The organism is Rhabdobacter roseus (assembly GCF_014202275.1).
GTDB lineage: Bacteria > Bacteroidota > Bacteroidia > Cytophagales > Spirosomataceae > Rhabdobacter > Rhabdobacter roseus.
Genome location: NZ_JACHGF010000002.1, coordinates 746,032 through 861,374 on the forward strand (window position 1 = coordinate 746,032; position 115,343 = coordinate 861,374).

General features: G+C 53.9%; 96 protein-coding genes, 1 other RNA gene and 1 pseudogene (1 of these 98 running past the window's edge). 48 read left to right on the forward strand and 50 right to left on the reverse strand.

Annotated elements, in window-relative coordinates; all coding sequences use genetic code 11:
* The first annotated feature begins 32 nt into the window (after window positions 1-32).
* Window positions 33-698: a uracil-DNA glycosylase gene (ung, locus tag HNQ92_RS08260; protein WP_184173030.1), complete on the forward strand. Its 666-nt coding sequence runs from the start codon at window positions 33-35 to the stop codon at window positions 696-698.
* Between the two features lie 65 nt (window positions 699-763).
* Here the strand turns inward: ung and HNQ92_RS08265 are convergent, their stop codons facing one another.
* Entirely contained in the window at window positions 764-1,168 is a 405-nt protein-coding gene (locus HNQ92_RS08265) for a Dabb family protein (protein ID WP_184173032.1), read from the reverse strand.
* Window positions 1,169-1,507: 339 nt separating this feature from the next.
* Between HNQ92_RS08265 and HNQ92_RS08270 the strand changes: the two genes are divergently transcribed.
* Window positions 1,508-2,545 (forward strand): zinc dependent phospholipase C family protein, encoded by a 1,038-nt coding sequence (locus HNQ92_RS08270; RefSeq protein WP_221307405.1) that lies wholly within the window; start codon window positions 1,508-1,510, stop codon window positions 2,543-2,545.
* Here the strand turns inward: HNQ92_RS08270 and HNQ92_RS08275 are convergent.
* Window positions 2,536-3,447, reverse strand: a complete 912-nt coding sequence (locus HNQ92_RS08275) for a sugar phosphate isomerase/epimerase family protein (RefSeq protein WP_184173036.1) — start codon at window positions 3,445-3,447, stop codon at window positions 2,536-2,538. The two genes, HNQ92_RS08270 and HNQ92_RS08275, sit on opposite strands and share 10 nt — an antisense overlap.
* A gap of 93 nt (window positions 3,448-3,540) precedes the next feature.
* Between HNQ92_RS08275 and HNQ92_RS08280 the strand changes: the two genes are divergently transcribed.
* The 10 genes from HNQ92_RS08280 to HNQ92_RS08325 all read left to right on the forward strand — a co-directional run bounded on the left by HNQ92_RS08280 (window position 3,541) and on the right by HNQ92_RS08325 (window position 11,251).
* The gene (locus HNQ92_RS08280; protein WP_184173038.1) at window positions 3,541-4,743 is read left to right on the forward strand and encodes a class I SAM-dependent rRNA methyltransferase; all 1,203 of its coding nucleotides are present in this window, start codon (window positions 3,541-3,543) and stop codon (window positions 4,741-4,743) included.
* 14 nt (window positions 4,744-4,757) lie between these two features.
* The gene (locus HNQ92_RS08285) at window positions 4,758-4,940 is read left to right on the forward strand and encodes a hypothetical protein (RefSeq protein WP_184173040.1); all 183 of its coding nucleotides are present in this window, start codon (window positions 4,758-4,760) and stop codon (window positions 4,938-4,940) included.
* 442 nt (window positions 4,941-5,382) lie between these two features.
* The gene (locus HNQ92_RS08290) at window positions 5,383-5,559 is read left to right on the forward strand and encodes a hypothetical protein (RefSeq protein ID WP_184173042.1); all 177 of its coding nucleotides are present in this window, start codon (window positions 5,383-5,385) and stop codon (window positions 5,557-5,559) included.
* Window positions 5,560-5,906: 347 nt separating this feature from the next.
* The gene (locus HNQ92_RS08295) at window positions 5,907-6,488 is read left to right on the forward strand and encodes an RNA polymerase sigma-70 factor (RefSeq protein ID WP_184173044.1); all 582 of its coding nucleotides are present in this window, start codon (window positions 5,907-5,909) and stop codon (window positions 6,486-6,488) included.
* A gap of 11 nt (window positions 6,489-6,499) precedes the next feature.
* Window positions 6,500-7,489, forward strand: coding sequence for a FecR domain-containing protein (locus HNQ92_RS08300; RefSeq protein WP_184173046.1), 990 nt, complete (start codon window positions 6,500-6,502; stop codon window positions 7,487-7,489).
* A gap of 18 nt (window positions 7,490-7,507) precedes the next feature.
* Window positions 7,508-9,334, forward strand: a complete 1,827-nt coding sequence (locus HNQ92_RS08305) for a carboxypeptidase-like regulatory domain-containing protein (protein ID WP_246439801.1) — start codon at window positions 7,508-7,510, stop codon at window positions 9,332-9,334.
* A gap of 164 nt (window positions 9,335-9,498) precedes the next feature.
* A complete protein-coding gene (locus HNQ92_RS08310) occupies window positions 9,499-9,906 on the forward strand; it encodes a globin domain-containing protein (protein WP_184173048.1) in 408 nt (135 codons plus the stop codon).
* Between the two features lie 300 nt (window positions 9,907-10,206).
* Window positions 10,207-10,437: a hypothetical protein gene (locus HNQ92_RS08315; RefSeq protein WP_184173050.1), complete on the forward strand. Its 231-nt coding sequence runs from the start codon at window positions 10,207-10,209 to the stop codon at window positions 10,435-10,437.
* 235 nt (window positions 10,438-10,672) lie between these two features.
* Window positions 10,673-10,879 carry a hypothetical protein gene (locus HNQ92_RS08320; RefSeq protein ID WP_184173052.1) on the forward strand — a complete coding sequence of 69 codons (207 nt, stop codon included), beginning with the start codon at window positions 10,673-10,675 and terminating at the stop codon, window positions 10,877-10,879.
* Window positions 10,880-10,954: 75 nt separating this feature from the next.
* The gene (locus tag HNQ92_RS08325; RefSeq protein ID WP_184173053.1) at window positions 10,955-11,251 is read left to right on the forward strand and encodes a hypothetical protein; all 297 of its coding nucleotides are present in this window, start codon (window positions 10,955-10,957) and stop codon (window positions 11,249-11,251) included.
* A 159-nt stretch (window positions 11,252-11,410) separates the two neighbouring features.
* Here HNQ92_RS08325 and HNQ92_RS08330 read toward each other — a convergent pair whose 3' ends face one another.
* From HNQ92_RS08330 to lpxK, 5 genes are all read right to left on the reverse strand, one after another.
* Window positions 11,411-14,323: a PD-(D/E)XK nuclease family protein gene (locus HNQ92_RS08330; RefSeq protein WP_184173055.1), complete on the reverse strand. Its 2,913-nt coding sequence runs from the start codon at window positions 14,321-14,323 to the stop codon at window positions 11,411-11,413.
* A gap of 28 nt (window positions 14,324-14,351) precedes the next feature.
* Entirely contained in the window at window positions 14,352-15,215 is an 864-nt protein-coding gene (locus HNQ92_RS08335) for an NmrA family NAD(P)-binding protein (protein ID WP_184173057.1), read from the reverse strand.
* A gap of 101 nt (window positions 15,216-15,316) precedes the next feature.
* Window positions 15,317-15,910 carry a MiaE family protein gene (locus HNQ92_RS08340; protein WP_184173059.1) on the reverse strand — a complete coding sequence of 198 codons (594 nt, stop codon included), beginning with the start codon at window positions 15,908-15,910 and terminating at the stop codon, window positions 15,317-15,319.
* 181 nt (window positions 15,911-16,091) lie between these two features.
* The gene (locus tag HNQ92_RS08345; RefSeq protein ID WP_246439803.1) at window positions 16,092-18,053 is read right to left on the reverse strand and encodes a putative porin; all 1,962 of its coding nucleotides are present in this window, start codon (window positions 18,051-18,053) and stop codon (window positions 16,092-16,094) included.
* 7 nt (window positions 18,054-18,060) lie between these two features.
* Window positions 18,061-19,155: a tetraacyldisaccharide 4'-kinase gene (gene lpxK, locus HNQ92_RS08350; RefSeq protein ID WP_184173061.1), complete on the reverse strand. Its 1,095-nt coding sequence runs from the start codon at window positions 19,153-19,155 to the stop codon at window positions 18,061-18,063.
* 39 nt (window positions 19,156-19,194) lie between these two features.
* Here lpxK and menC point away from each other — a divergent pair, with 39 nt between their 5' ends.
* Window positions 19,195-20,298 carry an o-succinylbenzoate synthase gene (gene menC, locus HNQ92_RS08355; protein ID WP_184173063.1) on the forward strand — a complete coding sequence of 368 codons (1,104 nt, stop codon included), beginning with the start codon at window positions 19,195-19,197 and terminating at the stop codon, window positions 20,296-20,298.
* 27 nt (window positions 20,299-20,325) lie between these two features.
* Here the strand turns inward: menC and hemF are convergent, their stop codons facing one another.
* Window positions 20,326-21,240, reverse strand: coding sequence for an oxygen-dependent coproporphyrinogen oxidase (gene hemF, locus HNQ92_RS08360; protein WP_184173065.1), 915 nt, complete (start codon window positions 21,238-21,240; stop codon window positions 20,326-20,328).
* Window positions 21,241-21,417: 177 nt separating this feature from the next.
* Here hemF and HNQ92_RS08365 point away from each other — a divergent pair, with 177 nt between their 5' ends.
* From HNQ92_RS08365 to ssrA, 7 genes are all read left to right on the forward strand, one after another.
* Entirely contained in the window at window positions 21,418-22,824 is a 1,407-nt protein-coding gene (locus tag HNQ92_RS08365) for a mercuric reductase (protein ID WP_184173067.1), read from the forward strand.
* Between the two features lie 23 nt (window positions 22,825-22,847).
* Window positions 22,848-24,635 carry a glycoside hydrolase family 15 protein gene (locus HNQ92_RS08370; protein WP_184173069.1) on the forward strand — a complete coding sequence of 596 codons (1,788 nt, stop codon included), beginning with the start codon at window positions 22,848-22,850 and terminating at the stop codon, window positions 24,633-24,635.
* Between the two features lie 278 nt (window positions 24,636-24,913).
* Window positions 24,914-27,112, forward strand: a complete 2,199-nt coding sequence (locus HNQ92_RS08375) for a peptidase domain-containing ABC transporter (protein WP_184173071.1) — start codon at window positions 24,914-24,916, stop codon at window positions 27,110-27,112.
* Window positions 27,113-27,124: 12 nt separating this feature from the next.
* A complete protein-coding gene (locus HNQ92_RS08380) occupies window positions 27,125-28,489 on the forward strand; it encodes an HlyD family secretion protein (protein ID WP_184173073.1) in 1,365 nt (454 codons plus the stop codon).
* A 14-nt stretch (window positions 28,490-28,503) separates the two neighbouring features.
* Window positions 28,504-29,922: a TolC family protein gene (locus HNQ92_RS08385; RefSeq protein ID WP_184173075.1), complete on the forward strand. Its 1,419-nt coding sequence runs from the start codon at window positions 28,504-28,506 to the stop codon at window positions 29,920-29,922.
* Window positions 29,923-30,051: 129 nt separating this feature from the next.
* Window positions 30,052-32,361 (forward strand): TonB-dependent receptor, encoded by a 2,310-nt coding sequence (locus tag HNQ92_RS08390; RefSeq protein ID WP_184173077.1) that lies wholly within the window; start codon window positions 30,052-30,054, stop codon window positions 32,359-32,361.
* 119 nt (window positions 32,362-32,480) lie between these two features.
* Window positions 32,481-32,855: a transfer-messenger RNA gene (gene ssrA, locus HNQ92_RS08395) on the forward strand.
* Between the two features lie 1,041 nt (window positions 32,856-33,896).
* On the opposite strand, the gene HNQ92_RS08400 is transcribed toward ssrA, so the two are convergent.
* The 20 genes and pseudogenes from HNQ92_RS08400 to HNQ92_RS08490 form a co-directional block, all read right to left on the reverse strand.
* Window positions 33,897-34,595 carry a hypothetical protein gene (locus HNQ92_RS08400; RefSeq protein ID WP_184173079.1) on the reverse strand — a complete coding sequence of 233 codons (699 nt, stop codon included), beginning with the start codon at window positions 34,593-34,595 and terminating at the stop codon, window positions 33,897-33,899.
* 113 nt (window positions 34,596-34,708) lie between these two features.
* Window positions 34,709-35,959, reverse strand: coding sequence for a site-specific integrase (locus tag HNQ92_RS08405; RefSeq protein ID WP_184173082.1), 1,251 nt, complete (start codon window positions 35,957-35,959; stop codon window positions 34,709-34,711).
* 54 nt (window positions 35,960-36,013) lie between these two features.
* Window positions 36,014-37,339: a tyrosine-type recombinase/integrase gene (locus HNQ92_RS08410; protein ID WP_184173084.1), complete on the reverse strand. Its 1,326-nt coding sequence runs from the start codon at window positions 37,337-37,339 to the stop codon at window positions 36,014-36,016.
* An 880-nt stretch (window positions 37,340-38,219) separates the two neighbouring features.
* Window positions 38,220-38,768 (reverse strand): hypothetical protein, encoded by a 549-nt coding sequence (locus HNQ92_RS08415; RefSeq protein ID WP_184173086.1) that lies wholly within the window; start codon window positions 38,766-38,768, stop codon window positions 38,220-38,222.
* A 145-nt stretch (window positions 38,769-38,913) separates the two neighbouring features.
* Window positions 38,914-40,011, reverse strand: coding sequence for a YbjQ family protein (locus HNQ92_RS08420; RefSeq protein WP_184173088.1), 1,098 nt, complete (start codon window positions 40,009-40,011; stop codon window positions 38,914-38,916).
* 118 nt (window positions 40,012-40,129) lie between these two features.
* Window positions 40,130-40,396 (reverse strand): hypothetical protein, encoded by a 267-nt coding sequence (locus HNQ92_RS08425; protein WP_184173090.1) that lies wholly within the window; start codon window positions 40,394-40,396, stop codon window positions 40,130-40,132.
* Between the two features lie 221 nt (window positions 40,397-40,617).
* Window positions 40,618-40,950, reverse strand: a complete 333-nt coding sequence (locus tag HNQ92_RS08430) for a hypothetical protein (RefSeq protein ID WP_221307406.1) — start codon at window positions 40,948-40,950, stop codon at window positions 40,618-40,620.
* A gap of 240 nt (window positions 40,951-41,190) precedes the next feature.
* A complete protein-coding gene (locus HNQ92_RS08435; protein WP_184173094.1) occupies window positions 41,191-41,799 on the reverse strand; it encodes a terminase small subunit in 609 nt (202 codons plus the stop codon).
* A gap of 47 nt (window positions 41,800-41,846) precedes the next feature.
* Window positions 41,847-42,491 (reverse strand): hypothetical protein, encoded by a 645-nt coding sequence (locus tag HNQ92_RS08440; RefSeq protein ID WP_184173096.1) that lies wholly within the window; start codon window positions 42,489-42,491, stop codon window positions 41,847-41,849.
* Between the two features lie 89 nt (window positions 42,492-42,580).
* The gene (locus tag HNQ92_RS08445) at window positions 42,581-47,098 is read right to left on the reverse strand and encodes a tape measure protein (RefSeq protein ID WP_184173098.1); all 4,518 of its coding nucleotides are present in this window, start codon (window positions 47,096-47,098) and stop codon (window positions 42,581-42,583) included.
* Between the two features lie 245 nt (window positions 47,099-47,343).
* Window positions 47,344-47,670: a hypothetical protein gene (locus HNQ92_RS08450; protein ID WP_184173100.1), complete on the reverse strand. Its 327-nt coding sequence runs from the start codon at window positions 47,668-47,670 to the stop codon at window positions 47,344-47,346.
* Window positions 47,667-47,834, reverse strand: a complete 168-nt coding sequence (locus HNQ92_RS28630; protein WP_184173102.1) for a hypothetical protein — start codon at window positions 47,832-47,834, stop codon at window positions 47,667-47,669. Before HNQ92_RS28630 ends, HNQ92_RS08450 begins: the two co-directional genes overlap by 4 nt.
* A gap of 66 nt (window positions 47,835-47,900) precedes the next feature.
* Window positions 47,901-47,975: pseudogene (locus HNQ92_RS29155) on the reverse strand (DUF5681 domain-containing protein); the annotation flags it as partial.
* 17 nt (window positions 47,976-47,992) lie between these two features.
* Entirely contained in the window at window positions 47,993-48,277 is a 285-nt protein-coding gene (locus HNQ92_RS08460; protein ID WP_184173104.1) for a hypothetical protein, read from the reverse strand.
* 32 nt (window positions 48,278-48,309) lie between these two features.
* Window positions 48,310-49,797 carry a replicative DNA helicase gene (locus HNQ92_RS08465; protein WP_184173106.1) on the reverse strand — a complete coding sequence of 496 codons (1,488 nt, stop codon included), beginning with the start codon at window positions 49,795-49,797 and terminating at the stop codon, window positions 48,310-48,312.
* Complete coding sequence (locus tag HNQ92_RS08470) at window positions 49,781-49,987, reverse strand: hypothetical protein (protein WP_184173108.1); 207 nt, start codon at window positions 49,985-49,987, stop codon at window positions 49,781-49,783. Before HNQ92_RS08470 ends, HNQ92_RS08465 begins: the two co-directional genes overlap by 17 nt.
* Window positions 49,984-50,706: a DUF4373 domain-containing protein gene (locus tag HNQ92_RS08475; RefSeq protein WP_184173110.1), complete on the reverse strand. Its 723-nt coding sequence runs from the start codon at window positions 50,704-50,706 to the stop codon at window positions 49,984-49,986. The genes HNQ92_RS08470 and HNQ92_RS08475 overlap by 4 nt, the downstream gene beginning before the upstream one ends.
* A gap of 441 nt (window positions 50,707-51,147) precedes the next feature.
* Complete coding sequence (locus HNQ92_RS08480) at window positions 51,148-51,438, reverse strand: DUF3853 family protein (protein ID WP_184173112.1); 291 nt, start codon at window positions 51,436-51,438, stop codon at window positions 51,148-51,150.
* Window positions 51,439-51,725: 287 nt separating this feature from the next.
* Window positions 51,726-53,021 carry a phage integrase SAM-like domain-containing protein gene (locus HNQ92_RS08485; protein ID WP_221307408.1) on the reverse strand — a complete coding sequence of 432 codons (1,296 nt, stop codon included), beginning with the start codon at window positions 53,019-53,021 and terminating at the stop codon, window positions 51,726-51,728.
* Window positions 53,022-53,259: 238 nt separating this feature from the next.
* Window positions 53,260-54,909, reverse strand: coding sequence for a right-handed parallel beta-helix repeat-containing protein (locus tag HNQ92_RS08490; RefSeq protein WP_184173114.1), 1,650 nt, complete (start codon window positions 54,907-54,909; stop codon window positions 53,260-53,262).
* A 211-nt stretch (window positions 54,910-55,120) separates the two neighbouring features.
* Between HNQ92_RS08490 and HNQ92_RS08495 the strand changes: the two genes are divergently transcribed.
* Both HNQ92_RS08495 and HNQ92_RS08500 read left to right on the forward strand, forming a co-directional pair.
* Entirely contained in the window at window positions 55,121-55,585 is a 465-nt protein-coding gene (locus tag HNQ92_RS08495) for a hypothetical protein (protein ID WP_184173116.1), read from the forward strand.
* A gap of 284 nt (window positions 55,586-55,869) precedes the next feature.
* Window positions 55,870-56,844, forward strand: a complete 975-nt coding sequence (locus HNQ92_RS08500; RefSeq protein ID WP_184173118.1) for an erythromycin esterase family protein — start codon at window positions 55,870-55,872, stop codon at window positions 56,842-56,844.
* 129 nt (window positions 56,845-56,973) lie between these two features.
* Here the strand turns inward: HNQ92_RS08500 and HNQ92_RS08505 are convergent, their stop codons facing one another.
* A complete protein-coding gene (locus HNQ92_RS08505; RefSeq protein ID WP_184173120.1) occupies window positions 56,974-57,954 on the reverse strand; it encodes a hypothetical protein in 981 nt (326 codons plus the stop codon).
* 83 nt (window positions 57,955-58,037) lie between these two features.
* On the reverse strand, window positions 58,038-59,315 hold the full coding sequence (locus tag HNQ92_RS08510) for a hypothetical protein (RefSeq protein ID WP_184173122.1): 1,278 nt from the start codon (window positions 59,313-59,315) through the stop codon (window positions 58,038-58,040).
* A 589-nt stretch (window positions 59,316-59,904) separates the two neighbouring features.
* Between HNQ92_RS08510 and HNQ92_RS08520 the strand changes: the two genes are divergently transcribed.
* Entirely contained in the window at window positions 59,905-61,002 is a 1,098-nt protein-coding gene (locus HNQ92_RS08520) for a serine hydrolase domain-containing protein (protein ID WP_184173127.1), read from the forward strand.
* A gap of 304 nt (window positions 61,003-61,306) precedes the next feature.
* Here the strand turns inward: HNQ92_RS08520 and HNQ92_RS08525 are convergent, their stop codons facing one another.
* From HNQ92_RS08525 to HNQ92_RS08535, 3 genes are all read right to left on the reverse strand, one after another.
* Window positions 61,307-62,089: an SPFH domain-containing protein gene (locus HNQ92_RS08525; RefSeq protein ID WP_184173129.1), complete on the reverse strand. Its 783-nt coding sequence runs from the start codon at window positions 62,087-62,089 to the stop codon at window positions 61,307-61,309.
* Entirely contained in the window at window positions 62,086-62,310 is a 225-nt protein-coding gene (locus HNQ92_RS08530; protein ID WP_184173131.1) for a hypothetical protein, read from the reverse strand. The genes HNQ92_RS08525 and HNQ92_RS08530 overlap by 4 nt, the downstream gene beginning before the upstream one ends.
* A 347-nt stretch (window positions 62,311-62,657) precedes the next feature.
* The gene (locus HNQ92_RS08535; protein ID WP_184173134.1) at window positions 62,658-63,239 is read right to left on the reverse strand and encodes an HPP family protein; all 582 of its coding nucleotides are present in this window, start codon (window positions 63,237-63,239) and stop codon (window positions 62,658-62,660) included.
* A 208-nt stretch (window positions 63,240-63,447) separates the two neighbouring features.
* Here HNQ92_RS08535 and HNQ92_RS08540 point away from each other — a divergent pair, with 208 nt between their 5' ends.
* The 6 genes from HNQ92_RS08540 (at window position 63,448) to HNQ92_RS08565 (ending at window position 73,148) form a co-directional block, all read left to right on the forward strand.
* Window positions 63,448-64,038, forward strand: a complete 591-nt coding sequence (locus tag HNQ92_RS08540; protein ID WP_184173135.1) for an RNA polymerase sigma factor — start codon at window positions 63,448-63,450, stop codon at window positions 64,036-64,038.
* Between the two features lie 96 nt (window positions 64,039-64,134).
* Window positions 64,135-65,142 (forward strand): FecR family protein, encoded by a 1,008-nt coding sequence (locus tag HNQ92_RS08545; RefSeq protein ID WP_184173137.1) that lies wholly within the window; start codon window positions 64,135-64,137, stop codon window positions 65,140-65,142.
* Window positions 65,143-65,175: 33 nt separating this feature from the next.
* Window positions 65,176-68,580 carry a SusC/RagA family TonB-linked outer membrane protein gene (locus tag HNQ92_RS08550; RefSeq protein ID WP_184173139.1) on the forward strand — a complete coding sequence of 1,135 codons (3,405 nt, stop codon included), beginning with the start codon at window positions 65,176-65,178 and terminating at the stop codon, window positions 68,578-68,580.
* 14 nt (window positions 68,581-68,594) lie between these two features.
* Complete coding sequence (locus tag HNQ92_RS08555; protein WP_184173141.1) at window positions 68,595-70,109, forward strand: RagB/SusD family nutrient uptake outer membrane protein; 1,515 nt, start codon at window positions 68,595-68,597, stop codon at window positions 70,107-70,109.
* 88 nt (window positions 70,110-70,197) lie between these two features.
* Entirely contained in the window at window positions 70,198-71,685 is a 1,488-nt protein-coding gene (locus tag HNQ92_RS08560; protein WP_184173143.1) for an arylsulfatase, read from the forward strand.
* Between the two features lie 2 nt (window positions 71,686-71,687).
* The gene (locus HNQ92_RS08565; protein ID WP_184173145.1) at window positions 71,688-73,148 is read left to right on the forward strand and encodes a sulfatase family protein; all 1,461 of its coding nucleotides are present in this window, start codon (window positions 71,688-71,690) and stop codon (window positions 73,146-73,148) included.
* A 184-nt stretch (window positions 73,149-73,332) separates the two neighbouring features.
* Here HNQ92_RS08565 and HNQ92_RS08570 read toward each other — a convergent pair whose 3' ends face one another.
* Entirely contained in the window at window positions 73,333-73,764 is a 432-nt protein-coding gene (locus HNQ92_RS08570; protein ID WP_184173147.1) for an EamA family transporter, read from the reverse strand.
* A 256-nt stretch (window positions 73,765-74,020) separates the two neighbouring features.
* Here HNQ92_RS08570 and alaS point away from each other — a divergent pair, with 256 nt between their 5' ends.
* From alaS to HNQ92_RS08625, 11 genes are all read left to right on the forward strand, one after another.
* Window positions 74,021-76,681: an alanine--tRNA ligase gene (alaS, locus tag HNQ92_RS08575; protein ID WP_184173149.1), complete on the forward strand. Its 2,661-nt coding sequence runs from the start codon at window positions 74,021-74,023 to the stop codon at window positions 76,679-76,681.
* Window positions 76,682-76,938: 257 nt separating this feature from the next.
* Entirely contained in the window at window positions 76,939-77,124 is a 186-nt protein-coding gene (locus HNQ92_RS08580; protein WP_184173151.1) for a hypothetical protein, read from the forward strand.
* A 60-nt stretch (window positions 77,125-77,184) separates the two neighbouring features.
* Complete coding sequence (locus tag HNQ92_RS08585; RefSeq protein ID WP_184173153.1) at window positions 77,185-77,823, forward strand: porin family protein; 639 nt, start codon at window positions 77,185-77,187, stop codon at window positions 77,821-77,823.
* Window positions 77,824-78,026: 203 nt separating this feature from the next.
* Complete coding sequence (locus HNQ92_RS08590; RefSeq protein WP_184173155.1) at window positions 78,027-78,953, forward strand: LysR substrate-binding domain-containing protein; 927 nt, start codon at window positions 78,027-78,029, stop codon at window positions 78,951-78,953.
* 394 nt (window positions 78,954-79,347) lie between these two features.
* Window positions 79,348-80,022: a response regulator transcription factor gene (locus HNQ92_RS08595; RefSeq protein ID WP_184173156.1), complete on the forward strand. Its 675-nt coding sequence runs from the start codon at window positions 79,348-79,350 to the stop codon at window positions 80,020-80,022.
* A 312-nt stretch (window positions 80,023-80,334) separates the two neighbouring features.
* Window positions 80,335-80,826 (forward strand): hypothetical protein, encoded by a 492-nt coding sequence (locus HNQ92_RS08600; RefSeq protein ID WP_184173158.1) that lies wholly within the window; start codon window positions 80,335-80,337, stop codon window positions 80,824-80,826.
* An 18-nt stretch (window positions 80,827-80,844) separates the two neighbouring features.
* The gene (locus HNQ92_RS08605; RefSeq protein ID WP_184173160.1) at window positions 80,845-81,753 is read left to right on the forward strand and encodes a bestrophin family protein; all 909 of its coding nucleotides are present in this window, start codon (window positions 80,845-80,847) and stop codon (window positions 81,751-81,753) included.
* Window positions 81,754-81,916: 163 nt separating this feature from the next.
* Window positions 81,917-82,798, forward strand: a complete 882-nt coding sequence (locus HNQ92_RS08610) for a DnaJ C-terminal domain-containing protein (RefSeq protein WP_184173162.1) — start codon at window positions 81,917-81,919, stop codon at window positions 82,796-82,798.
* A 12-nt stretch (window positions 82,799-82,810) separates the two neighbouring features.
* Complete coding sequence (locus HNQ92_RS08615; protein ID WP_184173164.1) at window positions 82,811-83,110, forward strand: chaperone modulator CbpM; 300 nt, start codon at window positions 82,811-82,813, stop codon at window positions 83,108-83,110.
* 95 nt (window positions 83,111-83,205) lie between these two features.
* Window positions 83,206-84,039: a DUF1206 domain-containing protein gene (locus tag HNQ92_RS08620; RefSeq protein ID WP_184173166.1), complete on the forward strand. Its 834-nt coding sequence runs from the start codon at window positions 83,206-83,208 to the stop codon at window positions 84,037-84,039.
* Between the two features lie 66 nt (window positions 84,040-84,105).
* Window positions 84,106-85,344, forward strand: a complete 1,239-nt coding sequence (locus tag HNQ92_RS08625; protein ID WP_184173168.1) for a DEAD/DEAH box helicase — start codon at window positions 84,106-84,108, stop codon at window positions 85,342-85,344.
* Between the two features lie 404 nt (window positions 85,345-85,748).
* On the opposite strand, the gene HNQ92_RS08630 is transcribed toward HNQ92_RS08625, so the two are convergent.
* Window positions 85,749-86,051, reverse strand: a complete 303-nt coding sequence (locus HNQ92_RS08630; RefSeq protein ID WP_184173170.1) for a DUF1330 domain-containing protein — start codon at window positions 86,049-86,051, stop codon at window positions 85,749-85,751.
* 346 nt (window positions 86,052-86,397) lie between these two features.
* On the opposite strand from HNQ92_RS08630, the gene HNQ92_RS08635 reads away from it, so the two are divergent.
* Complete coding sequence (locus HNQ92_RS08635; RefSeq protein ID WP_184173172.1) at window positions 86,398-87,222, forward strand: HpcH/HpaI aldolase family protein; 825 nt, start codon at window positions 86,398-86,400, stop codon at window positions 87,220-87,222.
* An 18-nt stretch (window positions 87,223-87,240) separates the two neighbouring features.
* Window positions 87,241-87,849 carry a 3-keto-disaccharide hydrolase gene (locus HNQ92_RS08640; protein WP_184173174.1) on the forward strand — a complete coding sequence of 203 codons (609 nt, stop codon included), beginning with the start codon at window positions 87,241-87,243 and terminating at the stop codon, window positions 87,847-87,849.
* 84 nt (window positions 87,850-87,933) lie between these two features.
* Here HNQ92_RS08640 and HNQ92_RS08645 read toward each other — a convergent pair whose 3' ends face one another.
* A complete protein-coding gene (locus HNQ92_RS08645; RefSeq protein ID WP_184173176.1) occupies window positions 87,934-89,889 on the reverse strand; it encodes a glycoside hydrolase family 127 protein in 1,956 nt (651 codons plus the stop codon).
* Between the two features lie 201 nt (window positions 89,890-90,090).
* Between HNQ92_RS08645 and HNQ92_RS08650 the strand changes: the two genes are divergently transcribed.
* Window positions 90,091-90,567: a hypothetical protein gene (locus HNQ92_RS08650; protein ID WP_184173178.1), complete on the forward strand. Its 477-nt coding sequence runs from the start codon at window positions 90,091-90,093 to the stop codon at window positions 90,565-90,567.
* Window positions 90,568-91,005: 438 nt separating this feature from the next.
* Here the strand turns inward: HNQ92_RS08650 and HNQ92_RS08655 are convergent, their stop codons facing one another.
* The 8 genes from HNQ92_RS08655 to hisS form a co-directional block, all read right to left on the reverse strand.
* Window positions 91,006-92,292 (reverse strand): DUF3472 domain-containing protein, encoded by a 1,287-nt coding sequence (locus tag HNQ92_RS08655; RefSeq protein ID WP_184173180.1) that lies wholly within the window; start codon window positions 92,290-92,292, stop codon window positions 91,006-91,008.
* A 98-nt stretch (window positions 92,293-92,390) separates the two neighbouring features.
* Window positions 92,391-94,508, reverse strand: coding sequence for a Tex family protein (locus HNQ92_RS08660; RefSeq protein WP_184173182.1), 2,118 nt, complete (start codon window positions 94,506-94,508; stop codon window positions 92,391-92,393).
* A 136-nt stretch (window positions 94,509-94,644) separates the two neighbouring features.
* The gene (locus tag HNQ92_RS29050) at window positions 94,645-98,019 is read right to left on the reverse strand and encodes a UvrD-helicase domain-containing protein (protein WP_184173184.1); all 3,375 of its coding nucleotides are present in this window, start codon (window positions 98,017-98,019) and stop codon (window positions 94,645-94,647) included.
* Between the two features lie 161 nt (window positions 98,020-98,180).
* The gene (locus HNQ92_RS08670) at window positions 98,181-98,705 is read right to left on the reverse strand and encodes a hypothetical protein (RefSeq protein WP_184173186.1); all 525 of its coding nucleotides are present in this window, start codon (window positions 98,703-98,705) and stop codon (window positions 98,181-98,183) included.
* 62 nt (window positions 98,706-98,767) lie between these two features.
* Complete coding sequence (hisC, locus tag HNQ92_RS08675; RefSeq protein ID WP_184173188.1) at window positions 98,768-99,841, reverse strand: histidinol-phosphate transaminase; 1,074 nt, start codon at window positions 99,839-99,841, stop codon at window positions 98,768-98,770.
* Between the two features lie 120 nt (window positions 99,842-99,961).
* Entirely contained in the window at window positions 99,962-101,236 is a 1,275-nt protein-coding gene (gene hisD / locus HNQ92_RS08680; RefSeq protein ID WP_184173776.1) for a histidinol dehydrogenase, read from the reverse strand.
* A gap of 2 nt (window positions 101,237-101,238) precedes the next feature.
* Window positions 101,239-102,099, reverse strand: coding sequence for an ATP phosphoribosyltransferase (hisG, locus tag HNQ92_RS08685; RefSeq protein WP_184173190.1), 861 nt, complete (start codon window positions 102,097-102,099; stop codon window positions 101,239-101,241).
* Window positions 102,100-102,170: 71 nt separating this feature from the next.
* Window positions 102,171-103,532 (reverse strand): histidine--tRNA ligase, encoded by a 1,362-nt coding sequence (gene hisS, locus HNQ92_RS08690; RefSeq protein WP_184173192.1) that lies wholly within the window; start codon window positions 103,530-103,532, stop codon window positions 102,171-102,173.
* 222 nt (window positions 103,533-103,754) lie between these two features.
* Here hisS and HNQ92_RS08695 point away from each other — a divergent pair, with 222 nt between their 5' ends.
* Window positions 103,755-103,907, forward strand: coding sequence for a hypothetical protein (locus tag HNQ92_RS08695; protein WP_184173194.1), 153 nt, complete (start codon window positions 103,755-103,757; stop codon window positions 103,905-103,907).
* A gap of 97 nt (window positions 103,908-104,004) precedes the next feature.
* Here the strand turns inward: HNQ92_RS08695 and HNQ92_RS08700 are convergent, their stop codons facing one another.
* Complete coding sequence (locus HNQ92_RS08700; RefSeq protein WP_246439806.1) at window positions 104,005-104,301, reverse strand: hypothetical protein; 297 nt, start codon at window positions 104,299-104,301, stop codon at window positions 104,005-104,007.
* 179 nt (window positions 104,302-104,480) lie between these two features.
* On the opposite strand from HNQ92_RS08700, the gene HNQ92_RS08705 reads away from it, so the two are divergent.
* From HNQ92_RS08705 to HNQ92_RS08720, 4 genes are all read left to right on the forward strand, one after another.
* Window positions 104,481-105,254, forward strand: a complete 774-nt coding sequence (locus HNQ92_RS08705; RefSeq protein WP_184173198.1) for a class I SAM-dependent methyltransferase — start codon at window positions 104,481-104,483, stop codon at window positions 105,252-105,254.
* A gap of 99 nt (window positions 105,255-105,353) precedes the next feature.
* The gene (locus HNQ92_RS08710; RefSeq protein ID WP_184173200.1) at window positions 105,354-105,857 is read left to right on the forward strand and encodes a P-loop nucleotide/nucleoside kinase family protein; all 504 of its coding nucleotides are present in this window, start codon (window positions 105,354-105,356) and stop codon (window positions 105,855-105,857) included.
* A 280-nt stretch (window positions 105,858-106,137) separates the two neighbouring features.
* The gene (locus tag HNQ92_RS08715; RefSeq protein ID WP_184173202.1) at window positions 106,138-106,680 is read left to right on the forward strand and encodes a hypothetical protein; all 543 of its coding nucleotides are present in this window, start codon (window positions 106,138-106,140) and stop codon (window positions 106,678-106,680) included.
* Window positions 106,681-106,736: 56 nt separating this feature from the next.
* Window positions 106,737-107,786 (forward strand): phosphotransferase, encoded by a 1,050-nt coding sequence (locus HNQ92_RS08720; RefSeq protein ID WP_184173204.1) that lies wholly within the window; start codon window positions 106,737-106,739, stop codon window positions 107,784-107,786.
* A gap of 11 nt (window positions 107,787-107,797) precedes the next feature.
* On the opposite strand, the gene HNQ92_RS08725 is transcribed toward HNQ92_RS08720, so the two are convergent.
* The 5 genes from HNQ92_RS08725 to pyrG all read right to left on the reverse strand — a co-directional run.
* Window positions 107,798-108,784: a glycosyltransferase family 2 protein gene (locus tag HNQ92_RS08725; RefSeq protein WP_184173206.1), complete on the reverse strand. Its 987-nt coding sequence runs from the start codon at window positions 108,782-108,784 to the stop codon at window positions 107,798-107,800.
* Window positions 108,785-108,862: 78 nt separating this feature from the next.
* Window positions 108,863-110,155 carry a glutamate-1-semialdehyde 2,1-aminomutase gene (gene hemL / locus HNQ92_RS08730; protein WP_184173208.1) on the reverse strand — a complete coding sequence of 431 codons (1,293 nt, stop codon included), beginning with the start codon at window positions 110,153-110,155 and terminating at the stop codon, window positions 108,863-108,865.
* A 57-nt stretch (window positions 110,156-110,212) separates the two neighbouring features.
* Complete coding sequence (locus HNQ92_RS08735; protein ID WP_184173210.1) at window positions 110,213-111,913, reverse strand: ABC transporter substrate-binding protein; 1,701 nt, start codon at window positions 111,911-111,913, stop codon at window positions 110,213-110,215.
* Between the two features lie 272 nt (window positions 111,914-112,185).
* Window positions 112,186-114,027: a membrane protein insertase YidC gene (gene yidC, locus HNQ92_RS08740; RefSeq protein WP_184173213.1), complete on the reverse strand. Its 1,842-nt coding sequence runs from the start codon at window positions 114,025-114,027 to the stop codon at window positions 112,186-112,188.
* A 204-nt stretch (window positions 114,028-114,231) separates the two neighbouring features.
* Window positions 114,232-115,343: the 3' portion of a CTP synthase gene (gene pyrG, locus HNQ92_RS08745; protein ID WP_184173215.1), read on the reverse strand. 535 nt of this gene lie beyond the right edge of the window; only the last 1,112 of its 1,647 coding nucleotides appear in the window; the start codon falls outside the window, past its right edge — the gene reads right to left on this strand; its stop codon occupies window positions 114,232-114,234.

Genomic DNA, 115,343 nt, shown 5'->3' on the forward strand with positions numbered 1-115,343 from the left:
TATTTTTACGGTCTCATCCTTACTGGTACTTCATGGACATCAAAATAGAAGAATCCTGGAAAACGCATCTGGCTCCGGAGTTTGAAAAACCGTACTTTAAAGAGCTGGTCGAATTTGTGAAGCAGGAGTACGCCGCCCACAAAATCTACCCGCCGGGCAAGTACATCTTCAACGCGTTCGAACAATGTCCCTTCGACCGCTGCAAGGTAGTTATTCTGGGGCAGGATCCCTACCACGGAGCTGGCCAGGCTCATGGCCTCAGTTTTTCGGTCAACGAGGGTATTCCTAAGCCTCCTTCCCTGCTCAATATTTTCAAAGAGATCCGCGATGACCTGGGTAAGCCCATACCCACATCGGGCAATCTGGAACGCTGGGCCGTGCAGGGGGTACTTTTGCTAAACGCTACCCTGACCGTACGAGCCGGTGAAGCGGGCTCGCACCAGAAAAAAGGCTGGGAGCTGTTTACCGACGCGGTGATCAAAGCTATCTCTGAGCAGAAAGAGGGGGTGGTATTCATGCTGTGGGGAAAATACGCGCAGGAAAAAGGGGCGATCATCGACTCAAGCCGGCACTTGGTTTTGAAAGCCACGCATCCATCGCCCATGGCCGCCAAGTGGGGGGGCTGGTTTGGAACAAAACATTTCAGCCAGGCCAACAAGTACCTCGAGCAAAAGGGGCAAACGGCCATTGAGTGGTAAAATAAAAGAGAGAATCGCCGGGACGATTCTCTCTTTTATTTTAATCTACTTGTACCTGGTTGAGGCTATTTCTGAATGTCCGAGTTAATTTCCAGTACATGCTCCCAGGCCCCTTGATTGGCTTCAATGAAGGCCAGCCGCTTGGGGTGGGTCGTGTATTTCTCGGCCGCATCGCCCGTCCGGAAAGTCAGGTAATGTACCACGTCATACGAACTGGTACCGCCCGTGCTCTCGGATACCTTTCCACCCGAATAAGCGACTACATCCGAAATGGAAGTACGCAAGGCCGCAAATTCACGCATGTGTTTTTCGATCGCGTCATTGGAAGTACCGGGCTTAAACTTCACACATACAATGCGTTGCGATTCGGCTACTTTGTGGGGCACGTACGCGCCGTAGATGATGAGCATGAAAAGCCCCAGCACAAAAACCGGAACCAGATACCCTACTGTTTTATTTTTACGTTTCATGGTTAATGCCAAAATGAGATCGTTGCTTTCTTAACGATACAAAAGTACAAAGAATTTCTTATTTTGAATTATTTCTATAAAAAATATGACTAATTTTGAATTCTAATCAAATTCTAAAATTTTAACGGAGCAGTTTGATTTTTTTGCCCAATAAAATTCTGAAGCGCTCAGAATGAGGCATTTTGCAGCTTGACTTAAGAAGTAGTATTGAAAAAGGACGGAGCGAACGAAAAAAGAGCAGATTCTAGAAAAGCCCGTTTGGTATCGGGCCAAAAAGGGGGTACTTTTTGCAAAAAAGAAACTAGTAACCCCAAAACTACAAATTGTAGCAGCCAAAGAATGTTTGGAAGGGGTACTTTAAAAACGGTCGAACAAAGCCAGAAAAAAAAGCTCACACTAGGTACTTTGGTTCTTTTTTTCTTGGTAGCAAGTACCCTATGGAGCTTTCGGGGACCCCGCTGGGGCTTCTGGGCACACCGCCAGATCAACCGCCTGGCCGTGTACCGCCTCCCGCCCGAGATGCTGGTTTTTTACAAAAAACACATTGACTACCTCAGCGAGAACGCCGTGAACCCCGACCGCCGCCGCTACGCGGTAGTGGGCGAAGCCGAGCGGCACTACATCGATCTGGACGTCTACGGGGACAGTGCTCTTACTAAACTACCCCGCCACTGGTCGGCGGCGAAGGAAGCCCTGGGCGAAGACAGCCTCCGGCGGCACGGCATTGTTCCCTGGTACATCCAAACGGCCGCCTACCAGCTCACCGAAGCCCTACGCGCCCGCGACGCCCGGCGCATTCTCCGCCTCTCGGCCGACCTGGGCCACTACGTAGCCGACGCGCACGTACCCTTACACACCACCCGCAACTACAACGGACAGCTCACCGGGCAAGAAGGCATCCACGCCCTGTGGGAGTCGCGGCTGCCGGAGCTGCTGGCCCAGCAGTACGATCTGTGGATTGGTCCGGCCCAGTACCTGGACAACCCCACCGAGGCCGTGTGGCAAGCCGTAGCCCAAGCCCACGCCGCCTGCGACTCGGTGTTGCGCTTTGAAAAACAGCTGAGCCAGACGTTTGACAAAGACCGGATTTACAGCTTCGAAAACCGGAACGGCGTGCTGGTACGTACCTACTCCACGGCCTTTTCGGTGAGGTACCACGAGCTGCTCAACGGCCAGGTAGAGCGCCAGATGAGGGCGTCGATCGCGCTGGTGGGTGACCTGTGGTATACCTGCTGGGTCAACGCCGGTCAACCCGACCTGGGTACTTTGGCCCACTTTGCCCTGTCCGACGAAGACAAAAAAGCAGAAGCCGCCGAGCAACAAAGTTGGCTCCGGCGGCTTCTGCGCATTCGACCCGAACCGGACGATCAGCCCTGAAGTACCAGCTGCTTCATGTAGTCGGCGTCGTTGGCCAGGCTTTTCAGCACCGACTCAGGGTAGTGCTCCTGCTCCACGATAAAATGCTTCACGCCGTTGTCGGCGGCCGTTCTAAGTACCTTGGCGTAGTTGATCTGGCCCTGGCCCAGGTCGGTTGAGTGGGGCTCCGGCTCGCGCACCAGGTCTTTGATGTGGCACAGATCGTAGCGCCCGGCGTACTTTTTGAAGTGCGTTTCTGCGTCCACGCCCGCGGCCTCGATCCAGAGAATATCCAGCTCATACACCACCAGGCCGGGGTCGGTACTTTCCAGCAGCAGCTCCTGGGGTACTTGTCCGTCCACGGCCCGGAAAGAATAGTCGTGGTTGTGGTAGCCAAACTTCACGCCCGCCTTTTTACAAACTTCCCCCCGCTGGTTAAATTCCTCCGCCCGCTTTTTCCATTCGTCCAGCGAAGGCTGCGCCCCAATGTAAGGTTGCAGCACGTACGTCAGGCCAGCCTCGGCGGCTTCATCGGCGAGTTTTTCTAGGTCTTTAGTTGTGTCGGCGTGGGTACTTACGGCCGTCATTCGGAGCTCGTCCAAGTACCCTTTGAACTCTTTCGGGCTCATTCCCCAGAAAACGCCCTGGTCGCCCTGGTAGCTTTCTACTTTTTTATACCCCATGTCCGCCAGTTGCTTAAGTACCCCCCTGGGGTCTTTGCCAATAATATCGCGCGCGCTGTACAGCTGGATGCCGAAATCCGGAATAGTGGTCATCGAGCCCCTGCTGCCGGCGGTACCAAGCGAGTCGGCCGAGCCGTCGGACTGATTACCCGACTGAGAGCAAGAGGCCAGCGGCCATACCAGCGTACCGGCAGCCGCAGCACTGGCGGCTTTTAAAAAGAAACGGCGGTTGTAAATCATAGGAGGTTGATCTTTGGATTAAAAAATGTGTAAAATTGTACCACTATTGCTATAAGACGTAGCAGTCTATTTTCTAATCAGGCTTTCCCATTAATGACTATACCAACCAAAGAAAAGGTACCTGGGCTCCCCCGCATTATCCTCCAAAAAGGCAAAGATGAAGCCATTCGTAGAATGCACCCTTGGGTGTTTTCAGGGGCTATTGCCCGCGTAGAAGGCGAAGTATCTGACGGTGATCTGGTGGAAGTACTTACGTCCAAAAACCAGTTTCTGGCCCAGGGCCACTACCACGACGGCAGTATTAAGGTGCGCCTGTTTTCGTACGAGCCGGGCCCCATTGGGGTGGAGTTCTGGGAAGAGCGGCTGCGCAATGCCTACGAGCTCCGGCAGCAACTGCAGCTGCCCCAAACCGACTGCTACCGGCTCATCCACGGCGAGGGCGACGGCCTGCCGGGCCTGGTCATTGACGTGTACGGGCGCGTGGCGGTACTTCAGGCGCACACCATCGGGATGCACCGTGTGCGGCAGGAGCTCACGGAGGCGCTGCGCCGCGTGCTGGGTACCCAGCTGGAGTGCGTCTATGACAAAAGCCGCGAAACCCTCCCGGCCGACTACGCCGCTACCATCAAAAACGAGTACCTGCACGGCCACGTACAGGTACCCTACCGGGTGAGTGAGTACGGAAAGTACTTTGAGGTAGATTGGGAATTGGGCCAAAAAACGGGGTTCTTTCTGGACCAGCGCGAAAACCGCCAGTTGTTGGCGCACTACGCGCCGGGCAAAACCGTCCTGAATGCCTTCAGCTACTCGGGTGGCTTCTCCGTTTACGCCCTCACCGCCGGGGCGACTCAGGTGGATTCCATTGATGTATCGGGCAAGGCCACGGTACTTTGCGAGAACAACGTAGCGCTCAACGAAGGTACCTCCCGGCACCGGGCGCTCACCGAAGACGTGATGAAATGGCTGCGCGTAGAAGAAACAACTTACGACATCGTGGTACTTGACCCGCCCGCCTTTGCCAAGAGCCGGTCGGCCCGGCACCGGGCCGTGCAGGGCTACAAGCGGCTGAACGCCGAAGGCCTGCTGCGCGTCAAGCCGGGTGGGCTGCTCTTCACGTTTTCGTGCTCACAGGTGGTGGAGCGCGAGCTTTTTTACAATACCATCGTAGCCGCTGCCATGGAGGCAGGTCGCCGTGTACGCGTGATCCACCAGCTCACGCAAGGGCCCGACCACCCCGTCAATATTTTTCATCCCGAAGGTAGTTACCTGAAAGGATTGGTACTGAGAGTAGAATAAACCGGAACGGACGCATGGAATTTTTGGAGTACCTGAAACAGAAAAAAATTGACGCCGGTGTATTTCGGCAAGCCGAACCGACGCGCTATGCGGAATGGGAAAAACTTTTCGAAGAAGTACATCCGGAAAGTTTTACCGCCCAGAAAAAATTCCTGCTCAACGACCTGCGTAGGCGGTACCTGCTTCGGGAAGTGTAAAAAACTTAACGGTATCAGCTACCGCTGTACCCGTACCAACACCAGGGTAAGTGGTGTAAAAAATACCATTAGGAAACTCGTGAGCACAAGTGCCGTGAGCCAAACGGTGCTTAAAATGAATTTGACAAGAATGGTCATAAGCTATCTTCAAGATTTTAGTATGTATATACGTTGCGATACTGCTTAGGGATGAGTAAGTAGTATTTTTTTTCTAAAAATAGTAAACATATTTATAATAGCCGCTTTACTCCAACTTTATAGAAGAAAAGCACCATGAAAGCCGCGCTAAACGTGCTTATTTCCTTAAAAAAGAACAAAAAAGAAAGTAACCAGAATTAATTAAGAGGCACTTCATACGGAGCATAAACTGGTAGCCAGGGGGCCGATCCTGGGCGTGGAGGTACCTTCGGTGGAAAACATAACAGGTACCCTAAAGAAAAACATGCGCCGTCCCGGAGTCACTGACTCCTTCTTCGGACGTCCGCAGTTTTTTGATGAGCAAGTAAATTCCACCAATGACCAAGACGAAGGGGGCCGCGATGACGACGGCCGCGCAGGCAACCAGAAGGGCGATAATCCAGATTATGCCCATGATGACTTTAATGAAAAGATTCATTAGAGTGGATAAGTATAAGTGTGTGTGTATGAGAAAACAATTTGTAAATAAACAAAAAAATCCAGGATCTAAAAAAGACTAATCTGTATTTTTTTTATACGGTACAATTTTCTGTTAATTTATTGATAGTAAATGGATTATTGCCGCTCTTTTTTGAGTTTCCGGTACGGTTGCGGACTGCTTGCCGAAAGGTACCTAAAGGCGGCAACTATAGTCTGAACGCACCGATCATTGAAAAATTATTTCAAAAAAAATAGGGTAAGTACCCCGTAGAGTGTCATTCCCATGCACTACGCCGGTAGGGCTTCGGTATTCCCATTCAACGTATTCTGTAATAATATTTCAGCCTAATGAATGAAACTACCTCGGGCAGGACCTCGGGTACAGCCATACTCCTGAACAGGGACAAAGAAGAGGAGTTTGAAAGAGTGTTTAAAGCGCACTTCAAACCCCTGCACGCCTACGCCAACACCCTCGTGAAAGACGATGTGATGGCCGAAGAAATGGTACAGAACGTTTTTTGTCGGCTTTGGGAAAAAACCGAACAGATCGAAATAAGGGAGTCGGTGAGCGGGTACCTGTACCGGTCGGTTTATCACGAAAGCCTGAACTACCTCAAGCACCTCAAAGTGCGGGATGCGTACCGCACCTACGTCAATCATCATATGGAACCTACCTCCGCTACCTCGCACCCCCTAGAGCTGAAAGAACTGGAGCAGCGGCTGGAAAAAGCCCTGCGGGAGTTGCCTGAAAAATGCCGGACCATCTTTCAGATGAGCCGCTTTGAGGAGCTCAAGTACCAGGAAATAGCCGACCGCCTGCAGCTCCCCGTCAAAACCGTGGAGAATCAAATGGGCAAAGCCCTGCGGCTGTTGCGGCTCAAGCTGGTCGATTTCCTGCCGGCTTCCCTCCTACTGTTTTTTATGAGTTAATTTGAGCCGTCATGAAAGAAAAAATGAACGATCACCACCCCATGGACGACCTGCTGGTCAAGGCCCTGCTGGACGAAGCCTCCCCCGCCGAGCGGAGGGAGGTGGACCAATGGCTCCTTGAAAACGAGGCCAACCGACGCTATTACGACCACTTTGAGCTCATCTGGAAGCATAGCAAGCAGCTGGCCGCGCATAGCCAGGTTGACGAAAACGCCTCCTGGGAGCGCTTCAAAGCGCGAACCCAGGAAACCGAACGGCTGGGCCGGGTCGTTCCGTTGTGGTCCCGGCCGCTTTTTCAGCGGCTGCTGGTAGCCGCTACGGTACTTCTGCTGGCAGGCGCGGGCTGGCTGGCCTACCTCTACGCACCGGGCGGAGCGCCGGAGCGGGTGGTACACTCCGGCGAAGGTACCCGGACCGACACCCTACCCGACGGCTCGGTGGTGGTTCTGAATAAGAAATCAACCCTCACCTACCCCGACCGCTTTGCGGACGATAAACGCGCGGTAGCCCTAACGGGCGAAGGTTTCTTTGAGGTGGTGGCCGATCCGGAAAAGCCCTTCGTCATCACCATCAACGACGTGACCGTCACGGTGGTAGGTACCTCGTTCAACGTGAAAGGAAGTACCCGGCAAACGGAGGTAATCGTAGAAACCGGCCAGGTAGAAGTGGCGCACGGAAACCAAAAAATCAGGGTACTTCCGCAGGAGAAAGCCTCGGTGGGGAAAGCACGGGCGGAGCTCACCAAGCAGCGCGTCGAGGACGAATTTTATGCGTACTACCGCACCGGAAAACTCGTCTGCGAAGGTACCCCGCTGTGGCTGCTGGTCGATATGCTCAACGAAATTCACGAGGCCCAGATCGTCATCGGGAACCCCAAAATCAGGGATTTAAAAATTCATGCTACCTTTGAAAACCAACCCGTAGACCAGCTCCTGGACGTGATCAGCGAAACGCTGTCGATCAGGGTGGAACGCCAGGGCGCACAGTACATCCTGCGCTAGGGCTTTGGCTTGACCTGCATGAACCAGACCTTTACGTTACTTAAAAAAGGCCGGATGGTAGCCGCGTTTATGCTGCTACCATACCTGCTGTATGGGCAGGGTATATTGACCCGAACGGTTTCAGTCAACGTTCGGCAGCAGCCCGTGTCGGAGGTACTTCGGCTCATGAGCGAGCAGGGCCATTTTTACTTTTCCTACAACAGCAGCCTCGTTCCTTCCGACAGCCTCGTGACGCTCCAGGCTACCAAGCCCGTGAAGCAGGTCCTGGATCTGTTGTTCAAAAATAAATTTCAATACAAAGAGAAGGGCGAGTACCTGATCATCCTGCCCGCGCCCAAAGAGCGGGTCGTGTACGTCAGCGGCCGCGTGATCGACCTCGAAACCAACCAGCCTGTCGACTATGCCAGCGTGTACGTGCGTCAGCAACTGGTGTCGACCCTCTCGGCCGACGACGGTTCCTTTCGGCTCCGGCTGCGCGACAAAACCTTCCCCCTGAGCCTGACGGTGAGCAAAGTAGGCTACGGCGACACTACTTTAGTGTTAAAAGAACAACTACCCGACAGCCTCGCCATCGGCATCTCCACCCGCGCCATCGAGCTGGACCCCATGGTAGTTCGCTACTCCGACGGCGCCTCCACCTGGCTGGGCCGACGGCTGCTGTCAAGACGGCAACGCCTTCAGGGACGCAACATCAGTTCGTTTTTTGTGGCTTTGCCCTACCAAACCTCCCTGGTACCCGGCCTCGGCACCCACGGCCGCATGAGCGCGCAAGTGGTCAACAAATTTTCGCTCAACATGCTGGGTGGCTACACGGCGGGCGTCAACGGCCTGGAAATAGCCGGTGGTTTTAATATTACCAAGAAAGACGTCAGGTACTTGCAAATCGCCGGCGCGCTGAATATTGTTTCCGGGCACGTGCGGGGCGTGCAAATCGCCGGGCTGCTCAACCACGTTCTGGACTCAGTGCAGGGCGTGCAGGTATCAGGGGTGGCTAACATAGCGAAGCAAGACCTGCGGGGTGCTCAGCTAAGCGGAGCCTTCAACCGCGCCGCCAGTACCCTGCACGGAGTCCAGGTATCGTCGGGTTTCAATCTGCTGCGGGGGCAGGGGCAAGGCCTGCAGCTCTCGGCGGGGCTCAACCACGCGGGGGGTATTTTTCGAGGCCTGCAACTCACGGCGGGCATCAACCGGGTAGCGCAGGACATGCACGGGGCGCAGGTTACGGCCCTGGCCAACCTTAGTAAAACGAACCTTCACGGGCTGCAGCTGGGCGTTTTCAACTACGCTAAAAATCTGCAGGGCGTGCAGATCGGGATCATCAACCGGGCCGACAGCTCCTCGGGCTACAGCATCGGGCTGTTTAATTTTATCAAGAAAAATAGCGCTTCCAGCCTTTCACTCTTCGCCACGGAGGTAATTCCCTACAACCTCGCCTGGAAGATGGGCACGCCTCGGTTTTACAGCTATCTCTTCGTAGGGGCGGCCCCTGGTCCCGCCGCCCGAGCCTATACCGTGGGTTTTGGGGTAGGAAAGGAATGGCGGCTGGCCCGGCGGCTGGATTTGTTGACCGAGCTAAGCCAGCAAAATATCTACCTGGGTACCTGGCAAGACCTCCCGACGATGTACCGCGTTCAACCTTCCCTGAGCTATAAACTAGGCAAGCAGGTGCGGGTGTTTGCGGGTCCGGCCTGGTCGTTGTTTCAGCTGAACGCTACTACCGAGGGTACTTTGGGCTACAAAAAACTACCCCTCACTACTTATCCTGGCTTCAACCTGGGTCCACAGCTCAGTTCATGGCTGGGCTGGCAGGCGGGCCTGAGCTGGCGTTACGGCCGTATGATTTGATCCAAAGGCAGGCAAATCACGACCAGCAAAATATTTTTAGAGCGCGGCATAGGTCCGTATTCCATACGTTTGAATGGCTCAGATACACGGCTCGTGCCGAAATTGTTGTAAATGCTCCTGGTTCACCCTTTCTTTATCCCACTAATTACGCTCTGGGAATCATCATGACTAACCGACAGCTCCTTCTGGTCCAACAAAGCTGGAAACTACTACGAGAAATCGACCCGGCCCTGCTGGGCGATGTTTTCTATGAACGGTTATTCATTCAGTACCCGTCCTTACGGGCCATGTTCAAGGGGCCGATGGAAAATCAATACCAAAAGTTTATCGACACGCTTAGCATACTGGTAGCTCGCCTCGACCGGCCGGAAGCAGTAGGAAAGGAAATTAATCAGTTAGCCCAAAGCCACGCCGGGTACGGGGTAAAGCCTGAACACTACGTAGCAGTGAAAGAAGCCTTATTGTGGACCCTGGAGCAGGGTTTAGGTCAGGACTGGAACGAGGAGGTACGACAAGCCTGGATCTGCTGTTACGATCTGCTCACGAGCGTCATGCTTGCAAAGAAAGGCTAGAAAGAAGCCGGTTTATTCCTGAAATTAAAGTACCTATTTTTCCACTTGCCGTTGGTGACGAAAATCGCGACTCATCACCAATTACCAACGCTTCAACAAACTACTTTCCCCCACTCAGAGTAAAATTTTGGGTAATAAGATCACCTGGACTCACCTTTGTATCAACATCACCTCCTTGGGCTGCCAAAAAAATGGCAAGCACGCAAGCCAGCTTAAAAATTAAAAAATACCGTATTTCAAAATTCCTTTAGAATCTCCTTTACCCAAGCTTGAACTCAAAAAAATAGGTAGCAATCTGTCATGAAAAAGAAGAATATCTTTCAAACCAAAAACCTCCTTTATGGCTTTGTGCCAATCCACGTTCTCAACCAAATGAATGTTTTAACCATTCACTTACGCAATGGAGATATGGCTGGCACAATCCTTGGCTTAATCAGTATTATTTTAGGAACCCAACGGCAGGAATCTCAAAAGCCCCCCTACCTTGCCTCGGCACAAGCCGATAAAAAAGCCGGGCATCGTCAACGGTAAGGTACCTACGCTATTGGCACCATAGATTTGCTTTATTCCTGCGGCTTATGCAGCTGTAAATTAGCTACTCATTTCTTGGCAATCATCGTTCTGGAGTTGGTAGTTACCTATCTATAAATGAACGGCTACTAGCCAGCGAGCTACTGAATAGTAAATTTGTGGTAAAATACATTTCTCCCTTCCAAAGTCAAACCCCATAATTTCAAGTGTACGAACTAAAAAACTAGCTATTTCCATGAAGCACATTGGCATCGGATTGCTTTGCGGTATGATTGGCTTCGTCGCCATCGCCTTGCTGGCATACTTCCTCATCCATAAATTCTCATCCAACACCCACGACCGAAGCGTTGAAGCAGCCATGAGTAGCATCTTTTTTTACGGGCCTGTTGGCTTTATAATTGCCTTCATTATTGGCTATCTATGGTCCAAAAACATTTTATGAAATAAACTACACATTATCGTTCAGGCTTTGTGCCTGAACTCGGTATAGGAATCCGAATCATTAACTTTTCTCTCTATGATTGCTTTTATTTTACAATACACCGAAAACGGGCGTAGTGGTACCATTACTTTTTCTAGCCCCGAAACAACCTTTGACATGTGGTACGAGTTTGCGGCGTCGCCTGCCTTAGTCATCATTGGCATCCCTACGCCCCAACACTGGGAGGCCCAAACAAAAACGCCTTTACCAACACGGGCCGCGCTCCTGGATCAAATCGCCAAACAGGTGATAAAAGATAAGGTGGGTAGTAACGGCTATCATCACGTTGATGACCATACGATCACCATTTTTACGGGTAAAAATCCTCGATAACGCGCGAGAAATAAAAGTACTGGCCCAGGTAGGACTTGGCACCAAAACCTACGGTAAAGCCCTGAATTACCTGGAAGATAAAAATGAAAAATCAGCCCGTAAGAAGCTAGTAAAAGTACCTTTTGTTTTACCTCGGAGGCAGGTACTTTCTGACTTACTTTAGCGCCCGCAGATCCCTCGGTAGTCGCAGTATTCACATACCTGGCGGTCGTTGGTTTGGCGGAAAGGTACCTGGGGGTCCAGCAGGCCACGGATGATCTGCCCCAGTAGCCGCTCCGACTCCCGCACAAACGCCACCGCGTCCCCACCCTCAATGAGCTCCACTTCGTTGGCCAGCAGCTTGTCGGGCTCCCGAAAGGAGTAAAAGCCCGACTGTACCTTGTAGGCCGCGGGCGAGTACGTCTGCCCGTTCAGGACCAGGCCGTCGCCGTCGAGCATCTGGCGGTACATCAGGTACTGGTACAGCCACAGCTGGCGCACGTAGCCCGCCTTCAGGTCCGGATCGGCGGCCAGGATGTGCTCTTTCTTGAGAGGGTCTTTCAGGTTGGTTTTGGCGCTGAAGGTCACGCTGCCGGTTTTGTAGTCCATTACGTACAAGGTACCTTCGTGGCTCAGTTCCACGCGGTCGATCTTCCCGCCCAGCTGTACAAGTACCTCTTCGCCCTCTACGTCAAGCCGCAGCTCGGCGCGCAGGGGCTGTTCGGCGGCAAGTACCTTTCGGCGGTTGGGCTGGGTCATCTGGTGGTTCAGAAAGGCCAGAATCTGCTGCTCCCCGATCTGGTAGTAGATCCGGTTAAGGCCCAGGTCGGTGACGTACCCCCGGAACTGTTCCTGAAATTGCTCCCAAAGTACCCCTTTGATCTGCTCTTCGGTGGGGTCCAGGCCGCGCAGGAAGTACGTTTGGTCCAGGTGCTCCAGGCTGGCGTGCAGCCAGGTACCTATTTTGTCCATCCCCAGGTCCTCCTCAATTTCCTCCCTTTCTTCTACGCCCACCAGGTGCTTGAAATAAAACTGCATCGAGCAGCGCGTCAGTTGGTTGAGGTGCGTGGGGTACAGCCCCTTGGTACCCAGGTGCGCCCGAATGGCCCGTAGCATGGGCTCGTCTTTGGGTACTTCGGTGTTACGCGCGGGGCTGGGTTTCTCTTCCAGCTCCACCACTTTGTTCAGAAACTGGATCTGTGGGTTATACTGCGTCAGCTCGTATTCCAGCTGCTGAATAAACCGGCTCTTTTCGCCGCCGCCGGGCGCATCCTGCGTATTGACATACAGCAAATGCACCTCCGAAGCCCGCTGCAGCAGCCGGTAAAAATGGTACGACATCACGGCCTCCTGGTGCTGGTGCGTGGGCAGCTCCACCTCCTGCGCTATATCAAACGGAATCAGGGAGTTTTGCTGCTTGGCCTGGGGCAAAGTACCTTCGTTGACCGACAGCACAATGACCCGCTCGAAGTCCAGCGCGCGGGTTTCGAGCATTCCCAGGAGCTGCAACGAGCTGATGGGCTCACCGCTGAAGGGGATGCGGGTCTGGCGGATGAGCTCGAACAAAAACGACCGCAGCGTGCGTAGCGTCAGCGGCTCGGAGCGCTCGGCCAGGGTTTGTTCAAACTGCTTGAGCAGCGTATAAAACAAATAGAGGTACTCGGTCTCGAGGGCATTCTTGTAGTCGCGGTAAACCTCCCGCAGCAGGTCGATGAGGCTGTAAAAAGCGTGAATCACCTGCGCAGCGTTGTCTTTTTCCCAGCGCGTAAAAAGTACCTTGAAGAGCTCGTGCTCGTCGCTGATCAGCAGCAGTTCGTCGGTGCTCAGAAAGACGCGGTTGTTGCTATTGATTTCGCGCAGGGTACGCTGGATGATCGTGAGGTTATCGGCAGCGCCGGGCTGAAGTACCACCTGCTCGTAGTGCCGGATGAAGGGGTGGTTGAGTACCTTGGTGATGGACTTGTGGTTAAACTTAGGGAGGCGCACCATCCGGCCCGTCTTGGTTCTGAACTCCGCCACGTTTTGCTGCAGCTCAAAAAGGCTATCGATGAGCGTGTAGAGCAGCGAGTTACGCAGCGAAAGCCCCATCGTCACGTTCAGCTCAGTCACGCCTTCGTCTAGCGAGTAGAGCATGGGCATCAGCAGGTTTTCGTCGGCCAGTACGATGGCCGTGGGTACGGGGCGCTCGGGGTCGTCGAGGCGTCGCATGTCGGCGTAGAGCTGCCCGGCCACCTTGGTTTGCAGGGTGGCGTTGGGTACGCCGTAGGTCGTGATGGTTTTGGCCGACGTCAGCAGCTGATCGCCCAGCCAGTTCCACTCGCCAAAAAGCGCCGACCGGCGGTACTCGCGCAGGCTCTGGCCCGCTTCCACGCCCAGGTTTTCGGTCAGGTAGTAGCGGTCGGTGTCCCAAAGTACCTCCGCGCGCCCGGCCTTTACCAGCGTCCGGATGATGACTTTTTCGGATTCGGTAAAGGCATTAAAGCCCGCGAAGTAGATTTTGTCGAAGTCGGTGCGGGCCAGCAGCAGGGCATCTACTTGCTCGGCCAGCTGCCGGTAGGCCATGCCCCGGTAGGCTTTGCCCTGGCGCGCCAGCCGCTCCCGAAAAGCCGCGTAGACTTTTTTGATATTTTCAAAAAGCGAGAAGTACTGCTTGGTACCGCCCGTGGCCGCCAGCGAACGGCCCGCGGGCAGGCTGTCTTGCCAACGCTCCACCGACTTGGCCTCGGAAAGGTAGTCGAAGAGGTAGTCGGTCCGGACCAGGTACTGGTCTATTTTGTCAAAGTCGCTCAGCAGCACCGACGCCCAGCCCATGAAGCGATCGAACTGCACACTGGGGTCAATTTCCTTGAAGGTTTCGTAGAGTTCAAAGAGCAAATTCACCGAGTCGGCCACTTCCAGGGTGCAGGCGCGCTCCACGAAGTCGTCGATGGCCTCCACCTGCGGGCTCACCAGCGGCGTATCGGTGGCTTGAGCCAGCTCCTGCTTCACGAAGAAAGCCGCCCGCCGCGTAGGTACCACAATGGCCACCCGCTCCAGCGAAACGCCGTGCTGAGCCAGTATATGCCGGGCCACCTGGGCCAAAAAAGAAATCATGCGTTGATCGATAGAGGTACCTGTAAATTCAGGTAAGCTGTTCTTTAAAATATTCGTTCAGGGTGGTACCCAATTGGACGGAGATCGTACCCCGGCGCTCGGGTTGGGCTTTGCCTTCCACCACGGCCTGGGTCATGGCCACAAAATGGCGCGTGACATCCGGCGTAAAACCCGCCTGCCGAAACGACGCCTCCCAGCTTTCGCGGGGTATGGGGGCTACGCTGACTTCCTGGGCCAGTACTTCAGCTAGCACCTGGGCTACGTCGCGGGCGCTGTATGCTTGCGGGCCGTCCACTTCGTAGATACCCGGCTCCCGGTTGGGGTTACTGATTAGATCGGCAATAAAGCCCGCTACATCCAGGGGTGAGGCCATCGGGATGGCGAGGTCTTCCGGAAAAAAAGTAGGTAAAGTACCTTGCTCCCGCACCGATTCCAGGTACATCAGCCAGTTGCTGTAGTAGTAAGCCGGCCGCACAAAGATCGGCTGGACGGGTAGCCCGGCCAAGGCCTGCTCCAGCTTGTAGGACATCAGCAGATTGCCGGTGCCGCTGGCGTGCTGAGCGCCCATCGACGACAACCCAACTACCTGGCGGATTCCCGTCGCCGCGATCACTTCTCGGTAGTTGGTCACGAGGGCGTCCGTCTCACCCATCACATCATCCGACGTCAGGCTTTCCGGCGTAAGTACCAAAAGCAGCTCGCCGCCTTCTACCGCTTTTTGCAATGCATTGGCGTCGAAGTAGTCGGCTATGCGTACTTCAACTCCCTTCTTTTCCAGCTCCGGGGCCTTGCTAGCGTCCCGAATGACGGCCCGTACGGGTACTTGTTTTTCAGCCAACGCCGCCACTACGGCGGAGCCTACTTGTCCGGAAGCTCCTAAGATTACATTCATAGCATAGTACGATTAGGCGTTCAACGGGTAGTAGGTACCTTCCATTTTTCCCAGCTTATCATCTTATTCATAACGGTACTTTTTGACTAAAAGTACCCTCGTCAATGCATCCGGTCGCCGCGTACTTCGAGTTTTTGCATGATGTCCGCTTCGACCGCCAGCCACTCCTTCCAGCGCTGCCGTACCTGCTCCTTGGGTACGTAGGCTTCGGCCAGCTCGATAAAAGTACGGTAATGCCCCGCCTCCGACACCATCAGCTCACGGTAAAATTTCCGCAGACTTTCGTCGGCCAGTTGCTCCGACAGCAGCTTGAAGCGCTCACAGCTACGGGCCTCAATCAGGGCGCAGCACAAAAGCTTGTCGAGCAGGGCGTCAAAGTAGTCGCCCTTGTGGCGCATAAACGGCTGGAGCTGCCGCACGTACTCGTCTTTGCGCTGGTGCCCGAGGGGAATATTACGCTTACGAAGCTCCTTAAGTACCCGTTGAAAATGCCCCCATTCCTCGGCCACGATGGGCGTAAGTACCTCCACGAGCAGGGTTTTCTCGGGATAATGCACAATCAGCGAAATACAGGCCGAGGCGGCCTTTTGCTCACAGTAAGCGTGGTCGATCAGAATATCCCCGATCCGCATTTCGGCGATATTCACCCAGCGCAGGTCGGTGGGTAGCTCGAGGCCCAGGGTTGTTAAAGACATAGGTATGGTTGGTAGGTACTTGATTGAGCGAGAAGAAAGTACCTTTTCGGCAAAGTACCTTGGTGTTCCTCGCTTCATTACAGAACATAAAGGTACAAAAGTTGAACCCCTTATAAAAAAGAAGTACCTGCTACTGGCTTCGAATGCTTTTGAAAGTCCCCAGGTACCTTTGCGTAGGTACCTAGTCAAATAGCGGCCAGCTGAGCCCAAAGCCAAAGGTACGGCGCAGCCCCAGGTAGCCGGGCGTGGTGTAGTAGCCCGGCCCGAGCAACCCTTCGTTGACATGCGACATTTTCAAAAACACCCGCACGCGCTTGATCCGGAACGTCGCGAAGACATCCGCCACGGCGTATTGATCTACCCGGAAATCATTCTGTATATGAAACTGCTGCGTGAGGGGCAGGTAGGCGTCGGCCAGGTAGGCCGATCGGTAGTGGACTGCCACACCCGCCCGTATAAAAAGTACCTTGGCGTAGGTAAAATCGTAGCTGATCTGGGCGTTGGCGAAGAGAGCCGGAATGCGAAGTACGTCGCTGTTGGAGCTGACCGTGTAGTAGCCCATGGCGAAGGCGTTCCACTTGTTCTGGCTCCAGCTGAAGGTACCCCCCAGGCGTAGCACACTGAACGAGCCGTTCAGCTGGCGCGGCAGGCCCAGCGTGTCGTAGTATAGGTAGCGCGTAATGAGCTGGTACTGCAGGGTAGGCTCCAGCTCCAGGTGCCGTACTTTGATGGGGATGGAGCCGTAGAGCGTGTTGGCCCCAGTAAGTGTAAAATTATTCTCCCAGCGCACATGATTGCTCACGTAGCGCTCCATGAGCAAATCCGGCGACCAGAACGACGTATGGTACCCCGCCCGAAACCAGCGCGTAGCCAGCTCGCCCTTCAGCCGGAAATCGCGGCCTATGAGGTGCTCGCCCTCGGCGGTGAGGTGTTGGGTAGAATCTTTGAGGTAGTAGCTCAGCCACAGCCCCAAAATGACTTTTTCAAAATGGCTGGTCCGGTACCTGCCCTGGACAGAATCCGTGAGGTTGTAGGTACCCTGCATGGAATAGAGCCGGTTGCGCATGTAGGCGCGGTAGGTAAAGCCCGAGAAAGTACCCTTGATGCCGATCCGGTTTTCGAGCAGCTTGTAATCGACCTGCTGGTAGGTCGCGGAGGTACTATCGAAGAGAATGCCCGGATAAATGCCGTTGGTAACGCCCTGAAGCGGCGAGGGATCGGTGTAGCGATTAATGACGCGGCGGTAGTCGAGCGTCTGGAACAACTGGAAGCCGTTGGCCAGGCGGTACTGGTGGTAGAGGTGGTACACATTGCGGCGCTCCCAGGAGCGGGCCTGGTCGTCGAGCCGGGCGGGGCCTTCGTAGTTGAACAAATCCAGGCCACCCGCCGCCGTGGAGTCCGGAATGAGCCCGCCCTGCTCTTTCACCTGGTGGTTGAGGTGGCGAAAATGCGCCAGCAACGTGTACTTTTTATTGGCAGAAAAATAGTTGGTATGCAGCAGGAAATTCCAATTTTGGGCCAGGTTGGATTCGGAGCCGAGGCTACTGTAGGTACCGTACTGCTTGTTGGAGGTGAAGCGTTGCAGCCGAAAGCCCACGTTGAGCCGCGGGTTGACGTTCTGATTAAAACCAAACCGAAGGATATTCTGCCCGCGCCCGCCGGCAATGTACGTCATGTCGGTGTAGGGAGAGCGGGTGTCGTGGTACTTCACCTCCTCGGGCTGGATGGCGTACGGATCGTAAGCCCGGAAGCCCAGCTGCGCGCCCACTTCGTCGCGCCCCTGGTAAAATACCGGCCGCGTAGCCGTGCCGAGGTTGCCCAAGTCCACGAGGCGGTTCAGGGCGCGGTCCAGGTAGGTCCAGCGGTGGAAGTTGTCCAGCAGTGTGTCTACCCGGAAGCGCAGGGAGTCGCGGTTGTTGAGGATGTCTTCTTCGTAGAAGTGCAGGGTCGTCTGGGGGCCGTAGATCGTCTTGGTGCTGTCGTCCAGCACGGCTCCCCCCATGTTTCCGCCCCCACCCAGGCCGCCCGGTACGCCGGAGGGCATTCGGATGCCGCCGGGTAGCTGCTGAGCCTGGACCACCGCGACGTTGAGTACATATAGTATTCCAAGAAAAAAAAGGGCCCCGTATTTCGTATTCTTCATAGCTCGTTTAGCGGCGCGGACGGTCTGGTAGCGAGGGTACTTTTATTACGTTTTGCAGCCATGCGTCGAAGCGCTGGGTGTCGTTCCCAAAATCCGTTTCAATGGGTACATACAGCCAGTGTGAGCCGAGCCCGGAGGTACTTTCCCCTTCCCGCAGTTTGACCATGTCCTTTTCCGTTGTGAGCACAAAAGTATCGCTTTTTACGTACTTACGAAGCCTCTCCTTGTCCGGCGCGCTGTAATTGTGATGATCGGGAAAAATCAACTCCTCTATAACGGAAAATCGCGCGCGGGCGTATTGCAAAAAAGGCTCCGGCTGCGCAATGCCCGCCACCACCACCACCGAGGGTACTTTGGCAGGTACCTCACCCGCCAGCGTGCGCGGCTCCGCGTACGTTACCGACGAAAAAAAAACGGGGGTACCTGGCGAGGTATACTGGCTGATTTTTTCTTTGATCATTTCTTGCTCAGCCTCTGACAAAGTACCTGGGCACTTGGTCACCACCACGGCGTCGGCCCGGCGGGCTCCACCCCGGGTTTCGCGCAGGCGGCCGGTAGGAAAGGGCTCGTCTTCGTAAAAAGGCCGCCGGTAGTCCGACAGCAGGATAGTCACGTCGGTTTGCAGGGCCCGGTGCTGGTAGGCGTCGTCGAGCAGCAGCAGGTTGAGTGCCGGAAAAAGCGCGTGCAGGCGCTGGGCGCCGAGCAGGCGGTCTTCGCAGACGGCCACTTGTACTTTTTCACCAAATTTCAGGTAATATTGCAGGGGTTCGTCGCCCAGCTCACGGGCTGTGGAGGTGGCATCGGCCAACCGAAAACCCCGGGTGGCGCGGCCGTAGCCCCGGCTCAGGGTAGCCAGCCGGTGGGTGTGGGCGTAGCGCCGGATGAGGTACTCCACCATCGGGGTTTTGCCGGTACCACCCACGGTGAGGTTGCCCACGCCCACGCTAAACAGCGGCGCGCGCTCCGACCGCATCCAACCCGCTTCGTACAGGGCATTCCTAGCCAGGGTAACGAGCCCATACAGCCCGGACAAGGGCCAGAAAAACGACCTAATTCCGCGCCGGATACTTAACGATTTCGCAGTATTTCGTATAAATTTCATATACTTGAAGTTCGTTTCCAATCTGACAACCCGCCCCGTATGGCCTTGAAAATTGAGTATCAGCCCTATACCTTACACTTTACATTTGAAGCAGGTACTTCCCGTGGTGTTTTGACTCAAAAAACTTCCTGGCTCCTACGCATTACCGACGAAGAACAACCCGGCATTCAGGGACTGGGTGAGTGCGGCCCGCTGAGCGGCCTCAGCGTGGACGCCATCCCGGATTTTGAACTACAGCTGGTGGCGGTTTGTCAATTGTTCAATAGCTTCGACCTGGAAGTTTTTCCTTTCAACCTACCCATCATTCTGCAGCAGGTCATCCCGGCGCACCTGCCCTCGGTTCGGTTCGGGGTGGAAATGGCGCTGCTCGACTTCATGAACGGCGGCCACAAAGTACCTTATCCCAACGCATTTTCCAAAGGTGAAAAACCGCTCCCGATCAATGGCCTGATCTGGATGGGTAGCCCGGACTTCATGACGGGGCAGATTGAGCAAAAACTGGCCGAAGGCTACACTACCCTCAAATTGAAGATAGGTGCCCTGGACTTTGAGGCCGAATGTACCCTTCTCGAGTCGCTGCGCAAGCGCTATTCGGCGAGCCAACTGACCCTTCGGCTGGACGCCAACGGGGCTTTTGACCCGGACGAAGCGCCCCAAAAGCTAGAACGCCTGGCGCAGTACGAGCTGCACTCCATCGAGCAGCCCATCCAGGCCGGCCAAACGGACCGCCTCGCCAAGTTGGTGCAAAGTACCCCCGTGCCCATTGCCCTGGACGAAGAGCTGATCGGGAAGTTTGACTACATGGAAAAATTCAACCTGCTGAAAAAAGTCCATGCGCCGTACATCATCCTGAAGCCTACCCTGCTGGGTGGTTTTCAGCACTGCCTCGAGTGGATCGAAATTGCCCAGCGGCTGTCCATCGGCTGGTGGATCACCTCGGCGCTGGAGTCCAACCTCGGCCTCAACGCCATTGCCCAATTCACCGCTCAGCAAGATCCCCAACTACCCCAGGGACTGGGTACGGGCCAACTCTACGAAAACAATTTTGCTTCCCCCCTGCATACCGCCCAGGGGTACCTGCACTACGCCCCCGCTGTCGCCTGGGACCTCTCGGCCCTGGAAAGTACCTGGATCAGCGTGTAGGTACCTGGTGTTTTTTTCAAAAGTACCTTAGGCCCAGGCCACGCCCTTGCGCAGCCAGGCCAGCGTGTCGGCTTCGGGCGAGTGGGGCTCCGGCTGGTGGTCATAGGCCCACTGCGCCTGGGGCGGCAGGCTCATCAGGATGGACTCGGTACGGCCGTTGGTTTCCAGGCCAAACTTGGTACCCCGGTCCCACACCAGGTTAAACTCCACGTAGCGGCCCCGCCGCAGGTACTGCCAGTTTTTTTCACGCTCGCCGTAGGGCTCGTCGCGGTACTTCTGCATCAGCTGCGTGTAGGTAGGAGCAAAGCTTTCTCCTACTTCTTGTACAAAAGCAAAAAGGGCTTCCTTGGTTGGTTGGGCCGGGTTGTCGGGAGTGGCAGGTTTGAGGTAGTCGAAAAAAATACCGCCCACGCCCCGCGTTTCCTGGCGGTGCGGAATGAAGAAATAATCGTCGGCCCAGGTCTTGAATTGGGGGTAATAGTCGGGATGGTGGCGGTCGCAGGCGGCCTTCAGCTGCGCGTGAAACCAGCGGGCGTCTTGCTCCACCACGTAGTGCGGCGTGAGGTCAATCCCCCCCCCAAACCAACAGGTACCGTTGCTGAGCTCAAAGTACCTTACGTTCATGTGAATGATGGGTACCCGCGGGCTGTGCGGGTGCATCACGATAGAAACGCCCGTAGCAAAAAAATGGACGTCGTCGGTATCCGCCAGTGCCATTTGCTGGCGCAAGCGCGGATGTACCTCGCCCCGCACGCCCGAAAAGTTCACGCCGCCTTTCTCGATCACGGCACCGTTCTGGATCAGTCGGGTGCGGCCGCCCCCGCCGGAGTGGTGCGTCCAGGCGTCTTCCCGGAAGGTACCTATACCGTCTTCGGCTTCCAGCGCCCGGCAAATAGTATCTTGTAATTTCTTAAAATAGGCTTCAATGGTCAATGCATCCATGCGGCAAAATGAATTGGTAAGCGAGTGGCAAATCTACGAGGAATAAAAACAGGATGCTTGAAATCGTAGTTTATGCTAGGATAAGCGCTTTAATCCTACCCGGCGTGGGAACAAAAGATCCTTAGCCGACTACGTACCCGGTGGGTACTTGAAGTACCCGCCACCAATGACCGATTCATGACCACAAGCTCAACTAAGACCCAACACTACCGGGCGATCATCCTGGGAGCCGGACAGGCCGGCAAACCTCTGGCGCTGGCGTTGGCCGAAGCCGGCTGGAAAACCGCCTTGGTGGAGCGTAAGTACCTGGGAGGTACCTGTATCAACTACGGCTGCACGCCCACCAAAACCCTGATTGCCTCGGCGGAAGTGGCGCAGCTGGCGCGGCGCGCGGCCGAGTACGGTGTCCGCACCGGCCCGGTGGAGGTAGACTACCAAGCCGTCAAGCGGCGAAAAGATGAGCTGGTGGCGCAGTTCCGTAAGGGCGTGGAAGAAAGCCTGGAAGCCGCCGAAAACCTGACCATCATCCGGGGCGAAGCGTCTTTTATGGGTCCCAAGCAGATCGAAGTACAAAGGCCGGAGCAAGGTACCTTGTCGCTCTCCGCCGACTGCCTGTTTATCGACTGCGGCACCAGCCCCGCTGCCCCCGCCCTGGACGGCCTCGACACCGTAGCGTGGCTTACCTCTACTTCCGTCATGGAGCTGGACGAGCTCCCCGAGCACCTGCTGATCTTGGGTGGCGGGTACATTGGCCTGGAGTTCGGGCAGCTGTTCCGGCGGCTGGGTAGCCGGGTGACGATCATCCAAAAAGGCCCGCAACTCCTGGAAAACGAAGATGCGGACGTAGCCGACTGCCTGGCGGACATCCTGCAAGAAGAGGGCATCGACCTGCTGCTTAATACTCAGGCCAAACGCGTGCAGCGTAGCGAATCAGGCCAGGTGGTACTTCATCTTTCGCAGGACGGTCAGACCCGGCAACGGACGGGCAGCCACCTGCTCGTAGCGACGGGAAGTACCCCCAACACGGCGGCGCTCCGCCTGGCCGAGGCGGGCATTGAGGTAGACGAAAAAGGGTACATCAACGTCAATGACCAATTGGAAACGACCCAACCCGGCGTATACGCCCTGGGCGACATCAAAGGTGGCCCGGCCTTTACGCATATTTCGTACGACGACTACCGCGTGGTGAGTCAGCATTTGCTTAAAAAAGGCCCGGCCACGATAAAAGACCGACAGGTACCTTATACGGTATTTACCGACCCGCAGCTGGGGCGGGTGGGCCTGAGCGAAAAGGAAGCCCGTGACCGGAAGCTGAACATCCTGCTGGCCCGCCTGCCCGTAAAAAGCGTGGCCCGCGCGCTGGAAACCAGCCGTACGGCTGGCCTGATGAAGGTAGTGATCGACGCCGACTCGGAGCAAATACTCGGGGCGGCCATCCTGGGAGCCGAGGGCGGGGAAATCATGTCCATGATCCAGATCGCCATGCTGGGGCAGCTCCCCTACTCCCGCCTGCGGGATGCCGTGCTGGCCCACCCAACCTGGGCCGAATCCCTCAATACGCTTTTCACAAGCCTGGAAAATTAATTCACTTCATCCATGAACGCCGTATGCATCAGGTAAAAGATACCCATTCAACCCCAAAAAACGAACTCGAAAGTACCCCCGCCATTGACCTCCGAACGTTGGCCGTCGTGGGCGACCAACGTACCTGCGCCTTGATTACGCAGGCGGGCGAGGTAGTTTGGTATTGTCCCACGAAGTTTGACAACCCATCGTTATTTGGCAAGCTCATTGGCGGCGAAGCGGCCGGGGCGTGGTACTTTTCGGCTCCCGATATGGTTTTCCAATCCCGCAAGTACCTGGGGGAGTCGGCCCTGCTCGAATCTACCTACGCGATCGACGGCGCTTCCTTTTGCGTACGCGACTGGATGCCGTTCATGGAAGAACCCGTCTTTGGGCTCATTCGGGAATTTTTCGCGCCCCCGCAGGACCTGACGGTGATGTTACGGGCCGCCCCGGATTACGGCCGGGCTGAGCCCGACTTTCAGGAGTACGATGACTACGTTCGGATTGGTGACGTAGGGTACTTTTACGCCTCGCATCCCTGGCACATCCACGGCGACTGTATCACGGTCACGATCCCGAAGGGGGAAAACGGCTACACCCTGCTCATGGACACCATGCTGATCGACGCCCTGAAAAATAAGATCGGTACCTGGTACAAGCACAGCCTGGAGCGCTGGGAAGATCTGGCCTCGCACATTCACTTTGAAGGCCCTTACCAGGAGCTGGTCAAAGATTCCATCCGGGCCATCCGGCTCATGAGCTATGCCCCTACGGGGGGCATCATCGCCGCTGCTACTACTTCCCTGCCCGAAGTACCCGGCGGCGAGCGCAACTACGACTACCGCTACGTGTGGCTGCGCGACGCCGGCATGATCGTGTCGGCGCTGATCTGGGCAGGTAGCGAGGGTACCGAAGAGCGAAGGTACCTCAGCTACATTTGTGACACGGCCCACCAGGTACCCAATTACTACCTGAAGCCCCTGTTTTCGGTGTCGCAAACTGAGGTACCCGGCGAAACCTACCTCGACTGGCCCGGCTACCTTGGCAGCCGCCCCGTGCGCGTGGGCAACGACGCCAACGACCAGCTACAGCTCGACTCCCTGGGTAACGTGCTGCTGGCGGCCGAGCTGATTTTTGACGCCTACGACACCCGCGAGCACTGGGCCATCTGCGAGCAGATCGCCGATTTTTTGTGCGAAAACTGGCAGGAAGCCGACCACGGCCTGTGGGAAGAAACCCAGCAGCACCACTATACCTGCGGCAAGGTGCTGGTGGCCGTCACTCTTGAAGCCATGACCAAGTACCAGGAAGACCCGGCCAAGCAGGAGAAATGGCGGCAAACGGCCCGGCAGGTACGCGAGTACATCGACACCCACTGCCTCACCAGCGACGGGGCCTACGCCGTATACGCCGGTAGCGAAGACGTAGACATATCAGCCGCGCTATTTCCGGTATGGTCGTATACGGAGGCGCTGGCCGACCCGATGGTGAAAACCATGGAGCGCATCGAGCAAGACTACTGCCGCGAAAACCTGTACTGGCGGCACCTGGTGGATGTCGATTCCGCGCAGGAGGGGGCTTTTCTGGCCAGTACCTTTTGGGTGGCGCAATACTACGTCCGGGCCCAAAAGTACCCCAAAGCCGAAGCCATCATCGAAGCCGCCCTCCAGTACACCACCGACCTGGGCTTTTTTGCCGAGGAGGTGGATCTGGACCACCGCCGCATGATGGGAAACATTCCACAAAGCTTTGTGCACGCGGCCTTCATTGACGCCGTGGTGGACCTGCGAAATGCCTACGCCAAGGAGTCGTTGGAAAGCCCGAATTAAATATTTTAACCGATGACCCTATTTTAGGCACTTAATTTATTTTTTGGCTGTTTGTGATCTTGGCTTTGTGATGGAGAATTCATTCCGGCTTAATTTGCCAGGGCCAAAGCTTGAGTTGGCACTTCGCATCGGGGCCTGGTATGTTTCCGATAAGTCAATAGGTAGAAAAATAGTTTTTTAGGGAATCAGCGCGTTACAAGGTATTTTTAAAAAATGAAACAACGTTTTAATTAAGTGATCAAAACTAAACTACACGACTCAGAATAGCGCCATTTTCCATGACGACACGATTGATTCATACCCTCTGTAGTGAGTTAACTAAAGCGCTGGGTAAAAAGAAAGAAGTTGCCAAACCCGACGCCATCTATGCCCTTTCCTACACACCCGGCGACTTACCGCGCTTCATCACCGACCTGATCGGAACGGCTCGTCAGTACGACCTGAACCTGGTCAAGAGTTACGTGGACCCAAAGCAACTCGAGGATCTGCTGACCAGGGCCCACTACCCCCTGCTCTACTTCGAGCAGGAATCCGACGCCATCGTTCCGGTGATAGCCGGAAAAAACCTTCGCGGCGAGGTACTTCGCCTCCGCATAGACCCCGACGGCAAGGCCCTAGCGGGGCCGCTTACGTCCCAGCAGCCCGTTACGGACCAAGACTCCGCCGACCGCTCCCTGCACGGCAAGGTACTTTACTTCACGGCTTTCCCGATGGAATCGCTGGTCAGTAACGACCAGACTACCGCCCAGAAAAAGCTGACGCCTTTCCAGCGCCTGATGCGGTTGCTGGGCAACGAAAAGAAGGACATCGGGTATATTTACCTCTATGCCATCGTGGTGGGGCTTATCAGCTTATCGCTGCCGCTGGGTATTCAGGCCATCATCAACCTCATAGCCGGGGGCATGGTGTTCAGCTCGGTGTACCTGCTGGTCGGGCTGGTAATCCTGGGGGTACTTGTTACGGGCATCATGCAGATCATCCAGATCACCCTGGTCGAGACGCTCCAGCAGCGGGTTTTTGCCAAAGCCGCCTTTGAATTCACCTACCGGATTCCCCGGGTACGTACCGAGTCGCTGCTCAACTACTACCCGCCGGAGCTGATGAATCGGTTTTTTGACATCCTGACCGTCCAAAAATCCCTTCCCAAAATCCTGATCGAAATCACCGGGGCGGCTTTACAGATTATTTTCGGGATCATCCTGCTTTCGTTTTACCACCCCTTTTTCATCGCCTTCGGCCTCTTCATTTTTCTGCTGGTAGCGTTGATCATTTACTTCAACGGACCAAAAGGATTGGAAACCAGCCTGGTGGAGTCAAAGTACAAGTACAAGGTAGCTCAGTGGCTGGAAGACATCGCCCGCTCGCTTTATTCCTTCAAGATGGCGGGCAATTCCAACCTACCCATGGACAAAATGGACGGGCTCGTGAACAAGTACCTGACCTACCGCAAAAAGCATTTCAGCATTCTGGTTACCTTTTTCTGGAATGCCGTGGGCTTCAAAACGGCCGTCATCGGTGGTTTGTTGATTCTGGGTACGGTACTGGTCATCGACCGGCAAATTTCGCTGGGTCAGTTTGTGGCCTCCGAAATCGTGATCGTATTGCTCACCAGCTCCGTGGAGAAGCTCATCCTGAGCATCGACGTGGTGTTTGATTCGCTCACGGCCGTAGAAAAGCTGGGGTCCGTCACGGACCTACCTCTCGAGCGGGAATCCGGCTTCAACTTTAAGCCCGAAAACCAACGCCAGGGGCTCAACCTGCAAGTATCTAACCTCCGCTACCGCTACGACTCCGAGAGCCGCTACGTGCTGGATGACCTTACCTTTGGGCTGGAAGCGCAACGGCATTTGTGCATCACGGGGACCAATGGCTCCGGAAAAAACACCCTGCTCAAGGTACTTTCGGGCTTGCTGACCAGCTACGAAGGGGGTATCACCTACAACGGTATTTCGCTCCGCGACCTCAACATCGCCAGCCTGCGCAACTACATCGAAAAGAATATTTCCAACGACGATATTTTTGAAGGGACGATTCTCGAGAACATTACGATGGGGCGCAAGGAAATCACCCTCACCGACCTGGAATGGGTGCTGGACCAACTCCAGCTCTCCGACCAGCTCAGTAAGTTTCCCGAAGGGCTCTCTACCCTGATGGTACCCGGCGGGCGGCGCTTTTCGGATAGCTTCATTACCAAAGTAATTATTGCGCGCTGCATCATTCACAAGCCGCGGCTGCTGATGATCACCGACCTGCTCCAAAACCTGGAGCGGCCCGAGCGGGTCCGGTTGATCCGTTTCCTGACCGACCGGCAAAACCCCTGGTCGCTGCTGATCCTGTCCAATGACCCCCTGATCATGTCCATCTGTGACGAGGTGATGGTACTCAAAGGGGGGAGTATCGTGGTGAAAGGTACCTACGAAGAAGTGCAGGAAAACCCCGAGTATAAGAAATCGATTCAGTACGAAATTCAAAACTAGGCCCTAAGTAGTATGCTGAATATATCGCGTCATCGTGTGAAAGATGAGGTACTTGATAAATACAATCTTCACGCCTTAAGTACCCTAAGTACCCCCCGAACGGGAATTGTCTTTGCCCGCTGGATTCAGGTGATCGTGGTGGTGTTGCTGCTCACCCTCTTCCTGCCCTGGCAACAAAACATCAACGGCACCGGCAGCGTAACGGCCTTCGGCCCCCAGGATCGTCCCCAGACCATCCAGAATATCATTGCCGGGCGGATCGAAAAATGGTACGTCAACGAGGGGGACCTCGTGGCCAAGGGCGATACCATCCTGGCCATTTCCGAAACAAAAGATGAGTACTTCGACCCGCAGGTTCTTCAGCGTACGCAGGAGCAGGTGGATGCCAAGCGGGCGGGCATTGTGGGCTACCGCAACAAGATCACCGCCCTGGATCAGCAGCTGACTGCCCTGCGGGAAGGGCTGCAATTCAGCCTGCAAAAAGCCCGAAACAAGGTATCTCAGGGGCGTCTTAAAGTAATCAGCGACAGTACCGACCTCGTGGCCCTGCGTACCAACTACCAAATCTCGAACGACCGCCTCGAACGCTTCGAGCGCGGCTACAAGGACGGGCTTTTCTCTTTAACCGATCTCGAAACACGCCGCCTGAAGGTACAGGAGGAGTCGGCCAAGGTAATTTCGCTGGAAAATAAATTGGAGACTTCGCGGCAGGAGCTCCTCAACGCCCGCATCGAGCTGAGCTCGGTCACGGCCGAGTACCAGGATAAAATCGCCAAGGCCAACTCCGACCGCAGCTCGGCGGTATCGAGCCTGGCCGAAGCCGAGGCCGAACTTTCCAAACTTCAGAATAAGTACGCCAGCATTGAAGTGCGCCAAAATCAGTACTACATCCGGGCTCCGCAGGACGGGTACATTGTACGGGCCATGAAAGCCGGCCTGGGCGAAAATATCAAGGAGGGGGAGTCGGTGGCTACGCTGCAGCCCGCCAATCCGGTGCAGGCCGTGGAGTTGTACATCCGGCCCATGGATGTGCCCCTGGTGAGTACGGGCCGCGAAGTGCGGCTGGAGTTTGACGGCTGGCCCGCGCTGCAGTTTTCGGGCTGGCCCGGCGTGTCGGTGGGTACTTTTGGCGGGGTTGTCGAGGTCGTAGACCGCGTCAATAGCGTCAGTGGGCAATACCGGCTGCTGGTACGCCCCAAAAAAGGCGAAGAGTGGCCGCAGGCCATTCGGCAAGGCTCGGGCGTTTACGGCTGGGTGATGCTCAACGACGTGCCGGTGTGGTACGAGATCTGGCGGCAGCTCAACGGTTTCCCACCCGATTTAAACCAAAAAGAAATTCAGAAAATTACGTCTAAATCAACGGCCGGCGATAAATAAAATAGAAGTAAACCATGGTTCGTACGATCTGTTTTGGACTCCTTGTGTGGCTAAGCGTAGGGAAGGTAGATGCTCAGGATACCTCGCAGGTATTTTCCTATGGTACCTTTTATGCACAACTCCTGCACCACCACCCCCTTGTCAAGCAAAGCAACCTCATATCGGAAAGCGCCCGGCGCGAGCTGCTCATAGCCCGCGGGGGCTTTGACCCTACGCTTCAAGGTTCCTTTGACCGTAAAGTGTACAAAGCGCGGGAATATTTCAACCGCAGCGATTTTTTCCTGAAAGTACCCGTCTGGCTGGGCGGTGCCGACCTCAAAGTAGGCTACGACCGCAACGTGGGCGTGACCCTCAGCGACGACATCCGCACCGGCCCCGAAGGCATTACGTACCTGGGCTTTCAGGTACCCATCGGGCAGGGGTTGCTGATCGACTACCGCCGCGCCACGCTCAAGCAGGCGGCTATATTTCAGGACATGGCGGACGCCGAGCGGGTCAAGGTCATCAACAAAGTAGTGCTCACCGCCACCAAAGACTACTGGGACTGGTACTTTACCTACCAGCAGTACCTGTTAGCCAGCGAGTTTTACCAACTAGCCAACGTACGCTTTCAAGGTACCCGGCAGCGCTCGCTGATTGGCGACCTGGCCTCCATTGACACCACCGAAGCGCTGGTCACGCTGCAAGAGCGGGAGGTGTCGCTCGAGCAGGCCCGGCTCGACTTGCAAAACGCCCGGCTGATCCTCTCCAACCACCTTTGGGGCGAGTCGGAGCAGCCGCTGGAGCTGCCCGAAACGGCCGTTCCCCAAAGTACCCTGGGTCGCGTGATCGAACCCGCCGAGCTCAACGACCTCATCCTGCTGGCCCGCCAGCGGCACCCCGAGATCATCAAGTATGACTTCAAGCGCCAGCAGCTACAGATCGACGAGCGGCTGGGCCGCGAGATGCTCAAACCTTCGCTCAACGTCAATGCCGCTGCCCTGTACCAGGGGCGCTTTTTCAACGGGCAGGAAACCCGCACGGGCATCCCGTACCTGAATAATAACTACAAGCTGAGCTTCGATCTCTACTACCCGCTTTTGCTGCGCAAAGAACGCGGCAAGCTCCAGCAGACGCGCATCAAACTCCTGCAAAATGACCTGGAGCAGGCACAGGTACAGCGCGAGATCAACAACGAGATCAACGCCGCCTACAACGAGGTGAAGACCTACGAAAATCAGATCAATACCCAGCTCCGCTCCGTGGCCAACCAGGAAATTTTGTTGCGCGCCGAGCTCCAAAAACTGGAAATGGGCGAAAGCTCGTTGTTTTTGGTCAATGCGCGCGAGTCGAAACTCAACGAGTCGCGGGTGAAGGTGGCGTCGCTGAAAGCCAAGTACGAGAAAACCCTGGCGACGCTGCTCTTTGCGGCCGGACTTTCCGGCTGGGAGTAGCCGGTACTTGGAGCGGCTACGGGAGGTGGGGTACTTACTGGCTACGCCAAAAGGATTTATATCATTTAAATCCCGGCGGATATTCACGTACTTTGCGCCCGGTTTTTAAAGTACTGCCTGATTTTTCCCATGCTACGAATTATATTTTTCCTTTTCATTCTTTCAAGTACCTACCTGGGCTACGGCCAGGCCCTCACGTCCACCCTCCGGGGCACCGTAACGGACCTGGATACCGGGCAGCCGCTCCCCACGGCCAGCGTGCAGTTGCTCAATACCCGCTACGGTACCCAAACTACCCCCGAAGGTACCTTTCGTTTTGATCAACTACCCGTCGGTCGTTACACGCTGGTGGTTTCGTTTTTGGGGTATCAACCCTTCATCCTGCCCGAGCTGCTGCTCGAGTCGGGCAAGGAGCAGGTACTTAGCGTACAGCTGACGCCCCAAAGTACCCAACTACCCGAGGCCACGGTTAGTACCACGCGGCCCGTGGCCGTCAACAGCGTGCAGGCCATTACTACCGAGCAAACCCTGCGCTACGCCGCCACCTACCTCGACCCCGCCCGCGTGGCGACGTCCTTCCCCGGCGTAGCCGCCGCCAACGACCAGGCCAACGGACTGGTGATCCGGGGCAACTCGCCCAACGGGATGCAATGGCGGCTGGAAGGCGTCGAGATCGTGAACCCCAACCACCTCTCCAACGCAGGTACCTTCAGCGACCGTCCCACCCAGACGGGCGGTGGCGTCAATATCCTGAGTACCCAGCTGCTGGGTACTTCTTACTTTTTGTCGGGGGCTTTTCCGGCCGAGTACGGCAACGCGCTCTCGGGGGTACTTGACATGAAGCTGCGCCCCGGCAACAACGAAAAAACCGAATTTACCGCCCAGGCGGGCCTCATCGGGCTCGACCTGGCCGCCGAAGGGCCTTTATCCAAAAATTCTAAAGCCTCCTACCTCATCAACTACCGCTACTCCTTCACGGGGCTGCTGGGCGCACTGGGCGTTACCTTCGGGGGCGAAGACATTCGTTTTCAGGATTTATCCTTTAACCTACACCTACCCACGGCCAAGGCGGGTACTTTCACGGTATTTGGGCTGGGCGGCTACAGCAGCAACGTCTTCAACGCCGAGCGCGACACGAGCCTTTGGGTTAATCAGAAAGACAGCTACGATATTTTGTACAAAAACCGCATGGGTGCAGCGGGCGCTACCCACAGCGTGTCGCTGGGCCGCCACGCCAGCCTCCGCACGGTGCTGGTGGCCTCGGGACTGCGGAGCCGCCGGGAGGGGTACTTGCTCGCGCCCTCGGACCTCGCGCAGCGCAATCTCGTGGAGGAGGATGAAGTAGAAAAAAGCCGCCTCTCACTCTCCTCTACCCTTACCCAACGCCTGGGCGAAGCACACCGCCTCAAAGCGGGTGTTTTTCTCACCTACCAAAAAGACCGACTGCTGTCGGGTGGTCTTTCCCGCGTAGAAGGTACTTTGACGGGGGTCATCGTACAGCCCTACGCCTCCTGGCAATGGCAGCTCGCCCCCCGGCTGAGCTCGGACGTGGGCCTGCATTACCTTCACTATACGTTCAACAACACGCAGTCGGTGGAGCCAAGGGCTTCGTTGCGCTGGCAAACTACCCCGCGGCAGGCCGTGAGTTTCTCGTACGGGCTGCATAGCCAGCTGCAGTTGCCTCAGGTGTACCTAACCCACGGGTATATTGTAGGTACCCCACACAACCGCGCCCTGGCACCTACGCGGGCGCACCACCTGGTACTGGGCTACCAGTACACCTGGCCGTCGGGGAGTAGCCTGAAGCTGGAGGGGTACCTGCAGTCGTACTTCAAAGTACCCGTAGCACCCATGGATGGTACTTTCTCAGTTCTGAATCTGATTGAAACCAGTTTCTACCACAACCTCACCAACGTCGGCACGGGGCGCAACTACGGCCTGGAATTTACGTACCAAAAGTACCTCACCGACTTCTACTACCTGCTGGTGTCAGGCTCGCTCTACGACGCCACCTACGTGGGCAGCGACGGCCAGCGGCGAAGTACCCGCTTCAACGGCAACCACACGCTTACGTTTACAGGAGGTAAAGAGTTCAAAACCAATCGCCAGGGTACGTGGGGGCTCAACGGCCGCCTGCTGTGGTTTGGGGGCTTCCGCGACACGCCCATCGACGCCGCGGCCTCGCAAACGGAGCAGCGCACCATCTACCGTACCGAGCAGGCTTTTACGCTAAAAATGAAGGATTACTTCCGGCCCGACCTGCGGATTTATTGGAAGAAAAACAAAAGTACCTACAACCGCACGCTGTCGCTGGATCTGCAAAATGTTTCCAACACCCAGAACGAGGCCTTTAGCTACTACGACACCTACCAGCGACGCGTGGTACCTACCTACCAGCTGGGGCTGATCCCGGTGCTGAGCTACCGCTGGGAATTTTAACAAAACCAAGTACCTGCCGGAACTTTCTGCGAGGTACTTTTGTACTAAATACCGGTGGCAAAAAGTACCTTTGTTAGGAAGGTACTTTGCCGCCGATGAATACTACCAATCCAACTTACGGGGGCGACCGGTATTGACAGCGGGTTGGAAGTCTGTGTATAAGCATGTCGGGAGTTGAGGGTACCTCCCGTTAATCAATGCCTTTCAAACAATAACTGGCGAATCTAACTACGCCATGGCTGCCTAATCCGGAGAGATTAAGCTAATGCCATCATCCCTCCAACCTACGTGCTGATGGTTGGGCTCCGGGGTGTCGACAAACAGCACTGGTTGGTATAGCGGTACGGAAAGCCAACGAGAACCTAGTACCTAAGGCTATGATGAAGGTCCGCCGCGTACCTTGTCAGGCTCGAAAACCGAATCACGGATAAACATGTAGAAGGCGCAGGGTTTCCCTGATCTGGACGAGGGTTCGAATCCCTCCGTCTCCACAGTAAAGGCTGCAAATCAATTACTTACAGGGTTTGCACACATTTTTGCACACAAAAAAGCACTGAGCGATTCGACTCGGTGCTTTTTCATTTTGATACCTCAGATTTAAAAGTACCCTATCACCTTAACCCATTTCTTATTTTTCCACGGCTGGTTGCAGAGAATTGGTAAATTGAGGCTTTAAATAATGACCGAAACGCATTCTTGAAATGTACTCATGTTGACCGGTAAAGAGCTATTCGAGAAATACCGACAGCTGGGCCTCCAGGCCGGTCCCGGTACCGAAGCGTCTCAGTATGCAGGCACCTTGTTTTGTGGTATGATAATACAGGGGGAAGCGGCCGTATTTAGGCTCTTGGAGGAAGCCGAGGCAAAGGGAAATAAACTGGCGTTGACTTTTCCCTTACCTTTTGAAAAAGGACCATCGGAGCCTTCCGGACTTGCTTTGGAGGACTGATTGGTGAAAGGCGGATTTATTCCGTAGTTCAGGCTGATCGAATCATACGAGTCTCGGTTTACCTTCATTTTACGTTGTGCCAGATTCAGGTACGGTTAAGGTCTGATTTCAAATCTGAGCTTATTGCCGGGCCGAAAGTAAGCTTCTTAATTTTCTGCAAGTCTGCGGGAAAACCCAATCCGGGCCTCAGAAGGGGTTTTTATCCAAAATGATAAAAATTCAAGCAACCGGCCGAGGGTCGTGGAAGCAATCTTCTACCATAACTCAGCCCGGTCGGAGCGACAAGCCCGCGGATCCTGGGCTCTAATCAGACTCCTTTTTCAGTCCGCCTGATTACCAAGCGTTTCAGGCAATCCTGATCGTAGCACTACGCCCCTGGCCTGAAGCCTGCTTGACTTCAAGGTTTGAGCTTTTTCAAATTTTCCTGAAAAAGCAGGGAAATTCAGACCTTAAACCTGCTTGACCTCAAAGGGTACCGTTTCAAGCGCGACCCTTTGAGAGGGCTTAAGTATTTTCCCGGCAAAACCCGGAAAATTAAAAAGAGCCTACGGCGGCCGTTTATGGCTACCGTAGGCTCTTAGCTCAATCAACGGCCTAGGTGTAATCTTTCCAGTTCCTTCGCGTGTCCAATCAACCGGCGGTACATGAACAGGTAGTTGGCTTTTTCAGATGCATCACCCTCGGCGGCAACGGCATCTTCAAGCATATTCCAAAGACTTTGCTCAAAAAATTCATAATCATCATGTGCATCGAAAAACGCCTTGGTGAGTTTCTCGTATTTCCGCAGCCGCTCCATGGCCAGCTCTTCCGCGGTGGGTTCAGCAATTACCTCTTCCTGCTCCTCGGGCTCTTCTTCAACCGCTAAAATGTGGGTACCTGGCAGAGCCCTTCCATCTAAGATTTCCGCCCTTTCAAGATGAGGGTGGGCAAGTAGCTCATGGATTGCGACAAGGTACTCTTTAATACCATCCACCGCCAAACCGGCCGCTTTGTCCAGCAACTTCTTCTTCGGAAGGTTCTCTTCGGCCAGATCTTCCTCGACTACCTTCATGTACTTGACGATACAGCTACCAATACCGCCCCCCTCTTTGATGTCGGCCAGGGTCTCGGTGGTCATTTCACCGATCCGGAACTCGGGCCAGCGGGAAAGCAATTCATTGAGCTGATCGTAAAGATCGGCGGTAGGCGTTCCTCCGCCTACCTCTTCCTGTTGGTTGGCTGCGGGTGTCTTCATCGGCTGCTCAGCCTGGTTTTGTTGTTCTTCGTGAGGTTGGTTGGTTTTCATAAAATGAATGGTAAAAAGGTGAAAAATTAGACAATAAGATCCTGATCGCTCATCGAACGGATGGCGTTGATTATTAAATATTAGGAAGTGCTAGGGTACTTTCGTGTTGGTGGCTAGGCCAGCTGCATCTGCTTGGCCAGGGCATCACTGTTCACGACAATGTAGGCCTTTGCCTCCTCGATCTTCCTCCATCCCATGATCTCCACCGCATAAATCGGATTGATCATCTTGACGTTGAGGAGCAGGTTGGCCATGGTCTTTCGAGCCGTATGGAAGCGGATTTTCTTGCGGATTCCGCTCATCACCATCAACGTATTGAGCATGGTACCCATCCTGGGTAGATTGAAAGGAAGCTTCTCAATGCCACCGTACGCTTCGATTATATCCAGGGCGGGCTGCTGCATGGGTACCCGGTATAGGGTGCCGGTTTTACGCCGTTTGCCAATGAGGAATAGGCCCGAGCGCATCTGTACTAATTCCGCAGGCTGAATGTCCTTCGGACTTTCTGCCATCCTGATTTGATAATCGCGGGTTTTGGAGTTGAGTAGCATATAATCCCCGATTGAAAGCCCGGTATAGCAGCAGAAGACAAAGGCATTCCGGTAGTCATTGATTTCGCCAAACAGGTCCAGGTTTCGAAGCCTTTCCAGCTCCTCTTCTTCCAGCCAGACCATATTGGGGGCTTTATCAATCTTGATACCCTTAACCTTTTTGCAAGGGTTGTCTTTCACTTCATCCTTTTCCTGGGCATAGGTAAAAACCATACTGACCACATTCATCAACCGGCCGACGTAACCGGGCTCATAGCTGCGGAGCAGGTAGGTCTGAATGCTTGAAATATCGTTGGCGGTGAAATTACGGATTGGCTTTTTGTAATGTCCTAGCTCTTTCAGGCTGAGGCCAACGCAGGTCATGTAGCGCTTCCTTAATTTATAGGTACCGCTGGATATGGTTTTCCCAACCAGGTGTTCCTGATCCTTGATGAAGCCTTCAAAAACCTCCAAGTACGTTTTGGGTAGGGGGCCATCCTGCTTTTTCTTGCCGACGCGGGAAAATACCTCGACTACCGCATGTTCCAGATCCCTGGTTGTAAATATATGCTCTTGCTCTTCATACTCGCTCAGGACGCGGCTAATCTCCTTGCGGATGCGCAGCATAAAATCAAGAGTCTCGAAGTACAGCGTACACTTCTCGGTAGGCATCTGGGTTTTTGAGTCGAACTCGTCAGGGAACATTTCCAGGGCCTTGACTGAAACCGGTAGCTGGCGGCCGTTGACTTTGACCCGGACGTAGAAGATACCACGTTTGCCGGGTACCTTAGAGGGTCGAACGTAGAAATAAGGTTTTATTGAACTGAGCATCATACTTGAAATAGATTTTAGGTAAGCGTTCTATTGTCACACATCATATGCTACGTTTCAGGTCCCGGTACCCCGTTGGATCCGGAATACGCCTCTCATGATTTCCTGCTCAGGGCGGGCAGGCTCCTTTTGAGTAGATGTTGAGATTTCAACATTTGCCTGGGGCCGGTTCTTCCATTCCGCTAAAATCCTTTCCTCCCGAATCGAGCAATAATGATTGATCTGTTTGGTATCCACGTGACCTACCATCGAGGCAACGGCCTCTCGGCTCATGCGATAAACATTTAAATGTATATCGGCAAAGGTCTTTCGGGCCAGCCGATTAGTAAAATGCTTCTGAATGCCCGTCTTTTCCTGTATAACCTTCAGGTATTCATTCATTTTTTGCTTGGAGATCCGGGGCAGGTTTTCGACGGAACCGTATTTTTCAATCAGCCGTTTGGCTTCCTCATGCAAGGGAACGCGGGAGGTCATGCCACCCTTACCCCTTGCCTCCAAAGTTGCTTTTTCTCTAACCTGGATAATCATCTCCTGTTCGTAAAAACCTCTCTCAGAGAGTGGCACTCTGATCAACTCAATGTCTGAGGTTTTCAGATTCAGATAGTCAGAAATGTTCAAGCCGGTATAGCACATGAATAAAAAGGCCTCCGCAACTCGTTGTAATCGGCTGTTGTTCCAATCGTATTCAGAAATCAGTTTAAGCTCATCTATGGTCAAATGGGTAGTATCCAACCCCTTCTCCCATTCCAGTCGAATAAAACCCAAAGGATTCTTTTCAATATATTCCATCCTCCGAGCGTAGATGAAGAGACCCTTACATACACCTATGATTTTATTGGAGTAGTCATTGGAATGGCCTTTCTGTTCCCGCAGGTACCCAAAGAAGCCCTTAAAATGGGCCGATGAGATTTGACGAAGCCGCCGGTTCTCTTTCAGGTACTCTCTCATGAAACCAAGGCTACGCTCATAGCGGGCAAGCGTCCCCTTAGACCTTTTGCGCAGGCGAAGGTCTTTGAGAAATTCGGCTATGACGGCATCGAGTGTAATGTGTAGCTCGTCGTGGCCTTTCCAGATCCGAACAATGTCCGACGGGGTGGGATGGGTACCCCTAGATTCGATGTACTGGTCCTTGATTCGGATTAGCGTATCCTTTAACCGCCGGAGCTTTTCATTATCTTCGGCAGCCTGCCGATCCTTACCCCGGATACATTGCTCCTTTTGGGCCCAATCGCTAGGATACACGCAAACGTCCGTGGTAATTGGATGGACGGTGCCAGCAGAACGAATAGTGCAAAGAATTGGAACTTTGCCATCTGCCTTTTGGCGATTGTGACGAAGGACGAAACGGAATGTCATTCGTTGATAAGTCTGGAGATAATTCATGGGATTTATGAGGTTTGGTTGAAGTCTTTATAAAGGGTCGGATTTGAAATCGGAGCCTTATTATTTTTATATACTTCGGTCTAAATCGCGTTATTAGCTGAGTGATTTCTTTAGGAATCGACATAAATAAATCTGTAGATTAACTACGATTAATAAAGCTGATTGACGTAATTGCGAGACAAACATAATTAGTTGCTTAGAGAAAAAAAATAAAGCAAACCGCCTTGTGATGAGGCAATTAGTAGAATATGTATCATGATGATACACTTCATTTTAGGTAAAAATGAAAGTGGAATTGATTATAGATTGTACGGATAAAAGAAGGAGATTTAAAAGCGCTCTGTTTTTATATATCATAGTGAGGTATAAAAAACTTTAAAAAAGAAGAAAAATATTTTTTTGTGCGGAAGTGGTACGGTACCTCCGGTGTAAACTCAGAATGAGAAGATGCATCACGGCCGACAAACGGCCGGTGGTAGAGTGCAGAGGAAGCAAGCAGGCTGATTTAGGCTCGCAATGAAAGGCAACGGGTGTTTGCTGAAGGCTGGTAATCTTTGGTTGGTCCGCCCCCTTTGGGGTTTTTGCCATTTTTGGTAAAAAACTGATAATCAGTATCTCGCGAATAAGCCTGCTAGCGCCGGAAGTAAACAATCCCCACACGGATTAAACTCCCGCTTGTAGATTGACTGTTCTTCCGGGCCTCCACGATAAAGACCGTTTAGGAGTATCATGCACGTAAGTTGTTGACTATCAAGTTTTGCGCATAATTGCGCAAAATTCAAGCATCCGGGCTACTGGGTCGATCCGTAGTTTCAGAAGTCAATTCTAGTCTGGCGGCGGGATCTGCGGTCGGGCTTAAAGGTCTTGGCTTTTTGTCTATCTATTGTTTTTTAAGCTCTTCAATCTTAAGTTTGGCTTCGTTAAATGCCTGCATTATAATTTCTGAGTCATTTATAAATAATGTTTTATCGGTACCATACTTTTCTAATGTAAGATACCATGCCCCTTTTCCTTTGTCTACATAATAACCCACTTGAAAGCCATCTATAGTAATAAATCTATTTTCAAGATAATCATGACTGCCGGAAACATCCTTATCAAATTCAGCCTTTTGAATATTAACAGCCTTTATTATTTCCAATAAATCACTATATTCTATTGAGGCCGTCACTTCGCCATATTTAGTAGTTTTTTTTATTTGGTAAAAGTAAGATGTTGTATTGCCAGCGTTCACCCTTCTTATACGGGTTTCGGGGGCTGAATATTGGGTCTTTAGTTCTGGGAGCTTGTAATCAATAAATCGTATTATAGACCCGGTTTTAGAGGTAAAGGCGTCCATTTTTGTTTTAATGGCTTCGGCTTCTACTTTGGCATTTTGGGCAAATAAACTATTTGATACAATGAGTAAGAGAAATAATATTTTTTTCATAGGTTAATCAATTAGGCGTTCAATTTAATTATTTTTTTATTCAAGCGAATGTATGTTCAACATCTTGACGTTCGCAATTTCAAGACCCCGTCTTTGGAAAGTAATTGTAAAACCATTCTTTAAGTAGAATATTAACAATGTTGTACTAACCTACGTATTGAGAAATCAATTCTATCTTTTGCTCTATGTATTTTTTTGCATTTAAAGGCTTTATTTCATGCCTATAAAAGCCGTAAATATCTAACTCACAGCCACTACAATGGCTATCCAAGTCATTTGTTTTCCCACACTCGCAAGTCCAAACTTCTTTTTCCTTGGAAGATAATAATTGTTTTTTTAATGTACGGATGCCTCGCTCAATGAATACTTCACCAATTTTTGCAGATATTTTCTGAAGATCTTCCTTGTCATTTTTATTGAAAAATGTTTTATCATAAGTGGAAATACGAAGACCTCGTTTCTTAATATTAAAAGCACTATTATTAAACAATCGAAGTATACCTTCGTAATTAAATAAATTTAACTCTTTGATTATTTCAGACAGTTTTAAAATGACACGTTCATTTTTTTCTGCTTCAATCGCCCCATATAATAAATTGAACTTTGAATCATCTGGTAAAGAATCAAAATATATTACAAGTTGTTTGTAGAACTTTGATGATACCTCTGGATGCATAGATTCATCTATAACAGCTTCGGTGTATTTTTTAATTAAGAACAGGGAGACTTCTTCAATCTGATTTGAGATAATGAAGTTCCAAATTTTATCATCAAGAATTAACTCTCCCTGGCTAGCTCCCTCAATAATTAGATTCTTATTTCTTAAAGCGTTAATCTTATCTACTCCAACATTTTCAATTATTGTATCAGTTTTAATTATTGCTTCATTTTCAGGCGAGTTGGCTTCAATAATTACGGCTGTGCCAATTGCTGTAATCATAAACATAGATTTATTCTTCCCGGAAATCTCATCCATATCTACGCTCAAACCAATAATACAATTTGCCCCTAATTGATAGGCCGCCATTTTTAGTTTTTCAATCGCTTCATTATATAATGATGATAATTGGTCTTGATAAGCCTTTGAGCGTCCCCCAAATACGTCTGCCCAGTCACCTAAGAATTCAGTAAATAGATTTGTACCTGCTACTATGTGAGCAGATACAGGCTTTATGTGCTTCTTGATTTTTACTCCGTCGATAGTAGAAGTTGTTGTTACTAAAATTTTTGTATGACTTGCCATATTACTTAACCTTTAATTCTGTATTAGGAGCAACCGAAGCCTCCAAATTTCACTACAAACCCGTAGATGTTATTCAAAGACTTGATCGCCGTTTTCGTTTCCTTCTGATCAAAGGCACTTAAATACTTTTTGGTCTGGCTGTTAAAATAAAGCCTGCAACCGGGCGGCGGTTGTTGTCGTCTAGGAAGATGACAAAGCAGGAGAGAGTATCCCGGAACGTGATCCGGTGAGCGGAAATCTTCGGACGGAGGAAGGAGCGGACGATGAAGAAGCCCTCCAGCCCTTCTTTCGTCGTTTGAATATTGTCTTTGCGCCGCGCCACACGCTCACTGAGCTTGCGCACCTGGTCTTTAAAGTCCATTGCAGATAAGAGGGTCAGGGTCAATTAACCTCCAATGGTAGTGATTTGGCGAATAATTGTCAACCCCCTAAAAATAGGGGTATTGACTTTGAATGGTCTCTGGTCTTATTGTAGCCCCTTTCCTCAGCCAAATTTTTTGAAAAAACCTGTGAGCGGATTGTAAATGGCGAATTATTTATGCAAAATCTGCCCGCGGCCAGGTAGAAAACGGAAATGCAGCGAGGCGCTTAAAAAGAAGGAATAATTTATTGAACCAAGCCTGGTTGACGATCACGTTCCAGAATCTTGCTAAAAACCGGTTTAAACCGCTGATTCAGGGCTAGGGCCTCATATAGCTCATGTTCCAGCAGGTACGCTTCGATCCGGGTGAGCAGCGCCCAAAAGGTAGCCTCTTCGAATAGCTCATGGCGGGCTACCATACGGAAATCGTGGAAGAAGGCTTCGGTCGGCCGGTCAGGTATGACAATGCGCCGGGTGTAGTGGAAGGCAAAGCGATCGATGTTATTGAGGTAGTCAAACCATACATCATCATTCGGGTTCTCGACCAAGTACACATGCTGGCAAAATAAGTCGCGCATCTTGCGCCAATGAGCGACGGCGGATTGGTTTTGTGGGGTAATGACCATGCTTGAAATGGATTGAAATTTTATGATAAGGCGTTGTACTTTTATTATGTGATCCTGAATCACAAAAAAGCGGCAGAGTAACTTACCTGAGTAAATGTACAGACCTGTACATTTACTCAGGTAAGCGCCCCCAGGCCTTCACTACCTCCGCTTGAAACGCGATCAGTCAGCAAGCTCTTTCTTGGGTAGCCCTTATCCATCGGACTTTCGGGCATTGATGATCTGCAAAAGTACCTCATCGGATAGTTTGGAGTAGTCGATGGCGGGGCTCACTGCAATAGGCTTGCCATCAGCTCCGGTCACTTCCTGCTTTACCGGCGCGTCGTAGCCCATGATTTTGCGAATGCCTTCAAGCGCCCGGAGTTTGTCCCAAACCTTGATCTTTTTGATCACCCCATTGGGTGCCTTCTGGCCATCGACGTAGGTAAATTGCTCATGCACTTCGATAGAGGCCAGGCACGCCGCCTGCTCATCGCTCAGCTCTGTGATGGGCTTCATGGTGCCGTCGGCATTAAAAAAGCCCCTGAGGTCTGAAAAGCCGGAATAGGCGTACTGGTCCAGTAGCCGCGCTTTCGAGATGAGGTATTTGTTTTCCAGCTGTGCATCAAGCGCGGCTTTGCGCTCTTCGATGCGTTTCTGCACGTCAACATTTGTCAACAACCGGCAGGCGATTTCCCGGGCTGATTTCTCGCTGTATCCGGCCCGGATGGCGGCTTGGGTAGCATTGAAATCAAGGACGTATTCGTCGCAGAATCGCTTCTGTTTGTCGGTAAGGGGTTTATTTTCGGTCTGCTTGCTCATTACGGTTTGTTGTTATTGTGCCAAACTTATTTGCTTTGTTCCCGGGCTTATTTGAGCCAGGACAGCATCTGGGCAAACGGCCTCACTTCATCAAGGGCCGTCATCATGGCCTGGTACCAGGCATTGTACTTGTCAAGGCAGTGCTCCACTTCGATGTTGTGTAAATCTTGCTCTACCTCCTTTTTGTTTTTTTGGTCTTCAGTCCAATGGTCTTCAAAGACGATGATCGGATTCCCCTCTTCGTTGGTAGCGCGGTACTGAAAACGAAAATTGGGGGCCAGGTGCCGGACTGAATCAATCATCATCTTACTCCGAAGGCTCGTTTGCTCGGCAAAGGCAACAAGTTCGGCGTACTGCTCGATGTGCTCAGGAAGATCGTCGACTACCTCGCAGTTCATGCTGATCCTAAGCTCATGATAAGGGTCAAAGGATTCTGCCCCTGAATACTTACAGTGCGCATTGAAGTAGGGCCCAAATTTTCCGGCCGCAAAGTCAGATAGCTTTTGGTGGAGACCCCGTAGGTTTTGGTACAGTGCGACTGCCTGCCCCTTTCGCTTGGCGGCTGTCAGGTAAAGGCCGGCCAGATCCTCCTCAACCGGCTCCCCTGGCACATTGAGTAGCTGGGCCGTGTAAAACAACTCCATAAGGGAGGCGTCGTCACGAAGTTCTTTGATTAGATTTAAATTGAGCATCTTTGTTAGGTTTGTAAGTGAATTGAACGGCACTCCAATGCTTGGGAGCGCGGATTAAAGTGAACAAGCTGAAAGCTGTAATCAGGTTTTTACCCACCCCCCAGCCCCTTGGCCCGCAGCGTGTCTTTTCTGAACTCATCCAATAAGCTCGAAAGATCTCTGGACATGCTCATCAAATGCGCCGTATGGCTTGAAATCATCGTCAACTGCACCAGTGCCCCCCGGTTCACCTGAAGGGCCTCCGCCTGGTTGATCCGGATGGAGTTAATCTGGCCCGCCAGCAGCGAAGCCGTTTCTTCGGTTACACCCTTAATAGCTCCGGACATACCCTTTCCGGCCGCGTCCGCCCCTGCGCCCGTTTTCTTCCAAAGATCTATTCCGTATTGAGCGCCAATCTTCTGGGCGTCATCCATGGCCTGAAAGGCCATTTTGGTGGCCTCCGCCGAACCGGCGACAAAGCGCCCAAAATCATCAATCCAACTACCATCCCCTCCTTCTGCCATGCTGGCAGTCATATCGGCCTTCAGTTGATCCAGGTAGGGGCCTAGCACTTGCGAAAAAATCAATTGCTCTAAAATCTTTTCCAGCACGCCGCCGACCGTATCCCCAAAGGCCAGGGCCGCGTCGGTACCTTCCCGAAAGGAGTTCACCAGTGCATCTGTCAAAGAACTGCCCAATCCTCCGGCCAGATCCGAAATGACATCATTCATTTTTTTGTTTGCCTCATCGACCTTATCGGCCCAATCAATGGCGCTTTGTAGAATCTTTTTGGTTGTTTCATCGACTTGGTTGGTATTGATAAGGACCTGAGCCAATTCTTTATTAAACTCTCCGGTTTCAGATATGAGTTTAGGGTAGGTTTCCAGTAACCCGCCAAAAACCTCAACTTTCTTCATACCAGTAATAGCCCCCCAAATCGCCCCGACCGGTCCAAATTTCAATCCTCCCTTTAGGATCGCATCAGGATCAAGCTGGTTTTTCATACCGGTCACAGCCTTACCCCCGGAAAGCGCGGCGATTGATTCTTGGTACTTTTGCTGGGCATCGGCCAACTGGGCCATGCCGCTTTTGAGCCGTCCTGTATAGTCTTTAAAAAAAATGCTCTCATTCAGCTCGGCTTGCATCCCAATCTGCTCATTAACCAGTAGATTGAGCTCGTGCTGATAGCGGATTGCTGATTCGTAGTGCTGTTGTTCGGCATCCTTCCTGCGCTGGGCAGCCGATAACGCCAGTTCCGCCATCTCAATCATAGCTTCGCCGACGGCCGCATACTGGTTAAGGCTCACCTTGGAGTCCTTGTTTAGCAGGGTGCCGAGTTGCCCCATCTGGGAACCAAGCGTTGTCAACGAGCGCCCGACAGCCCCAAACTGCTCGTTTATGCCGCTCAACGATTGGCCCAATTCGCCGAAGATGCCGCTAATCGTACCCCAAGCCTCGGCGCTACTGGCCCGTAGCTCCCGATTCAGGTCGATGAGTTTATATACCTCTTCCCGGTACCGGTCGGTATTACCCAGCCCGCGCTTGGACAGATCCTGGATGATGGCCTCCTGCCCGCTGATTCGGGCGCGCAGGCTTTGTCCCGCGCTGTCTTCCACCGTACGCGCCAAAGCCCGGTACTCCGCCGAGAGCTCGTACAGCCGAATCTTCTGCTCGTCGTGCTCCCGCTTCTCAGCGTCGCCGATGTCTTGCAGGGCATTGGTATAAACTTCGCTGTTCTTATCGGCTGTATCCCTGGCCAGTTGCTGGCGTAGGTCCTCGTAGTACTTGGTGATCTCCGTATGCTTGGCTTCTGAGCCGACTACCTCAGTCAGGAAGGTCCGAAGCTGGGCTTTACGGGCCTTCTCGGTTTCGATCATGCGCTCGGCTACCAGTTGCCGCTGCTGCAATACGTCGGCCGTGGGCGCGGAGGCATTCAGGCTTTCCTGGGCTTGTTTCAGGTAGGCCAGGTACTCGGTCAGGTTCTGGGCTTCGAGCTGGGCGCGCTCCAAGTCCTCGGTGAAGGCCTGGATGACGGTCTTACGGCCGGAGGCCTCGTCGCGCTGCATGTTCAGGGCCACCAGGTTTTTGGATTCCCCAGGCGTAAGACCAATCGGCGAATCCCTGAGGGCTTCCAGTTTCTGGATTTCAGCCGTCAGGTAGTCCATGTACGTGCGCCCGGATTTGAGCAGCGTGGCGTACTGCTTGTCGGCGCTATCCTGCCCAACGAATTCAACCCAGCGCTGGTACTCTTCGTACTTACGACGCTTTTCGTCCAGTTCCTCCTCAAAACTACGTACGGCCGTCGCCTTGCGCAGATCTTCAGCCTGCTTTTCGGCGTTGCGCTTGATAGCCATCTGTCGGCCCAGGGTGTCCGTGTCCGTCAACGAGGTCTTTTTAAGTACCTCATCGGCGTTTTTGATCACCTGCTCCCAGTACTCCAAGGTACCCATCGGGGTCTGGGCTAGTTTGGCCTCCCCTAGCTTAACCTGAGCCTGTTCGAGCAGGGCCTGTTGGCGCGAAAGTTCCTGTTTTTGGCTGGGTTTCAGTTTGCTGATGGCCTCATCAATCTTACGAACCGTTTGCTCCCAGTAAGCCACAGAGCCCAGCGGCTGAGGCTTGTCCTTCTCAGCTACTTTTTTGACCTTGGTGTCGTACTTGTCGATTTGTTTCTCGGCCTCCTGGATTTCTTTTTTGAGTTGCTTCCAGTCAGCACTCCCTTCTTTCCCGGCACCTAAGTCATTCAGTTTTTGTTGAGCCTCAGACTTCTGTTTCTCCCAATAAGCCTTATTCCCGCCATCTACCACTGAAGCTGTGCCCAATAGCCCCTTCAACCCCTTCTGGGCTTGGTCAATCTGCGCATTCAGCGTGTCGAGCGAAAGCTGAGCCAGTATAGGTTGTATCCCCTGAGCCGCGCCGCCGAGTTGCTTCATGGTGTTTAGGCTTTTCTCGACATTGGCACGCTGCTCTTTCAGGCTTTTGAGCAAGTCCTCATAATGCTTTTTCTTATCCTCTACAGAGGTGTTGGCCTCCCACTCCCTTTTTACATTTGCTTCTACTGCCTCTCCCAGCTTTTCGGCCTCGATACGGGCAACCTCCAGTTCCTTACGAGTGGCCTTAACGGCAATAGCCGTGCTGGCTTCATCACCCCCCGGCGTCGAAAGTAGGGCATTGATCCGCTTCTCAAGCTCCTCCACCTTTTTACGGGCTTCGTCGTAGTTTTGCTTAACCCGGTCAATACCCATCTGGTCCATGGCGGCATTAAGCCTACGCTGCGCCTCTTCCGTTTTCAGCAGCTGGAACTGTTGCAGGGTCATGCTACCCAATATTCCCGGATATAACTTTTGCAGTTTTTCGTAGGCTTCGATCTGGGCGTACTGCGTAGCGGTTTCACTCCGGATGGTTGCAACAAGCTGGCTGGTCTGGGAGGTAAGATCGTCACGGAGTCTCTTGCTTTCCTCCTCGGCCTTATTAAGGCGCTCCTGTGCCTTCTCCTGCGCGGTGGTACTGTCGTGCAGCACCCATACGGCTACTGATAGCGCAATGATGGCCGTGGCGGCCGCTACATAAGGGTTAGCTGCGGTAACGGCATTGAGGGCTGCCTGAGCCCTGGTCTGAATGCCAATCGCAACAGCCTGGGCATAGGTGGCGGTGGTGACGGTTCCAAGCCCCCTGGCCATCTCCAGGAATAAAGTAGCAGAAGAGCTGGCGGCAACCAGGCGTTGGGCGGTCGCGATTGCAATCGTGGCGGCCTTGTAGGTACCATAAGCGGCTACGATAACCTTTAAGATGTCGAGTACGCTCTGATAGTTTTCAACCACCGAAATCGTGGTTCTCAGCGAATCGGCTATAAGGCCCTCTTGAGATTGACCAATGTCATTAAGCGCCCTTTGCCAAGCGTCCCCTAAATTGCTTACAAGCCCGGTTAGCGACTTGGATTGGGCCTCCATCAGGCCGGCAAACATGCCGCCGTCGTTCGTCAGGCTCTCAATCACCTTTTGTACCTCGGGAAAGCCTACTTTGCCCGTCTCCACCAGTTTTTTAACCTCGCTTTCTGCTACCCCAAACTGCTTGGCAAGCTCGCGAATCATCGGTATCCCGCGACCGGTGAATTGATTAAGGTCCTGCGTGTAAAGCCTGCCTTGCGTCATGGTAGTACCATACAGGTACACAATGTCATTCAACGGAATAGATAACCCTGACGCAATATCCCCTAATCGGGTAAGGGTTTTGGTAACGTCCTCCGAGGCTGCCCCATAGGCCAGTAGCTGTTTAGCACCAGAAGCCACCCCCTGCAAGTCGAAGGGCGTAGTGGCGGCCAATTTTACCACATCGGCCATTAACGAATCCGCTTTGGCCTTGCTTCCGAGCATCGTGCCAAAGGCAATTTCCAACTGCTGGAACTCACCCCTGATCTGGACGATGGAGCTTGCAAGCCCTTTCAGGCTATCGAAGGCAAAGTACCCGGCGGCGGCCTGCCCCAGGCGCTTGAACGTCTCGTCGATGCCGCGGGTTTCCTTTTCGATCTTACCCGAAAAACCCATGATCCGGCGCTCCATCTCGTCGATCGAGCGCTTAAAGTCGGTATTGCGGATGACCGCATCAAAATCCAGAGGTCCGGCATTATTCATAGTGCGTGTATAGTTAAATGGGTACTATTAATTCGGTTTGAAAGAGGCGCTATGAATTCTCCCCCAAAAGCCTGTCTTTCTTAGAAAGTACATCTGAAGCTCTACATGAGGGATTCTATTCATAAACTTCTGAATCTCTTCCCGTTGCATCAGCTGGTGCTTGTGCAGTATAGAGACGTAGATTTCGAGCCTACAATTGCTGCTGACCGCTTGGTGGTACATGAGCATACCCAGGGATCTCGGATTCATATCTCTACCTTTTCGACTGAATTGATGATATCCTCGTATGGGTCCTCCGCCGGTACCGGATGCAGGGATGACACTTTGTGACCCGTAGAGGCCAGGTGCTTTTGCATGTCTCGCCGCGTAGAAGCTGAGAATATAACCACCGCACCTTGCTGCCCCATCATGCAGTAGAAAAACCAATTCTGAACATAGTGTATGGGAAGATTCAACCGACCTTTAAGGGCGCTTAAAGCGGCTTTGTCTTTTGTTTTTACCGCCCGTTGAATGAGCAGTTTATGGGCGGAACTGCCTGGGAGAATGGTGATGTAAGCCGGTCCTTTTTTCATGAGGCTTCTTCGTTTAGAATTTTGTCTATCAATCTATTCAGCTGGTCGTCTGAAAGCCCTTCAATCCGGGAAGTGAGCTCGGCAGATACCTCAACCGATTGCAGTTTTGGGAGAGCGTAGCCCAGCAGCTTTTCGATGAAGTTGAGGCGGTCACGTGCCGTCACTCTTTTTAGGTCGGTCTGGATACTGTCCCAATTGTTATCGAGAAGCTCCAGGACTGCCTTTCGAAGATCAGATGAGGCTTTGTTGCTTGAGCCCCGAGGTCTACCTTTAGGGTTCCCGCTCTGTGTGGGTTGAAATGGCATTGTTGTTTCTCTGTTATTTACAATAAAAATGAGGCGTTGTTACTTCTCAACGAGGCTTCGGCTGCCTCCTCTGCGGCGTTGAGCATTCCTGTATACGGCTCGCCCGGGCTCTCACCTTGTGCCTTCAAAATCAGGGATTGCAGCAGCTCCCGTTCGACGGATGACAGGCGGTCCAGGTCATAATGACTCCCGTCTGCCTGACCCTTGAAAATCTCGGCTAAACTGCGGTGCTTGCTGGGGTCGTACTGGCCCTCACGGGCCAGCTCCAAAAGGGCTATTTTTTGTTCACGGTCAAGTTTCATATGCGTAGTATGTCGGTTTGGGAATGAATGGGTCAAAAAGGTGCATCCTCAACTTTCTCCAGAGTCAGGTTACCCTCACTCGACATGGGCGTAGAGTAATTGGGATTAGTCTCCAGGGGCTGAAAACCAGGAAATTGATCACTGAATCGGCCGGTGGCAAGGTGAGCGAAGCGGTCTACCCGAACGACATCCCCATCCCGGTTTTTCAGCAGGTACAGGCAGTAGGTTCCCTGCTTGAAGGGCACCTTGTTTTCTTCCCCGTACTGCTCATCGTAGAGCGTGATGTTTTTCCGTGCGTAGTACTCCGGATTGAAAAGGCCAATGATCAGCGAGGCGTCTTGCTCCAATTGGCCGGACTCTTTCAGGTCCGAATCCTTGGGTCTGGGGTCGGAACGCCCTTCGGTAGCCCGGCTGAGCTGAGCCAGGGCGATGACCGGAATTTTCAGGTTCCGCTGCATGGTCTTGACCGCCTTGGTGACCTCCGTGACCCGGTCGTAGCCCTTCGTGTGCCCTCTGATCTCCAGGTACTGGATGTAGTCGATGATGATAAGCTCGACCTTGTGAATCCTCCTCCACTCGCTGGCGATGGCTTCCAGACGGTATACGTCTTTGACCGCGGTATCGTCGAAGAAGTAGAGCGGTAGTTTGGCCAGCTCAGCCAGGGCATTCTCTATGCGCTTGTAATCCTCCAAGTCGACCTCTCCGTTGCGGATGCGCCGGTATTCAATGCCCGTTAGGTTGGCCGCCAGGCGGACCATGAGCTGGGCGGCAGGCATTTCCATCGAGAAGAAACCGACGGGATGCCCGGCCCCGGCCGCGGCCAGGGCAAAATCCAGCGCGCAGCTGGTCTTTCCGGATCCGGGACGACCGGCCAGGATGATCAGCTGGTCTTCCTGCCAACCTCCGGTATACCTATCCAGCTTGGAGCTACCGGAGGGCACGCCGACGGCCTTTCCTGTCTTCCGGGCCGCCATGCTCTTGTTGACCTTGCCCAGCGCTTCCATGGCGGCTTCTTTGCTGGATTTTTCCAGTTTACCCAGACCCGAAAGTGTAAGTACTTTGAGGATATTCTGGCAAGTATCGATCAGTTCGGTATCGGAAGCTTCATTAGATAGCTGCTTGTTGAGGTCTAAATTGAATTCTGAGGCATTATATCTGCGAAATAAGGAAAGTATACCTTCAGCGCAATCAATGATCTCTACGGGCTTATTGGGGGCCATTTCGTCAAAGGCTAGCGAGAGCTTGGCGGCCTTCAATGTTTCAAACCTTCCCCGGGCCCGTACTCGGGTCAAGACCGCATGAGGCCGAATGATCTCTCCTTCACGGTGAAGCTCACTAATGCACTCGTAGCAAATGCGGGCTGCCTCATCCTGGAAGACCTCCGTTCCGGGCAGTAGCTTCTGAACCGGGGCGATCATTGCCGGATGATGGGCTAGGGCCGTGACCAGCAGACGCTCCTGGTAGACATCGACGAATTTGGCCAGGGAATCCGATGAGGTAGCTTTATGGGCGGTCTTCATAGCTTCGGATCATTTTTTGGGCCTGAGATTCATCAATGCTCCCCTCGATGAGAAGCTGAAAAGTCGTTTCCGCCAAAGACTCGGGGTCAATATGTGCCTGGGGGGAGGCCGTCAGCTTCGGCGTAGTCCCTAGCCTACCCTGGTAGCCGGGCTGAGTCCAGGGGGCGGGTATTTCATGATTTTTGCTCATAGCACGGTGATTCGGGGGGCGGAGGTGGTGGGTGGTAAAGAAACGGGGGTTGGACCTTCATCGAGCCAACACTTTCCGCGCAGGTAAGTCAAAGGATTTTTGCGGTACTGCGGATCAGGGGTATTTTGAACGTAGCTGGGAATGGCAGCCAGGATGAGAGGCTTGTCTTTGTCCGGAATTTTTGCCCAAACCTCCTCGCACTTCTTGCGGTCGTTTTTCTTGCCGTACGCCGCCCAAAAATCATCGAACGATGTATTATTTATATTTTCTTTTCTTTCTTTTCCTTTTATTTCCTTTAGAGCATCACTTTTTGCTGCGTTCGCATGGTTATTCGATGCGTTCGCATTTTTACGGTCTTTTTGCCATCGGGCATTGGCGGATTCTCGGGCCTTTTGGGACTTTTCTTCCCGCTCTCTCATCCGGCGGAGCAAAGATTCCGACCAAAAGCTGGTACCATCGGAGGCAAAAAGTCCGAATTCTTCGATGCAGTCATGCAGAAAAGATGCGAACGCATTGCAATCGCATTGCAGTTGCACAGCATAGGCATTCCGGGCGTATTTCGCTTGCAGATCCAGCTTGTAGTTTTCCGATTCACGCATCATCTCGATGAGCATCCAATACCAGCCGTATCCCTCTGATCCATAGACGCTTCGCATGGCCGTTATCTTCGGATCATGACGGGCGTTACTGTCGTGGGAAAAGTAGTACGCTTCCTTCATGGTACCGGTTGTTTGGTGAAGTGTTGATACCAGTCGTAGAATTGCTGAAAGCTCGAAACGAGTAAGTAAACCCCTCCGGCCGCCTCAACCTGGCGCTGGTATTCGCGCTGGGCTTTACGTTGGCGATCTGAGCCTTTCTTAACTTCGATCTTCACGGAACGGCCGTTGATCGTAGCTGCGATGTCTGCGCTTCCTACTTGTGCGGAGGAGCGTATACGTTGGACGCTCCCAATAGTTCGGCTTCGACCGATGACGTCGACAACTGTCTTTCGGCGATTGATAACCCTCCCTTCCACGCTGATCCGTATTGCCTTGGTGAGCTCATTGGTAGTTCGGTCGGAGTACCTGGGCTTGGGAAGGGCGTGCAGGGGTAGCGATGGATATTTCTTGCGTCTAGCCTCTAAGGCTAGCCCACAAAGGCATGCAATAGCATCCATCGACTTACCTTTTGCCTTTTTTGTTTAACGCAGATAAAACCGCTGATTCCTCGAAAACAATCTTTCTTCCGATTTGGGAATATGGAATTTTGCCCGAAGATTTGAGACGGTGGGCGGTTGGATGAGAGCAGCCAATTAACCGGGCTAAGCCTGCAATACCATAGACATACTTTTTTTCCAAAACTTGAGGCTGTTTCAGATCATGGCTAGGTAAATGCAAAGAAAGGACTTGGACAAGCTCACCAACCGTGAGCTGAGAAATAGGGGTCTCCGCTGAAATTAGGGAAGTTGACATAGAGATATAGATGTACGTATACAGCCCCCACGCTGGCGTTTAGTACATCTTTCATCCCTTTTTCTGTTGGCGCTTGCTACCCAGTTCCTAATGCGTGGAAAGGTACAGTTTAGAAAGCCAATGACAGAAACGGTATTATTAGATGATTCAACAAGACAAATTCGTTGTAAACCTCAAATACTACACTCAGTTGTAAGATCCCCAAAGTATCGTAGAGGTCAAACCGCTTTTATCTCGTCTCAGTGCAAATATAATGACATTTTAATTTACTCAAAGAAATTCACATATTATATTTCATTAAATTTTGACATTTCGCGCGCCTTGATCTCATCTACAATGGTATGATAAACGTCAAAGCTTTTATGGTCACGGTGGCCAGTCCACTTCCTGATCACGTGGTCACTGACTCCCAGATAAAGCAGGTTGGTGATAAAAGTCTTTCGGCCGCAATGGGTGGACAGCAGGGCGTATTTAGGGTGTACTTCCTCTATCCGCTCGTTGCCCTTGAAGTAGACCAAGGTTTCGGGCGTGTCCAGTTTGGCCAACTCTCCCAGCTCTTTCAGGTACTCGTTCATTTTCTGGTTGGTGATGACGGGAAGGGCCTTCCCATCCTTTAAAGGAACTTCACGGTATTTATCCAGGATGGCCCGGGAATACTTGTTGGTTTCCACCTTGAGTGACTCGCTGGTTTTCTGGGCTACAAATTCAATGTAGGAGCCCTTATCATCAGCCTTCCTGAGGTTATAAGCATCCGAATAGCGGAGGCCCGTAAAGCAGCAGAAAATGAAAACATCCCGTACCCGGTCCAGATACCCCTTTGATTCGGGGATGGGAAAGTTGTAAAGGTGGGTGAGTTCCTCCACGGTCAGAAACACGACCTTTTTGATTTTCCCATCGGTACCCTTCAACTTGGGATTGAAGTCAAGGGTAGTCTGGCTGACGGGGTACCCATTCTTTATGGCCCAGCGGAGAAACCATTTGACGAAAGACAGGCTTTTGACGATGGTGGTATTTCGCATGTTGCGTTTGGTCCTCAGGTAGGTCACGTAATCTAGCATCCGGTCTACGGTAAATCCCTCAAAGGAAATGGCCTTGTCAAACTCTTGAAGATGGTTCTTGATCACTGAAAATTTGATATAGGTGTCGCTCACCCAATCATTTTCCCGGCCTACGCTTTTGACAAACTCATCAAAGACAGTGAAGAAGTTTTCTTTCTTAAACTGCTTCTGTTTGGAGATTTGATCCACTACCTGCCTTACATCGGCCAGAGTGGGTACTGTCCGTTTCACTTCACAGGTTTTGAAAAAATGATCAACCCCGCTTTCCAGATTGTTCAGTCTGGTATTGATGGCTGAGGCAGTGACCTGCTTGGGGTGGGTGGTGTTTGGGATTACCCGCTGTTTATCCTCGTTCCATTTGGAGGCATCAACCCGATAACCGGCATTGAGCATTACCCGCCTCCCATTGAAGCTGATGGCCATACGAATGGGCACATTGGTCCTGATCAGTTGCCCGTCTTTGTCTTTCCGCTTCTCCAGAAAGAAGGATATGCTTCTTTTTATCTCGAATATAGACTGCTCCACTGTGTGTAAATATTAGACCTACACACAAATCTACACACACTTTATGTGATTTTTAAATTTATCTTATCTTATTTACTTTTACGCCAAATTACTATAACAGCCTTTAAATGTGTAAATTTGATATAGTGTGATTATTAATGATATGATAGGTTCAAGAACCTCCGTCTCCACAAAATGCCGCTTGAAGCAATTCAAGCGGCATTTTTGATTTCTGGGAAAAAAACGTACTTTCTTTACATCACTCCGCCTTAATCTTCACATCCTTAAACATGTACGGATTATCACTCACCCGCAGGGACTTGCCGCTGGCAGTAGTCACATTTTTAAGCGTCACGACCCTGGTTTTTACGTAGGGAAACTTCTCCTGGTAGGAGTCGTCGGTCAGTTCCGGGTTGAAATTGGTGAAAATAGCCGGTCCCTGGTAAGTTTCCGGATGTTGGGAGTCGTCGATACGTAGATTCTCAATCGTGATCTTTTCCGGCATGTAGCAGGTGTAGCCAAAATCGTGCTGGCCGGAGTACGAGCCACTGATCAGGGCCGCGTTGGTGGGTTTACCGCCCGCGGGTACAAAGACACAGTCGCGGATCACTACGTCTCCCTGCCAGGTGCTGCCGTAGTCGGAGCGCAGGTTGACGATGCTCCGGCCGCGGATGGTGGAATTTTCCACCAGTAAGAGTCCGCTGCCAATGGCATTGATTCCCATGTGCCCCAGCGTCGAGTTACGAATGGTGGCATTGGCTACCCCCTGGTGGGCGTCAAAGCGGGAAAAAGTACAATGATCATACAGCAAATTCTTGCTGAAGTTAGAGCCCAGGATTCCCCAGTATTTGTTGTCGTCGATGTCGTTGGTCTGGCTGCAGTTCAGGAAAGATACGTTGAGCGCCCGGTTGACCGAAAGGTCGTAGGAGCCCATCGAGACGGGCTTACCCGCTGCGCCAATGGTGCTGTAGGTCTTGTGGCCGGTCAGGATCGTGTTTTTAACCGTAACATAAGCGCAATCACCAATATGAAGGAAGCCGCCATAGGGTGCTCCCTGCTCGCCTTCGCCCGTAACGCGGTGTTCGAGCCCGTCTACCTCCACGTGGGACCTCCGGATGGCAATATTACGGCTATAGTAGGTGTACTTTGATTCGGCTTGGTTGGCCTTCGTGGTAAAACGTCCACCGGTGATTTTCAGCGGCTTTTCGTCGATAGGAAGTGCCGTGATCTCCGTGATCTGGTCAAAGTCCCAGATGATCGGAGCGTTCATATCTACCTTGCCGTTTTTGTCCACTACAAAAATGTCCGTCTGCGACGATCCGTTGTTTTGGTTTAGCCCAAACCGAATGTAATGCTTAACGTGGGAATTGGTGACCGTAATCAGGCAAGGGCCGGGCAACGAGGCGTCTATTTTCTCCTGGTTTCGCTTAAGAGACTTGATCGTTTCGAGTTTGAATGGTTGCAAACTGGAACTGACCAGGAAAACCGACGCATTGCGATTTTGTACTTCCGTATCATCAAGGATGAAGGACGCTTTGCCAAAATCCGTATCGGTCCGGATGATCGCGGTACGCTCTTTTCCACTCACGTAGTAGGTAGCCCCATCGTCCGCCTTCACCGGTAGGCCTTGCTGGTTGGCAAAGGCATGGGTCGCCGCAATGGCGTCCATGTCGTCGGTCTTGCCATCGCCCCTGGCCCCGAAGTCACTATACCGCACCAAACCAGCGGCTTTAAATTTAGCTGCCTCTTTGGGGGGTACATTGACGAGTAATTCTCCGTTGGCTTGGGTACTTACCTGGGTTTTCCCCTTTTGGGATGTGATCACTACCTTTTCAAGCGGGCCTGTATTTTGCCCCCGGGCTACCCATGCACCGGTTAGAAAGAAGAATAGAAAGAGCGTATGTTTCATCGTGAAAAGTACTTTAAAGGGAGTTGGTTTAGAAATGGTTAATAACTTGGCTGGTAGCAGGCTTACAGGTAAAGTAGATGATAACCCCGTGATTTTTTACCAATAACGCAAAAAACATTCCGATGGGGCCCGTAATGGTAAGACGAAAAAATCACTAATTTCCCCCTTCATTAACCATACTCATTTTTCAACCACCCATTCTTTCCCACGTATGAGAATACCCGTTTTACTTTTCTTGCTGGCTTTGGTGGCCGGCTGTAACCGCACCCAAAAGAACAAGGATACCCCGGAAAAACGAATTGTGGTGAACGACACCATTCCGCAGGAGCGCACCCATGTCAACCCCAAGCCCGTAGCCACCTACACCACGCCCGTTCCCGACGAGCTGAATAACTTCGAATTCACGGTGAAGCTGTACGAAACGCCGCTGCGCTTCCGCTACCGGGTGGATGTAACCTACAAAATGCTGGATGTCAAGGACAGCGTCGATATTCCCAACTTCGGCCACCAGCCCAAAGTGGACGTACAAAAACACGAAGACGACCTGGCCTGCATGATTGGCTTCTACGACGCCGAGGGTAATTTCATGGATCTAAAAAAAGTAGAGATTGTCGACAATCAACTTAAAATGCGTCAGGTAAAACGGTATGGCGTAGGCACGGTCAGAAAGCAATAGCATCCGGTTTTTGTTGAAAGAGTACTACCAGAGGCTGTGTCCCCACAGACTTATTGGGTAACGATAAAGTACCTAGCCAGTATGAGCTAGGTACTTTTTGCGCTACCTAATGCTGCTTCCTACCCACTGCTAGGGTACTTTAAGTACCTTGCTTCCTATGAGGACATGCTGCGGGACTGAAAATAAAAGGGTACTTTTATATTTTTGCTTTTATATAAAAATTACTTGTATATTCTATTATTTAGAATATATTTGAGCAGATAAATATAAAAACTCACCAACGTATGCATTCTTTGAAAATTCTCTGGAGTAGGATTGCCGTAGTCTATTTAGTAATTCTACCTTGCCAGGTACATGCCCAAACGGAGTCGGTTGATTGGATTAATAAGCGTGCACACGAATTACAGTCAGACTCAACTTCGACGGACCAGGATCTTCGCTTTTTATCAAGCACGCTAAAAGGCAAAACCATACTGGGCTTGGGTGAAGCTTCTCACGGTACCCAGGAGTTCTATTACCAAAAGCGACGAATCATACAATACCTGGTCAGCCAGGACCAGTACCGGCTCATCGCCTTGGAATCTCCAGCTTCGTATATTGAACCCATCAACCAATACCTCCAAACCGGTAATGGAAATTTGAAGAGCCTACTCAAAATCATGGGGTTGTATAATGCCGATGAGATTTACAAGCTTTGCCGGTGGCTGAAGTCATTCAATGAATCGCGATCACCAAACGATAAGGTAAAAATGATCGGCTTCGACGACGAAGAATTCTGGAGCGACCCGTTCACGCGGGACGAAAAAATGGCCTCGAATTTTATCAGAGCCCATGAGCAGGGCACTCCTAAAAGCATTCTTTGGTCACAAAACCTGCATCTGGCTAAAGACACCACCATGGCTCAATACAAAGCCATGGGGTTCTACCTCAAAAAACACTTTGGAGAGCAGTATTACGCCATTGGCTTAGATACCTACTCGGGAAGCGTGAGCGTGCTAAACCACGGCCAGTTTGAAAGTCATGATTTTGTAGGTACCGATAGTACGTTTTCGGCCTTATTTAGTAAAGCGAACTTTGAGGCCTTTTTTGTTGATTTTCATGCCGTCCCCAATCCCCTACTAAACACCAAGAATTCCATTACGAATATTTACTCAAATTGGCAGGAGCCGAAGCCTTTACCAATCGTTGCCGGGATTGACTTTGACGGCCTTTTATTCATTCGAAATACAACCGCCTCGAAAGCTACCGGGGCTAATTGAGAATTTACCCGAAACGGGGTCTGTATTTTTCGGACTACCTAATGGTACTCATACTCAGGAAGCAAAGTGGGTGGGGAGAAGGTGTGTGCTTGTGCATTGCCCTAGCGCAGGCCGGGGCATTTTTTTGTATTACTCATTGTATTTGAACGTTCGGGTACTTATCAATTCGCCATTCCGATACACTTTCATGGTAGTTGGGTAGCCATCGGGCCGGTATTCGTACCGATAGTCGAGCTTTTCATGTACGCCAGCTATTGAAACAACCTCCATACTCACGACATTGTTTGCACTCGAAATCCCGGCCCATCCGCTGGGAAGCAAGTTCTTAAAGAGCGTGATGTCCCCCGAAATCCGAAAAGGGTTGGGCTTATCGTCGTAGGTGTAATAGGATACGTTTGAGTTGTTAAAGGATACATTATGGATAAAATCGGTATTCCCTTTTTCATTCCATTTGAAGATGCTCGACGACGTTATGGTCTCATCTACTCCGTGTCGGTACAACACATCCTGCCGAGCCAGCCGTCCGTCCGTTCCAAAGCTGAGACGGGATAGAGTAGTACCTGGTTGTAGTATTCTTAATGGCATTTCCTCCACCACCTCAGTCCTCATAACGCGAGACGAATGGTTGGCTACGGGTTCAAACAAGGAGGTATAAACCGGCAGAAGGTCATTGGTCGTTATTTGTATACCATAACTCACTCTCGGAACGTCCTTATTAAAATCCGTCTTAACCTCCACCTTTCCTCCTTCGTCATAGCGGTAGGTTTGCCGAGACCAAATAAAACCATCTTGGTTATAACAAGTCCATTGGGACAAGCGCCCGGTTGGGTCGTATTGAAAAACAGTTTTGTAGGATATAGAACCATTGTTCTCCGTAAATTCCATCAGCCGCAAGGAAGTGGCTGGTTTTCCCGTGGCCCCAAATGGATACTGTCGAACCTGGTTAACGTCTCCCAGCTGGGGTAGGTACTTGAGCACCGAATCGGGTGCGTAGGATTTTTGTATTGGCTCTGGGCTGAGTGGAGGATACAAAACAACGGCTTCCTCGGGGTTGCAGCCTGCCAGCGCCAGCAGAGCAACCAGTACGTACCTCATAGGGTTTGTCTTCATGGGTGTAGAATGGTAGAATTGGGTGGATAAATATAACTACATCCTTATTACAAAACAATGAAAAACATCGTCTTTTTATGCTTTCAGCGTACCTCCAACACGCGCCAGTAGAGCGGACCTTCCTGGGTCATATTGCCGAAGTCGTCCACCGCCTGCACCGCCCCGTAGTACCTGCCCGCCGGGATGTCGATCAGGGTACGCAGCGTGAAGGTCGTTTGATCTTCCGAAAGCCGGGGCGGATCGGTACGGACAAAATGTACCCGGGTAGAGTCCTGCACGGCGACCAGCTTCAGTCGGACGCGCGCGGCCGTTCCGCCGACCAACAGTTGAGTGAAAACGGTCCGTTTCAGCACCAGTGGTTCCCGGATTGAGCAGTCGAGAGAAGCGGGGCTTACACGGCTGATTTCCAGAGGAGCAAGGGGCCGGGAAGTTACCTGGATTTGGCGGCAATAGTTGGCTCTCGTGGCGTTACTGACGATTCGGATTACGTAGTGTCCCGGCGGGATCGTTGGGGGGAGCTTTAAGTCTATTTCGGTACCGTAAGGGTCAAATTCCACCTCAGGTACCTCCACCACCTGATCGTTCGTGTCGAGCACGGTGATCGAAATATCATTTGCGAACAGGTTCCGACCAGTCAGGACGTAGGTTTCGCCCGGACGCAGACGAGGTACCTCCTCCACTTCCCAGCCGTTTAAGCGCACTATGTTTAGCGGAAAGGTGATGGGCCGAGGTACCGCCAATACGCTACCGTCTTGGGTCACAAATTCGATATCGTAGGTACCGGGAGTTACCTTGGCCCCGAAAGTAAGGATGTTTACGATCAGCAAATTCAACTGATCATCACTCGATCCCCAGGAGCGGCTCAGCATCCGTACATACGGATTTCCGTCGTCAATCAGGTTGGGTGAGGCCGTGTTGTATACCGAAACCTCCTTCGTTTCGCGGTTGGTAAAACGAGTCTGGACCGGCAGTGCGTTGGCGTACAGGTTTTTGAAGGGAATTGTTAGTACCCAGGAGCCTACCTCGCTGGGCGACATGGACGCAAGCCGCTCCGCGTCGATTTGCAAGGGCCCTTGCGGAATGAACTCGACCTGATAGGTTACGGCTACCTTCGGAGGTTGGGTTTGGGTTGAAGGCCCTATCTCCTTGAGTTCGATTTGCCGGTAATGCAGCGAGTCTTCGGTAAACAGGGTAGCCCAATTGATCATGCCTACAAGGCCATTCCCCAAGACATAGGCATTGTGGTGCTGATCCAACGGCGCTACCGCCGGTAGCCGCTCGGGTACCTTTGCCCGAATCAGGTTCTTCTTCTGATCAATCGAAATATTCTCCTTCGGAACGCCGGGGAGACGAATGGACATAAGGCGCGGCTTTTCGCTGGGCAAAAGGTCAAGCAGCGGATACTGACAGCCCACAACGCAGGCCAAGAGGAAAATCCAAGCGAGGTACTTGACGGAGCGTTTCATGGTGTGGCTACCTAAAGCGTTAGATCCTAGTACTCGTGTAAATATAGCGAAAATCCAGCCCGATGTTCCAAAGGGTAGGAGAAAAATCATGATGTAAAGCCTTCTGTCTCCCCTCATTAACGCGAATTAATTTAGTACCAACGCCGGGTGCGTTCCGGAGCTCCCAGCTTAGCCTCCAAGCGCTTCGTGTGCGCGTTGACCGTGTTGATGGAGGTAGGTACTTGGCTTAGTCCGCTTGCTATAGTATACGTATATATAAATAATACCATAAAATATTATATTTTTCATATTCGATTTTCTTGTGTTGTAATGTTTAATCGGATGCCTAGGCGAACTGCGCTTGATTATAAGAGTCAACTACTCACGAGTACCATTATCCCCTATTTCATTACGGACGCAAACTGTATTAAATCTTATATATTATTTAATTATATATAATATATTTGGTGCAATAGTTTTCACTTACCCATTCCTTATTTGTACCATGAAGAAATTACTGCTGCTGTGCTGGCTGAGCGTGTATCTGGTCACCCCGGCTCCGGCTCAAAGCAAGTCCGCCCTACTCGACAGCCTGTTCTCTCAGCTGCATCGCCAGAAAAATTTCAATGGCAATGTGCTCATTGCCGAAAAGGGAGTCCCCATTTTTGAGAAAAGCTACGGCAAGGCTGATGAGCAGTCCGATCGAATGCTGAATCCCAAGTCCGCATTTGAGCTGGCCTCGCTGTCCAAACAATTCACCGCCCTGGCTATTGTACTTCTACAAAAGCAGGGCAAGCTAGCCTATGACGACCCCATGGCTAAGTACCTGCCAGAACTTGCCCACTATGATAAAATTACCCTTCGCCATTTGCTTCATCACACCAGCGGCTTACCCAATTACACAGATTACTTCATTGCTCATTGGGATAAAAGCAAGTTTGCTACCAATGAGGATGTGATTAAAGCATTTGCCCAGGTGCAACCCGGGGTGCTTTTTCAGCCCAACGAAAAATTTAACTACAGCAATACGGGCTATGTGCTGCTGGGGAGCATCATTGAGCGGGTGTCCGGCCAAACGTACGCTGACTTTCTCGACCAGGCCATTTTCAAGCCTTTAGGCATGACTCATACGTTGGTTTACCAAAGCAGATTCAAACCACAGGAGGTAGAGGATTATGCCCTGGGGTACCTTTTGGATAGTCTGGGCAACAAAGTGACGCCGGACAGCTACGGCAAGGAGTTCTTTACGTACTTCCTCGATGGTATGGTGGGAGACCGCGGGGTGAGCTCGACGGCCCGCGACCTGCTCAAATGGGACCAAGCCCTGTATACCGATCAACTGATTGGCCTTCAGGACAAAGAGCAGCTCTTCAATGGGCTGAAAACCCAGGATGGCCGAGAAACGGGCTACGGCTTCGGATGGATGTTGAAACAAGATGAGCAATATGGGAAACTGGTCAGTCACTCCGGCAGCTGGGCCGGCTATATCCACTACTTCGACCGGCATTTGGATAGGGGAAAAACCATCATCGTCCTTCAAAACCTGGACACCTGGAAAAACAGGATTGCCATCGAGCAGGTACGAAAGATTCTTTACCCGTAGGCGCGCTGCGAAAACGTAGCTATTCCCTGCCTGGATAGCTTAGTCATTGCGCTGCTGTCAGTGCTCCTTGGGGCCGATGATTGTGAAGAGATAGCGCAAAAGGGCAGGATAGGATGACAACTATCTTTCCCACACCATGCATCTATCTAAATGTGTTTAACCCGTGTTTTGAATTTAATCCGGAGGCTATCAGAGACCGTTAGATCAAGAAAGAATTTCTTATGAAGTACTTCACCGTAGAAAGCATTCATTAATCGGTATCAGAACTAAGCGGCCTGTGTCTCCACACAGGCCGCAATGAATTTCAATTCACATTCTTAAAAAAGATGGGTGAATTGCCGTAGAGGGGGGTTTTGCCGTCCCACTTCTCGATGAACTGCTGCTGGATGAGCAGTGGCGTGAGCGTGCGCTGGCGTAGCTCGTTGGCGCGGGCTTCGGCTTCGGCTTCCACAATTTTTTTGCGGGCCTGGGCTTCGGCCACTTTCAGTTCGTTTTCTACCTGCATGGCCTGCTGCACGGCCTGGTTCTTCAGGTTAACGGCCTGTACAATCACCTCGGGGTACTGCAAGCCGCTGGTCATTTGCTCCAGCTGGAACCCCTCCCGTTGCAGCGATTCGCCCAGGGCCTTTTGCACCTTGTCTTCAAACGACTGCCGATTGGAAATGATGCTGTCGGTACTGTACTGGTTGAACTGAATCCGAAAGGCATCGCGGGTGTAGTTGAACAGGGTCGTTTGGGTGATTTGTCCGATGTCCTTGCGGTACTTGGCAAAAATCCGGGGACTCTCCCCCGCGATGACCCGAAACGAAATGGTAGGATCGACGGTGAATACCGAGCCATCCTTGGCGTTTACGGTGAAGTTAGGGTAGTCGACCGTCTGCACGAAAGTCGGAAACTCAAAGACTTCCTCCGTGAACGGATTATACCATACGCGCCCCGTCACCAGCGACACATCCTGTACGCCTTTGTCGGTACCGTAAAGCTTCACAAGTACCCCTTCGTGGCCGGCGTCAATGCGGGTACAGCTCGACACGGCCCCAATAATGAAGACCGGAACCAGCAATAAATAAAGATACAGTTTTTTCATGAGGAGGTTCGTTTAAATTGATTTACGATCAGTTTGACTAATAAATAATTCCCCAGGCCAAACAGCGCCAGCGCCAGTACTCCCGCCAGCACGGCCAGGTCAGAGGGTTGTCGCACCAGGGCGGCAATCCAGCCGAAGCCGGTCAACTCCAGAAAGACCAGAACGGGAGTACCCCCTACGAGTAGGACCAGCAGCCCCTCGCGGCTCAGTTTCGCTTTCATAGCATGTAGCTTGGTTCGTGATTATACACAAAAATACGCCAATCAAGTAATTCTGTCAGGTCTTTCTAGGCCAACGGCTTCCGGACTAGCCAAATGGTTTTTAGATAATGTAGCTGGTACCCGCCTTGGTTGCTGCCTCTTGGCGTGCGGGGTTGTGCGCGTTTTTGGTTTGTTCGCGTTTGCAACGCGAGTGGGTAGTAGCGCGCATTTGCAATGCGCGTAGCTTCGGGGATCATAAGGTACCTCAGATACGTAGGTACTTTTGGTTTTTCGCGTTACAAACGCTTTGGCTCGGGCATTCGCGTTGCAAACGCGAATGAACCTCCCTTGCAAACGGGAACTAGCACTTACCGGTACTTTCGCTGCCAGAATTTATACCAATTTTTGTTTTTCGGATAGCTACGCTGGGGAGAGAGATTGTTGCAGACCAGCGCCACCAACAGCAAAATAAGTACCCCCGACAGCACCGGACTCAGCACGTACCAGTACCCCAGCGCCCGAATCTTCTCGGAGCCGATGCTGGCAATCAGCGCCGTAGCGCCGCCGGGCGGGTGCAGCGTCTTGGTAATTTGCATCAGTACGATGGATAATGATACCGACAGTGCCGACGCCAGCCACACCAGATCCGGCATGAGGTGACAGACCGTAACCCCCACCAGCGCGCTGAGTACGTGTCCGCCCACGAGGTTGCGGGGCTGCGCCAGGGGACTGTTGATAATCCCGTAGAGCAATACCGCCGTGGCCCCGAAAGAACCGATCAGAAACAGATTGTCATTGGGTGAGAGGATGTCCGTATTCAAAACGCCGATCAAACTCAACCCCAGGAAGGAGCCGATGAAGGTCCAGATCTGCTCTCTGTAATCAATCAGGGTTTCTTTATAAATGACGTAACGGGCCAGTCTGATGCGTTTTCTAAATTGATTTCTCATGCCATAGGAAATTCTACTCGTAGCTACCGAAGGCGCAAAAATAGTTAAAATTAACTATGCGTTTTTCTTTCCTCTCCAAAGTACCTGCCCGCGGCTCCGGCTAGCTCGCAAAATCCCCAAAAAATAAAGTTTTAGTACAAATCATGCCTCCTGTTTATACCTTTGCCTCTTCATTGGAACATCTGAATACCGCCGCCTACCGACACCCATGGATGAGAGCTACTTGTGGAATCTTTTCAGAGAAGGCGATGGTTCGGCTTTTGATACCCTCATTGCCCGTCATTACCGGGTACTTTATCATTACGGCAGCAAATTTTCTGACGACGAGGATTTTGTAAAGGACTGCATCCAGGACCTCTGTGTGGACCTGTGGCGCAACCGAAGTACCCTCAGCGCTACCGAGCACGTGAAGCCGTACCTGCTCAAGGCCTTGCGCCGGAAGATCATCAGTACCCGTCAAAAGCCCATGTATAGGCTCACTGAAAGGCTTCCCTTCGATGCCTACGAGCTGGAGATCGAAAACTCGGCTCTGGATAAAGGCATCGACGAAGAAACAACCCAGGCGCAGCTTCAGCGGCTCAACCAGCTCATCGAGAGCCTGAGCCCCCGGCAGCGGGAGGTAGTTTACTTGCGCTATTTCCAGAACCTGGACTTCGAGGAAATCTCCACCATCATGAACGTGAACACCCAGTCGGTGCGGAACCTGCTTTACCAGGCCATCAAAACCCTACGTCAGCACCTATTGCTTCCCTTACTCCCCCTGCTGCTATCCCTGTGCGAGAAAGAGACTTACGCCTAGTTCTGTCATTATTTCCAGAAAATTTTCAATTCGGGTAAGTATAAAACGCGCCTTACTCCCCCATAGGTGTACAAGGCTACTTTTACGACCTACCATATGAGCGACTATACGTCCTACCGGGCAGAAGATTTTGTTTTTGACGAAACCTTTCGGCAATGGGTACTTTTCCAGGAAAACGAGGCTTTTTGGCAGAGCTGGCTGACGCTATACCCGGAACGGGCAGTGGAGCTGGCACAGGCCCGCTACCTGGTCCTACAGCTGCGGGTAAAGGAAAAACCGCTGTCCGAGGCAGCCGTGCAGGCGTACCTTGCTCGCATTCAGTCCGAAATAGCGCAGCTCCCGGCCGAAGCCGCGTGGTGGCAAAGTACCCGCCAGGTACCTATGTACCGCACCTGGGTGGCCGCCGCCATGGTTCTGGTGGTACTGGGCCTGGTGGCGTGGCTGCTGCTGCTTCGGCCCACGGAGCTCGCCTACCAAACGGCCTACGGCGAAGTACGGCGCGTGGAACTACCCGACGGCTCCGTAGCGACCCTCAACGCCAACAGTACCCTGCGCCTGACGGCCTGGAAGCCGGGTCAGGAACGAAAAGTACAGCTGGAAGGCGAAGCCTTTTTTGAGGTACAGCACCTCGGCCCGCAGCAAACCTTTGTGGTCGAAACCACCGACCTGGCCGTGGAGGTAGTAGGAACTTCGTTCAACGTCGCCAGTCGCGATGAAGGTACCCAAGTGGTATTGAACACGGGCCAAACGCGGGTGAAGGTACCCGCACACGAAGCGCTGGATATGAAGCCGAACGATCTGATTGCCCTCAACCGAAAAACCCGCCAGCTTACCCGCCAAACCGTCCAGGCCGACCACTACTCTTCCTGGCGTAACTACCAGTTGGTCTTTGAAAGTACCCCGGTGCGGGAAATCCTGCAACGGGTGGAAGATACCTACGGCCTGCGGGTACTACTGCCCGACACCACGCTGGCCAACCGGCGGCTGAGTGGTACGGTGCCCAGCCAGGATTACCGGGTACTTCTTGCCACCGTCGCCACGCTCCTCAACGCCCACCTGGTGGAAAACCCGGATCACTCGCTTGAAATTCGTCCTAACCCTTAACTTTTTTTATACTTTACTATCTTAACTAAACCCATGCAAAAAAAATCTACCAATCTACTTCCCCAGATCCGCGCGCTGGGGCTGGCCGCCGGGGTACTTTTGAGTGCACAAAGTACCTTTGGGCAGGCGATTATGGCTTCTTCGCAGGAAGTGTCGTCCTCTCCGCAGAAAGGTACCCGCTCGCTGAAAACCATCCTGACCGAGCTGGGAACTACCTACCAGGTCAATATCATGTACGAAGAGTCGCAGATCAGCGGCAAGTACCTGGCCTATCCGCTGCCCAAACAACCCAAAGTAGAGCGAGCCCTCGACCTCGTGCTACGAGACCTGGGCCTCAAGTATAAAAAAGTGGACGACGGCGTGTACGCCATCCTGCCCGTTCGGAAAGAAGCGAAAAAAGTACCCGTACTACCTACCCCCAGCTCCCAGAGCTCGGTCGAACCACGTCCCGAAAGTACCCTGCGCGCCCTGGATGTGGCCGTCAATGGCGTGGTGAACGATGACAAGGGCGTGGGTATACCCGGCGTGAGTGTGCTGCTGAAAGGAGGTACCCAAGGTACCACTACCAACGCCGATGGCGCTTTTTCGCTTACCCTGCCCGATGCCAACGGTACGCTGGTGTTCTCCTCCATCGGCTTCGAGACGCTGGAAGTACCCCTCATCGGCCGCTCCAGCCTCACCGTACAGCTCCGGCCGGACGTGAAAGCGCTGAGCGAAGTGGTGGTGGTGGGTTACGGTACCCAAAAGAAAGTCAACGTGACGGGCTCGGTGGCGACCGTCGATGAGAAATTCCTGGCCAACCGCCCCCTGACGAACTCGGAGCAAGCCCTGCAAGGGATACTGGGCGTGTACGTCAACCAGCCCACCGCCCAGCCCGGTGCCGACGGGGCCAACATCCGGATTCGGGGCTTAGGTACCTTGGGCAGCAACGACCCGCTGGTCCTGGTAGACGGGATTGCGTACAGCCTGCGCGACATCAACCCCAACGACATTGAGAGCATTTCGGTCCTGAAAGACGCCGCTTCGGCGGCCATTTATGGCAACCGCGCCGCCAACGGCGTGATCCTGATCAAAACCAAGTCGGGTCAGAAGGGGAAGCTCAAGGTAGATTACAACAACTACGTGGGTTTTCAGCGGGTCACCTACCTGCCCGACGCCGTATTCAACTCCGTGGAGTACATGGAGGGCAAAAACCGCGCCCTGGCCAATGAAGGCAAACAACCCGAGTACTCGCAGGCCACGATCGACGAGTTTCGTAACAACCCCAACAATCCCGAGGTATATCCCAACACCAACTGGTTCGACGTACTTTTCAGCCGTGCGCCCATGCAGGAGCACAACCTCCGGTTCTCGGGCGGCAGCGACCGCACTACCTTCTCGATCTCGGCCGGGTACCTCAACCAGCAGGGCATCCTGATGGGCTCCGACGCCCGCAAGTACTCGATCGGTTCGTCCATTACCTCGGAAGTTTCCAAACGCCTCAAAATGGGTCTGAACCTCTCGGGTACCTACTGGGACCGTAACGAGAGCGTGATCGGCAACGACTACCTCATGAACCAGATCTACCGGGTACTACCCACGCAGCCTACTCTCATGAGCGACGGCCGCTACGCCGACACCTGGGTACGTACGCCGGGCCACAACCTCTTCCGCAACCCCATCGCCCTGGCTACGGAAGGTTCTAACAACAACGCGACCATGCGCATGCTCGCCAACCTGTTTGCCGAGTACCGCCTGCCGTTCGATCTGACCTACAAAGTGAATGTGGCCATCAACTACTTCAACGGCATCCAGTCGCGCTTCGTCCCGCTCGTAACCAAGTTCGAGCCCAAGAGCGGCGTTACGACGCCCATCGACTTCAACGGCATGCCGCGCAGCGCCTACCGCGCCCAAAACGGCGAAATGAACCTGACGATGTTTCATACGCTGAACTACCAGAAGCAGCTGGGCGCTCACCAGCTAGGCGGCTTGCTGGGCTATAGTGCAGAGTCGTTCTACAATTCCAACTTCAACGCTTACCGCGAAGGGTACTTTGGCAACGAACTGACTGAACTGAACGCGGGTTCGCTGAACCCGCAGGTCAATGGTGGTTCGGGGCGCAACCGGCTGCTGTCGTACTTTGGGCGCTTGAACTACAACTACCTCGAAAAGTACCTCCTGGAGTTCAACTTCCGCAACGACGGCTCCTCGCGCTTCGCGGCGGGCAACCGCTGGGGCTTCTTCCCTTCGGTGTCGGCGGGCTGGCGGCTCAGCGAGGAAGAATTCCTTAAAAACGTAGCCGCCGTATCCAACCTGAAGCTCCGCGCCTCCTGGGGCCGCCTGGGCAACCAGGAAATTTCCGCCTTCAGCTTTGTCAATGCCGTGTCCATTGGCCGAGGCTTAGACTATACCTTTAACAACCAGATTGCCGCCGGGGCAGCCGTGAACTCCTTCAGCGACCCGAACATTTCCTGGGAAACGACCACCATCACCAACCTGGGGCTGGACGCCGGGCTGTTTTCCAACAAGCTCAACCTGGAGCTGGAGTGGTACGAAAAGCTCACTTCGGGCATTTTGCAGGGAGTCACCATCCCGGACCAGATCGGGAAACTCGACGGTCCTGTTCAGAACGTCGGCGACGTGCGCAACCGGGGGATCGAGCTCACGATCACTCACCGCAGCAAGCTAGGAAAGGAGTTTGAGTACAACGCAGGCTTCAACGTAGCTTACAACCGCAACGAGGTAACCAATCTGGGCGGACAGGTACTTTACGGCAGCAACACCATTACACAGGAGGGGTCCCCCATCCGCTCGTACTACCTGCTGGAGGCCGAGGGTATTTTCCAAAACGAGGAAGAAATCAAAGCACACGCCTTCCAGAACAACGCCACCAAGCCCGGCGACATCAAGTACCGCGACGTGGACGGCAACGGCATCATCGACAACAACGACCGCGTGATCACGGGCCGCTCGTTTCCGGAGTATACCTACAGCTTCACGCTGGGAGCCAACTACAAAGGCTTCGATTTTTCGACGCTCTTCAACGGCATTGCCAACGTCGATACCTACGTAACGCACAACTACGCCCAGCCCTACAACAACGGCGCGGGCGTGACCCGCGAGTGGCTCACCGACTCCTGGACGCCCGAGAACCCCAACGCCCGCCTGCCGCGCCTCACCACGGCTACCGGGTACCCGCAAAACTTCCAGAACTCGACCTTCTGGCTGCAGGATATTTCGTACCTCCGGCTCAAAAACATCCAGCTGGGCTACACCCTGCCCACGGCCCTCACCCAGCGCGTGGGCATCAGCCGGGCGCGGGTTTACGTCAACGGACAGAACGTGCTGACGTTCTCGGACTACACCCTGACCGATCCCGAGCGCGGGAAGCTGTACGGTACGCTGTTTGAGTACCCCTCGGCCAAAACCTACACGGCGGGCCTCAGTATTACTTTTTAACCCTGACTCATCCCATGAAAAGATACCTTTCACTTCTCCTAGCCGGACTCGCCGGGCTCAGCAGCTGCCAGGAATCCTACCTGGACCTAAAGCCTACCGACCGCTACACCGAGCAGAATTTCTGGCAAAACGAGGAGCACGCGCTGGCCGGTCTCAACGGTACCTACCGCGCCCTCACCGACGACTTTCTCTACGGCTCGGACTCACCCTTTTTGCTCGAAGCGCTGTCGCCCAATGCCTACAACTACGGCAATACCAAAGGCTTCAACATCATTGCCAAGGGCAACCACGACGCCAACAATTCCAGCGTGATCAACAACCGCTGGGGCTCCAACTACCGGGGCATTGGCCGGGCCAACAACCTGCTGGCCAACCTGGGGCCCATTCCGATGGACGAAGCCCTGAAAAAACGGATTCGGGGCGAGGCGCTGTTTCTGCGGGCTCTGTTTTACTTCGATCTGCTGAACCTTTACGGCGGGGTACCTTTGATTTTGGATAGACCCCTGCTGGAGCAAGGTACCTACCCACGCAACAGCGCCGACGAAATACGTACGCAGATCCTGAAAGACCTGGACGAAGCCGCGGCTTCGCTCCCCCTTTCGTTCACAGGAGCCAACAAAGGCCGGGCCACCAAAGGTGCCGCCCTGGCCCTAAAAGCCCGGGTACTTCTCTACCACCAGCAGTGGGCCGCCGCCGCCGAAGCCGCCAAGGCCGTGATGGACCAGGGTACCCACCAGCTTTTCCCCGACTACCGCGGTCTTTTTTACCTGGAAAACGAAGGGAATGCGGAGGTCGTTTTTGACGTGCAATTCAAATTTCCGGAGGTGGGCAATAGCTACGACATCAATTTTCAGTTGTACGAAAATTCGGTTCCCCTGCCCGATCTGGTCAACGCCTACCTCATGACCGACGGAAAATCCATTACGGAGTCGCCCCTCTACGACCCGGCCAAGCCCTACGAAAACCGCGATCCGCGCCTGAAGGCAACCATCATAACACCCGGCAGCCAGTTTGCCGGTGCGCCCGTGACCGCGACGACCTTCGTCCAGACGGGTTTTTCCCAGAAAAAGTACTCCGTTTATAAAGACGACGTCAAACCGGTCGAACTTCTCACCAGCGGCAAATCGGAGCTGAATTTTATGTACATTCGCTACGCCGACGTGTTGCTGATGTACGCCGAAGCCAAGAACGAAGCTAGCGGCCCGGACGCCTCGGTGTACGAAGCCCTCAACAAAATAAGAACCCGCGCCAAAATGCCCCCGGTGGCCGAAGGGCTTTCCAAGGAGCAACTGCGGCAGGTGATCCGCCACGAGCGGCGCATCGAGCTGGCCGGGGAGTCGCTGTACTACCACGACATCCGTCGCTGGAAAATCGCCGAGAACGTGATGAATACCAACCTGTACAACCACCGCAACCAGGTCATCGACTCGCGGGTGTTTAACGCCTCGCGTGACTACCTCTGGCCGATTCCGTCGGTGGCCATTCAGAACAATCCGGTGCTGGCTCAGAACCCCGGCTACGGAAAATAGGCATGTCTGACGGAAGGGCTGTTTCAAAAAGTTGGCCATTGGGTTTCCCCTTTTGAAACAGCCCTTTTTTTATTATTTCAAAGTACCTATGAACAAGTTCGTTTCCTGCTTCCTCCTTCTCCTTACCGCTCTCCCGCTCTGGGCGCAAAAAAGTACCCAACCCAACATTATATACATCTTCGTCGATGACCTCGGCTACGCCGAACTGGGTAGTTACGGACAAACCAAAATCCGGACACCCCACCTCGACCAACTGGCCCGGGAAGGGATGCGGTTTACCCAACACTACGCCAGTACGCCGGTCTGTGCGCCTTCGCGCTGTCAGCTGCTCACGGGCAAGCACAGCGGCCACTCCTACATCCGGGGCAACTACGAGCTCGGCGGGGCCGCCGACTCCCTGGAAGCGGGCCAGATGCCCCTGCACGCCAACGCCTTCACGCTGGGTCACCTGATGCAGCAAGCCGGGTACCGCACGGCCTGCATCGGGAAGTGGGGACTGGGTATGCACAATACCACCGGCAACCCCAACCGCCAGGGCTTTGGGTACTTTTACGGGTACCTGGACCAAAAACAGGCGCACAATCACTACCCTACGCACCTCTGGGAAAACGACCGCTGGGATACGCTCCGCAACCCGGTCTTCGACGTACACCGGCCTTTCCCTAAAAATATTCCCGAAGACGAGGCCTTTGCCTACTACCGGCAAGGCCAGGACTACGCCCTGGATAAAATGGCCGAAAAAGCCCAGCGCTTCATTGCCGAGAGCAAACCCAAAGGTACCCAGCCGTTCTTCCTGTACCTCACCTTCACGGCTCCGCACGTGTCGCTGCAAGCGCCCCCGGCGGCCATCCAGGAGTACCTGGGGCAATTTCCCGAGCAACCCTACTACGGCGAAAAATCCTACGCCGCAACAAGGTACCCCCGCGCTACCTACGCCGCCATGATTACCTATATGGATAAAAAAATTGGCGAGCTCCTGGCGCAGCTCAAGGCGCAGGGGATCGACGAGAATACGTTGGTGATTTTTTCGAGCGACAACGGTACCACCTCCATGGGCGGCACCGACTACGCCTACTTCGAAAGCGTAGGCCCGTTGCGCGGCCTGAAAATGGACGTCTACGAGGGGGGAATCCGGATGCCCATGCTGGCGCGCTGGCCGGGCAAGATTCCCTCCGGGCGGGTCACGGATCACATTTCGGCGCAGTACGACGTCATGGCTACCTTCTGCGAGCTGCTGGGCGTGCGCCCGCCCGAAACCGACGGCATCTCGTTTTTACCTACCTTACTGGGAAAAGCCTCCCGGCAGCAACCGCACGAGTACCTATACTTTGAGTACCCCGAGCGGGGCGGGCAGGTGGCCGTCCGGATGGGCAATTGGAAGGGCGTCAAACGCGACCTGCGCACCAACCGGCAGGTACCTTGGGAAATTTACGATCTCTCGCAGGATATTTCCGAAAGCCGCAACCTGGCAGCGCAGCATCCCGAGCTGGCCGCCCGCTTTGAGGCCATCGTACAGCGCGAACACCAGCCTACCCACATCCGGGAGTGGGAATTCATCAATCCAAAATTCAAGTAAGCATGGTTTTGCCCCAAAAGTACCTTAAGTACCTGGCGTGTCTTTTCATCCCAATCACCTTTCTAAGTACCTCGGCGCGGAGCCAGTCAACGACGCGTCCCAATATTGTCTGGATCGTTTCTGACGACCTGGGCGTGGAGCTTAGTTGCTACGGCGACCCGTACGTAGCCACGCCGCACGTTGACCGCCTGGCCCGCGAGGGCGTGCGCTTTACCAATGCCCAGGCCGTGGCTCCCGTGTGCTCGCCCAGCCGCTCGGCGTTCATGACTGGCATGTACCCCCAGGTAATCGGGAGCCAGCACCACCGCACCGTCGACCGCCAGCCGCTGCCCGCGCCGGTGCGGCCCATCACGGAGTACTTTCGCGAAGCGGGTTACTACGTCTGTAACGGCGACGCCCGCGCGGCCCTCAAAAAGCCGGGCAAAACAGATTTTAATTTTGCCGGAGAAAACTTCTTCGACGGTTCCGATTGGAGCGGCCGCCAGCCCGGTCAGCCGTTTTTTGCCCAGGTTCAGATCTTTCAGCCGCACCGCGCTTTTCAGCACGACCCGGCCCGGCCCATCCCGTATGCCAACCTGAAGCTCCCACCCTACTACCCCGAGCACCCGCTGGCCCAGTGGGACTGGGCCATGTACCTGGAGTCGGTGCAGCGCATGGACCAGCAGGTGGGTGAGGTACTTGAGCGGTTGGAAAAGGAGGGTATTCTGGACAATACCATCATCATTTTCTTCGGCGACCACGGTCGGCCGCACGTGCGCGACAAGCAGTTTCTCTACGAAGGCGGCACGCATATCCCGCTGGTAGTGCGCTTTCCGGACCAGCGCCGGGCGGGCTCGGTGCGCTCCGAACTCATCGCCACAACCGATCTCCCCGCCACCTCCCTGGCGCTGGCGGGCTTGCCCGTACCGGCCCACCTCATGGGCAAAGACATTTTTGACCGGCGCTTCAAACGCCGCCAGCTGGTACTGGCCACCGACCGCAAGGACGAAACCGTAGACCGCATCCGGGGCGTGCGCGAAACCCGCTACAAGTACCTCCGGAACTACTACCCCGAGCGCCCCTACATGCAGCCCAACCAGTACAAGCGCTACGAGTACCCGGTGTACCCGCTGCTTTTTGAACTACAAAAAGCCGGTAAACTCACGCCCGAACAGCAGCTCTTTATGGCCGAGAAACGCCCCGCCGAGGAGCTGTACGACCTCCAAAACGACCCCTACGAACTCCGTAACCTGGCCGCCGACCCCAAGTACCTCAAACACCTCCGACGCCTGCGCCAAGCCTGCGACGACTGGGTGGCTACCTATGACCAAAGTACCTACCCGGAGCCCGACGAGGTACTTCAAAAAGTCCAGAAACAAATGGATACCTACTACTCCGAGCGCGCCCGACGCCTGGGTGAACCCTACGGTACCTCCGACGCCGAGCTGCTGGACTATTGGCTGAAACAGATGAAGCAGCCTTAGGCAGGTACCTGCCCGAGGTACTTTAGTGAGGATAATTTCTAAATAAACGTGACTGGTGAGCTTGGCTGAATGACCCTGCCTTGACTAAGTGCCGTAGCCACGCGGTATCCATCCATAACTTGTATCTACAAGCATTTGACCGCTACTTGGCCAATCAGCGCATTATTTACGTTAAAATAAAGGATTAGTTGGTCGATTGGCGGGAGAAGCCGATCAGGAGCGCGCCGCCGATCATCAGCAAAATACCGACGATGACCTGCCAGTTGAGGCGCTCTTTGAGAAAAAATATGGCGAACGCAACGGCAAAAACCAGCGACAGCCTTTCCAGCGAGCTCACCAGCGAGGCATCACCCAGCTTGAGGGCCCGAAAGGAAAAAAGGGATGAAAGCGTAGTGGCAACACCCGCCCCCAGGAGAAAAAACCAGGTCTTTTTGTCGATGCTGGCAATCTGAGAAGCCTCTTTTTGCCATAGTACCGCCGTCCAGGAAATGAGTAGAATCAAAATGGATTGTAGCGCAAACGCCAGGGTCGAGTTCATATTTTTCACCCCAGCCTTGGAAAGTACCACAGCCGCACCAGCCGATACGGCGGCCAAAAGAGCAAATACGATCCACATAAGCTATTGGGTAGTTGGAGATTAAAGCGAACAAGTACCTGTAATAATAAGAAGCAAAAAATATAAAGCGGCCAGCACTCCCTCCTCGTTCCTGCTACTGCTCCGTCGGCTGGCCGCTTTATATTTTTTTTCTAAAAGTACCGTACCAGGCCGGGAGACAAAGTACCTTTTAGAAGGGGAACACACGCCGCCAGCGTTCATTTTTTCATTAACTTTGCGGGAATTTTCAGTAGCCGTATTCCCAACCAAGCGATCAATGACCTCTCACCAAATTCGACAGGCTTTTTTGGATTTCTTCCAAAGTAAGGAGCATTTGATAGTACCTTCCGCCCCGTTAGTGGCCAAGAATGACCCCACGCTGATGTTTAATAACTCCGGCATGGCGCAGTTCAAAGACTACTTCCTGGGCAATGGTACCCCACCCGCCCGGCGCATTGCCGACACGCAAAAATGCCTGCGGGTGTCGGGCAAGCACAATGATCTGGAAGATGTGGGCTTCGACACCTACCACCACACCATGTTCGAGATGCTGGGAAACTGGTCGTTTGGTGATTATTTCAAGAAAGAAGCCATTACCTGGGCCTGGGAACTGCTCACGGACGTGTACCAACTACCCAAGGACCGGCTGTACGTGTCGGTGTTTGAGGGTGACGCCAAAGACGGGGTACCTTTCGACCAGGAAGCCTGGGATTTGTGGAAACCCATTGTGGGCGAAGAACGCATTATTTTGGGGAATAAAAAGGATAATTTTTGGGAAATGGGGGATACAGGCCCCTGCGGGCCCTGCTCGGAAATTCACGTGGACCTGCGCCCGCAGGCTGACGTGGATCAAGTACCGGGGAAGTCGCTGGTCAATAACGATCACCCGCAGGTCGTGGAGATCTGGAACCTGGTCTTCATGCAGTTTGAGCGCAAGGCCGACGGCTCGCTCATCCCGTTGCCCGCCCGACACGTGGATACCGGCATGGGCTTCGAGCGCCTGTGCATGGCCATTCAGGGCAAGATGTCCAACTACGATACCGACGTGTTCCAGAACACCATTCAGGTGATCGAGACATTATCGGGTAAAACCTACGGCAGCGACGAGGGCCCTTTTGCCCGCCTGGCCGACATCGCCATGCGCGTTATTGCTGACCACCTGCGGGCGGTGTCGTTTGCCATTACCGACGGCCAATTACCCTCCAACGTCAAAGCAGGCTACGTGATCCGCCGTATTTTGCGCCGGGCCGTACGCTACGGGTACTCGTACCTGGGCTTTACGGAGCCTTTTCTCCACCAGCTGGTACCTACCCTGGCCGAGCAGTTCAAGGACGTTTTCTCCGAACTGAAAGCCCAGGAAGACTTTGTGTCCAGGGTGATTCTGGAGGAAGAGCGTAGCTTCCTGCGCACGCTGGAGTCGGGCCTGAAGCGGCTGGATGTGATCACGGCACACCTGACCGAAACCCAGCAGGATACCATTGCCGGGGACGAGGTGTTCGAGCTCAGCGATACCTTCGGCTTCCCCGTCGACCTCACCGCGCTCATTGCCCGCGAAAAGGGTTTCCAGATCGACGAAGAAGGTTTTCAGAAAGCCCTGGCCGAACAAAAAGCCCGCTCCCGGCAGGATGCCGCCAAGGAAGCCACCGACTGGGTAGAGCTACGCGAAAGCGACGGCGTGGAGTTTTTAGGCTACGACATGCCCGAAACCCACAGCCAGATCGTGAAGTACCGGAAGGTGAAAACCAAAACCGGTGAAGAGTACCACATCGTACTGGATCGTACGCCCTTCTACGCCGAAATGGGCGGACAGGTAGGTGACACCGGTACCCTAGAGTGGACCGTGAACGGCCAGCCGCAGGAGGTAAAGATTGTGGATACCAAGAAGGAAAACGACCTGTTTGTGCACATCTCGCACGATAAAAACCTGGACGAAGCCCTGACGCAGGCGGAGGTAATATTGGCGCGCATTAATACCGACCGCCGCGAAAAAATCATGGCCAACCACACGGCCACGCACCTGATGCTGTCGGCCATGCGCGAGGTATTAGGCAGCCACGTGGGGCAAAAGGGATCTTTCCTCAACGACGAGGTACTTCGCTTCGACTTCTCGCACTTCGCCAAAGTGACCGACGAAGAGCTTCGGCACATCGAAGACCGGGTGAACGAAAAAATACGCGAAAATATCCCGCTCGACGAACGCCGCAACGTACCCATCCAGCAGGCGCTGGAGCTGGGCGCTACGGCTACCTTCGGCGAGAAGTACGGGGACTTTGTGCGGGTCATTGTTTTTGATCCCGCCTTTTCGCTGGAACTGTGCGGAGGTACCCACGTACCCGCCACCGGCGAAATCGGGCTGTTCAAATTCATCTCGGAAGGCTCGGTATCGGCCGGTGTACGCCGGGTAGAGGCCATCACCGGTGAGAAAGCCCTGGCGCTGATGCGCCAGCAGGAAGAAACGCTCCTGCGGCTCCGGGATTTGCTCAAAGCTCCTAAAGATGTGGTGAAAGCCGTAGAAAGCCTGCTGGAAGAGCGCACGGCCCTGCAAAAACGCATCGAGGTACTTGAAAATGAAAAAATACAGCAGCTCAAAACGCAGCTCATGGGTCGGGTGCAAACCGTCAATGGAGCGAACCTGATCATAGAAAAAGTAGAAGTACCCACGGCTGACGCCCTGAAACAGCTCGCCTACGCGCTGCGCCCGCAGGTAGACAACCTCATAGCGGTACTTGCCACCGACATCCAGGGAAAACCCCAGCTGGCCGTGTACATCGCCGAAGAGTTAGTGAAAGAAAAAGGCCTGCACGCGGGCCAGATTGTAAAGGAGCTGGCCAAGGAAATCCGGGGCGGCGGCGGCGGGCAGCCCTTCTTTGCTACCGCTGGAGGTACCGACGCCAGCGGACTGGATCGCGCGCTGGCCAAAGCATCAAGTCTATTTTAAAAGTACCTTTTTTTCCTATCCCAGGTACCTTTCCTGAGGGCCAAATCCCTTCTTGCTTTCGTGAGAAGGGATTTTTGTTTCTTTTTGACAAAACTACGCTGGGTAATTTTCGCCCCACAATCCCTCATTATCCAACTTGCGTTTTAGTCTGCATCCTACCCCACCGTTGATTACCAAGCCATTACTCTTTTTGTTAACTTAGGTTACTCCCTTGGAATGCAAATTGAGGAGCCTGTATGAAATAATTATTTATCACTATGGATACCAAAAAGCTATTCGCCATTCTGCTGACCATTTTGGGGATTGGAGGGCTGGTATATACCGCCGTACAAATCCTCGACAGCCAGCCGAACAGTTTCAAAACGCTACTCGTGGTCGGAATTTTGGGACTTATCTTTTTCTCTTCGGGCATCAAGCTCCTTACCTCCATCCGCGATGCCTAATTACCTTTTTTCGCAGCCAGTACCTTCATTATTTTACACTTTACCTATCTGATTTTTTTTATGAAAAAACCGCTCTTTATACTTGTCGCTCTGCTGGGTACTTTTCAAGTAATGGCCCAGGAAAATGTATCCATTGGCCCCATGGTGGGCGTTTCGATCGCCAACCTGCGCGGCGACGTAGCCAATACCGACTGGAAGCCCGGCCTGACCGTCGGTGGCTTTTACAATTATAGCTCCCAAAGCGGCTTTGGTTTTACCGGCCAGCTACTCTACACGCAAATGGGCGCACACATCAATAACAAGACCAACCAGGTCAATCTCAACTACCTACAAGTACCTCTCTTTGCTACTTTTTACTTTGGTCGGCTGGGGAGCTCCCTGCGTCCTAAGATATTTCTGGGGCCCACGGCTAACTTCCTGCTCAATGCCAAAGACAAAGACGGCAACAACATCAACGGCGACAGCAACAACCGAAACTACCGGACTTTTGACTTAGGCCTGGCGGCGGGTGCGGGGCTCAACTACCAGATGCAGAATAAAATCTGGCTTAATCTGGACGTACGCTACGGCTTAGGGTTGCTGGACATTACCCGTACGGATGCCACCACCATCATGAACAACAACTGGGGTATCAACCTGGGCGTGAGCTTCCCGCTAGGTACCTATGACCGCAACAGCGGGCGACTAAGGACGAGGTAGTTTGACCGCGCCCATAGGATCCAAAAAAACGAAAGAGGTGTGCACGTCAGCACGCCTCTTTTTGTATTCATACTTACCTACACGCAGCACCTGTGGACCAAAAAAGCTATTGCTATCATTAATAGTAAGTACCTTTGTATAGACATAGCCTATAACCACAGTAGTCGTGTGCAGCCAAGAAACCTAAAAAAAGTACCCCTTCCATGAACATTCAGCAGCTGGAATACATCGTGGCCCTGGATCAGCACCGGCATTTTGTGCAAGCGGCGGAGCACTGCTTCGTGACCCAGCCCACGTTGTCTATGATGATCAAAAAGCTGGAAGAAGAGTTAAACGTCAAGATTTTTGACCGCACCAAGCAGCCCATCGTCCCGACGGCCATCGGGCGGCAGCTGATTGACCAGGCGCGGGTACTTTTGCGGGAAGCCCGTCGGCTCGAGGAAATGGCCAAACAGTACAACGGCGACCTGTCGGGCGAGCTGCACATTGGGGTCATTCCTACCATTGCTTCCTACCTGCTCCCGGCTTTTGTGCAGTCTTTTATCCAGGAGCACCCTGCCATTCGCCTGCGGGTATCTGAGATGATCACGGAGCGGATTATACGCGAACTAAAAATGGGAAACCTTGACGTAGGCATTGTGGCCTCGGCCGCCGACGAAGCTACCCTGCGAGAAATCCCCCTTTACCGGGAGCGCTTCTTTGCTTTTGTCTCGGAAGCCACGGCGCTTTTTGACAAGCAGTACATTCTGCCCACCGAGATAGACCCCAACGAACTCTGGCTGCTCGAAGAAGGCCACTGTTTCCGCACCCAGATCCAGAGCCTGTGCGAGCTAAGCAAGAACAGCCCGTCGGGTAATAGCTTTCAGTACCGCTCCGGCAGCATCGAAACGTTGATCCGGATGGTGGAGCGCAGCGGTGGGGTCACCATCATCCCGGAGCTGGCCATGCTGGATTTGTCAGAAGATCGAAAAAAATTCATCCGTAGCTTTCAGGCCCCGGTACCGGCGCGGGAAGTAGGCCTGGTAGTCAATCGCGAGCAGGTAAAAATGCACCTGATTGATCTGCTCCGGTCCACCATCCAGCGGGTAGTACCCCACCTGCCGTCCGACGAAGCACTACAGGTACTTTGAAGGGTACTTTGAGTACATTGACGCGGGCTATGAGATGAGTGATCATGAGTTGAATCAGTGCCATCGACACGCGGTATAACGCCATGATTTATAGCCACAAACATTCGACTACTACGCGGCCAAATAGCTCACTGTGCCCGTTAAATTAAGAAAGATTTGCCCAAAGTACCCTGGTTTGGGCGTCCCAGGGCAGGAAAACCTCCGGGCTATAAAAACAAGTACCCGGCCTATTGCGGCGGTTTGAATAATGGAGATTTATGAATAGTATTGAGCAAAAAAAATGACAGCCCGGCTCATAAATATGTATCCATTGGATACATGTTGGTGACGAATAGATTGAACAACCGAAACATTTAGCGGGTTGTAGTACCATATACCCTAACAGCATTGCAGAATGAAATTACTCTTAATTGAAGACGAACCCAACGTAGTTTCCATCATCCAGCGCGGATTAAGCGTTTCGGGCTATGAAATCAGTGTCGCCATGGATGGCAAATTAGGCCTGGAAATGGCCTTAGGGTTTGATTTTGATGTAGTCATTCTGGACCTGATGCTTCCCAAAATGAATGGCATGGAAGTGTGCCGGAATTTTCGAAAACAAAATACCCACACGCCCATTTTGATGCTCACGGCGCTTTCTACCACCGAGAACATCGTAACTGGCCTCGACTCCGGGGCCGATGACTACCTCACCAAGCCTTTTAAACTGGCCGAGCTCGAAGCGCGCATCCGGACCATCACCCGGCGCTCCAAAGATAAAAGTACCGAAGACACCAAGCTGCGGGTGGCCAATCTGGAGCTCGACCGGAATTCTAAGAGTGTTAAGCGCGACGAAGTAACGCTCAACCTCACCGCGACGGAGTTTCGGCTGCTCGAGTTTTTGCTGGTGAACCAGAGCAAGGTACTGACCCGCCTGGAAATTTTGGAGAATGTGTGGGATATTAACTTCAACCTGGGCACCAACGTAGTGGACGTATACATCAACTACTTGCGCAAAAAGGTTGATAACGACTTCATGCCCAAGCTCATCCATACGGTATATGGCATGGGGTACGTGCTGCGCCAATAGCTTCCCTTAGAATCAATTCGTAGGTACTTTATCGCTTCAGGTACCCAGGAGCATCCGCTCGCCGGGCCGCTTTCTGTGGCCTGCTGTGGCCTTTTATGCCTTGTATTAACCCAAATACAAGCAAGTACCCCTTCTTATATAGCCTCGACAAAGTTGATTTTGACTCTTCTTCTAATCCGGTTTTAATATTCCGCTTAGCGCATTATAATATTTCTCTCATCTGATTATAATCCTACTCTTATCTGAGCCTAATCCTTCCTGCGTAATCTTGCATAAGAAATAGTTTAAAATTCAAACATAACAGATATACGCATGAAAACCATCATCATTCCAGCTGATTTTACTACAAATTCGCTCAGTATTGCCGAAGCCGCGGTTCGTTCGTCCGACGAAAAATGCCGATTGGTATTCATCCATATGTTCCGCCTTCCGTCCGACATTCAGGATCTGCTGTTTTCGACCTACCGCAAAAAGGAAAGCGAACTAATCGGAGCCGACTTCCGGGAAGGCTGCCAAGAGCTGAAGGCGATGTTTGAGTACCGCGTCCATGACATCCAGATGGAATTCATCTACGGCAATACGCTGAGCCTGCTAAAAAGCCACCTGGATGCTTACCAAACTTCCCAGATCGCTTACTCGGAGGAGCTCGGTGTACAAGCTCTTTCCAAAACCAGCGTAGACATTCCGTCCATCCTTCACAAAACGGGGTACGAGCTATTAAACGTCGACGCGCTTCTGGAAACCAACGAGTACTTCACGAATAGTGAAAGCCACTCCTATGAGAACGCAGAAAAATCGAGTTAATACTAACTACCCCCGAATATGTTGTTAAAAAAGAATATTCCCTTCAAATACGTATTTGGGAAGATAAAATACGAGATCGTGGTCGTGACGCTGTACGGGATCGTGATTGAAATCATTTATCAGAATTTCCATATTACGAATATCTCGATCCCGATGACGGTACCTACGGTGCTAGGTACCATCCTGTCGTTGCTGCTGGCCTTTCGTTCCAACCAGGCCTACGACCGCTGGTGGGAAGCCCGGATCATCTGGGGAGCCATCGTGAACGACTCCCGTACGCTGGCGCGCCAGGTACTTTCGCTAGTCAATGACCAGTACAATAGCCAGGAAGTAGAAGGGTTCCGGGAGAAATTCATCAAACGCCAAATGGCCTGGTGCTACGCGCTGGGGCTTGAGCTGCGGGAAAAAGACCCGATTCCGACGATCAGTAAGTTTCTTTCCGAGGAAGAACTCACCTACCTGAAGCGCTATAATAATTCGCACGTAGCGCTGCTGGACCTGCACGCCAAGGACATCAACCTGGCCCTGCGGGAAGGATGGGTAAATAACTTTCAGCAAATTGAGCTGGACCGTACCCTGACCCGCCTCACCGACTCCATGGGGAAGTGCGAACGGATCAAGAACACGGTATTTCCGTCGACCTATAGCCTGTACACTCACCTGGCCCTGAACCTGTTTATCATCCTGCTGCCCTTTGGCCTGGTCGAATGGTTTGGCTTTATCATGGTGCCGGTACTGGTCGTGATTGCCGCCAGCTTCTTCCTGATCGAGAAAATGGCCATTCATTTGCAGGATCCTTTCGAGAATAAACCGACCGACACACCGGTACTTTCGATCTCACGGAATATCGAGCGCGACCTGCGGCAAATGCTCCAGGACAGCCAGGTACCTACGGCCTACGAATCCAAGGAGTTTTATATTTTGTAACACCTAATTCACTATACACTCAAGCCGGTCTTTTTCTTTTCCTGCACGCTTTCCTAAGCAGCAAGAAAAGCGGAAGACCGGCACTCTTTTTTTAGGTACTTCCAGGTTGTAACTTGCAACATCAGAATTCATCGCCGACCCTGTTTTCAAAGTACCTCGACTCATGCCTTACATTGATTATTACCAGATACTTGGCCTGGACAAAAAGGCCTCGGAGGCCGACATCAAAAAGGCCTACCGCAAGCTGGCCCGAAAGTACCACCCCGATCTGAACCCCAACGACAAAGAGGCCGAACAGAAATTTAAAGAAATCAACGAAGCCAACGAGGTACTCAGCGACCCGGAAAAACGCAAAAAATACGACCAGTACGGTAAAGACTGGCAGCACGCTGAGGAATTTGAAAAGGCCCGCCAGTCCCGAAGCCAAAGTACCGACTGGGGCGGCGGGTACTCGGGCGGGGGCGACTTTTCGGATTTCTTCGAATCTATGTTTGGTAGTGGCTTCGGGAGCAACGGCCCTCGCGGCCGATCCGTCAAGTACCGGGGGCAGGATTTCAACGCCGAGCTCCGGCTGGACTTACTCGACGCTTACCGTACTCACCCACGTACCCTCACCGTCAATGGCAAGAACATCCGGATCACGATTCCGGCGGGCATCGAAAACGGCCAAACCATCAAGATCGCGGGCTACGGCGGCGAGGGCCTCAACGGCGGCCCCCACGGAGATTTGTACCTGACCTTCCTGATCAACGAGCATCCCCGCTTCCGCCGCGTGGGCAACGACCTGTACACTACCCTGGAGCTGGATTTGTACACGGCAGTACTGGGGGGCGATCTTACCCTGGAAACCCTGGATGGCAAGGTGAAACTACCCGTGAAGCCCGAAACACAAAACGGAACCAGAATACGCCTGAAGGGAAAAGGATTTCCTATTTATAAACAGGAAGGCCAGTTTGGTGATTTATACGTTACCTACGAGCTCAGGATTCCGACGAATCTTACCGAAAAGCAAAAAGAGCTATTTACCGAATTATCCAAGTTGTAGAACCGAAGCATCATGGACACCCGAGCAGACCAACTTATCGCCATCGAAGAATTCTGCGCTTACTATAACGTAGAGCGTGCTTTTGTGAGCTCTGTGCACGAAATCGGACTCATCGAAGTCGTTCAGGAAGAAGGAAGCGCTTTTATTCCGCATGAAGCCTTACCCCAGCTGGAGCGCATCGTGCGGCTCCATCGTGAGCTCGAAATCAATACCGAAGGGATTGAGGCGATCATGCATCTCCTCAACCGGGTGGAGCGCTTGCAGCATGAAGTGGCGATCCTGCAACATCGCCTCCGGCAGTATGAGCTCTAGGCACCTATTAGGATACTTAACTACCTAATTTTAAATTATTTATCTTTAATAGTACACTAAAACAAATTTATAGACTACTTACTCCGTCCCGGCCCATGCTACCCCTAAACCTGAATTTATCCATTCCTTCTCCTCAAAAAAAATGGGTAGCCCACGCCGCCCGCCTCGGGCTGGTCGCCAACGGTGTGGTGTACCTGCTGCTGGGTGGCCTTACGTTCGCGGCGGCTTTTGAGCCCGGCCATAGCGGCGAGAACGGCAAGGTAGATACACTCGAATGGCTGGGCATGCGCACCTACTTCGGGCCTTTTTTTCTGGGTCTGGTCGGGATAGGGCTGCTGTGCTATGCCGTCTGGCGGCTCGTCGAGGGTTTCTTGGATAGCGAGCGGCTGGGTAACGGCCTGCAAGGGTTAGCGGTTCGGGCGGGCTTTCTGTTTACGGGCGGTGTATACGGGGTACTTAGCTACTTCGCCCTGCGGGCGGCCCTCAAGATCCGGAGCGGTCCGAACGGCGAGGAGAGCCAGAACCTACTCCAGAAAATAGTTGAAAACACCCTAGGCCAGTGGCTGGTAGGAGCCGTGGGCCTGGGTACCATCGCAATTGGACTCTACCAGCTTTACTTCGCCGCCTCGGGCAAGTACCGGAAATTCATCAACGAAACCAAGCTGGAACGCGAAGCCAAACGGGTACTGCTCAACACCGGCCTGGTAGGCTACGGAGCGCAGGGCGTGGTGTGGCTGGTGGTGGGGTACCTGATCGTCCACGCGGCGCTTACGTCCCGGGCGGGTGACGCCGGTAGTCTGTCGTCGGCCTTTGGCTTTATGAAAGCCACCTACGGGTCCTGGATGCTGGCCGTGGTGGCGGTGGGCATGGTGAGTTTTGGCATTTTCATGCTCATCCGAGCCCGTTACCAGCCCATCCGAACGCCCTAAACTCACAAAGCCGCGGAAACCCCGGCCGGGTAGTGTATCTTTGTTCGAAAAGTAGCTGACCTTGCCATGAAGTTTGAGGATTACCGACTCGCGCCCGAGATCAAAGAAAATTTAGCCCAGCTGGGATTTAAACGCCCCACGGACATCCAGTACAAGTCGATCCCGCCCATCCTGAAGGGCGAAGACGTGCTGGCCATCGCCCAGACGGGTACCGGCAAAACGGCCGCTTTTGCCATTCCGGTGGTCCATCTGCTGCACGAGCGTCGGCTGTCTACCCGCCCTGAGGGCATCAAATGCCTGGTGATGGTACCTACCCGCGAGCTGGCCTTGCAAATCACGGAGGTATTCGAGAAAATAGCCCGGCGGACGCGCGTCCGAACGCTCTGCGTCTTTGGGGGCGTGGAGCAGGCCCCGCAGATCGCCAAACTGGAAAAAGGCGTCGATATTTTGGTCACGACCCCTGGTCGGCTGTTTGACCTCGTGAGCCAGGGGCATATCCAGCTCCAGCGCGTGGAGGTACTAATTCTCGACGAAGCCGATCACATGCTGGACCTGGGCTTTATCAAGGACATCCGCGATATTCAGAAGCACCTACCCCGCCGCCGCCAAACGCTCTTCTTCTCGGCTACCATCGACGACCGTATCAAAAAGCTGGCCTATTCACTAGTTCACAACGCCATCCGTATCCAAATTGCCCCCGAAGATCCGGTAGCTAAAAACATCACCCACTCGGTGGCCTTTGTTGAGATGGACGACAAACGTTTTTTTCTGGAACGCGTCATTCAGGAAAATCCCGACAGCAAGATCCTCGTTTTTGTCCGGACCAAAGTACGGGCCGAGCGCGTGCACAAAGCGCTGGAACGCATGGAAATCAGCAGCCAAACGCTCCACGGCGATAAAGAGCAGGCCGACCGCCTCAAGGTACTCGACGCCTTCCGAAAGGGTGAGGTGAAGGTACTTGTGGCGACCGACGTCAGCGCCCGCGGCATCGACATTGCCCAGGTGGACTATGTCATCAACTACGACCTGCCCGAGCAGCCCGAAAACTACGTGCACCGGGTGGGGCGCACGGGCCGAGGTACCCAAAAGGGCCTGGCGGTGTCGTTTTGTAGTGAGGAAGAAAAGGCGCTGCTGGCCGAAATTGAAACCTACCTCACCAAGCCCATCAACGTGCTCGAAATTCCGAAGGGAGAGTACCACGCCACCATCGACTTTTCGCAAGACCAAACCTACGACCTCAAATCTCTGATGAAGGAAGTAGAAGCCTTCGAACTTGGCAAGAAGAAAAAACGGAAAAAGAAATAGGCAGCGAGCCGGACTGGCCTGCGTTTGACTAAGCTAGTTCGCGTTTGCAACGCAAATGGAGCTGGTTCGCGTTTGCAATGCGAACCCCAAGTACCCCTCACGAGCCATAAATTAATGCAGCTAACAAGTACCGGCAAGTACCCACCCGTCAAAGCTTCGTTCCTTTGATCAATACCGCCGCTGGAAGCTGGTTCGCGTTTGCAACGCGAACCCCAAGTACCCCTCGTCTGAGACGAGCCACATGCAGCAACAGGTAGTGGCCAAGTACCTGGCCCGTCAAAGCTTCATTCCATTGATCAATACCGCCGCTGGAAGCTGGTTCGCGTTTGCAACGCGAACCCCAAGTACCCCTCGTCTGAGACGAGCCACGTGCAGCAACAGGTAGCGGCCAAGTACCCCACCTGTCAAAGCTTCGTTCCTTTGATCAATACCGCCGCCCGGATCGACTGCTCTTTTAAGTGCAAAAACTGCTTCCGTTCTTCGTCAAGCATGAAGTTTTGAAAATCCGCTTCCGCTGCAAACTCCACCATGTGAATTTCGTAAGGCTGCTCCAGGGTACTTTCAATAAAGGTACTTTCCTCGGGCCGCAACCGGAACAGCAAGCGCCCGTTGTAGCGCGCAATGGCCGGAATCGCCACGGCTTCAAATTGCTCGAAAGCCTCTTCCTGGCCTTCTTTCAGGTAGATCAGTTGGGTAATGTAAATCATCTTTTTTCAGGATTGCTTTTATAAGGTACTTTGCAGGGCTTTGGCTAAGATTCACGTTACTGGGACAGGAAGCGTGCTGGTTTGCTTTTGTAGAATCGGTTAGTTTGCAATTTACAAAATAGGTTGGTTCGCGTTTGCAACGCGAACCCCCAGGTACCTCTCGTCTGCGACGAGCAGTCCAGCCAAAGTACCTCCGAGCCATAGCCCGGCCTTTACTCAAAAGTACCTTCTTTTCACAAAAATACGCGCTTCCGCAGTAGTCTATCCCGTCTTTTGGTGAGTAATATAATAAAAAGAAGAAGCAATTGACCAAGGTACCTGGGAGTACCTGCCTTTTTACACGTTTATGAATCTAGCTAGCGCGTTGAGCCTGCGCCAAAAACTGGCCAACGGACAAAACGTATACGGTACCTGTATCACCTCCAACGCCCCAATGTGGCCCGCTGCGCTTAGGCGCGTAGGGGTCGATTTTGTATTTCTGGACACGGAGCACATTCCGCTGGGTCGCCCCGAGCTAGCCACCCTGTGCCAGCTTTTCCGCGCCTACGGCATCGTGCCCATCGTCCGCATTCCCAGCCCCGACCCTTTCCTGGCCTGCCAGGCCATTGACGGCGGCGCGGGTGGCATTGTGGCTCCCTACCTGGAGTCCGTGGAGCAGATTCGGGAGCTGGTGGGTGCTACCAAGTACCGCCCTTTGAAGGGAGAAATCCTGGCTAAGTACCTGTCGGGAGCGGAGCCAGTACCCGCCGACCTGCAAAAGTACCTTGCCCACTACAACGGCGACACGCTCTGCATCGCCAACATCGAAAGCGTCCCCGCCCTCGAACGCCTCGACGAGCTATTGTCGGTAGCGGGCCTGGATGCCGTGTTCATTGGTCCGCATGATTTATCGGTGAGCATGGGGTTGCCCGAGCAGTACGACCACCCGGAGTTTGAACGCGCCGTCCGGACCATCATCCGCACGTGTCGCCAAAAGGGCCTTTCGGTGGGAATTCACTTCTCGCTGGAGCCCGAGCGCCAGGTCCAATGGATCAAAGAGGGGGCCAACATCGTGGTACATAGCTTCGACGTGGCCCTCTTCACCCAGCGCCTCAGCCACGACCTCAGCCTGATCCGCCAGGCCGTGGGCGACGAGGTACTTTCCAATTCCGTCGAAAATTTTATCGTATAACTGACTCTTCCTACTCCCATGAAATGTACCCTCAAAAACCTCCTGTTGCTTTGCGTGCTCGTGAGCTTCGGTTCCTGGACCGCCAAGCCAAAGTGGATTTCGTTGTTTAACGGCAAAGACCTCACGGGCTGGACCAGCCGCGGCGACGCCCGTTGGAGCGTGCGCAACGGGGTACTGGTGGGCGAAGACGGCCGCGGCCACCTGTACGCCGCCCCGGTGCTGAAAGACCTGGAAGTGAAGGGGGAATTTCGGATCAGTAGCCAGGGCAAGAGTGCCAACAGCGGCCTGTACGTGCGGGCCAACGAGCCCGCCGACAACCCCAACGGCTTTCCTCAGGGTTACGAAGCGCAGATTTGCCACACCCAAGACGCCCACACGGGCTGGCTCTGGAAGCCCGGCAAGCCCACGGGCCAGGCCTCGGCCCTGCTCACGAAGGACGACGAGTGGTTTCCGATGCGGGTACGGGCCGTGGGCAACACCCTCCAGATCTGGATCAAGGACCAGCTGGTGATGACGCACCAGGACGATGAATACCCGGAGGGAAAATTCGCGATTCAGTGCCACAACCCCGGCATGCGCGTCGAAGCCCGCAACCTTTACTACCAGGATTTGTCTAAGAAAAAATAACGGCGGCACTAAAGTACCCCTGTCACTAAAACAGCACAAGTACCCTCTGCCCCAAACCCACTGCCCTCTGCCACTTTACTGGCCCTATTTCTGAAGATTAAACCAAACGGCCATTTCGCTGGGGCCGCGGTTGCTCCAGGCGTAGTAGGGAATCAGCGTCAGGGGCGTGGGTCCGGTGGCTTGCAGCACCGTTACGCCCTCGAGCAGCTCACTGCGGTAGGTAGGTGTAAACGTTTGGTCAGCACGTACCGAAAGGCTCAGCGCCCGGCCTCCGTTGTCGGCTCCTTCGGCGCAGTACACCACGGGTCCCCGCTCAATGGCTACTTTACCTACGTTAGCCCGTACTTGCTCGTGCGCGACCATTTTCCGGACGGGCATGGCCAGTTGCAGCGTCACCACGTCGCCCGCTTTCCATTTGCGGTTTATTCTCAAGTACCCCTGTTCGGGCCGGGCCGGTACTTTCTTGCCGTTTATTTTTAGGTCAATCGCCAATTCCGGTTCCTGTAGATTTCGGTACAGATCGCCCGGCACCGGCTGCGCCGTAGCCCAGGCTGGTACCCTCAGCAATAGGGGAAATTCCGCCGTTTTTTCCGGCGCTACGGTGAGTTTGATGGTCCCCTCCCAGGGGTAGTTGGTTTCCTGGGTGAGTTTCACCGTCGTGGGGCCCAGGGGTACTTCTACCTCACTGGCTACGAAGTGATTCACCCGCAGCTCCAGCCCTCGGGTAGCGTACAGGTACCCCGGCAAGGAAGGCAAAAAACGCGTGACGTTGGAGGGGCAACAAGCGCAGGAATACCACGGCCAGCGCGCCGCCGCTACGCCCATGCCCCGGTCGTTGACGCCATTGGACGACATCGGATTGACGTAGAAAAACTTCGTCCCCTCCAGCGACATCCCGCCCAGAAAGGCGTTGTAAAGTACCCGCTCGAACACGTCGAGGTACTTGGTTTCACCGCTCAGCAGGTACATGCGGTGGCTCCAGAGCATGTTCGCAATGGCGGCACAGGTTTCGGCGTAGGCGCTGTCGTTGGGCAGCAGGTAGGCGTCGTCAAAGGCCTCGCCGTCGGCCCGGGCCCCTACCCCGCCCGTGATGTACTGCTTGCGCGTGGCCGCATCCTGCCAGATTTGCTCCGCCACCCGCCGGTAGGAGGTGTCGTTTTGGAGCAAAGCCAGATCCGCCAGGGCGGCGTAAAGGTACTGCGCCCGCACGGCGTGGCCCTGGGCTTCGGTCTGCTGCGCCACGGGTACCTGATCCTGGAAGTAGGTAGGTCCGAGCTGGTGGGCATCCAGGAAGAGCGGCCGCTTGTCAGAGCGGCCACGCATGTCTACAAAAAATTTCGCCAACTCCAGGTACTTGGGTTGGCCCGTAACTTGGTAAAGCTTCACCAGGCCGATCTCGATTTCTTCGTGGCCCGGCACTACCACCAGCTGGCCGGGCTTCGGTCCAATGGTCTCGATGAGGTGGTTGGCATTTTTGATCGCCACCTCCAGCAGCGAGCGCTTGCCAGTAGCCTCGTAGTGCGCCACGGCGGCTTCGTAGAGGTGACCCACGTTGTAGAGTTCGTGGCTTCCGTTCTCGAACGAATACGGGTGCGGCCCCGCAATCCAGTCTTTCAGACCGGTGCTGTCGCCGTAGATGGTCCGGATGGTGTACAAGTACCCGTTGGGTTGCTGGGCGGCAGCAAAGAGCGTGATGAGGCTATCGAGGTAGCGGTCCAGGGCGGGGTCGTAGTGGTTTTGGAGCGAATAGGCCGCCCCTTCCACCACCTTGAATACGTCGGAGTCGTCGAAGCGGGTACCTTGAAAAGTACCCTCCGCCAGCTTGCCCGCCACCGCGAAGTTATGGATGCGGCCTGTTTCCTCACACTGATGAAAAGCGTGGGGGATCGTGGCGGTGCGGGCCACCTCCAGGCGCGTGTGCCAAAAGCCGGGCCGGGTTTTGACCTGCTTGAGCGGCACGGCCCGCAACGTATCGGTGCGTTGGGCCTGACCCGGTAAGAAACAGAAGACGAGTAGAAAGAGGTAAAGGTACTTGGTCATGATTTGAAGAAATTGGCTTGAGGTAATTAGCACGCCAGGGTTCGTTCAAAAAGTTATGCCAGGGGTACTTTGAGAAGGTACTTCACTCGGGTCAAGTAGGCTGGGCCGTAGTTGCCAATAAAAACCTTTTTTAGCTTCTTGTAAATATAAAAAAGTTACTTACCTTTTGACCTCTATATCCAACCGAACCTATTTATACCTATGAAGCAACTATCAAGAGGTGTACTAGTGCTCCTGACCGTACTCCTCATCAGCTGCCCAGAGCCCAGAATGATGGGCCCGCTCTTTCATCTGGCAGATACGTATTGGCAACTGGAACGCGTGAAGATAGGCGACCAAGTACTGACCGCGGAAGAATTTGGCCAATCGCGTAAGCTGGCGATCAGAAGCGGACACCCTTTTCACTACCGCTTTTACCTCAATGACTCCCTCGAACAGGAGGTAGGTTTTTTAGATAATGGTTTTTTCGATCGAAATCGAAATACGCGGGATGAGTACATTTATTCCGGCAGAGACACCCGTACTTTTATCGACTACGGCTTTCGGCTGATCGTCACCGGCCCCAGCAAGCAAGCGGGCCCCAACCAAATCGAAATCAGCAACCTCATTCGCGGTGATTACACCCACGAAAAAGATACCATCCGGTACTTTTATCGGCCTACGGAGTCGTTTGAATGATTAGGAAGGTACCTTTCGTGCTCCTTTTGTGCGACCACGCTGTGGTCGGCCGGGAGTAGTGCGGGGCGGGGAATTCTATAAACGTGTGACCGCCCCTCGGTCAGCTTTGACCCTCCGATGGCAAATCAACAGTAGCTGCTCACCAATCTCCGCTACCGCCGGTTTGCAACCGAGTCGCTACAGCGCACCGGACGTTCGCCGGTGGTTAAAAATAATCCCAGTCTGTGACTACCTCACAACTTCATCGTCAGCGCCACGCGCTTACGCGTCTGGTCTCCAGCTACCGTCAGTTTGTCATCGGCGCAGGTCATTGAATTGAAGTTTTAAACGCAAATCTCCTTTTGACCTTCATTTTAAAACGAAGGTCAAAAAGAGTCGCAGACTATGATTATTTTCTACCACCGGTTACAAACCGGCGGTAGCTTTCAGCGGTAGCCATTACGGAAGCTCACTAAAGGGGATGGCGGGGGGAGTGGATAAGGTCGGGCGTTCGAACATTTCGCTGATTTTTGTATGCTCATTGAAAAATCCGCAGTTTTTCAGAAAGAAATAATTTCCCTGAAGCCCCCCGGCATAATCGAGCCGGTAGCCGGTGCGGGCCGTATTATCGGCGGTGAACCTTGCTTTGGTCAGCTCGGCCCAAGTACCCTGAGAGTCCCTGATCCACTGATTACCGAATAAAACCGACCGGGAAAGGTTGCCCGTAGCCGGGATAAAATTTTCGAGGAATGAATGCGTCCGCCTTAACCAAGAATGTGTTTTAGGGCGTTTAAAGCTAGCTATGAGCCACCAGGTATCGAGTTCCGGCGCAAAAAAGTAGGCTGTAAAAGTAGTGGTGCTGTCGCCGTTCGGCTTGCCCCGCAGCAGAAAGCGGTAGGTATTACCGGCTTTCCAGTTGAAGCGGAGGAAGCTCTGTCCCCCCGATCCCTCATTGCCAAACTCGCCGGTATATACATCTTCCCCTTTTTTGAGCATGACTATACGCTGGTCCGCAGGTATCTCTTTCGGGTTGTCGGTCTCAAACGGGCTCCAGACCGAAAACAACACCCGGCGTTCGGTGTCGGAGTTGACCTGTATTCCGAAATAGCCCTGAGCGAATCCGTTGGCCATATAGTAGGAACCGATCACGTCCTGTCCTTCCGGCACCGTTATTTCGTTGTAAAACCATTCGGCGTCGATGTCATCGGCGAAAGGGTAGTTAAGATGAACCGACGGCCCACGGCGCCCCCAGTAAAAGAAATTCCCTTCGTTGTTTTTGACAAAATGTACGGGATTATCGGCGTCGGAGAGCTGAATGTCTATACTTTTCAGGTTCCCAAAGCTGGCACCGGTCCTGGAGATACCCCGGATCGTGATTTTCTGGTAACCTCCGGCCCTGATATTAAACTCCCCAACAGGGATTGAGGAAAATCCCGGCTGGTCAAGTTGGATCCGTTGCTTCACGGATCCCAGCTCAAGCTCAATTTCACTGCTTCCTACCGGTACGGCGGCCACCAGTGCCAATTGAATTTTGGCGGGCTTCTCCAGGTGGAAGTAGGTCGTAACCAAACTGGACGCATTATCCCATTGCGATAGTCCGTCGGCATTTACCCTGGTTTCGAATGCCGGGGAAACCCAGGTATTGCCTCCCAAAGGGATGCTGTAGATTTGGGGAGCCTGGGCGTCGCATGCCAGAACCCTCAGGCCAAGCACCGTGGCGAGCAGGATTTCTGCTGGCCACGGCATCCAATTTGGTTTTACGTTTATCATCAGTATCATATAACTACCCCGCTACCGCCGGTTTGCAACCGGTGGTTAAAAATAATCCCAGTCTGCGACTACCCTCACAACTTCATCGTCAGCGCCACGCGTTTGCGGGCCTGATCTACCTCAAGTACCTTCACCGTGACCGTCTGCCGGAGCTTCACCACCTCGTTGGGGTCTTTGACAAAGTGGTTGGCCAATTGCGATACGTGTACGAGGCCATCCTGCTTTACCCCCACGTCCACAAAAGCGCCAAAAGCTGTGATGTTGGTGACGATGCCCGGCAGTACCATGCCCTCACGGAGGTCATCGACGCTCCGCACGCTGCGGTCAAAGGCGAAGACTTGCATGGGCGCACGCGGGTCACGGGCGGGCTTTTCGAGCTCGGCCATGATGTCGTGCAGTGTCGGGAGGCCCACGGTGTCCGAGACGTACTTGCTCAGGACTACCTGCTTGCGCAGCTCGGGCTTTTGCATGAGCTGTTGCACCGAAGTACCTACGTCCTGCGCCATGCGCTCCACCAGTTCGTAGCGCTCGGGGTGTACGGCGCTATTATCCAGCGGATTCTTGGCCTGATCGATGCGTAAAAAACCCGCCGCCTGCTCAAACGCTTTAGCACCCAGCCGAGGTACTTTCATAAGCTGCTTGCGGGAGTTAAAAGCGCCGTTTTGGGCGCGGTAGTCCACAATGTTTTGCGCCAGGGCCGGGCCCAGGCCCGACACGTACCGTAGCAAATGCTTGCTGGCGGTGTTGAGGTTCACGCCCACCTGGTTTACACAGCTTTCCACCACGGTGTCGAGGGTACTTTTAAGCGCCGACTGGTCTACGTCGTGCTGGTACTGCCCCACGCCAATGGACTTCGGGTCGATCTTCACAAGCTCGGCCAGCGGGTCCATGAGGCGACGACCGATGGAGATTGCGCCGCGCACGGTGACGTCCTTCTGCGGAAACTCCTCCCGCGCCACCTCCGAGGCCGAATAAATCGACGCGCCCTGCTCGCTCACCAGAAACAAGCCAATCGCTTCCTCCCGGCCCAAAGTACCCAGCTGCTTCCGCACAAAGTCCTCCGTTTCGCGGCCCGCCGTGCCGTTGCCCACCGCGATGGCCTCGACCTGGTACTTGTCGAGCCACTGACGCAGCGTGGCCTGCGCCTCGGCGGGCTTGTCAAAGGGATAAATCACGGTGTCGGCCAGCAAGGTGCCTTGCGCGTCCAGGGCGGTCATTTTGCAGCCGGTGCGGTAGCCGGGGTCGATGGCAAGTACCCTTTTTTGGCCCAGCGGCGAGGCCAGGAGCAGCTGCCGGAGGTTTTCGGCAAAAATCCAGATGGCGGATTGGTCCGCTTTTTCTTTGGAGAGCTTGGCAAACTCCGTTTCCAGGCTGGGTTTTAGCAGCCGCTTGTAGCTGTCTTTGGTAGCCAGCTCAATCTGCTCCTTGCTGCCGGGTAGCCCGCGCACAAACTGCCGCGAGAGGGTACTTAGGGCCTGCTCTTCGTCGGGCGATATATCCACGCTCAGGATGCCCTCCTCCTCGCCCCGCCGCAGGGCCAGCAGCCGATGCGACGGAATGCGCGCCAGCGGCTCCGAGAAATCGAAGTAATCGCGGTACTTGGCCCCTTCGTCCTCCTTTTTCTTTTTTACTTTGGACGTAATGACCGCGCTCCGTCCAAAAAGTACTCGCAGGCGGTTGCGGGCTTCGGCGTTTTCGTTGATCCACTCGGCCATGATGTCGCGGGCGCCTTGCAGGGCATCCTCCACCGAAGGTACCTGCGCGTTGACAAACGCCCGCGCCTTGCGCTCGGGATCGGCCTCGCCTCCTTTGAAAAGTACCTGCGCCAGCGGCTCCAGGCCCTTCTCGATGGCCATCGTGGCGCGGGTTTTGCGCTTTTGCTTGTAGGGCAGGTAAATATCTTCCAGTTCGGTGAGCGTAAAAACGCTCTCAATCTGCTGGCGCAGCGAGGGCGTGAGCTTGCCCTGCTCGTCAATGCTTTTCAGGATGGCCTCGCGGCGCTTTTCTACCTCCTGCTGCTTCTGATACGTATCTTTGATGTTGCCGATTTGTACTTCGTCGAGGCCACCGGTGGCTTCCTTGCGGTAACGCGACAGAAAAGGTACCGTAGCGCCTTCGTCCAGTAGTTGTATGGTGTTTCTAACCTGCTTTTCCGAAACGTTGGCTTCGCGGGCAATGAGCGTAAAATTCATGCGTGGGGGTACTTGGTGGTCATCAAATTTCAAAACAAGAGCTACAAAGCTACGTCCACCAAACCCCATTTACAAACCCGAAAGTACCCCGCCCCGCTAGGTGCCTGACGCCGAATCAAGTACCCAGCTGACTTCGTTACTCCACCCACTCCAGCTGCCCCGTTTCCAAAAGTACCAGGTACCCGCGCACCGTTGCGGCCCCCATGTCACGGTAGGCCTGCACCAGGCGGCGCAGCTGCCGACGGGCGTCGTCGTTGCCACTACCGGCCACGAAGAGCGCCAGCAACACGCTGCCGTCGGGCAGGGTGGCGGTGCGGTCGGCGCGGAGCATTTTGCCGCCGGGCAGCAGCAGCTCGCGCTGAAGTACCACCTGATTTTGCGGGTCGAAGAAGGGCCGCAGTTTGTCCAGGGCCAGTACCTTTTCCAGGGTGTGCTGCACGGTTCGGGCCTCGTGTTTTTCCACGATTCCTTCAGTGGTCAGCTTGCGCAGGGTCGTGGGTAGTTCGGCCGCCGAGGGCAACAACGACAACGCGTGCCGTACTTTTTGCAAATGATCTTTCTTTTTTTCAAAAGTATCTACGTCGAAAATCCGCTCGGCCAGGCGGCGCAGCCGCAGCGACTTGGTGCGGTCGGTGCTGATGAGGGTACTCAGGCGGTGGGGTATGGCTTCGCCGTCGCGGTGGGCGTGGCGCAACGGCCCGCTTCCCGGCGACAGCACGTAGCACGACTGCCCCTCCTGCCAGCCCGGCTCGGCGTCGGGATGGCCCAGGTAGTCGTAGAGCCAGCGGCTTACCTTGGAAGGTGCCCCGTACTTATTCCAGTCTTTTTCCTGCCGGGCCAGCAGGTACATGCGCTGGATGGGCCGCGTGAAGGCCACGTAGAGCAGGTTGAGGTTCTCAACCAGCGTGCGGGTTTTCTCGTCCTGGTACTGCGTTTTCAACCCCGTTTTGTCTAAGTCCGACACCACCGAAACGACCGAGCTGAGCATCCGACGGGTAAGTACCTCGCCCTCTTCGGTGGTTTCGGCCAGGGCCAGTTCCTGGTTCTTTATGGCTTCCAGATCCACCCAGAGACGGTCCAGCTGCGGGTTGGGCGTAAAGCTCCAGTGGGCGTAAGGCACGATCACGACTGGGTACTCCAGCCCCTTGGAGCGGTGGATGGTCGTGATGCGGAGAGCGTCGGCGTTGGCCGGGATGGTGATCGAAAGCTTGTCCTTGGCCGACTCCCAGTAGGTAAGGAAGTCGCCAAGGTGGTTGCTGCGCCGGGTTCCGAAGTCCAGTACTACGTCCAGGAACCGAAACAGGTAGGCGTTTTCGGTCTGGTGTTCGAATAGCCGAAATGACGTAATGAGCTGCTCACAAAGCTCGTACACGCTCAGCTGCCGCAGCCGAAACGCGTTTAGCTCCACACCCAGCTCCCCAAAGTACCTCACAAAAGTACCCAGGCCTTTCTCGGCGCACATGCTCCGGATGGCCTCGTGCTGCGCCGCCGTAGGTACCTGCTCCAGCACCACCTGGTGAAACAGGTAGGCCGCCTCGTAGCGGGCCAGGCGGTTATCCGAGGTGTGAAGTACCTTCATAAAAGCCACCAGCAGGCTTACCGAGCGCGCATAGGCCAGCGAGAGCGAGTCTTCCGAAATGAGCGGGTACCCTTTTTCGCGCAGGGCGTTGGCCAGGGTACGGGCCTCGTTTTTCTTGCGGCACAAAATGGCGATGTCGCGCCAGTGGTAGCCGCTGGCGCGCAATTCTTCGATGAGCTCCAGGGCGCGGCGCGTGATGGCATCCACGGCCAAAGTACCTTCGGGCGCTTCGTTTTCGTCGGTATTCATTTCCAGAAACTCCAGCTGCACGTGCCCGCCCGTAGGTACCTGGGGCGGAATTTCCTGCTGAAAATGCTCGTCGAAAATGGCACCAACCATTGGATGCTCGTTGGTAAGTTGCCGGGCCACAAAGGCAAAAAACTGGTTGTTGAACTCGGTGATTTCGCGGAAGCTGCGGCGGTTGGTACGCAGGTGGTCGGTGGTGAGGAAGCGGTCGATGCCCAGCAGCCGCTCCTGCGTAAACGAGCTGTGGGCGGAGGTACCTACGTCCAGCAGTGGCCCCAGCGCCAGGGCTTTGTCTTGCGAGAGGTGCAGGATCAGGTCCATGTCGCCGCCGCGGAAGCGGTAGATCGACTGCTTGGCGTCGCCCACGATGAGGTTGAAGTACCCGGCCGCCAGGGCATTATCGAGCAGGGGCAGCAGATTGGCAAACTGTAGTTTGGACGTATCCTGAAACTCGTCCACCAGGATGTGGTGGTACTTTTCGCCCAGGCGCTCAAAGATAAAAGGGACCGGCTCGCGCGCCACGATCTCGAGCACACGCCGGTTGAAATCCGAGATATGTACCTGGTTGTTTTGCCGGAGCAACAAATCAAACTCAGTCCGGATTTCGCCCAACAGCGACAGGTTGTAGAGGTGTTTTTCGAGCTGCTTGAAGAGAACGTACCTTTCCCGGTGCACCACCTGGTGCGACTCGATGCATTCGTAAAGCTCTTCCAGCTTCGCCCGCACGGCGTCTACCTTGGTTTTGGTGGCGGCGTTGGCTTTTCCTCCATACCAGGTACCTTCGTTGATGGTTTTGAGAATAGTAGCCGTGGCCTCTACGCTCCACCAGCCATCCTTTTTCTTTTCTTTTTCGTCATCAAATTTTTCAAAGTGGCCCGCAATTCCCTTGGAGCCCCCGGCGAAGTCAGCCGCCGTGAGCCCCGCCTGCTCGATGAGCGCGATGGCCTCGCGGGCCAGTACTTTGCAGTAGGTGTCGTCTTCGATGGCCCGGAGCGACTGCTTAAGCTGGTTGCGGATCGCCACCCAGTCGGCCATGCGGAGGTCGGCCACTTTTACCATGGCCAGGTAGCTTTGCTCGTTGAGCAGGTCCCCGGCGGCGGCCCGGATCTGGTGCGGCAGCGCGCCCCAGCTTTTGCCATCCTGCACGCTCTCGAGGTAGTAAGTCTCCACGATGCGCGTCAGCACCTCTTCCCCTTCCTGCCCGATGCGCGCCAGCAGGCGGTCTACCGCCGAAGCCAGCAGGTCGCTGTCTACCTGGGTTTCGAAGCCGAACGGGATCCCCAGCTCGTCGGTAAAACTACTCACGAGGCGCTGCGTAAACTTGTCGATGGTCATCACGGCGAAGTCGGAGTAGCGGTGCAGGAGCTTCTGAAAAACGAGCTCCGCCCGCGCCGCAATGAGCTGGCTCACTTCTTCATAGAGGGCGTCGTCGGTGCGGGTTTCTTCGTAGAGCTCCGTCACGACGTCCCGAAACATGGGCTCCTGGCGGCCTGCTTCCGTGGTAAACAACCGCAGCATCCGCATGATCCGCTCCTTCATTTCGTTGGCGGCGGCGTTGGTAAACGTTACGGCCAGGATGTGCCGAAAGTAGGTGTCGGCGTTGGAATGAAGCGCCAGCTTGAGGTACTCCTTCGTGAGGGTGTAGGTCTTGCCCGAGCCCGCCGAGGAGCTGTATATTTTAAACACGGATGGATTTGGTTAATTGCCTCACCTCCCAACCCTCCTCTCCGGCGGAGAGGAGGACTTTCATTTTTGATGGAGGCATTTTTTCAAAAATACAAAAAGCAGGTCGAAACCTGCTCCGTCAAGCGTTTTGATTTTAAGTAAAGTAAAAAGTACCTGTGACCTTAGAGGTTCAGCCGAATCCCCGCCGACACGTTCGGACTGGTGTACAGCAGCCGGGGCAGCAGCTCGGCGTAAAGCCCGCCCTCCAGGAAGATCGACAAGCGGCCGTCGGGCAGGTAGTACTCCAGCCCGCCCAGCCCGGAACCGCCCAGGGAGATATTGCTCTGGTAGTTGGGCGTTTGGCTGCGCAGGCCGTCGGGGTAGTAGCGGCGGCTGTTTATCTGCGGCCCGAAGCCGTAGTAAAACTGCACCAGCTCGGCGTTGAAGAGCGGGTGGTGCCACAGGTAGTGTATCTGAAAGGACACGCCCACGTTGCGGTATTCGCCCTGCCGGTAGTCGCGCTGATTGCTCAGAATACCGCCGTAGGTACCTACCGTGACGTCAATGGCGTTGATGCTATTGAAGTACTTCCGGAGATTAATGCCGGTAGGTTCGCCCAGTTTGAAGCCCACCGCCCAGTTGTCGTACTGCGCCTGGGCCAGGCTTACACAAAGAACACAAAGAAAAGTAAGTCCTAATTTTTTCATACGTTTTCGGGGTTGTAGCGAAATGGCTCGTTTTCTTGGGACAATAGAAGCGCGCCTTACCACTACGCAATTACGGAATTTTGCTGAATTTTTTTCAAGGCTTCAACCAACGTCTGGTTCTCATCCGAAGTACCCACCGTGATGCGCAGGCAGCCGTCGCAAAGTACCACTTTTGACCGATCCCGCACAATGATTTTTTCCCCAAGCAGGTACTCCATCACCGCCGGGGCGTCTTCAAAGCGTACCAGCAGAAAATTGGCGTCGGACGGATGGACTTCCTTTACTAACGACAAACCTTCCAACGTGGTACGAAGTACTTCCCGCTCGTGCAGAATTTCCTGTACCATCGCATTTTTGGCCGCTTCGCCGTCCAGTGCCGCCAGCAGTAGCTCCTGCGTGGGGCCGCTGATATTGTAGGGCGGTTTGATTTTGTTCAAAATCCGGATCAGTTCCGCCGAGGCAAAGCCCATGCCCAGCCGCAAGCCCGCCAGTCCCCAGGCTTTGGAGAAGGTTTGTAGGACCACCAGGTTGGGGTACTGATCCAGCTGCCGGGTCCAGGATTCGGTGTCGGTAAAATCAATGTAGGCTTCATCCACCACCACCAGGCCGGCGAAGTTTTCCAGCAGGGTTTGGATGGCTTCACGCTGCACCAGATTGCCCGACGGATTATTGGGCGAACACACCCAGACGATCTTCGTTTCGGGCGTGAGGGCAGCCAGTACCGCGGGCGTATCGATGTGGAAATCGGGCGTGAGGGGTACTTTGGTGATCGCCACGTCGTTGATCGCCGCGCTCACTTCGTACATGCCGTAGGTAGGTGGCATGATCAGGAGGCGGTCGTGGCCCGGCACGCAAGCCGCCCGCACCAGCAGGTCAATGGCCTCGTCGCTGCCGTTGCCCAGGAAGATCTGCTCCGGCCGCACGCCCTTGATCGGGGCCAGCTTTTCTTTGATGGCACTCTGGTAGGGATCGGGGTAGCGGTTGTAAGCCCCCGCCGCGGCCGAGCCAAGCGGATTTTCGTTGGCGTCCAGAAAAACGCCTACTTTACCGGTATATTCGTCCCGCGCCGAGGAGTAGGGCGTGAGGGTCAGGATGTGCGGCCGGATCACCCGCGCCAGCTCAAAGGTAGTATTCATGATCAATGGTCGTTACTGCAAGGTATTGGGGTAGTTTTTGTCGGGCAAACAAAAGTACCTTTTCCCCCTGAAAGAAAGTACTTCGTAGGCAAAGTACCCCTGCTCGGAGGTACTTTAGGGCTAGTTTTCGGCCAGAGCGTGCAGGCGAATGCTCACGGCCCGCTTGTGGGCTTGCAGCTGCTCGGCCTCCGCCATCGCTTCTACGGTAGGGCCCAGGTTCCTGAGCCCGGCTTCGGTGATGTGTTGTACCGTAATTTTCTTGACGAAGCTATCCAGCGACACGCCGCTGTAGGCCCGCGCAAAGCCGTTGGTGGGTAGCGTGTGGTTGGTACCCGAAGCGTAGTCGCCGCAGGATTCGGGCGTGTAGTTACCCAGGAAAATGGAGCCCGCGTTGGTGATGCGCTCCGACACGGCCTCGGCGTTTTCTACGCTCAGAATCAAGTGCTCGGCGGCGTACTGGTTCAGCAGTTCAATGGCGTCGTCCTGGTTGTCCAGCAAGATGGCCCGGCTGTTTTCGATGGCCTGTCGGGCCAGGTCGCGGCGGGGTAGTTCTTCCAGCTGCGTCATCAGGGCCAGGTTTACGGCCGTCAGCAGTTTTTTACTCGTCGATACCAAAAGTACCTGGCTATCGGCGCCGTGCTCGGCCTGGGACAGCAAGTCGGCGGCTACAAAGGCAGGCACGGCCGAGTCGTCGGCCAGAACGGCCACCTCCGACGGTCCCGCGGGCATGTCGATGGCGATGCCTTCTTTGCTGATCAGCATTTTGGCGGCAGTCACGTACTGGTTGCCGGGGCCAAAGATTTTGTACACCTTCGGTACCGACTCCGTGCCGTAGGCCAGGGCCGCAATGGCCTGCGCTCCGCCGATGCGGAAGGCCCGCGTAATGCCCACCAACCGGGCCGCAAACAAAATGGCCGGGTGGTCGCTGGGGGTACAAAGTACCACATCTTTACAACCCGCTAGCTGCGCCGGTACCCCCAACATAAGTACCGTACTGAACAGCGGGGCCGTACCGCCGGGAATGTAGATTCCTACCTTCTCAATGCCTACGCTGCGCCGCCAGCAGGTCACGCCCGGCATGGTTTCGATTTTCTCAACGGCCTGGTGCTGCGCCTCGTGAAACGTACGGATGTTGTGGTACGCCTGGCGAATGGCCTCCTTCAGCGACGGCTCCAGCTGCGCTTCGGCTTGCTCGAAGGCCTCGTCCGGAAAGGCCAGCTCGGTCAGCTCCAGGTGGTCGAATTGCCGCGCCAGCTCGCGAATGGCCGCGTCGCCCCGCTCCCGTACTTGCTGCAAGATGGGTTGTACCTTTTTTTCAATCTCGGCGGAATCCTGGAGCGGCCGGGCCAGTAGCGCTGGCCACTGGCTGCGGTCGGGAAAAGCTATCATTTTCATCATCACATAATCATTTTCTCGATCGGAATCACCAGAATACCCTCGGCGCCCGCCTGCCGGATTTTCTCAATATTTTCCCAAAAATCATTTTCCTTGATCACCGAATGCACCGAACACCAGCCCTCCGTCGCCAGCGGCATCACCGTGGGGGAGCGCATACCGGGCAGGTACTTTGAGATTTCCTCCACGGCCGAAGTGGGACAATTGAGCAGGATGTACTTGTTGTTTTTGGCGGCCTGAACCGAATTGATGCGGAACAGCAGCTGATCCAGCAACTCCTGCTGGGCGGGCGTGAGGCGCTGGTGGGCAATCATGACGGCCTCGGAGCGGAAAATAACTTCTACTTCTTTGAGGCCGTTGCTCAACAGGGTACTTCCAGAGCTCACGATGTCACAAACGGCGTCGGCCAGGCCAATGCTGGGGGCAATCTCTACCGAACCGCTGATCTCGTGGATCTGGGCCGACACACCGGCGTCGGCCAGGTACTGGCCCAGCAGCCGGGGGTACGAAGTTGCAATGCTTTTTCCGGCCAGATCATGCACGCCCGTATACTCGGTGCCACGCAGGATACCGATGGACAAACGGCACTTCGAAAAGCCCAACCGGTGCACGGTATCGACGGCCCGGTTGGTCTCAACGGCTACGTTTTCACCCACTATGCCCAGGTGCGCCACGCCGTCTTCCACGTAGCCGGGAATGTCGTCGTCGCGCAGGAAGAGGAATTCGGCCGGGAAATTGGTGGCGGCGGTTTTGAGCTTTCCGGCTCCGTTGTCGAACCGTATCCCGCATTCTTTGATCAATTTGAGCGAATCTTCACTGAGTCGCCCTGATTTTTGTACGGCTATCCGTAGTATGTTATCCATATTGTTCACTGAGGTACTTCGTTCCGGGGGTACTTTGAATTGGTATAAGTACCTTTCGTTAAGGTCAATTGTTACCGCTTTAATTCGGCGATGATTTCTTCGCTTGTCAGCGATTTTTGTTCGCCCGTCTGCATGTTTTTCAGGGTCAGCTTCCCCGACTGCATTTCTTCCGAGCCAATGAGCACCACGTACGGAATCCGCTTGCGGTCGGCGTAGTCGAGCTGTTTTTTCAGCTTCACGGCGTCGGGGTACATTTCGGCGTTGAGGCCGGCCTGGCGCAGCTGGTGAAGTACCTTCAGACCGTAACGGGCCGCGGCGGCGTCAAAGTGGCTCAGCATGACGCGCGTCGTGATGGCCTGGTCGTCAGGGAACAGACTCAGCTCTTCCAGCACGTCGTAGATCCGGTCCACGCCCAGCGAAATGCCCACGCCCGACAGCCCCGGCACGCCAAAAGTACCCGTCAGGTTGTCGTAGCGCCCGCCGCCGCTGATGCTACCGATCTGCACGTTGTTGACTTTTACTTCAAAAATAGCGCCGGTATAGTACGAAAGTCCCCGCGCCAGCGTGACGTCAAACTGCATTTGCGGGTTTTCGAGCCCGAAGCCTTCCACCAGTTGCCACACTTCTTCCAGCTCGTCGATGCCTTTCAGCGCTACGTCCGAAGTAGCCAGCCAGCTGCGCAGCTCGGCAAAAGGAGCCTGCTCGCTAGCCAGCGCAAAAAGTGGCTCCAGCCCGGCGCAGCTTTCCGGCGAAAAGCCCCGCTCGATGAGCTCAGCCAGTACTTTCTCTTTTCCGATTTTATCCAATTTATCAATCGCCACGCACAAAGTACCCTCCTGCCCCTGCGCCCCGATCACCTCGGCGATGCCGGTTAGGATTTTGCGGTTATTGATTTTCACGGTAAAATCCGTCAGGCCCAACTCCCGCAGAATGCCGTGCAGCATCATCACGATCTCGGCTTCGCAGAGCAGCGAGGAGGTACCTACCACGTCGGCGTCGCACTGGTAAAATTCCCGGTAGCGGCCTTTTTGGGGGCGGTCGGCCCGCCAAACGGGCTGCAACTGGTAGCGCTTGAAGGGCATTGATAAAGTACCCCGGTTCATGACCACGTAGCGGGCAAAGGGTACCGTCAGGTCGTAGCGGAGGCCTTTTTCGGAAATTTTGGTGGTAAACTGGCGCGCGTCCTGCTGCCAGTCGGCTTCGGTCAGCTTGGCCGCGTAATCACCCGAGTTCAGTATTTTAAACAAAAGCTGGTCGCCCTCCTCCCCGTATTTTCCCATCAGCACCGAAAGATTCTCGATGGCCGGGGTTTCCAGGGGTTGAAAGCCAAAGCGCTGAAACGTACGCCGGATGGTGTCAAAGATGAACGTTCGTTTCACCATTTGTTCCGGGCCGAAGTCGCGCGTTCCGCGGGCAAGTGAAGGTTTACTCATGAAAGGGAATAATCGCTGGTACATAGCCGCTACCGGTAAGGTACCTGCTCACGAATTGGACGTCTGGATCATTATCAACGTAAAATTCCGAGGGTTTTTCGTACCGACCGGGCTGGGGACTGGCGCAAAGTTAGGGCAGCTGGCTCAATTTTTCTGCCTAGCGCTTACTTTTTTAGTAAATAAGCGCTACTTTTGCGGCTCTATAACAAAACAAGTAATACAATGGCAGTAACGGAACTGAAACGCAAGGGACGTAGAAATAAGACTAAAGCCAACAACCGCGTGGCACGCATCAAGGATTTGCTTCGCAAGCCCGATATTAAAAACGTTGACGTAGAAGCGATCAAGGCAGAATTCGCGGCGAACAAGAAATAATTGCCCCGCGTGGAACGCCCCGTATGGAATACCGAAAGGTACCTCTTCCACGACGCACGTAGCAAAAGGCCCTGTCAATTCGTTTTGGTAGGGCTTTTCACTTTTTAGCGTCTTTGCGGCGCGGCTTGCGGTTTTCGATTCGCTTTTCCATTTGTCGCAGGCTCCGCCGGGTTTCGCGCCGCACGTCCATCAGGATTCGGTACCGAACGGCCTGCCCAAACAGGGCAATGCCCGCGTTGATGAGTACCAGGCTGTAGGTACCCAGCAGTACCCACTCTACGGTAGGCTGCCCGGTATGCTTCAGATGCCCGGCCTCACTGAATACACACAGTCCGTAGCCGATCAGCATCAGGCTGGCCGGTGCCAGCAGAAGCCACTTGGTACGGGTCGACATTTTTTTTATAAGTTTTTTGCCGGGAGGCTGAGCAGCAGCAGGGGGTATGTTCATAGCGGTGTCAGTAGTACTTGGTAGTCCAAAATATAGCAATTTTACTTTAATTTAACGTATATACGTGGCCAATAGTTTGCGAAGAATCCCTACTTCGCCGGGTGCTACCTACTCCCCATCAGCGCATGAAGTCCATCATTAGCCTCGTCATCCGGTATGTACCCCGCCGCTACCTCCAACTCATCGGTCACTGGGTGGCTCGCTTCCTCGGGCTATTTTACCGGGGCAACCAAGTAGAGTGCCCCGTGTGTGACCATCGCTACCGCCAATTCCTCCCCTACGGCCGCCAGGGCCGCGACAACGCCCTTTGCCCAAACTGCCTGGCCCTGGAGCGCCACCGCCTCATGTACCTGTATCTGAAGCGTAAAACTAACTTCTTTCGGGATGATTTGAAAGTACTGCACGTAGCGCCCGAGTACTGCTTCATCGACCGCTTCGAGGCCATGAAAAACCTGGACTACATCACGGCCGACATCGAGTCGCCGCTGGCAAAGGTGAAGATGGATATTCACGAAATTCCCTTCGCGGCCAATACCTTCGATGTGGCCTTCTGCAACCATGTGATGGAGCACGTCGACGACTACGTGAAGGCCATGAGCGAGCTGCACCGGGTCCTTAAGCCCGGCGGCTGGGCCATCATCCAGTCCCCCCAGGACCTTGGTATGGCCACGACCTACGAAGACCCCACCATCACCGACCCGCGCGAGCGCGAAAAACACTTCCTGCAAAGCGACCACCTGCGGCTCTTCGGCCGCGACTACGCCCAGGAGCTCGAGAAAGGCGGCTTTGTGGTAACGGAAGACCGCTTCGTGCTGGACGAACTACCCGCCGAGGAAGTACGCCGCTACGCCCTACCCACCAACGAGATCGTTTACTTCTGCCAGAAAGCCCGCGCTTAAGGTACCTTCGTAAATACCCTTAAAGTACCTTGGCGAAAAGGTACCTGCCACTGACTTACCTCATTTTTTCGCAAGCCGGAAACTACCTATCTTCGCTGAATGCAACGTACGGGTCGTCTGTTTCTGGTGATGGGTCTACCGGCCTCCGGCAAGACCTCCTTTGCGCGGGCGCTGGCCGCGGCGCTGGACGGCGTACACCTGAGCAGCGACGCCATCCGGGCCGAGCTGGCCCGGCGAGGTACCTACCAGGACGCCGACAAGGAGGCCGTTTACGCCGAGATGCTCCGCCGCACGGCCCAGGTACTTTCCGAAGGCCGCGACGTGGTGGCCGACGCCACCTTTCACCGGCAGGCCCGGCGCGCGCTTTTTCTCAACCTGGCCAAGGCGCAGGAGGTACCTTACCGGCTCATCGAAATCCGGGCGAGTGAAGCCACTACCCGGCAGCGGCTCCAGGTACCCCGGCCCGACAGCGAGGCCACCTGGGCGGTGTACCTTTTGCTAAAAAAGGAATGGGAACCGCCTACCGAGCCGCACGAGGTCCTTTACACCGACCACGCTACGCCGGAGGAGCTGGTGGAGGGGTACTTGGGTGAGGTACTTTGAATTAGTGGCGAGAAGAGAGTAACTTCTATGGAAAAAGTACCAACATACTTTTTCCATGAAAATGACGAAATCATAAATAAGGTACTGCTTGGCTTGGAGTTATCTTCAAAAATCAGGAAAAGTTAATTGCAAAGAAGTACAGGTACCTGTCTTTGCAAAAGACGGTAAAATCATCCGCGTGAAAGCTCAGGATTTGGATAAATAATGATCCGCAAGTTACCTTGAGTATAATTTATTGAAGAGAACAAGAACATCTATCTTTCCGTTTTGGAGTTAAATGATGAAAAAAGTAGCCTTACTATTAATCATCGTGATTCCATTTTCCTGTGAAACAAATTGGGGCAACTATGATGGGTATAGATTAGACTATGAAAGTGCCTTAGAATACTTCATAGTACTTGACAAAGGAAAAACTATATACGCTAGCGACTCCGAAGAAGAACAAATCAAAAAGGGAGTGCAAGTTAAATATGTGCGTAATTCTGGAAAGATTGATTCGGTTCTTCTTGGAAAGGGCTCTATTGTTATCCAATCATTTGTCGATAAAAACAAGATTGAATACGACAGCAATTACATTATTGTAGGTCAAAAACCTATTAGTGAAATATGTGAATGTGTAGATTCCTGCCTTAGTAAAAAGTATGGCAGTAGGCATAACTTACCTACCTATAGTCTTTGTGAAGAGGCTATAAAAAAAACTACTACTTCTCAATATTGGATAATCGAAAAAGAAAGCAATACAATATTTGGCCCCTTGACGGCATCTTCATTAAAAAAGAAAAGAGAAGAATTAGGAATACCCCCGAGGTTGACATTTATTTAGAAATGGAATAAAAGTTACTTTACACTTTTTAACAAACTATCAACTACCCCACCGTTATGGAAAGTACCCACATCCAACAGCTACAAGCGTGGCTCGAACAGGAAACCCAGCAGCCCGTGGTACTTCACGAAACGCACATTTCCTGGGTGCTACTTACCCCTACCCTGACCTACAAAATCAAGAAGCCCGTGCGGTTCGATTTCCTGGACTTTACCGACCTCGAAACCCGCCACGAGCTCTGCCGCCGCGAGCTCCGGCTCAACCAGCGCCTGGCGCCCGAGGTGTACCTGGCCGTGACGCCGGTGGTGAGCCGGGAGGGTACCGTACAACTAAGCGACGAAGGTACCTGCCTCGACTACGCCGTGGTGATGAAAACCCTCGACAACAACCGGCTCCTCAGTCGGCGGCTCGCAGAGGGTACCGTCACGCCGGATTTCATCCGGAAGCTGGCCGTGCAGCTGGCGGTATTTCACGAAAACGCCGAGGTGGTGCAGCACAAATCGAAGATGGAACGCATGAAGGCCGACCTCCGGGAGCTGGAAGAAATCAGCGCCTGGCTCGGCTCCAACATCCACGCCTATTGGCAGCGCTCGGTGGGTGAGTGGATGGAGCTGGCGCACTGGGTGTTGGATCATTTTTCAGGGCAGATGGAGCGGCGGCTGGAGCAGGGCTACTACCGCGACGGCCACGGAGATTTGCACGCGGGCAATATTTTTTACTACGAAGACGAACCCGTGGTGTTCGATTGCCTCGAGTTCAACGACGCCTTCCGCCAGATCGACGTCCTGAACGACATCGCCTTCCTCTGCATGGACCTGGACCGGTACCAGCAGCCGGAGCTCCGGAAACTCTTTCTGGATACCTACGTCGATTATTTCCCGGTGTTCTCGGCACCTGAGGACCTTATTCTTTTTAAGTACTACCTCTTCAACCGCGCGTGCATCCGCCTCAAGGTACTTTCGCTCAAAGCCATGGCCGCGCCCGAAACAACGCCCGGTGAGTTGAGGGAGATTGAGCAGTACGCCCGGCTAACGGAGCGCTACGCTGCCCAGCTGCATACGCTCATTGACCACTACGTTACCTATGAGTTGGAAAAAATCCCTTAACGCGGAGGTAGTTAAACGCGTTGCCGCTTTCGGGCGAGCCAGCGGGTACCTTCCTGAATAAAACCCAGTCCATAGCCGAAAAGCTGTACAAAGGCCGCCGCTACGCTCAAAAAACCTACTTTGAGGCTTTGCTCCTTGGCCGTGGCGTCCACCAGGATCAACGCCATGAAGAGCAACAGCGCGTAGGCCGACAGCCCGAAAAGTACCTCGCTCACCAGCGCCCAAAACGGGATCAGCAGGCAAAACACCACAAATACCGACGGGAAAGCGTGTACCGGCTTGATGAGCCCGGCCTCCGGGTGGAGCTCGTGTAGCCCGAAACGGGTGCGGCCAAAGGAATAGACCTGCCGAAAGAAATCTTGGAAAGTACCCCGCCGCTTGTGAAAAACGTAGGCGTCGGGAATGAGGCCCAGGCGGTAGCCGCGCCCCCGGAGCCGAATCCCGAACTCGATGTCTTCGCCCATGTCGCGCTTGGCAAAGCCGCCCGTGTCCTCAAATACCCGCCGCGACAGGCCCAGGTTGAAGCTCCGCGGCTGGAAGGCTCCGCCCGCGTTGTTTTTTTTGCCCCGGATACCGCCCGTCGTGAAGACGGACGTCATGGCGTAGCTGATGGCTTTTTGTAAAGAGGAGAAGTTTTTGTCGGCCGCATCGGGACCGCCGTAGGCATCGAGGTAGTTTTGGTTCAGGTGGCTATCGACGCTGGCCAGGTAATGGGGCGGAATGAGCGTATCCGAATCAAACACCACGAAGTACTCGCCGCGGGCTTGGGCAAAGCCGTAGTTTCGGGCGAAGCCCTGCCCGCGGTTCTCGATCACAAAGTACCTGATTGTAAGCTGGCTGAGGTACTTTTGCACTACGTCCTGAGAGGTACGGCTGGAGCCGTCTTCGATCACCAAGACCTCAAAATCCCGGTAGGTTTGGCGCGTTAGGCTGCCCAGGAGTTCGTCCAGCTCATCGGGCCGGTTGTAAACGGGAATAATGATGGAATAGTAGCGCATAGGTACAGAGAGAAAGCTCCGCCAGGTACCCGGTTGGAGCGCGTTGAGTTGGGGCTAAATGGTTTGAGCCAGGTACCCCTACGCCAGGATTTCCTTCAAGGATTCTTCGTTGGCTTTGATGATTTTATCAATATGCGGAGCTTCCAGGGCGGTAGACAAAAACATACTTTCAAACTGCGACGGCCCCAGGTACACGCCCCGCTCCAGCATGGCGTGAAAGTACCTCCCAAACAACGGCAGATTGGAGGTTTTGGCCGAAGGAAAATCCGTCACGGCCTGTTCGGTAAAGAAGAGCGTGTACATGGACCCCACCTGGTTGATGGTGTAGCTGAGGCCGAGCTTGCTCAGGGATGCTTTAAAACCATTGATCAGCTTGCTGCCAATGACGTCCAGCTGGCGGTATACTTCCGGCGTCTCGTTGAGGTACTTGAGCATGGCCAGGCCCGCCGACATGGCGATAGGATTGCCCGACAAAGTACCTGCCTGGTACACCGGCCCTACCGGCGACACGTAGTCCATGATGTCCCGGCGGCCCCCGTAGGCTCCTACGGGCATTCCGCCACCGATGATTTTGCCGAGGGTAGTCATGTCGGGCGTAACGCCGAAGCGCTCCTGCGCGCCGCCGCGGGCCAGCCGGAAGCCGGTCATGACTTCGTCAAAGATCAGCACAATTCCTTCTTTGTCACAAAGCGCGCGCAGGCCTTGCAAAAAACCTTCCACGGGCAGCACGCAGCCCATGTTGCCCACGACGGGCTCCAGGATGATGGCCGCGATCTGGCCGGGATTGGCCTCCACCAGCTTTTGTACCGCCGCCAGGTCGTTGTAGGGGGCCGTGAGGGTGTCGTTGGCCACGCCCCGCGTCACGCCGGGGCTGTCGGGCGTGCCAAAGGTAGCCGCGCCGCTACCGGCCGCAATCAGGAAGCTGTCGCCGTGGCCGTGGTAGTTGCCTTCGAACTTGATGAATTTGTCGCGTCCCGTGTAGCCCCGCGCCAGCCGAATGGCCGACATGGTGGCTTCGGTGCCGGAGTTAACCATCCGTACCTTCTCTACCGAAGGTACCATGCTCACGATCAGCTCGGCCATTTCAACCTCCTTGCGCGTGGGCGCACCAAACGAAAACGATTGCCGGATGGCGTCCGAAACGGCCTTTTCGATCAGCTCGTGCGCGTGGCCCAAAATCATGGGGCCCCAGGAGTTGATGAGTTCCAGGTACCGGTTGCCGTCTTCGTCGTACACGTACGCACCTTTGGCAGATTTAATAAAAACGGGGGTACCTCCTACGGCCCGAAAAGCCCGTACGGGCGAATTAACCCCGCCGGGAATGACCTGTTGGGCCTTGGCAAATAATTGTTGACTGATCGTATGATCCATGATGGATTGACTCAATTTATAAGGTACTTCTATGAAGTGGCCGGGCAGCCGAACGTACTACCGGATGGGCACCCAACGCGCATCGTTGTATTTAAGAATAGGCGTAATTTGATTTTCGCGCGCCTTGGTGAAGTCAAAACCCGAAAGCAGGTAGTCTTCGTCGTAGCGGCGAATGCCGAGTCCGTCGGGCAGCTTGTCCTTGTACTTGGCCACCATACGGCCAAAAAACAGCAACTGGTCGTAACCCTGGTAGGAATACACCGACGGCAAGGTGTTGGTGGCTTCAAAGTACTGCTTCTGAAAGCGCCGAATGCTTTCCTTGGATATATCGACGTAGTCGGTCTCGATCAAATGCAGGCGATTCCCGTAGCTGTGGGGCCGGGAGCGCTGGAAGTCAAAGCTACTCGCGGTGGCAATCACCGGTACGTTGTCGAGCTCCCGCCCGTCCAGCACCGACATGAACGCCGCCCCCGCCCGGGCATCCGTAGAAGCCAGCAGCAGGTGGGTGGGTTTTTCATTCTGGAAAAAAGACATTTTGGTGTTGATGGCCTCGGGCTGGCTTCCGATCATGACTTTCTGAAGTACCTTGCCTCCCTTACTCAGTACTTCCCGCTCGTAGGCATTGGCCATGGCCGAGTCTTTGGGGGTACTTCCGTAGTAGATGGCCGCCGCCAGGCGGGGCGTGAGGCTTCGGGCCAGCTGAGCGGCCTGCTGCATTTGGTACGAAATAGACGGATGCGCCAGGTAGGCGTACGGGCTTCCCTCCAGCAAGGTACCATCCGTGGCCAGGGGGTTCACCATCAGAACGTTATTTTCGGCCGAAAACTGCGCCGTGAGGGCGTAGGTTTTGGGGTAAAGAGGGCCCATGATCAGATCCGACTGCCGGAAAAGAGCGTTGTTCAGCAGGTTCAGCATCCGGTCTTCTTCGTTGCTGATGTCGTAGGCGTAGAGGTTTATCAGCACGCCTTCGTTTTTGAGCTGTTGGCGCGCCAGCTGCATGCCTTCGTAAAAGTCGTAGGCGTACTGGTTGGAACGGGTACGCTTGGCGGTGTGGAATTCCTCCAGCCGGAATGGCAGCAGCACCGATACGTTAAAGTACCCTTTCTCCCACTTATTGGACGCTTTAGGCTCGCTTTTGACGGAGGAACGATCGGCGGGTTGGGTACTTTGGGCCTGGTCTATGTTGAACCGGTTGGTGAGCCGGTCCGACAACTCCAGATCGGCCTTGTCGGTTGATACCTTCTGGATCAGGCTCACCAGCGCTTCGGCCACGACCCGATCCGACGGAAATTCTTTTTGAAGTACCTTCAGCCGGGGCAGATCCTTTACCTGCGCCAGGTGAAACTGCTTCAGCCCTTGTACATCCTTGCCCAAGTTAGCATCCCCAATGACCTTAAGGTAATCCAGCCCTTCGTTGAGCTGGCCCAAAGACAGGCTGTTGGCTCCCAGCAGGTAGTAGGCTTCGTCTTTCCGCTCCCAGGTACCATACCGGCTCAGCAGCTGGCGGAGCATGAGGTTGCTTTCCTGGTACTTATTCAGCTTATGAGCGGCCAGGGCGTAGTAGTAGTGTGCATACGGCACAATGGCTTCATCGCTGCGGCTGCTGGTGAGCGGCCGGAGTCGTTCCATGGCCTGCTCGTAGCGCCCTTGGTTGTAAAGCCCCACGGCCTCGTGGTACTTGCGATCGTTTTGCCCCGTAAGCTGCGCGTAGGAGGTACTTGTTCCGTACAAGATCAGGAGCAAGAGTATTCGTTTCATAGAGATAAAGTTAGGGACGAAAAACCACCTTCCGTCTCTGGTATAAATAGTACGTGGATAGCAACCCAGGAGGTACTTTCTTTAAACTACAATATGAACCCGTAGGTTCTTTAAGAAGGCATTTGAATTAGTTTCTTGGATCTGCCACTTTGTCTTTTCGGCTGCAACCGCTTCGTTCAATTAATAACTCAAACACCTTCTAAAAATAAAGGGTAGTGTACTTGAACAGCCACACTACCCTTTCAGAACGATCAATACCTACTTAATCATACTCATTTCTTTTTGCCGGGGCGCTTTTCTAGCTCGGCTTGCTTCTTTTTGGCTTCCTCGGCTGCCTGCAGCGATTTTTCCAGGTACTTCTGAAACTTCGACTGCTTCTTCTCGCCCTTGGCGTTTTTGAGCCGGTTTTCGTCCAGGATCCGTTTAATTTTGTCTTCATCCACCAAGCGCCGGATCAGCAGCTGCTGCCCGATGGTCACGATGTTGGACACAAAATAGTAGAACGTCAGACCCGCCGGGAAGGAGTTCAGTACGAACATAAACATCAGCGGCATCACGTAGCTCAGGAACTTCATGTTCACCGGCCCCGGTTGCGTGGGGGTCATCTGGTTGTTGTAGTAGGCGTACACAATGCTCGAGGCCGTCATCAGAACCGTAAACAAGCTCACGTGGCTGCCGTAAAACGGAATCCTGAAAGGCAGGTTGATGAACGAATCGTAGGTGGATAAATCGTGTGCCCAGAGGAACGATTGCTGCCGCAGCTCGATCAGGTTCGGGAACAGGAAGAAGAGCGAGAACAAAATCGGCATGGTAGCCAGCACCGGCACACAGCCGCTCAGCGGGCTTACGCCTACCTGCTGGTACAGCTTCATTTGATCCTGCTGCTGCTTGGCCAGGTCGTCCGGATTCTTCTTTTTCAACTCTTCCAGCTCCGGGGCCAGCAGACGCATCTTGGCCATGCTCACGTACGACTTGTAGGTTAGTGGCATCAGGATCGTCTTGACGATCAGCACCAGGCAGATGATCAGTAGCCCGTAGTTGGAGATGAATCTTTCGAGGAAGCTGAACAGCGGCACCAGAAAGTACTTGTTGATGGGCTTCAGGAAAGCGTAGCCCAGGTCCACGTTCCGGTCAAAATCCTCGGCGTTGACCTTCCGAAGTACCTGGTAGTCATTAGGACCGATGTAAAAACTGAAATTGGCTTTGCCCTGCTGCAGAGCCGCCACCGGAATGGACGCCTCCACGTTCAGCGTTTTTACGACCGAGCTATCGGCGGTGTTCACGTCCGCTTTCATTTCGACGTTCTCCAGCGGCTGCGACTTCGCGATCAGGCCCGAGATGAAGTACTTGTGTTTAAGCGTAAACCAGCGTACCGAGGCATCGGCTTTGTCGGTCGCACTGCTTTCGGGGCTTCCTTTGCCTACGGTGCTCACCTCATCGGTAAAGTAGGCGATGTCGGCCGATTTCCGGTTTTCGTTCAGGTCGTTTTCGAGTTGGAGCAGGTTGTTGGTCCAGCCGAAGCGCAGGGCCTGGTTGGCCTGGCCAATCCCGCCGGAGCGGAGGTTGTAGTCAATTTCGTAGCCCGAACCCCGTACCACGTACGTTTGCTCCACAAACTGGTTTCCGGCCAGCGCCATCCGGTAGGTGATCACCGCCGAGTCCTGCTCCGACAGCGTGCGGTTCTCGGCGCTGGTGGTAAAGTACAGGTCCGTCAGATCGACACTGCCCGTTTGCGTGGGCAGATTCAGGCGAAACCGGTTGTGCTCTTCGGAAATAAGGTAGAGCGGTTTTTGATCGTAGGTTTTGTATTTTTTCAACAATACCTCTTTAATAACGCCTCCTTTGTTGGAAAAAACGACGCGTACGTCGCTGGTTTCGATCACTACGTCCTGGGGTTGTCCCTGGGCGGCGGCGGCAAAGGTACCGTAGCGTGCTCTCACTTCCGTTGAATCCAGTTGGGGCGGGAGGGTATCCGTGGGGGCTGATGCGGAGGGAGACGTGGTTGTTTGTTCCTGGGCGATAGGCTGGGGTTCCTCGGGTTGAGGAACCAGTAGTTGATAGCCTATCAGCATTAGTAAAATAAGTACTAAGCCTATTACCTGATTTCTGTCCATTCGTTACTTACTATTGATAAAATTTTTCCCGTTGCTTCGGATTGTTAAAGTACCGGCTCGTTGCACCGTCGATCGTTTAAAAAAAGGGCCAGGTGTGCCGCCTGATGCCGTTCCAACCGGGCAAGGGCTCCATCCGATTTGGGACGGCAAAGGTAGTGAAGATTTTCGGGATTGGCATTTTTTAGGACCGATGATTCCTTCCCTTCAGTGCATCACGGCTCTTTTTTGTAGGGAATATTTCAGTACCGACTTTACAAACTGCACGAATAACGGATGCGGGTTCATGACCGTACTTTTCAGCTCGGGGTGAAATTGGACCCCGATGAAGTACGGGTGGGCGGGAATTTCCACCATTTCCACCAGGTTGTTCTGCGGATTGATCCCCGTGGCCAGCATCCCACCTTCTTCAAAGGTCTTGAGGTACTGGTTGTTAAACTCGTAGCGGTGGCGGTGACGCTCGCTGATGTTGGTCCGGCCGTAGATTTTGTGCGCCAGGGTATCCTTCTTCACCTTGCAGGCGTAGGCTCCCAGCCGCATGGTACCTCCTTTGTTGGTTACGTCCTTTTGGTCCTGCATGAGGTGAATCACCGGATGGGGGGTTGACTGGTCCATTTCGTAGGAGTGCGCCCCTTCCAGGCCCAATACGTTGCGGGCGTACTCAATCACGGCCATTTGCATGCCCAGACAGATCCCAAAGAACGGAATGCCGTTTTCGCGGACGTAGCGGATGGCCGCAATCTTGCCCTCGATGCCCCGCTCGCCAAAACCCGGCGCTACCAGTACCCCGTCCAGCTCGGCCAACTTATCGACGGCGTTTTCCGGCGTAAGCGATTCCGAGTGAATCCACTCAATATTGACCTTGCACTCGTTTTCGGCACCGGCGTGAATAAACGACTCCACGATGGACTTGTAGGCATCGTGCAGCTCCACGTACTTACCTACCAGCCCAATCCGGACCGACTCGGTAGGGTTTTTGAGCTTGGACACAAAGGCTTGCCAGGCATCCAGCTCCACATCCTGGTCGTTGTAAATATCCAGCATGTACAAGGCCCGTTGGTCCAGGCGTTCTTTGCGCATCAGCACCGGCACGTCGTAGATGGTTTCGGCGTCCATGGCCTCGATCACGGAGTTCACCTGTACGTTGCAAAAAAGGGCAACTTTCCGCCGAATGTCGGGGGGTAGTGGGTGCTCCGTGCGGCATACCAGAATATCCGGCTGCACACCGGCCTCCTGAAGCATCCGAACGGAGTGCTGCGTGGGCTTGGTCTTGAGCTCACCGGCCGAGGCCAGGTACGGAATGAGGGTCAGGTGAATGA

Excerpts from the sequence above, each read along its gene's own strand:
- HNQ92_RS08510 (WP_184173122.1), bottom strand. The coding sequence starts at position 59,315 with ATGTCCATTCGTCTCCCCGGCGTTCCGAAGGAGAATATTTCGATTGAT.
- HNQ92_RS08295 (WP_184173044.1), top strand. The coding sequence starts at position 5,907 with ATGAATGAAACTACCTCGGGCAGGACCTCGGGTACAGCCATACTCCTG.
- HNQ92_RS08710 (WP_184173200.1), top strand. The coding sequence starts at position 105,354 with ATGCAACGTACGGGTCGTCTGTTTCTGGTGATGGGTCTACCGGCCTCC.
- HNQ92_RS08480 (WP_184173112.1), bottom strand. The coding sequence starts at position 51,438 with ATGTCAACTTCCCTAATTTCAGCGGAGACCCCTATTTCTCAGCTCACG.
- hisD (WP_184173776.1), bottom strand. The coding sequence starts at position 101,236 with ATGAAAATGATAGCTTTTCCCGACCGCAGCCAGTGGCCAGCGCTACTG.
- HNQ92_RS08275 (WP_184173036.1), bottom strand. The coding sequence starts at position 3,447 with ATGATTTACAACCGCCGTTTCTTTTTAAAAGCCGCCAGTGCTGCGGCT.
- HNQ92_RS08290 (WP_184173042.1), top strand. The coding sequence starts at position 5,383 with ATGCGCCGTCCCGGAGTCACTGACTCCTTCTTCGGACGTCCGCAGTTT.
- hemF (WP_184173065.1), bottom strand. The coding sequence starts at position 21,240 with ATGGATGCATTGACCATTGAAGCCTATTTTAAGAAATTACAAGATACT.
- HNQ92_RS08590 (WP_184173155.1), top strand. The coding sequence starts at position 78,027 with ATGAACATTCAGCAGCTGGAATACATCGTGGCCCTGGATCAGCACCGG.
- menC (WP_184173063.1), top strand. The coding sequence starts at position 19,195 with ATGGCCTTGAAAATTGAGTATCAGCCCTATACCTTACACTTTACATTT.
- hemL (WP_184173208.1), bottom strand. The coding sequence starts at position 110,155 with ATGGATCATACGATCAGTCAACAATTATTTGCCAAGGCCCAACAGGTC.
- HNQ92_RS08400 (WP_184173079.1), bottom strand. The coding sequence starts at position 34,595 with ATGAAAACCAACCAACCTCACGAAGAACAACAAAACCAGGCTGAGCAG.
- HNQ92_RS08610 (WP_184173162.1), top strand. The coding sequence starts at position 81,917 with ATGCCTTACATTGATTATTACCAGATACTTGGCCTGGACAAAAAGGCC.
- HNQ92_RS08640 (WP_184173174.1), top strand. The coding sequence starts at position 87,241 with ATGAAATGTACCCTCAAAAACCTCCTGTTGCTTTGCGTGCTCGTGAGC.
- HNQ92_RS08470 (WP_184173108.1), bottom strand. The coding sequence starts at position 49,987 with ATGAGCAAAAATCATGAAATACCCGCCCCCTGGACTCAGCCCGGCTAC.
- HNQ92_RS08460 (WP_184173104.1), bottom strand. The coding sequence starts at position 48,277 with ATGAAACTTGACCGTGAACAAAAAATAGCCCTTTTGGAGCTGGCCCGT.
- HNQ92_RS08370 (WP_184173069.1), top strand. The coding sequence starts at position 22,848 with ATGCATCAGGTAAAAGATACCCATTCAACCCCAAAAAACGAACTCGAA.
- HNQ92_RS08600 (WP_184173158.1), top strand. The coding sequence starts at position 80,335 with ATGAAAACCATCATCATTCCAGCTGATTTTACTACAAATTCGCTCAGT.
- HNQ92_RS08695 (WP_184173194.1), top strand. The coding sequence starts at position 103,755 with ATGGCAGTAACGGAACTGAAACGCAAGGGACGTAGAAATAAGACTAAA.
- HNQ92_RS08670 (WP_184173186.1), bottom strand. The coding sequence starts at position 98,705 with ATGAAAAAATTAGGACTTACTTTTCTTTGTGTTCTTTGTGTAAGCCTG.
- HNQ92_RS08525 (WP_184173129.1), bottom strand. The coding sequence starts at position 62,089 with ATGAAAAAACTGTATCTTTATTTATTGCTGGTTCCGGTCTTCATTATT.
- HNQ92_RS08285 (WP_184173040.1), top strand. The coding sequence starts at position 4,758 with ATGGAATTTTTGGAGTACCTGAAACAGAAAAAAATTGACGCCGGTGTA.
- HNQ92_RS08365 (WP_184173067.1), top strand. The coding sequence starts at position 21,418 with ATGACCACAAGCTCAACTAAGACCCAACACTACCGGGCGATCATCCTG.
- hisC (WP_184173188.1), bottom strand. The coding sequence starts at position 99,841 with ATGAATACTACCTTTGAGCTGGCGCGGGTGATCCGGCCGCACATCCTG.
- HNQ92_RS08630 (WP_184173170.1), bottom strand. The coding sequence starts at position 86,051 with ATGATTTACATTACCCAACTGATCTACCTGAAAGAAGGCCAGGAAGAG.
- HNQ92_RS08625 (WP_184173168.1), top strand. The coding sequence starts at position 84,106 with ATGAAGTTTGAGGATTACCGACTCGCGCCCGAGATCAAAGAAAATTTA.
- hisG (WP_184173190.1), bottom strand. The coding sequence starts at position 102,099 with ATGGATAACATACTACGGATAGCCGTACAAAAATCAGGGCGACTCAGT.
- HNQ92_RS08605 (WP_184173160.1), top strand. The coding sequence starts at position 80,845 with ATGTTGTTAAAAAAGAATATTCCCTTCAAATACGTATTTGGGAAGATA.
- HNQ92_RS08520 (WP_184173127.1), top strand. The coding sequence starts at position 59,905 with ATGAAGAAATTACTGCTGCTGTGCTGGCTGAGCGTGTATCTGGTCACC.
- alaS (WP_184173149.1), top strand. The coding sequence starts at position 74,021 with ATGACCTCTCACCAAATTCGACAGGCTTTTTTGGATTTCTTCCAAAGT.
- HNQ92_RS08450 (WP_184173100.1), bottom strand. The coding sequence starts at position 47,670 with ATGAAAAAAGGACCGGCTTACATCACCATTCTCCCAGGCAGTTCCGCC.
- HNQ92_RS08420 (WP_184173088.1), bottom strand. The coding sequence starts at position 40,011 with ATGGCAAGTCATACAAAAATTTTAGTAACAACAACTTCTACTATCGAC.
- HNQ92_RS08305 (WP_246439801.1), top strand. The coding sequence starts at position 7,508 with ATGAACCAGACCTTTACGTTACTTAAAAAAGGCCGGATGGTAGCCGCG.
- HNQ92_RS08535 (WP_184173134.1), bottom strand. The coding sequence starts at position 63,239 with ATGAGAAATCAATTTAGAAAACGCATCAGACTGGCCCGTTACGTCATT.
- HNQ92_RS08655 (WP_184173180.1), bottom strand. The coding sequence starts at position 92,292 with ATGCCGTGGCCAGCAGAAATCCTGCTCGCCACGGTGCTTGGCCTGAGG.
- HNQ92_RS08475 (WP_184173110.1), bottom strand. The coding sequence starts at position 50,706 with ATGAAGGAAGCGTACTACTTTTCCCACGACAGTAACGCCCGTCATGAT.
- HNQ92_RS08705 (WP_184173198.1), top strand. The coding sequence starts at position 104,481 with ATGAAGTCCATCATTAGCCTCGTCATCCGGTATGTACCCCGCCGCTAC.
- HNQ92_RS08430 (WP_221307406.1), bottom strand. The coding sequence starts at position 40,950 with ATGCGCGACTTATTTTGCCAGCATGTGTACTTGGTCGAGAACCCGAAT.
- HNQ92_RS08280 (WP_184173038.1), top strand. The coding sequence starts at position 3,541 with ATGACTATACCAACCAAAGAAAAGGTACCTGGGCTCCCCCGCATTATC.
- HNQ92_RS08595 (WP_184173156.1), top strand. The coding sequence starts at position 79,348 with ATGAAATTACTCTTAATTGAAGACGAACCCAACGTAGTTTCCATCATC.
- HNQ92_RS08380 (WP_184173073.1), top strand. The coding sequence starts at position 27,125 with ATGCTGAATATATCGCGTCATCGTGTGAAAGATGAGGTACTTGATAAA.
- HNQ92_RS08635 (WP_184173172.1), top strand. The coding sequence starts at position 86,398 with ATGAATCTAGCTAGCGCGTTGAGCCTGCGCCAAAAACTGGCCAACGGA.
- HNQ92_RS08340 (WP_184173059.1), bottom strand. The coding sequence starts at position 15,910 with ATGTCTTTAACAACCCTGGGCCTCGAGCTACCCACCGACCTGCGCTGG.
- HNQ92_RS08565 (WP_184173145.1), top strand. The coding sequence starts at position 71,688 with ATGGTTTTGCCCCAAAAGTACCTTAAGTACCTGGCGTGTCTTTTCATC.
- ung (WP_184173030.1), top strand. The coding sequence starts at position 33 with ATGGACATCAAAATAGAAGAATCCTGGAAAACGCATCTGGCTCCGGAG.
- HNQ92_RS08270 (WP_221307405.1), top strand. The coding sequence starts at position 1,508 with ATGTTTGGAAGGGGTACTTTAAAAACGGTCGAACAAAGCCAGAAAAAA.
- HNQ92_RS08555 (WP_184173141.1), top strand. The coding sequence starts at position 68,595 with ATGAAAAGATACCTTTCACTTCTCCTAGCCGGACTCGCCGGGCTCAGC.
- HNQ92_RS08440 (WP_184173096.1), bottom strand. The coding sequence starts at position 42,491 with ATGCTCAATTTAAATCTAATCAAAGAACTTCGTGACGACGCCTCCCTT.
- HNQ92_RS08465 (WP_184173106.1), bottom strand. The coding sequence starts at position 49,797 with ATGAAGACCGCCCATAAAGCTACCTCATCGGATTCCCTGGCCAAATTC.
- HNQ92_RS08545 (WP_184173137.1), top strand. The coding sequence starts at position 64,135 with ATGAGCGACTATACGTCCTACCGGGCAGAAGATTTTGTTTTTGACGAA.
- HNQ92_RS08645 (WP_184173176.1), bottom strand. The coding sequence starts at position 89,889 with ATGACCAAGTACCTTTACCTCTTTCTACTCGTCTTCTGTTTCTTACCG.
- HNQ92_RS08415 (WP_184173086.1), bottom strand. The coding sequence starts at position 38,768 with ATGAAAAAAATATTATTTCTCTTACTCATTGTATCAAATAGTTTATTT.
- HNQ92_RS08530 (WP_184173131.1), bottom strand. The coding sequence starts at position 62,310 with ATGAAAGCGAAACTGAGCCGCGAGGGGCTGCTGGTCCTACTCGTAGGG.
- HNQ92_RS08620 (WP_184173166.1), top strand. The coding sequence starts at position 83,206 with ATGCTACCCCTAAACCTGAATTTATCCATTCCTTCTCCTCAAAAAAAA.
- HNQ92_RS08540 (WP_184173135.1), top strand. The coding sequence starts at position 63,448 with ATGGATGAGAGCTACTTGTGGAATCTTTTCAGAGAAGGCGATGGTTCG.
- HNQ92_RS08720 (WP_184173204.1), top strand. The coding sequence starts at position 106,737 with ATGGAAAGTACCCACATCCAACAGCTACAAGCGTGGCTCGAACAGGAA.
- HNQ92_RS08725 (WP_184173206.1), bottom strand. The coding sequence starts at position 108,784 with ATGCGCTACTATTCCATCATTATTCCCGTTTACAACCGGCCCGATGAG.
- HNQ92_RS08735 (WP_184173210.1), bottom strand. The coding sequence starts at position 111,913 with ATGAAACGAATACTCTTGCTCCTGATCTTGTACGGAACAAGTACCTCC.
- HNQ92_RS08345 (WP_246439803.1), bottom strand. The coding sequence starts at position 18,053 with ATGAAGAATACGAAATACGGGGCCCTTTTTTTTCTTGGAATACTATAT.
- HNQ92_RS08560 (WP_184173143.1), top strand. The coding sequence starts at position 70,198 with ATGAACAAGTTCGTTTCCTGCTTCCTCCTTCTCCTTACCGCTCTCCCG.
- HNQ92_RS08405 (WP_184173082.1), bottom strand. The coding sequence starts at position 35,959 with ATGATGCTCAGTTCAATAAAACCTTATTTCTACGTTCGACCCTCTAAG.
- HNQ92_RS08375 (WP_184173071.1), top strand. The coding sequence starts at position 24,914 with ATGACGACACGATTGATTCATACCCTCTGTAGTGAGTTAACTAAAGCG.
- HNQ92_RS08495 (WP_184173116.1), top strand. The coding sequence starts at position 55,121 with ATGAGAATACCCGTTTTACTTTTCTTGCTGGCTTTGGTGGCCGGCTGT.
- HNQ92_RS08715 (WP_184173202.1), top strand. The coding sequence starts at position 106,138 with ATGAAAAAAGTAGCCTTACTATTAATCATCGTGATTCCATTTTCCTGT.
- HNQ92_RS08410 (WP_184173084.1), bottom strand. The coding sequence starts at position 37,339 with ATGAATTATCTCCAGACTTATCAACGAATGACATTCCGTTTCGTCCTT.
- HNQ92_RS08500 (WP_184173118.1), top strand. The coding sequence starts at position 55,870 with ATGCATTCTTTGAAAATTCTCTGGAGTAGGATTGCCGTAGTCTATTTA.
- HNQ92_RS08580 (WP_184173151.1), top strand. The coding sequence starts at position 76,939 with ATGGATACCAAAAAGCTATTCGCCATTCTGCTGACCATTTTGGGGATT.
- HNQ92_RS08390 (WP_184173077.1), top strand. The coding sequence starts at position 30,052 with ATGCTACGAATTATATTTTTCCTTTTCATTCTTTCAAGTACCTACCTG.
- HNQ92_RS08320 (WP_184173052.1), top strand. The coding sequence starts at position 10,673 with ATGAAGCACATTGGCATCGGATTGCTTTGCGGTATGATTGGCTTCGTC.
- HNQ92_RS08700 (WP_246439806.1), bottom strand. The coding sequence starts at position 104,301 with ATGTCGACCCGTACCAAGTGGCTTCTGCTGGCACCGGCCAGCCTGATG.
- HNQ92_RS08585 (WP_184173153.1), top strand. The coding sequence starts at position 77,185 with ATGAAAAAACCGCTCTTTATACTTGTCGCTCTGCTGGGTACTTTTCAA.
- hisS (WP_184173192.1), bottom strand. The coding sequence starts at position 103,532 with ATGAGTAAACCTTCACTTGCCCGCGGAACGCGCGACTTCGGCCCGGAA.
- HNQ92_RS08505 (WP_184173120.1), bottom strand. The coding sequence starts at position 57,954 with ATGAAGACAAACCCTATGAGGTACGTACTGGTTGCTCTGCTGGCGCTG.
- HNQ92_RS08490 (WP_184173114.1), bottom strand. The coding sequence starts at position 54,909 with ATGAAACATACGCTCTTTCTATTCTTCTTTCTAACCGGTGCATGGGTA.
- HNQ92_RS08265 (WP_184173032.1), bottom strand. The coding sequence starts at position 1,168 with ATGAAACGTAAAAATAAAACAGTAGGGTATCTGGTTCCGGTTTTTGTG.
- HNQ92_RS08435 (WP_184173094.1), bottom strand. The coding sequence starts at position 41,799 with ATGAGCAAGCAGACCGAAAATAAACCCCTTACCGACAAACAGAAGCGA.
- HNQ92_RS08615 (WP_184173164.1), top strand. The coding sequence starts at position 82,811 with ATGGACACCCGAGCAGACCAACTTATCGCCATCGAAGAATTCTGCGCT.
- HNQ92_RS08570 (WP_184173147.1), bottom strand. The coding sequence starts at position 73,764 with ATGTGGATCGTATTTGCTCTTTTGGCCGCCGTATCGGCTGGTGCGGCT.
- HNQ92_RS08315 (WP_184173050.1), top strand. The coding sequence starts at position 10,207 with ATGAAAAAGAAGAATATCTTTCAAACCAAAAACCTCCTTTATGGCTTT.
- yidC (WP_184173213.1), bottom strand. The coding sequence starts at position 114,027 with ATGGACAGAAATCAGGTAATAGGCTTAGTACTTATTTTACTAATGCTG.
- HNQ92_RS08300 (WP_184173046.1), top strand. The coding sequence starts at position 6,500 with ATGAAAGAAAAAATGAACGATCACCACCCCATGGACGACCTGCTGGTC.
- HNQ92_RS08650 (WP_184173178.1), top strand. The coding sequence starts at position 90,091 with ATGAAGCAACTATCAAGAGGTGTACTAGTGCTCCTGACCGTACTCCTC.
- HNQ92_RS08310 (WP_184173048.1), top strand. The coding sequence starts at position 9,499 with ATGACTAACCGACAGCTCCTTCTGGTCCAACAAAGCTGGAAACTACTA.
- lpxK (WP_184173061.1), bottom strand. The coding sequence starts at position 19,155 with ATGAAATTTATACGAAATACTGCGAAATCGTTAAGTATCCGGCGCGGA.
- HNQ92_RS08445 (WP_184173098.1), bottom strand. The coding sequence starts at position 47,098 with ATGAATAATGCCGGACCTCTGGATTTTGATGCGGTCATCCGCAATACC.
- HNQ92_RS08335 (WP_184173057.1), bottom strand. The coding sequence starts at position 15,215 with ATGAATGTAATCTTAGGAGCTTCCGGACAAGTAGGCTCCGCCGTAGTG.
- HNQ92_RS08325 (WP_184173053.1), top strand. The coding sequence starts at position 10,955 with ATGATTGCTTTTATTTTACAATACACCGAAAACGGGCGTAGTGGTACC.
- HNQ92_RS08660 (WP_184173182.1), bottom strand. The coding sequence starts at position 94,508 with ATGAATTTTACGCTCATTGCCCGCGAAGCCAACGTTTCGGAAAAGCAG.
- HNQ92_RS08330 (WP_184173055.1), bottom strand. The coding sequence starts at position 14,323 with ATGATTTCTTTTTTGGCCCAGGTGGCCCGGCATATACTGGCTCAGCAC.
- HNQ92_RS08385 (WP_184173075.1), top strand. The coding sequence starts at position 28,504 with ATGGTTCGTACGATCTGTTTTGGACTCCTTGTGTGGCTAAGCGTAGGG.
- HNQ92_RS08550 (WP_184173139.1), top strand. The coding sequence starts at position 65,176 with ATGCAAAAAAAATCTACCAATCTACTTCCCCAGATCCGCGCGCTGGGG.